The following is a 115,343-nucleotide window of genomic DNA, read 5'->3' on the forward strand; positions in this document are numbered from 1 at the left end:
GCGAGGCCCATCTGTGCGAATGCCTCGTCCTGCTCTGCCGATGCGCCGCCGATGTCCGCGCGGACGCCGTCGGGGAAGGTGTGCTCGTCGATAGCCGTCTGCACGTTCGCGCTCACCGTGCCCAGGTCGTCGCCCTCAGGCGTCGCGGACACGGTGACCGAGCGCAGGCCGTCGACACGGCTGATGGTCGGCGCGGTCGTCTCCTCCGTCACGTCGGCGACATCACTGAGCTCGATCGTCTCGGGCTCCGGGGCCGCTGGGGCCGGGGCCGCGCCCTCAGGCATGCCCGGCATTCCCCCTTCACCGGGAGCCTGCTCCCCACCGGGGGTCTGGCCCGCGCCCGGAGCCTGGCCCCCACCCGAGTCCGCAGCGCCGCTGGAGATCGGAGTGGCCTCGAACTCGAAGCTGCGGAGTTCGTCGACGGTCTCGATGTCGCCCTGGAAGAGCAGAACACTGCGTCCCACATCGTCGATGACGAGCTGGCCGAGCTGCTGACCGCCCATGGCGCGCGACACGATCTGGCCGATGCTCTGCTCTGTGAGGCCGTACTCTGCGGCTTCCTCGTGGTCGATCGCGACCTCGACGATCGGCTGGACCGCGACCGTGTCGTCGGTGGTGGACTGGATCCCGTCAACGTCGGCCAACACATCGCTGACCTCCGTCGCCGCGTCCTCCAGCTGTCCGGTGTCGTTTCCGGTGAGGCGGACGTCGATGGTCGAGCTGCCGCCCATGGAGGCTGCGGAGAGCACCTCGATCGTGCCGACCCCGTCGAGTTCCTCGATCTCGGACTGGAGGGCGGAGCCGACGGCTTCCGCGTCTGCTCCCTCCTCCAGGTTCACGATGTACTGGCCGGAGATCCCGCCGCTCGAGCCCATCGAGAACCCGTCGCCGCCGCCGCTGACGCTCACGAGCGACGAGGCGACCTCGTCGGTGTCGGCGAGGATCTCCTCGACCTCGCGGGCCTGCTCGGATGCTTCGTCGAGGTCCGAGCCCGCTTCGAACTCCTGGGAGATCTGGACGACCGGCTCACCGGTGTCACCCATGAGCTCGGTCTTCAGCAGGGGCGTCATCGCGAGGGTTCCCGCGAAGACGAGCACCGCGACGAGGAGGACGGCGACAGGGTGGCGGACCGTCCAGTTGACGACGGGCACGTAGGTCTTCTGGAGCCGGGTGACGGGCTGGCGCATCGCGGCCATCTCGTCGATCGCCACGGGTTCGGTGTGCTCGGTCTCTCCGTAGCTACCGACGATCGGAAGCTCCGACGTGGAGCGGCGTCCGGACGGGTTCGAGGCGTCGATCGGACGCTTCGCAGCCTCCTTGCGCTCCGTCCGCCACTGCTTGACGAACTGGCGGCGATCCGCCTTCCACGCGCGCTTCTGGTCGCGTGTCAGCTTCGCCTCCTTCCCTCGGCGGGAGAGGAACCAGTAGGCGAGGACGGGCACGATCGTCAGGGCGACGAACAGGGACGCGATCAGGGCGAGGGACGCCGTCAGTGCGAACGGCCGGAACAGCTCGCCGGTCTGTCCGCCCACGAACGCGACGGGCAGGAACACCGCCACGGTCACGAGCGTGGAGGCGGTGATCGCTGTGGCGACCTCACCGACTGCGGCACGGATGTTCTCCGCCTTGTCGCCGCCCAGGGCGTGCCGTCTTCGGATGGCTTCGACGACGACGATGGAGTCGTCGACGACGCGGCCGATGCTGATGGTGAGCGCCGCCAGCGTCAGCATGTTGAGGGTGTATCCGGACACCCACAGACCGATGAGGGTGATGAGGAGTGAGGCCGGGATCGAGATGGCCGTGATGATCGTCGCCCGCACACTCAGCAGGAAGACGAGGATGACCAGGACGGCGAAGACCAGACCCAGGAGGCCCTCGACGAGGAGGTCCTCGATCGACTGCTCAATGAAGGGGGCTTGGTCGAAGAGGGTGACGAACTCGACGTCGTCGCCCAACGTCTCCTGAATGCCGCCGAGGGCCTCCTCCACTCCGTGTGAGACCTCGACGGTATTGCCGTCCGGGGTCTTCATGACCTGGAGCATGAGCGAGTCGTCGCCGTTGGTGCGCGAGATCGACGAGGCGGGTGCCTCGACGAGTTCGACGTCTGCCACGTCGCTGACGGGCGCGGGCCCGTCCGAGCCGCCGACGACGAGGTCTCTGATCTGGTCGACTGAGGTGAGGCGGCTGCCGACCTCAACGGGGGCGGCGCCCTCGTCGGACTCGAGCTGGCCGGGCGAGGAGGGGACGCCGTTGGCCTGCAGCAGACCGGCGAGCGAGTCGACGCTCACGCCCTCATCCTCGAGGTCGTCCTCACGGACCGTGATGTTGACCTGCAGCGGCCTGTCGCCGGTGACGGTGGCGCTGCGCACTCCTTCGATGTCGTTGAGCTCGGGGATCGCGATGTCTTCGAGGTCGGATGCGAGCTGGTTGACGTCTTCCGGCCCGCTCACGGAGAGCATGACGATCGGGAAGTCGGCGAGGCCGCCGGCCATGACGGACGGTTCGACTCCGTCCGGCATCTGCGCCTCGACCTGAGACACGGCGCGCTGCAGGGAGCGGACCACGTCATCGGAGTCCGTGCCGTAGTCGGTCTCGACGATGACCTGGGAGGATCCGGAAGACGACGTCGACTGGATGCTCTCGACTTCTTCGACGCCGGTGAGGGCTTCTTCGAGGGGCGCGGTGACCTCGCGTTCAACGGCTTCCGGGGACGCACCTTCGTACTGGGCGGAGACGAATGCCTGGGGCAGTTCGACTGGCGGGAACAGCTCCTGCTTGAGCGCCGAGGTGCCGATGATGCCGAAGACGGCCGCGTAGATGGTGACGAGTGCGATGAGGGCGCGATTGCGCAGGCTCAGGCGGGTGAGAGAAAGCACGGAGGTCCTTGCCAGAAGAAGATGCGACGGGTTCGATTCTACGGTGCTCGCGACGGTGGCGAAGTGGGGCTATCCGCCGTTCACGCGGGATGTCCCGAACGTCTTCACCGGCGGCAGTGCGCTCGAGGCTCAGTCGCGTGTGGGACCAGCCTGATTTCTCTGCGGTTCTCAGGCGTCGGGGCCCACCCCTGCCCTGGACGTCAGAACGGGGGTGGAACCTCACCGGGCACGTCGGGCCCACCGGACGTCTCAGATTCCTCCGGTGCTTGAACCGTGGTGAACAAGTCCGGGCCCTCGCAGTCCTCCCCCACCGGTGCCCGATCCAACCACTCCGCCCGCGCCACCAACACCTCCGGATCAGGAGGATCCAACCCCGCCGCCAACGGCGGCGGAGACGTCGACGCGGTCTGCCCCATCGGCAGCACCCACGCCACCTCATTCCTGCCCAGACGCTGCAACCGGATGACGCCCTGAGTCTTCAACTCATGATGGTGCTTACACATCGCATGCAGGTTCTCCATCACCGTCAACCCACCCGAAGCAGGATCAATCTTCGAGAACCTGCAGCAATGCTCGATCTCACACCACCCCGCCGGATAACTGCAGCCAGGAACCGTACACGTACGCCACTTCGCACGCACCGTCCGCCGCATCGCAGCCGTCGGCTCATACGTCTGCGCCACATGATCCGTCACAATGCTCGTCGCCGGATCCGTCAACACCCGAAACCACGACGCCGCATGCCCCGCCGCATCCCTGCAGAACTCCGCAGAAACCGGCACATCCCCATTCACCCGCCCCGGCCGCTCATCCAACGACAACACCGTCGAAACCGGCACCGTGATCGTCACCTGCGCCTGCTTCCGCAACCAATCCCCATCCGTGGGACACAGAACATCGATGAACGAGCCCTCAGGAAGATCAGACCCGGCTCCGGAGGCACCGGCAGGATCGACGGTGTCGCCAGCGACGACGCCGGGCTCATCAGCCAACGCGGCCTCCACGATCGCTTCGGCAGCCTTCCGCCGCGACTCCGCACCGGTCTTCGGGCCGACACGGACCTGCGTCTGCGGACGAGCACCGGCGATCAGGTCGAACATCAGCTCCGCGACTCGACGATCATCCAGAAGCCTGCCTGCCAGGTCCTTCGCGTCCAGGTCCTGTCCGTCCTTCACCAGACCCAGCGCACCGATCTCCTGCCGACGGATCGCCCGCGCCATTGCACGCAGCCGTTGGAACAGCGCCTCGATCACACCGATCGGACCGATCATCTCCAACACCGCCGTGTCATCATCACGCCGATCAATCCGCACACACCGCTTCTTCCGCGCCGCATCAGGATCAGCAGCCACAGGATCCAGGATGCGAATGCGCATCCTGGCCTGCTTCTCGAACTGATCCAACGACAACCCCGCATCCAATTCGTCGAGGAACCCGTCTAACGCCTGTATCTCTGACAGGGGAAGGAGGGCGTCATCGATGCGGAAATGCAGACGCTCCACCCGCTCCACCGACAGCCGGCCCGCTACGACGGAGGACAGCAGGTTGTGCAGACCGATGAACTCCACAACCGCCCGAGCCGAGACTCTCCGTGCCGTCTCCAGCTTGGTACGCAGCTTCGCCGCGACCACGATCATGTCCTCACTGACAAACAGCTCACGCGCACGCGTCGAGATCCGCGGATCCTCATACGAACCAGCAGCAAACGCAGAACCGGCAGGAGGGTCTTCAGGAGCCTGGGCTTGTGTCGCAGTGTTCTCTGGCTGGCGTGGTTCCGGGGCGGTGAGGAACCTCTCCAGCTCCCCCTCCCCACCCTTCCGATTCAGCACACGATTCAGAAGAAACGCCGCAAGCTGGGCAGACTCCACAGCCCGCAACCGTCCCACGACCTCGGCGGTTCCCGACCACTCACCCAGCAGACCAACAGACGAGACCTCAGCCTCGGGGTCCTCAACGACCTCGGGGTCCTCAACGACCTCGGGGTCCTCAGCGGCCTCGGCGACGGTGTCCGCCGCTTGCTGGGAGCCGAACGACCACGACAACGGGCCCGCGACCCCGAACTCGCCCGAGGCCACCCTCCCGATCGCGGCGCGCACATCAGCCACCGTCAACAGCCGGACGGAACCACCCTCGGGCTCGCCGCGAAGACGACCACGCGCCAGATCCTCCGTCATCGCCCCTCGCCTCCCCCTCGAAGCCTCAACCACCCGGCAGAACAACCCGCCCAGAACACACGCGGTAAACACAGCCACCGTGCGATCCTTCATCTCACCGTTCACGGTGAGTGACAGACCATCCTCATTGACGTTCTACACACTATTCGAATGCACGGACATAACTCTGCGCCCCGGCGTTCCGCCGTCAACAGTGCAGGTGAGACGGCTGCGCGACCACAGATGAAAGACGGCCGTTCGGCCCCAGGGGACGACGGGATCGCTCCGGCGCACGTGTCCGGCGCGTATGGGTGACAACCGCGGCCGGCCCTGACTCCTAGAGCGACGGACGTCCCGACATGCTGCCGCTCGCAGCCCGCGTCCTCTCCGCACCGATGTCATCTCGGCGGAACCAGACGACGACCAGAGACGAGGCGGCCAGCAGGACCAGGCCGACCAGGCCCGCACCCATCCACAGAGCCGCACCCGTCATCAACGGGGGCGAGTCGAGGACGACGACCGCCAGGTACCCGCCCAGCACGATCATGCCGAGGTACGGCAGGAGGCACACGAGCGCGGCCTTCCAGCCGCACGTGATCATCGGCAGCACGATCGCGGTGAACATCGCGTTCAGGAACAGGGCGACGCCTGCTGCGATGAGGAATGCCACCGGATCCGACCAGACCTCGGCGAGCACTGTGAAGGACTTCAGATCGGGTCCGATCAGCAGCGGCCACACGAGCATCGCGACGAGCTGGACGAGTGTCACGAGAACCACAGCGATCAGCAGGAAGGGCACCAGTCCCGATCGGCGGAATCCGAGGTCGGGCCGTGGTCGCTTCATCTGGAGGAAGACCCACATCAGTGCGATGACCATGACGACGACCTGGGCCCAGCTGTGCGCGTCTTCGACCGGCTCCAAGTTGTTGTAGTGGAGCACCCGCCACCGCACGAGGAGGATCGTCGAACCGAAGAACACCTGCGCGAACACGGCGAGCCCCACGGACCTGAGCAGGTCCCGGCCGAATGAGGGAACCTCCGCCTCCTTCTGCGCCCGCGCGGCTGCGCGCTGCTGCCGTGCCGCCTCTTCGCGGCGCTGCTCGTCTGAGGGCTGCGGCTCGCTCGGGGGCGGGACGCGCTGAAGTCCCCCGGAGAGCGGCTGCTCAGCAGGCGGCGACCCAGGACGCGGGGGCACTGCACCCGGCCTCCCAGGAGACGGCGGCACAGCACCCGGCCTTCCTGACGGCGGACCCACAGGACGTGGCGGCACGACAGGCCGCGACCCAGCAGACCGCATCCCAGCAGGTGGCCTCCCAACAGGTCGCTGCGGTGCCGACCACCCATCTGCCCGTCCCTGCCACCCATGCGGCGGCTGGCCGCGATCGGACGCATCGCGCTGCTCGGGAGTCCACTCGTTCATGACTCCATCGTGCCGCATGCCGGTCGCACCCCCTCGACTCCAGATGTTGCGATCCCGTCACCGCTCGCAGCATCCCCAGCGGGCTAGGCCGGACCTCACCGTCCGGTCGGCGACGCCTCCGCCTGCCTGCTCGGCAGCGTCTCCCTGCCCTGCAGCCAGATCAACAGCGCGACGATGACGATGAGGCCGGTCACGAGGAACGCCCAGTCGTAGCCGAACGCATCGACGAGCATGCCGGAGACCACGGGGCCCGCGATCGCACCCACGTCGATCGACATCTGGAACCGCGACAGCACGGTTCCCCCGCGCCGATCGTTGCCGATCACGTCACCCACCGTTGCCTGCACCGACGGGTTCACGAGCCCAGCGCCCAGACCCGCGATCAGGGTCAGCGCGAAGAACACCCACACGATGCTGGAGAAGCCCACCGCGATCGTCGCCGTGCCCAGCAGAGCGAGGCCCACGAGGATGAAGGGCCTCCGCCCCCACGTATCGGTCAGGCGACCGGCCACCGCGACGGACACGGCCATCCCTGCGGCGAACACCGTCAGCGCGATGCCTGCGACGCGCTCGTCCGCTCCCAGCACCGCGACGACGAAGAGCGGGTACAGCGCGATCCGCGCGCCCATCGCCGCCCAGCCCACGGCAACTCCCGAGCCCAGCGAGGCACGGTACGCGGAGTCCTGCCATGCGTCCCGGAACCGCATCCGCGGCATACCGTCGACTGACGTCGTCTCACTCACCTCGGGCGTGGGCTCGGAATCAGCTCCCACCGCCGAGGTACCGGTCACAGCGGTCGTCTCACTCACCTCGGGAGCGGATTCACCGTCGTCTCCCACCGCCGAGGTGCCAGTCGCCGATCGAGGCTCGCCCGCCTCGGGCGCGGGCTCGGCTTCGGTCGGCTCGGCGACGGGGCGGTCCAGCTGCGGCTTCCGCTCGAGACGGAACCACACGACCGCGGCGGCCAGCAGCAGGCCCGTCGCGTAGATGACGAAGGGGATGCGCATCCCCAGCCCCGCGAGCATGCCGCCGACGACAGGGCCCAGGATGTTTCCGAAGAGGAAGCTGGAGGCATACGCCCCGGTGGCCTTCCCGCGGGCCTTCGGCGGTGCTATGCGGATGATCAGCGCCATCGCGGACACGGTGAACATCGTCGAGCCGATGCCGCCCAGACCGCGGAACAGCAGCAGCTGCCAGTACGTCGTGGCCGCCGCGACCGCATAGGTTGATGCCGCGACGATGAGGAGTCCGACGACGTACACGCGCCGCTCCCCCAGCTTGTCCACGAGCCTGCCGCCCATCGGGGCGAAGACCAGCCGGAAGAACGCGAAGGAGCTCACGACGATGCTGGCGGCGGTGACGCCCAGGTCGAAGCTCGCCGCGAACTGCGGGAGGATCGGCGCGATGATGCCGAAGCCGATCGCCACGATGAACGCGGCGGAGACGAGCACCCAGATGTCGGTCGGCAGCGGAGGGGCAGCAGTCTCCGAACGATTCCTCATCGGGGCATCGGGCTGTCTGTCATCCGCGAACGGTCTGTCATCTGCGACCCGTCCGCCGTCTGCGACCGGGCAGCCATCCGTGACGTCGTGCCGTCTGCGGGCGGCAGCGAACCGAGGAACGCCGTCGGATCCGGGACCGGACGCGAGGACGTCGCCGACCTGCGCGCGAACGACGGGTCGACGTCGCCCACGTACAGCCAGCCCATGAGCCGCTCATCGTCCGCGACGCCGTGGAGCTCGCGGACCGGCTGCGCGTTCGTGTGCACGCCCGACCGCCACATGACGCCCCAGCCTGCTTCGGACAGCGCCAGCGACAGGAGGTGGCCCGCTCCAGCGGCCGTGGCCACCTGCTCCCAGTGCGGCACCTTCGGGTGGTCGACCTGCGAGGCGATGATCGCGACCAGGAGCTCCGCGCGCAGCGGCTTGAGGTTGGATTCCCCGGGCGCGCGCTGGGTGCCGGCGGCCGCGTCGAGCGCCGTGCCCAGCCGCACGCGATCATCGCCGCGCAGGGTGAGGAGGCGCCAGGGACGCAGCGCGTCGTGGTCGGCGACCGTCACGACGGAGCGCAGGAGTGTCAGGAGCTCACGATCGTCAGGCGCCTTCGACCCGACCTTCGCGACGGACCGGCGGCGCGCCATCGCGGCGAGCACAGGGGTCCGGTAGGCGGAAGCGCCCGGCGAATTGACGACGGTGCGGCGGACAGACGGAGCCGAGCCCCCGGCCGAGTACGGCTCCCCGACCGCACCCGAATCCCCCACGAGTTCGGTCACGCGACCCACTCGTGGAAGTGGGCACGGGCTGTGGCGAGCTTCGGTTCCACGATGAAGCGGCAGTATCCGTTGGTGGGATACTTCGAGTAGAAGTCCTGGTGGACGGTCTCCGCCTCCCAGAACGTGCCCAGTGGCTCGAGCGTCGTGACGACGGGTCGCTCGATCTGCGCCTGGACCTGCTCGATGATCTGCGCGAACCGGTTCTTCTCGTCCTCATCGCGGTAGAACATCGCGGACCGGTACTGCGTGCCCACGTCGTTGCCCTGCCGGTTGAGGCTCGTGGAGTCGTGGCCGGTGAAGAAGAGCCCGAGGATGATGTGCTCCGGGACGATCTCCGGATCGAACGTCACCTGGAGCGCTTCCGCGTGGCCGGTCGTCTCGGCACACACCTGCTCATAGGTGGGGTGGTCGACGTGACCGCCGGTGTATCCGCTCACGACCGAGGAGACTCCGTGCGTGCGCTGGTAGACGGCGTCGAGGCACCAGAAGCATCCGGCGCCCAGGGTAAGAGTCTGCATATCAGTGGAGACAGGATCGGGGCGCGTTTTATTCCAGCGGTGCTGCTCCGAGCAGTGCTGCTCCAAGCAGTGCAGCTCCAGTCCCACACGTCGCGCGACCTCACCCCGCGGCTTGCTACAGTGCACCCATGAAGCTTTGAGTGTCCTCCGACCCGCGTCCGCGGCCAGCTGCCCGGCGGGTTCCGCTTCATTCATGGGAACACTCGTGCCACATACATCCTCCCCCTCATCCCCCACGTCATCCTCGACCCCGGATTCGCATCTGCGGATCGACGGCGTCTCACTCTCCTTCGCCGACCGTCGCGTGCTCACCGACGTGTCCTTCGTCGTACCCGCAGGCGAGCGGGTGGGCCTCATCGGAGAGAACGGCTCCGGGAAGTCCACCCTGCTGCGCGTGATCGCAGGACTCCTGACACCGACCGCCGGCACCGTCACCGCCCGCTCTCCCGGCACCGACCAGCCCGTGATCGGACTCCTCCATCAGGAAGCACCCTTCACCGCAGAGTCCTCCATCGCTGAATCGCTGGAGACCGCGGTCGCTCCCGCACGGCGCGCCGCACAGGCCGTGAGCGACCTCGGCAGCACTCTGGCGCAGCACCCCGAGGACCAGCCGACGCTGGATGCCTTCTCCCGAGCCCTGGAGACGGCCGAGCGTCTGGGAGCGTGGGAGGCGGATGCCCGCGTCTCCACGATGATGTCCGGACTGGGACTGGGGGACCTCGACCGCACGCGTCCCACTGGTTCGCTCTCCGGTGGACAGAGGGCACGGCTGGCCCTGGCCTGGCTGCTCCTCAGCTCGCCGGACGTGCTGCTGCTCGACGAGCCGACGAACCACCTGGACGATGCGGCGACCGCCTACCTGGTCAGCGTGCTCACCGCATGGCGCGGCCCTCTGCTCATGGCCAGCCACGATCGGGCGTTCCTCGATGAGACGGCGACCTCCCTGCTCGACCTCGACCCATCGCCGATCCCGCACGCGGTCGCCGGGCCGCTCGTCCAGGACGGCACAGGCACCGGGATCGGAGTCACCTGCTTCACCGGCGCCTACAGCGACTACCTCACCGTGCGCAGGGAGGCCGAGCAGCGATGGGAGCGGCAGTACAGGGACGAGCAGGCAGCACTCTCGCGGCTGCGCGCCTCCGTCACGGATCAGCAGACGGTGGGGCACGCGGACTGGAAGCCGCGCACGGAGGTCCGCGGGGCACAGAAGTTCTATGCCGACCGGAATGCGAAGGTCGTCTCTCGCCGGGTCAATGACGCCCGAGCGCGCCTCGAGACTCGCGAGGCCGAACAGATCCGCAGGCCCCCGGCGCACCTGGAGTTCCGCGGCCTCACGGCCGCCGGTGACCTGCGGGTGAAGGGCCCGGTGGAACCGGTGCTCACCGTCACGGACGTCGCCGTCCGGGACCGGCTGGCTCCCCTCTCGCTGAGCATCAGCCGCGGTGAGAAGTGGCTCATCACCGGACCGAACGGCTCCGGGAAATCCACCCTCCTGCATGTCCTCGCAGGATGCCTGCCACCCACCACCGGCCAGGTCACACGGTCAGCGAACGACCGCGTGAAGGTCCTCGCACAGGACACCGAGCTCCCCGATCCCCGTGGCCGCGGCACCGGCCGCACAGTGAGTGAGGACTACACGGATATGATCGGCGCCGAGCTCGCCGGACACGTCCCCCTCAGCACGTTCGGTCTGCTCGCCGGTCGCGACCACCATCGACCAGTCGCCGAGCTGAGCGTGGGGCAGCAACGTCGCCTCGCCCTGGCCGTGCTGCTGGCCGATCCGCCCGAGGTCCTGCTGCTGGACGAGCCGACGAACCACTTCTCGCTGAACCTCGTCACCGCGCTCGAAGACGCGCTGGTGGAGTACCCCGGCACAGTCGTGATCACGTCCCACGACCGCTGGCTCCGCCGAGGCTGGAAGGGACGGCGCATCGATCTGAGCCCCGCCGCAGACAGTGTGTAGGTGCGCTGTGTAGGCGCGCTCGTGCAGGCTCGCTCAGAACACGCTCGTCGCCGGCACCTCGAACCCCAGTGCCGCTGCGGCCTCGCGGGTATCCGCCCGGCCCCACCAGCGCGCGACGGCGTCGTTGGTCGCCAGCGACCGCATCTGCGCCGCATCCAGGTAGAGCACGCCGTCGAGGTGGTCGGATTCGTGGGCGACGATCCGTGCCGGCCAGCCCGTCAGCTCCTCATCGATCGCAGCACCGCCGAGGTCCTGGCCGGTCAGCCCGATCGTCAGCGGCCGGTCGACGACCGCCTGGTACCCGGGTATCGACAGGCATCCCTCGAAGAACGAGGCCGTTCGGTCCGTCGTCGCCGAATACTCAGCGTTCAGCACGACCCGCGGCCCGAACGGCACACGGCGCCGGAGCGCCAGCCGGGCTGCGACTGATTCGTCGGGCTGGGTGGGGACCGGGTCCTCGGCGACGAACATCCGCAGGGGCACTCCCACCTGCGGAGCGGCCAGGCCGACGCCGGGGGCCGCGCGCATCGTGCGCTGCATCGCGTCGGCGAACGCGTTCAGCTCCGCGTCATCAAGCTGCCCGTCGACCGGAGCGCACGGCATGCGCAGGACGGGGTCGCCCGCCTCGACGATCGGCAGGAGGCCCTCCGCTGCATCCGCCGCCTCGAGCAGCCTGCGCACGTGGTCGCGGATCGCCGCATCACGGGTGTCGGTCGTGCTCATCGGTTCCGTCGATTCCGTCATGCACCTATTCTGTCCGCCCCTGCCGCCCTGTCCACCTGCGCGGCGCTGTCCACCTGTGCAGCGCTGTCCACCCCTGCCGCTCTGACCAGCCCTGTCGTGCCGTCCATCTGTGTCGTCCTGTGTCGATTCGTGTCCGCACGCCCGCGCGCGAGTCGCGCGGCTCCGTACCGTGCCCGCATGAGCGCACTCACGCAGACGACGACCACCCCGCTACGACCGCTGCGACCCCGCAACGGGGTCATCGTGGGTTCGACCCGGCCGGTGCGCATCGGCCGGCAGATTGCGGACGTGGTTGCTGACGTGGTCGCCGAGTCGGTCGCAGACGTGGTCGCCCACCACGCTCGTGAGGACGACCGCTCCCACGCCGTGCTCCTCGACCTGCGCGAGATCGCGCTGCCGTTCCTCGACGAGCCCACTCCCCCGTCCTCCGGCGAGCGCACTCTGCCCCATTCCCGCGCGTGGTCCGAGACCGTCTCCGGACTGGACGGGTGCATCTTCGTCACGTCCGAGTACAACGGGGGCTACCCCGCCCCGCTGAAGAACGCGATCGACTTCCTCAAGGAGGAGTGGGCCGGCCTGCCGAGCGCCATCGTGAGCTACGGCGGCGCCGGCGGGAAGAGCGCCGCGGCACAGCTGCGGACGGTCCTCACCCAGCTGCGGGTGGACCTCGCCGAGGTCGACCCTGCGATCCGCGTGCGCAGTCGCCACTACGGCGAGGACCGCACACTGCTGAACGCCGCCGAGGTCGTCGCCGGGTCCGCCGACAGCCTCCGAGCCGCTCTGGGCTGGGTCGTCGAGCGCGCAGGTGCGCGGGCGCAGCGACCAGCCGCCTGAGCCGGCTCAGGCGACTCAGGCCTCCCGCACCGCCGCGGCGCGCGCCTGGATCGACCGGGCGTGCGCCAGCAGGGGCGCGTCGATCATCGAGCCCTCGTACGTGAACGCGCCCTTCTGCCCCTTCGCCGCCTCGAGCACGTTCGCAGCCCACGTGGTCTGCGTGTCCGTGGGCGCGAACGACTTCCGTACGACGGGCACATGCTTGGGATGGATCGACACCTTCGCGTCGAACCCGCTCTCCACTGCGTCGAGCGCCTCGTCCGCGAGCCCGTCGATGTCATCGATCGCCGTCCAGATCGAGTCGAGCGCCCACTTGCCGTGCGCCTTCGCCGCCAGCAGCGTCTGCGACCGCACGTGCATGGCGACGGCGCGGTAGGAGCCGTCCGCTCCGCGCGACGATCCGCCGCCCAGTGCGGCGATGAGGTCCTCCGATCCCCACATGAGCCCGTGGACGTTCTGCGCGGCTGCGATCTCTGCCGCGTTCACCGCACCGGCGGGGGTCTCGATGAGCGCGATGACGCCCGTGCCCGGCAGCGCCACGGCGAGCCGTGCGGCGTCCTCCGCGGACTCCGCCTTCGGCAGCATGACCATCTCGAACGGAAGCTCCTTCAGCAGTTCAATATCAGCAGAGAAGTGTTCCGTATCCGCTGCATTCACCCTGATCACGGTACGTTTCGGAGACAATTCCGGTACGTCGCGAACAGCGTCGCGCAGCGCCTGCCGGGCGGTGTCCTTGTCACCGGCGGAGACCGCGTCCTCAAGATCGACGATGACGACGTCGGATCGCTGTGCGGCCTTCGCGAAGCGATCCGGCCTGTCACCGGGGACGAACAGCCATGCGGGGCGGATGTCGAAGCTCATATTCACCTTCAGATCGGGGACGTCCTCGTCGTCGACATCGTAGCGCTGACACCCTCGCGCTCCACTCCCCAGGGGTGCGCATGCGCCGCGCCGCCGTTCCCCTTCCGTCGCGACTGCGCCCTAGAGTGTGATCCAGCACGCAGCCTCCGGCGGCTGCGGTCGCCCCGAAGGAGGAGCCGCATGCGAATCGCATTGTTCGCCACCTGCATCGTCGATGCGATGTATCCGGAGGTGGCCCGTGACACCGTCACCATCCTGGAACGGCTGGGCCACGAGGTGGTCTTCCCCGAGCGCCAGGCATGCTGCGGCCAGATGCATGTGAACTCCGGCGACTTCGCAGGGGCAGTGCCGGTCGTCGAGGGCCACGTCCGCGCGTTCGAGGACGGCCCCGACTGGGACGTCATCTGCGCGCCCTCGGGCTCCTGCGCCGCCTCCGCCGGCCACCAGCAGCCGATGATCGCCCGCCGCGCGGGCGACGACGACCTCGCGAACCGTGCAGAGGACCTCGCGAGCCGCACCTACGAGCTCAGCCAGCTCCTCACCGACGTGCTCGGCATCACCGACGCGGGCGAGCAGCTGGGGTCGTACTTCCCCCACGCCGTCACCTACCACCCGTCGTGCCACGGCATGCGCATCCTCCGCCTGGGCGACCGGCAGCGCGACCTGCTGAGCACGGTCCAGGACATCGACCTGCGCGAACTGCCGCAGGCGGACCAGTGCTGCGGGTTCGGCGGCACGTTCTCGATGAAGAACTCGGAGGTCTCCACCGCGATGCTGGCCGACAAGGCGGAGAACATCGTCATGACCGGTGCGAGTCTGTGCACCGGCGGCGACGCTAGCTGCCTCATGCACATCGGCGGCGGACTGTCCCGCACAGGGGCTCGCAGCCCGCGCGGCGAGGTCGGCACCGTGCACCTGGCGCGGATCCTCGCGTCGACGCGGGAGAAGCCGCTCCTGCCCCCACGATCCGAACCCCTGCTGTCAGGAGGGAGCCTCCGATGACGACATTCCTCGGTATGCCCGCAGTCCTGCGCGCCGATGGCGCAGAGATCGCCGACGGTCTGCCCGGCGCCCAGGGGAACGTGTTCGAGCGCGAGCCGTTCCCGCAGTACGCCTCGCGAGAGCTCGAGGACGAGCAGCTGCGCCGCAACCTGGGCCACGCGACCAAGACGATCCGTGAGAAGCGCCTGGGTGCAGTCGCCGAGCTGCCCGACTGGGAGGACCTCCGCGATTCCGGCGCCGCGATCAAGCAGCGGGTCATGGCGGAGCTGCCCGATCTGCTCGAGCAGTTCGCGGACGCGTTCGAAGCACGCGGTGGACACGTCCACTGGGCGCGCGACGCGGAGGAGGCCAACTCGATCGTCCGCGATCTCATCGAGGAGAACGCGCCGATCCTGGGCAACGGCCGCCGCGAGGTCGTGAAGATCAAATCGATGGCGACGCAGGAGATCGGGCTCAACGAGTACCTGGAGCCGCACGGCATCGACGCGTTCGAGACCGACCTGGCCGAGCTCATCGTCCAGCTGGGCGACGACCTGCCCAGCCACATCCTCGTGCCGGCGATCCACAAGAACCGGTCGGAGATCCGCGACATCTTCCTCGAGGGCATCCCCGGGGTGGACCCGGGCCTCACCGACGATCCGGGGAAGCTCGCCGAGGCCGCGCGGCAGCATCTGCGGCACAAGTTCCTCACGACGAAGGTCGCCGTGTCCGGCGCGAACTTCGGCATCGCGTCGACGGGCACCCTGGGCGTCGTCGAATCGGAGGGCAACGGCCGCATGTGCCTCACCCTCCCGGAGACCCTCATCACCGTCATGGGCGTAGAGAAGCTGCTGCCGCAGCCCGAGGACCTCGAGGTCTTCCTCCAGCTGCTGCCGCGGTCGTCCACCGCGGAGCGCATGAACCCGTACACGAGCTTCTGGACCGGAGCGACTGCGGGCGACGGACCGCAGAACGTCCACGTCGTCCTCATGGACAACGGCAGGTCGCGGGCGCTCGCGGACGAATGGGGCCGCTCAGCGCTCAACTGCATCCGCTGCTCCGCATGCATGAACGTCTGCCCGGTCTACGAGCGGACCGGTGGACACGCGTACGGATCGACCTATCCCGGACCCATCGGCGCGATCCTCTCGCCGCTGATGACGGGCGTGCAGGCGGAGGAGAACAACTCCCTGCCGTACGCCTCGAGCCTCTGCGGTGCGTGCTTCGACGCATGCCCGGTGAAGATCGACATCCCGTCGATCCTCGTCCACCTGCGCGGTGAGGACGTCTCGACCACGCAGGAGGGGGAATCGGCCACGGAGCGGGTCAGGGACGCGACCAGCTCGAGCGGACAGCTGTCGGCCGGACTCGCCGCGGCGTCGTGGGCGATGGCCGACGGGCGGCGGATCGCACTGGCCGAGCGCGCGCTGCCCATCGCCGCCGCACTCACCCGGTTCACCGGCGGCATCAGCCGGCTGCCGGGAGTCGTCGGGAAGTGGACGTCCAGCCGCGACATCCCCGCGCTGCCGGACCAGTCGTTCAGGAACTGGTGGCGGAAGACCCGCGGAACGGACGCGGACGCGATCGCCGCCCAGCAGGAAGCTGGTGCTGGCGCTGGTGCTGGTGCTGGTGCTGGTGACGATCAGGGCTCGCAGAAAGAAGGGGACGCACGATGACCGGCGCGCGTGAAGAGATCCTGACCCGCCTGCGCACCGCGCTGGGCCGCGAGGACGGCACGACGACACGTCCGGGGGTCGTCCCGTCGACGGGGAAGCCGGTCGACATCGACGCCGAGGTCCCCCGCGCCTACCTGCGCGAGGGGACCCTCGCGAGGTCGGCCGTCATCGAACAGCTGGTCGATCGGCTCGTGGACTACAAGGCATGGGTGGCAGAGGCGCCGGCCGCGGACGTTGCGCGCATCGTGGCGGAGAGGCTGGAGCCGGCCGATTCCGTCGTGATCCCGCCCGGCCTCGAAGCAGGCGTCGTCTCGCAGCTGCCGGACCGCGTGCGCATCACCGTCGACGCCGCAGAGGCGCAGGAAGGTGCGATCGCGGACGGAGAGGTGGAGTCGGAGGCTGCTGACCGGTTCGCCAGTGCGGAGCACCACATCCATACGATCGACGAGCTCGACGAGACGAGCGCCGTCATCACCGCGTCACGGGTGTCCGTCGCGCAGACGGGCACGATCATGCTGGACGGCGACACGGACTGCGGTCGCCGCATGATCACGCTGGTGCCGGACCATCACGTGTGCCTCGTGCCGGAATCGACGGTCGTGGAGATCGTGCCGGAGGCAGTCGCCCGGATCGACCTGACGCGCCCGGTCACGATGATCTCCGGACCGTCGGCCACGAGCGACATCGAGCTCCAGCGCGTCGAGGGAGTCCACGGACCGCGGCAGCTGGACGTCATCATCATCACCGACCGCTGACCGTGGTGAGCTGACGATGGGCTGAGCTGACGCAGTGTTGAGGGGCCGTGCCGGACCATTCCGGCACGGCCCCTCAGCACTGCGTCGACTGTTCCTCCGCGCTCAGGCGTCCTGCGCGTGGTCCTGTGTGAAGACCATCGTCTTGCGCACAGCTCGCGCGACGACATCACCGTTCTGGTTGCGGCCGATGTGCTCGAGCGAGATGATCCCCTCCCCCGGGCGCGAACGCGACAGGCGCTTGTCGAGGATCTTCGTCTCCGCGTAGAGCGTGTCACCGTGGAACACAGGCTTGGGGAATGCGACCTCGCTGAAGCCCAGGTTCCCGACGATCGTGCCCTGCGTCAGCTGCGAGACGGACAGCCCCACCAGCGTGGCCAGGGTGAACATCGAGTTCACGAGCCTCTCGCCGAACGGCTCCGACTCCGCGAAGTGCGCGTCCAGGTGCAGCGCCTGCGTGTTCATCGTGACCGCGGTGAACCACGTGTTGTCCGCCTCCGTCATCGTGCGGCCGGGAGCATGGCGGTACGTCGCCCCCACCTCGAACTCCTCGAACCACAGCCCGCGCTGGGTGATGACGGGGCCGTCCTGATCGGCTGCGTTCTGGCTCGCTGCATCCTGGCCCGCTGTGTTCTGGCCTGCTGTGTTCTGCTCCGTCATGTGCGGGGCTCCTCTCTGAACCTGCTTCTTCTGAACCGAAATCTACTGGGTCGGATAATCCTGGATCGAACGATTCTGGATCTGACAGCTCTGCATCTGACAGTTCTGGACTGGATCACTGCAGCGCGGAGGTGAGTCGCATCGCCGAATCCAGCCAGCGGCGGCCCCACGACCGCTCCTCCCATTCGTCCGCCGTGAGCTCCGAGCTCACGGAGCGGTACGCGTCCATGATCCCGTGGAGTCCCTCCGTGATGTCACCGCCGTACGCCAGCAGGCTCACCTCGTAGTTGAGGCCGAACGATCGCATGTCCATGTTCGACGAGCCCATCACCGAACACAGGTCGTCGACCGTGAAGCACTTCGTGTGGAGGACCTTCGGAGCGGGGTACCGGTAGATCCGCACCCCGGCTTCCAGCAGCGCTTCGTAGTAGGAGCTCTGCGCGTGGTCAACCATGAACTGGTCGGCCTGCTCGCTCACGTACAGCTCGATCTCCACCCCGCGGTGCGCCGCGGTGATGACGGCCGCGAGCATCGACTCATCCGGGACGAAGTAGGGGCTCACGATCCGCAGCCGCTTCTGCGCGAGGTAGACGAGCGACACGAAGAGACGGAGGTTCGGCTGCGTGCGGAAGCCGGGCCCGGACGGGATCACCTGGACCGCGTTCAGCTCCGAATCCGACGGCACGGACGTGACAGATGGACCGGACGTGACAGACGGGCCGGATGCACGGTCGGACGACTCAGCGGTTCTGGTCTTGGCCTCATCAGCCGTCACCAGCCTGCCGGACCTGTCCCGCTCCGCGCTCACCCCACGACCGGTCGTGAGTCGCTGTCCGATCGCGACCTCGCGCTCCTGCAGCCGCTCTGCGGCGTCGTAGGCGCGGATCGTGAGGTCCTCGCCGGTCTCCGTGAACCAGTCCGTCACGAACACCGCTTCGAGCGACGCGACGATCGGACCGGTGAGCTCGACCATGATGTCGTGCCAGTGCCTGCCGATCTGTGCGTTGCGAGCGCTGCCGTACGACGACTCGATCATGTTCATCGAGCCCATGAATGCCCGCGTTCCGTCCACGACCATGAGCTTGCGGTGATTGCGCAGGTCGACCCGCCGCACCCTGCCCTTGAGCGGTTGGAACGGCAGCATGAGCGACCAGTCGATCCCCGCTGCATCCAGCCGTCGCTTCAATGGGCGGAAGCCCGCGTACTTGCGCGATCCCAGGTGATCGAACATGACGCGGATCTTCACACCGCGCGCTGCGGCCCGTTCGAGTGCGGCGAGGAACGGCTCCGTCGTGGCATCCGCCGTCATGATGTACATGCAGACGTCGACGTAGTCGTCGGCCTCATCGACGGCGCCCGCCATGACGCGGATGTTCTCCTCGTAGTCCGTCCGCACTCCGTGGTCCGTGCCCGTCACCATCGGCAGATAGGTGAGGTTCCGGTTGAGGGTGACGAGCCCGCCGAACATCTCCGGCACGCCCAGCGCAGAAGGCCAGTCCGGGATGTCGACCGTGCCCTGCTGAAGACGGGTGTTCGCCTCCTCCTGGATCTTCTCCCGCCTGCCCGTGATGTACGGGCTGCCCAGCATGAGGAACAGCGGGATCCCGACGACGGGCAGGAAGAGGATCAGCAGCAGCCATGCGCTCGACGACGACGGTCGCCGGTTCTCCGGGACGACGCCGACCGCGATGACCTTGATCGTGTAGTCGAGCACGATGAACGTCGTCGACACGATCTGAGCCCAGTCCCACTGCGCGAGGTCGAGTGCGTTGGAGTCCACAGTCACAGACTATGCAATCACTCGGCGCGGTGCGCCACGTGCCCGCGACCGTCCGGGAATCCCCGACCGATCGCGGGCATCCGCAGTGCCGCTGCGCTCAGAGTCCCAGGTCGCGGGCGATGAGCATGAGCTGGACCTCTGTGGTCCCCTCGCCGATCTCCAGGATCTTCGAGTCGCGGTAGTGGCGGGCCACCAGGTATTCGTTCATGAAGCCGTAGCCGCCGTGCACCTGCGTGGCGTCGCGCGCGTTGTCCATCGCTGCCTCGGACGCCACCATCTTCGCGATGGCCGCTTCCTTCTTGAACGGCAGGCCGGACTCCATCTTCGACGCCGCCGCGTAGTAGGCGGCGCGCGCCGCCTGCACGCGCGCCTCCATGCGGGCGATCTTGAAGCTGATGCCCTGGTAGTCGCCGATCGGCTTCCCGAACGTCGTGCGCTCCTTGGCGTACTTCACACTGGCGTCCACGCAGCCCTGGGCCGCGCCAACGGATACCGCGGCGATCGCGATGCGGCCCTCATCGAGGATCCGCAGGAAGTTCGCGTACCCGCGGCCCCGCTCGCCCAGGAGGTTGGCCTCCGGCACACGCACGCCCTCGAACGTGAGCGGGTGGGTGTCCGACGAGTTCCAGCCCACCTTGTCGTAGGCGGGCTCCTCGGTGAAGCCCGGCGTCCCGTTCGGGATGATGATCGTGGAGATCTCCGGCTTCTGCGACCCGTCACGACCCGTCCGCGTGCCCGTCACAGCGGTGGCGGTGACGAACTTCGTGATGTCGGTGCCCGAATTCGTGATGAACGACTTCGACCCATTCACCACCCATTCGCCGTCCTCCAGGACCGCCTTCGTCTTCGTGCCGCCCGCGTCGGATCCCGCCTCGGCCTCCGTGAGGCCGAACGCGGCGAGCCCGCGGCCGTCGATGACCTGCGGCAGCAGCTGAGCCTTCTGCTCCTCCGTGCCGAAGCGGAAGACCGGCATCGCGCCCAGCGACACCCCCGCCTCCAGCGTCATCGCGAGCGACTGGTTCTCCCGCGCGATCTCCTCCAGAGCCAGGCACAGGGCGAAGTAGTCGCCGCCCATGCCGCCGTACTCCTCGGGGAACGGCAGGCCGAACAGGCCCATGTCGCCCATCTGCTCGACGAGCGCGTAGGGGAACTCGTGCTTGGCATCGAGCTCCGCGCTCACCGGCGCGACCTCATCGTCCGTGAACTGCGCGACGGTCCGTCGCAGGGTCTCGTACTCGTCGGGCAGCATGCCCGGAACGAACGTCGTCATCGTGTCTCCTCCATGAGTCATTGCGGTCAAGTGCTCGCTCAGTCCTGGGTACCCTGCGCTGCGTCGCCCTCGTCCTCCGGGACGATGACGGCCAGCACCTCGTCCAGCGCCACCTGCGCGCCGGCCACGGTGCTCAGCTGCACGACGCCGTCCGCGGGCGCGGTCAGCACGTGCTCCATCTTCATCGCCTCGACGACGACGACCGGCTGCCCCGTCACGACGGTCTCCCCGTCCTCGGCGCGGATGCCGGTGACGGAGCCCGGCATGGGGGCCAGGACCTCGGCCCCGGCGGCCGCCGCACCGATCGCGGTGTCCGCCTGCGGGCGGGTGAGCTGTGCCAGCCCCCCGTTCGTGCGCACCCACAAGGTGCGACCGTCCGCCGAGGCCCACACGCGTCCCGTGACCTGCTCGCCGTCCAGCGTGAGCCGGAGGGCGGCGCCCGCGCCCGAGGCCCCCACGCCAGAGTCGGTCGCGGCACCGCTGCGGACCGCGGCGGGGCCGAGCGTGCGCACCGTCGGATGGTCGAACTCCACGTCGTGGCGCTCTCCGCGGTGGACGAGCGGGACGATGGTCCGGGCCGCTGTGGCGCTGCGCCACCCGCTGCCATCGGCCCACATGCCGACCGGCTCGCCCGCGATGTGGGAGTCGGTCGCGCGCCGAGCCTCGGCGGTGGTGACGTGTGCGGCGGCGAGCTGCAGCGCAGCGGGGTCGACGGCCTCGGCGAGGTCGTCCTCCGTCATCGCGTCGATGAGGCCCGTGTGCAGATCGCCCGCGACGACCTCCGGCATCTCCATGAGCGTCTGGAGGAAGCCGATGTTCGTGACGATGCCCGGCACCGCGGAACCGGCCAGCGCGGTGCGCATGAGCGCGACGGCCTCCTGCCGGTCCCGGGCCGTGACGATGAGCTTCGCAATCATCGGGTCGTAGTCGCTCACGATCCGCTGTCCCGGCTCCAGTCCGGCGTCCACGCGGATGCCCTCCCCCGTGGGGAAGGAGACGTCCAGCGCGGTGCCGCCCGTGGGCAGGAAGCCGCGAGCCGGGTCCTCCGCGTAGATGCGGGCCTCGATCGAATGGCCGGTCAGCGTGATGTCGTCCTGTGCCAGGGCCAGCTGCTCACCGGCGCCGATCCGCAGCTGCCATTCGACGAGGTCCACGCCCGTGACCTGCTCCGTGACCGGGTGCTCGACCTGGAGGCGGGTGTTCATCTCCATGAAGAAGAACTCGTCCGGATCGTCCGCGGACACGATGAACTCGACCGTGCCGGCACCGCGGTAGTCGACGGACTTCGCGGTGTCGACGGCGGCCTGGCCGATGCGGGCGCGGGTGGTCTCATCGAGCAGAGCGCTGGGCGCCTCCTCGATGACCTTCTGGTGGCGGCGCTGCAGGGAGCACTCGCGCTCCCCCAGATGGATGACGTTCCCGTGCTCATCGGCGAGCACCTGCACCTCGATGTGGCGCGGGGTGAGCACCAGGCGCTCGAGGAAGAGGGTGTCGTCGCCGAAGCTGCTCGCTGCCTCGCGGCGGGCGGAGGCGAGCGCCTCAGCCAGGTCCGCGGGGTCATGGACCTCGCGCATCCCCTTGCCGCCGCCGCCGGCGGACGGCTTCACGAGGACGGGGAAGCCCACCTCGTCGGCGCGGGCGATGAGCTGCTCGTCCGTGAGTCCGGGCTCTGCGACGCCGGGCACCAGCGGCACGCCGCGTGCCGCGACGGCCTGCTTCGCGGAGATCTTGTCGCCCATGATGTCGATGGACGCGGCGGTGGGACCGAGGAAGACGATGCCCTCCTCCTCGAGCCGGCGCGCGAACGCGGCGTTCTCGGAGAGGAAGCCATAGCCCGGGTGGACGGCCTGAGCGCCCGTGGCCTTGACCGCCGCGACGACGCGCTCGATGTCGAGGTAGGACTGGGCGGCCGGGGCCGGACCCAGCCGGAAGGCGAGGTCCGCGGCCTTCGTGTGTGCCGCCTCGGCGTCTGCATCGGAGTAGACGGCGACCGTCTCGATGCCCATCCGCCGGCAGGAGCGGATGACGCGCAGGGCGATCTCGCCGCGGTTGGCGATGAGGATCCTGGTGAACATGTGCCTCACATCCTGAAGACGCCGTAGCCGGATGCGGCCAGCGGTCGTTCGAGCGGGGAGAAGCGTGCGGCTTCGAGGGCGAGCGCGAGCACGCGGCGGGTGTCGGCGGGATCGATGATGCCGTCGTCCCAGAGTCGGGCGGTCGAGTAGTAGGGGTTGCCCTGGTCCTCGTACTGCTGGCGGATGGGGTCCTTGAAGGACTCCTCGGCCTCTGCGGGCCACTCTTCGCCGCGGCCCTCGAGCTGGTCGCGCTTCACGGTCGCGAGCACGCTCGCGGCCTGCTCACCGCCCATGACGGAGGTGCGCGCGTTGGGCCACATCCAGAGGAAGCGCGGCGAGTAGGCGCGGCCGCACATCGAGTAGTTGCCGGCGCCGAAGCTGCCGCCGATCACGACGGTGAACTTCGGGACGCGCGCCGTCGCGACGGCGTTGACCATCTTCGCGCCGTGCTTCGCGATGCCGGCGGCCTCGTAGTCGCGTCCGACCATGAAGCCGGAGATGTTCTGCAGGAACACGAGCGGGGTGGAGCGCTGGTCGCACAGCTCGATGAAGTGCGCGCCCTTCATCGCGGACTCCCCGAAGAGGATGCCGTTGTTCGCGATGATGCCCACGGGGTGCCCGTCGATGCGGGCGAATCCCGTGACGAGGCTGGTGCCGTACTCGGCCTTGAACTCGTGGAACTCCGAGGCGTCGACGATGCGGGCGATGACTTCCCGCACGTCGTAGGGGACCTTCGAGTCGACGGGGACGACCGCGGTGATCTCATCCGGATCGTGGGCGGGCGCCTCCGGCTCCGCGCGATCCCATGCCGGGGCGTGACGGGGGCCGAAGGTCTCGACGATGTCGCGGAGGATCTCCAGTGCGTGCTCGTCGTTCGCCGCGAGGTGGTCCGTGACGCCGGAGGTGCGGGAGTGCAGCGCGCCGCCGCCCAGCTCCTCCGCCGTGACGACCTCTCCGGTCGCGGCCTTCACGAGCGGGGGCCCGCCCAGGAAGATCGTGCCCTGATCGTTCACGATGACCGATTCGTCGGCCATCGCCGGCACGTAGGCGCCGCCTGCGGTGCAGGAGCCCATGACCGCCGCCAGCTGCGGGATGCCCGCGGCGGACAGCGTCGCCTGATTGTAGAAGATGCGACCGAAGTGGTCGCGGTCCGGGAACACGTCGTCCTGGTTGGGGAGGTTCGCGCCGCCGGAGTCCACGAGGTAGAGGCACGGCAGGTTGTTCTGCTGCGCGATCTCCTGCGCCCGCAGGTGCTTCTTCACCGTCGCGGGGTAGTACGTGCCGCCCTTGACGGTGGCGTCGTTCGCGACGATGACGCAGAGCCTGCCGGAGATCAGCCCCATGCCGGTGATGATGCCGGCGCCGGGCGACGCGTCGTCGTACATCCCGTTCGCCGCCAGGGCGGAGAACTCGAGGAACGGGCTGCCGGGGTCCAGCAGCCCCTCCACGCGATCGCGCGGCAGCAGCTTGCCGCGGTCCAGGTGCCTCTGCCGCGAGGACTCCGACCCGCCCAGTGCGGTCTTCGCGGTGCGCTGCCGGAGTTCCTCGAGCAGCTGCGCGTGCGCCTGGGTGTGGGGTGAAGTCTGCGGATCGACCGGCGAGCCGATGGAACGCATGAGTCTCCTCCGAATCAGGTGTGCACGACGCCCGCGCAGGTCCAGCAGGTACAGAGCGACGGCTTCATCGACACACTCAGTTAACAATGATTAACTGATGTGATGATAGCCCGGAAGGAGTCCACGTGACAAGGCGCACAGAGAGCCGCTCCGAGGCCTCGGCGGCTCCGGCGAACAGCCGCGAGGCCGCGAAGGCGGAGCGCCGCCGGCAGCTTCTCGGCTCCGCGAAGCACCTGTTCGCGCGCTACGGGTTCCGCGCGGTCCGCCTGGGCGACATCGGGCAGGGCGCGGGTGTCTCGGGACCCGCCGTCTACCGGCACTTCGAGTCGAAGGAGGCCGTGCTCATCGAGCTGCTCGTCGGCATCTCCGAGTACCTGCACACAGGCGGTGAGCGGATCATCGCGGAGGGAGGCCCTCCCTCGCAGACACTGAGCGACCTCATCGACTTCCACGTGGACTTCGCGCTCACGGAGCCCGAGCTCATCCGCATCCAGGACCGCGACCTCGACTCCCTGCCCGACGCCGAGCGTCGCAGCGTGCGCAGGCTGCAGCGCCAGTACGTCACGGCCTGGGCCGGGGTCGTGCGGTCCAGCAGTCCGCAGCTGACCGAGCAGGAGGCGACGGTCCGCGTCCACGCGCTCTTCGGCATGGTGAACTCGACACCGCACCTCAGCCGACGGCTTCCCGCAGAGGTCGTCGCGACGCAGCTGCGGGCCTCGGCGAGATCTGCACTCGGGGTGCGGAATACGATCGGCACATGACACTGAAAGCGGTGATCCTCACCGGCGGACGGTCGCGACGATTCGGCGGGGTCCACAAACCCGGCGTCGCCGTCGGCGGCGTCTCCGTCCTCGCCCGTGCCGTGTCGGCCGTGAGGGCCCTGGACCCCGCCGCCGAGGTCTGGGTCGCCGGACCGCTCGACGGCCTCGACACGGCAGCGCGGCCGACCGTGCGCCCGGTCGTCGAATCCCCTCCCTTCGCGGGCCCGCTGGCAGGTCTCGCCGCAGCGGTCGCGGCTATGGCGCCCGCGCAGGACTCGCAGCCGAGCACTGCCGACGCACGCGGATCCACGGTCCTCGTCCTCGCCGGGGACGTGCCCTTCCTGGACCCGGCCGACCTCGCACGATTGGTGGACGCCTCCGCTCGGTCGGACTCACCCTCCGGCTGCACGGACGCGTCCGGCCGGTTCCAGCCCCTGTTCGCCGCGTGGCCGGAGCAGCAGCTGCGTGAACGACTGCAGGACATCGGTGACGTGGAGAACAAGCCCGTCCGCCTGCTCTGGGACGGCGTCGAGCCCGTGCTCGCACCGGTGAGCCCGGCGAGTACGGAGGATTTCGACACCCCGGAGGACTACCGCAGGATCACCGGAAGCTCCTCTCCGTCACAGTCCTGAGCCATGGAGGGTCTCGGAACCGCACACGCCGAGGCCCGCGCACCGCCCTCAGTGAAGCTCAGATCTCGCCCACCCGCATGGCTCAGGCTCTGCGGGTGGACCTGCTGGGAGGGTTCCGGTAGAGGCGAGAAGGCCTGCCGCGGCGACCATCGGTAAGCTCCCCAGTGGTTTCGAGCTGCCGCTTCATCGCGCGCCTGAAGGTGTCGCGCGGCAGGTCCTCACCGGCCACGGACTCGTGCAGCGATTGGAGATCGCCCAGACTGAACGACGAGGGCAGGAGCCCCCAGGGATCGGGGTACTCCGCATACGCTTCCCGGACCCGGCGCAGCGCTTCGCCGAACACCCTCGGATGGTCGTAGGGCAGTCGTACTCCCCCGTCGGCCTCGACCTCACCCACGGGGGCGAGAGTGATGCTCCCCCCGCGCAGGCCCTCCGCCACGACGGACCCGGGCACCACATCGAGGTGGGCCACTGTGACGACCCACCCCCGCGGGTCACGATCCGGGTCGTCGAAGACCTTGAGCTGCTCCGGTTCGCGTCCCGTGATGCCCGCCTTGTGGCGCAGGCTCCGCAGCACGGCGTCGTGGAGACGCTCCCGCTCGTGGACGAACGTGCCCGGCAGGGCGAACCCGATGTCCTCGGCCACGAGCACGATCTCCAGTCCGCGACCCGTGACGGTGAAGGTCGCGGTGTCGACCGCGAGCGAGGGGCGGGGGAAATCCGTGAGCGGCGCGCTGCTCACGCGGACCGTGCGCTCAGGCGCGGATCGCGGCGGTAGGGGACGAGGAGGACGCTCGCCTCCGCATCTGTCAGCACCGCGGAGCTCGTGCGGCCCAGCTGCGAGGTCATCGCCGCGAAGACCCCCTTGCCGCGCTTGCCGATGACGACGATGTCCGCCGCCTTCGACGCGTCGATGAGCATCTGCGCGGGATCCCCGGACGGGAACTCGATGTCCGCGTCGAGGTCCGGGAAGGCCTCGCGCAGCCAGGCGAGGTCGGCCTGGGCCCGGGCCTCCGCCTCGGCCCGGTCACCCAGTGCGTCGACGCCCACCAGCACGCGCAGCCGCCACCCGCTCGCCACCGCCAGGGATGCTGCGTCCAGGGCCGCCACGCCTGCGTACTCCGACGTGTCGAGACCCACCACGACACCGCCTGTCGCGCCGCCGCGCGCCATGCTGGGGTGGCGGCTCGGATCGTCGAACTCGCTGCCGTCGCGCACCGTGTGCACCAGGACGGTGCTGAGCGCATGACCGGGCAGCCCGAAGCTGACCGTCCCGATCCGCCTGCTGTTGACCGTCCCCGCGCCGTGCCGTCCGAGCACCAGCAGTCCGGCATCCCCCGCTCGCATCGCGAGCTCCTCGCCGGCGTCGCCGACGATGACCTCGGTGAGGATCTCCGTGCCCGAGGCGCCGTCCGGGTGGGCGGCATCGAGGTCGCCGAGTCGGTCTGCGAGTCCCGTGAGCACCGTCCGGCCGGCCTCCTGGAGTTCGACCTCGTCGTCGATCTCCAGGTGCGCGGGGGTGATGACATGGATGAGCCGGAGGGCACGGCGGGTGCCGCGCAGCTCCTTGAGGGCCCATGCGGCGGCTTCCGCACTCTGGTCAGAACCGTCGACTCCGACGATCACGTCTCCGCTCAGCTGCACAGCGCCTCCTTCAGATCCGGGTCCTCCCCCGATGGTAGTGAAGGACTACGTGCTCCGGCAGTGCCCTGCCGCGTGTCGGGACGATGGGGACCGAACGACGGAAGCCCTGTCACCGCGCGGTGACAGGGCTTCCGGACCGAGCCTCCTGTCGGAATCGAACCGACGACCTTTTCATTACGAGTGAAACGCTCTACCGACTGAGCTAAGGAGGCAACGCGGAAGAGCTTATCCCCATCTCTGCGACGAGGTCAAAACGGGCGCAGAGCCCGGGCCGCGGCGGCTTCGACGGCCGTGCTGAACCGGTCCAGCACGGGCAGTTCCGTCGCCCAGCGGTGCCAGTGGAGATCCACGTCGAGCATGGGCAGTCCTGGGATCCGCACGAGGTCCCCGACGTCGGGGAGAGCGCCCAGGAGCAGTTCGTGGATGCATCCCCACCCCAGGCCCGCGCGCAGTCCCGTCACGAAGCCGTCCTGAGCCCCGATCATATGGGTCGGCGGGTTCGCCTCCGCGTCGTGCTCCTCGCACCACGCGCGCAGGACCCTGTGCTGGAGCTCGTCCGCCGCGCCGAACGTCAGCACCGGACAGGTCGTGAGGTCGAGGTGTCCGGCGGCGTCGAGATGGCGCGCCGCCAGCTTCTGCGAAACGACCGGGACATAGCGCATCTTCCCCAGCGGCGTGGCCGTGCAGCCCGTCTGCGCGGTGGGCAGGGAGCTGAGGGCTCCGAGCACATCCCCGCGGGCCAGCGCCTGGTGACCGACGTCCTGGTCCTCGACGCTCACCCGCAGGACGACGTCGTCCCAGTCCGCAGCCTCCTCGATGGCTCCGGACAGCCAGGTTCCCAGCGCATCCGCACCGACGGCGATCGGCAGCGCGGATCTGCTGGGGACCTCGGCGGCGGGGGTGAGGGAGCCGACCAGCGCGACGACCTGCCGCGCAGTGGCGAGCACCGCCTCGCCGGCGGAGGTCACGCGAGGAGGCGTGGAGCGCGCCACCAGTACGTGGCCCATCGTCGACTCCAGCGCCCGGATCCGCTGGGAGACCGCGGACGTGCTCACGCCCAGCGCGTAACCGGCGGCGTCGAAGCCGCCCTCGTCGACGACGGCGACGAGCGCCGCCAGCTGCACGAGGCTGGGGGCATCGGTTCTCATGAGACTCTCCCGATCATGAAGCCCACCTTAACCACGTGAAGGCCATCCATATGGCCTTCACGGGCCGCGCGGCGTACTTTCGACTCATGCCCGTCCTCACGCTCCTCACCACCGGCTTCCTCACGGGGGTCGGGCTGATCATCGCCATCGGCCCGCAGAACGCATTCGTCCTGCGCCAGGGCATCCGCCGTGAACGGGTCGCCGTCGTCGTGCTCGTCTGCGTGGTCGCGGACGTCGCTCTCATCGCACTCGGGACCGCAGGGATCGGCATCGTGTTCGAGCACGCGCCGTGGATCGTGGAGATCATGCGCTGGGGAGGCGTCGTCTACCTCGTGTGGTTCGCCTGGACGAGTATCCGGTCCGCGTTCGGCGGCCCCGAAGCGCTCACCACGACCGCGAGCGGGGCGACAGCCCAGGACAAGCCGTCCGCAGTCTCCGTCGCAGCGGCCACGGCGGCGCTCACGTTCCTCAACCCGCACGTGTACCTCGACACAGTCGTCATGCTCGGCACCGTGGCGAACCAGCACGAGCTCCGCTGGGTCTTCTCCGGTGGCGCGATGCTCGGTTCGCTCGTGTGGTTCGCGGCGCTGGGGTGGGGAGCTCATCTGCTGGCCCCGTCGCTGCGCAGCCCGCGGGTGTGGCGGGTCATCGACGTGGCGATCGCCGCGGTCATGCTGATGATCGCCGCGAAGCTCGCCTTCGCGTAATCTCGACCACACAGACCGACCCCGACGATCAGAGGTGTGGAACAGAGTGATCGACTTCCCCCAGGAGAGGGCCCAGACGTTCCTCACCCAGTTCCGGACCCTCGTCGAATGCGAGTCGCCGTCGAACGATCCGCGGTCCCTCGCCGCGAGCGCCAGACTCATCGCGGAGATCGGCGAGCAGATCACGGGCATCCGCCCCCACATCCGCACGATCGAGGGATTCCCACACGTCCACTTCCAGGTCGGCACCGGCCCGCGGCGCGTCCTGCTGCTGGGCCATCACGACACGGTCTGGCCGCGCGGAACCCTCGCATCCATCCCATGGTCCGTCGACGGCGATGCGGTCAGCGGACCCGGCACCGACGACATGAAGGGCGGGATCCTCATCGCGCTCCACGCACTGGGGGCGCTGCTGCGCCACGCGGGCGAGGAGCAGCTCGATGGAGTCAGCGTCCTCATCACTGCGGACGAAGAGCTGGGCTCCCCCACGTCGCGACCGCTCATCGAGGAGCTGTCCCGCGACGCGGAGGCGGTGCTCGTCTTCGAGTCCGGAGGTCCCGCCGGCCAGGTGAAGGTCGCACGCAAGGGCGTCGCGATCTATGAGCTCGAGGTCGTCGGTCGCGCCGCCCATGCGGGAGTCGAGCCGGACCGCGGGGTCAACGCGACCGTCGAGGTCTCCCACCAGGTCCTCGCGATCGACCGGATCGGCACCCCGGACGGGAGCACGACGGTCGTGCCGGCGGTCATGCAGTCGGGGACGACGACGAACACGGTGCCGGCCGGTGCTACCGTCGGCGTCGATTCCCGTGCCATCACCGTCGCGGAGCAGGAGCGCGTGGACCGCGAACTGCGCGGACTCCGCTCGGTGCACCCCGCGGCAGAGCTGATCCTGCACGGCGGCATCAACCGGCCTCCGCTGGAGGAGCGGTTCGCCGCAGACATCTTCGGGCGCGCCCGTGAGATCGCAGCGGCGCTCGGTCATCCGCCGCTGGAGGTGATCCGTGTGGGCGGAGGGTCGGACGCGAACTTCACGGCGGGGGTGGGCACACCGACGCTCGACGGTCTGGGCACGGTGGGCGGCGGCTCCCATGCGGACGACGAGCACGCACTGCTGTCGTGGATCCCCCGGCGCGTCGAGCTCACGGCATCACTGGTCGACTCGCTGCTGCGGGACCCGGTCGCCCGACCAGCGGCTGACGACCGACTGCGCCGCGTCAGTCAGAGGCGCGCCAGCCTGCGCCGCGTCAGTCCGTGATCCACGGGTTCGACAGGCCGACGAAGGCGGCCTCGACGACGAGAGCCGACGCCATGTTGGTCGCCAAGCGTTCCCGCGCCTGGCGCAGGACATCGATCCTCTTGAGGGTCGCGGTCGAATCGCCCTCTGCCGCGAGCCTGCCGATCCGCTCGTCCTCGTCGACGTTGATCGTCCCGGTGTCCGCGCCCAGCTGAGCGGCCAGCACATCGCGGTACAGGGAGAGCAGCTCGATGAAGATCGAGTCGAGCTCGTCATTGCGCGCGCGGACGTCGCGGCGCTTCTGCTCCTCTTCGAGGCGGCGGATCTGACTGCGCGCACTGGGTGGGATCTTGCCCCCGGCCTCGATGCCCAGTGTGCGCAGGAGCTGCTCCTTCTCCTGCGCGTTGCGCTCCTCCGTGCGCGCCTTCGCCCTGTCCTTCGCCACGTCGACGATGCGCGCGGCGATCCGGATGGTCGATCCGACGGAGGTCAGGTGACGGGGGATGTCGAGGATGAAGGTCCGCTCCGACCGCGCGTTCGGCGACGTCACGAGGCGACGGGCGCGCCCGATGTGGCTCTGCGCCGCATGCGCCGCCCAGCGGGCCGTGTCCGCATCCGCACCGTCGCGGTCGCGCAGCAGCTGTGCGACCGCGTCCGGACTGGGGATGCGGAGGTTCACGTTGCGGCACCGCGATCGGATCGTCGTGAGGACGTCTTCCGGACTGGGGGCGCAGAGGATCCAGACCGTGGAGGGCGGTGGCTCTTCGATGGCCTTGAGGAGGACGTTCGAGGTCCTCTCCGCCATGCGGTCGGCGTCCTCGATGATGACGACCCGCCAGTCCGCGTTCACCGGTCCCTGATGGGCGGTCGCGACGAGTGCGCGCACCTCATCGATCGAGATGAGCGACTTCTGCGTCGACAGCACCGTCATGGATTCGTGGATGCCGCGCAGTGCTCGCTGGGCCTCCGGCGAATCGCTGTCGCCGGCGTCCGGTGTGAGGAGTGCGGCGGCGAAGGCGCGTGCTGCGTTCGACCGGCCGGAGCCGGGTGGCCCCGTGAGGAGCCACGCGTGGGTCATCGCGGTGCTGCCCGCCGCGGCAGCCCGTGCCAGCTGGTCGACTGCGCGCTCCTGGCCGACCAGTTCGTTCCAGACGCTCATCGTCGTCCCGGTGCGCCCGGGTCGCGGCGATCGTGGCCGTGCTGGGCCCGGAGCCGCTCACGCGCCTGGCGCTCGATCTCCGCCTGGGCACGCAGTCGTTCCCTGCTGGTCTCCCGGGAGGGCGAGAGTCCAGACCGGAATGATCCCTCCGAGGACGGGACGGACGGCTGGACCGTGGTCGGAGCCTCCGAATCATCGACGACGGGAGCGGGACGGACCTCCGTGACCGGATCGTCGGCCGCAGCCGGGACGAATCCGGGACGAGGACGCACCTCGGTGACCGGATCCTCGACAACCGGGGCATCGACGAACGGAGGATCGACAAACGGGGCCCCGGGAACTGGCCCCTCAGTGACCGAGGGGGATCCCACCGGGTTCTCACCGGCCGGGGCGGTTCCCGCCGTGTTCGCACCCGCCGTGTTCGCACTGGCCGGGGCGGCTCCCGCCGGATCCCGTGCGACCGGAATCTCGATGACCGGGTCCTCGGCGACTGCCGAGGTTCCCACCGGTCGATCCCCGACTGCCCGGCTCTCGTCCACGTGGGGAGCGGCGGTCGGAGCGGGCCGCGCCACCGTGACCTGGTCGTCCGCTGCATGCTGTCGGGCGTCGGTGCCCGACTGCCTCTGCGCGAGTCTCTGCTCGACTGCCCGGAGTACGTGTGCCGCGATGGTGTCGATGTCACGGCCCGCGTCGATGACGACGTAGCGGTCCGGAGCGGCCGCCGCGTAGTCGAGGAACGATCTGCGCACGGTCGAGTGGAACTCATGGTCGAGCGCATCGAGATGGTTCTCTTCGCCGCGGACAGTGGTCCGCTGACGGGTCACTGCGGGGTTCGCATCGAGGATGATCGTGAGGTCGGGGCGCATCCCTTCGGTCGCCCACGTCGACAGCGCGACGATCTCGTCGTCTCCCAGATCGCGGCCCGCCGCCTGGTACGCGCGGGAGGAATCGATGTAGCGGTCCGTGATGACGATGCCGCCGCGATCGACGATGGGGCGGACGAGTGACGCGACGTGGTGGGCCCGGTCCGCTGCGAACACGAGCGCTTCCGCCCTGGGCGTGACGCCGTCTCCGTCGAGCACCACGGAGCGCAGCAGCGTGCCGGCGGCCGTGCCGCCGGGTTCCCGGGTCGTGACGACTTCGCCGTGCCCCTGGTCGCGCAGCGCATCTGCGAGGAGATGGATCTGCGTGGACTTGCCGGTGCCGTCTCCGCCCTCGATCGCTATGAACAGACCGCCGGCGTGGACCGAGCCGGATGATCCCGCAGAGCCGGACGCTGCATCCGGAGCCGTGGCCAGTGCCGCAGCCAGGGGCTGCGCGCCGCCCCCTCCGGCGGCAGGACCGGTCGGGGCATGTGCTGCCGTCGCAGTCCCGGTAGGAGCGTCCACGGCCGCCGCACGCGCATCCGCTGCGCCCGTACCGTGCGAGTCGGTGACGGCTGAGTCCGCACCTGCAGCGGTCTCCACACCGGCCGCACGCGCATCTGCCGCGCCCGCACCCCGCATCGCGGCGTCACCGGTCGCCGCCGGGCGGCGGAAGGCGTGGATGATGTCGATGCCGATCCCGCTGATCCCAGTGGGCCCGAACGTGAAGAGCGAGATGATGCCGCCGATGAGTGCGACGGTGCCGATCAGGACGTAGGCCAGGTCAGCGGGAAGGATGTCCCACGACGCGACGGAGCTCAGCGGGACCTCTGCCGTGAAGCCGACCGCGGTGATGAGGATCGCGACGGCCATGCCGACGACCGCGCCGATCCGCCGCGAGAACCGGTAGCGCTGGGAGCGGACGCCCAGGCCCACGAGGAACGCGACGCCGCCGGACAGCACGGCCTTGCCGGACAGCTCCACGAGCACACCGGCGGAGACGGTGAAGACGCCCGCTGCGATGAGGGAGAAGGAGGTGAGCCGGGTGCGCGTCATACCGGGTGCGAAGTCGGGTCCCGTCTCGAAGCCGACGGCCCACCCCAGCAGCACCGCGCAGAGGATGACCGACATCCCCGCCTGGCCGAAGCCCAGATCCGCGATGGAGGGCTGGGCGAGGATACCGACCGCGCCCAGCACGCCGAACAGCAGATGGCAGGGCCACGCGCTGGTCACCGGAGTCCCGGGCCGTGCGGTGCTGCGATCCAGCACGTGCGCGCCGGTGTCCGGCAGTCGCACGCCCTGATCGGACTTCTGCGTGAGGAGCACGATGACTCCGGCGAGCATGACGAGGCTGCCCAGGAGCAGGAGCCAGCGCAGCGCCTCGTGTCCGCCGGCGGTCCCGCCGACCAGCTGCGCCGCGTACGAGGCGCAGAGCATGACGGCCGCGGCGACGCCCGCACTGCGCCACGGCTTCACCCGCGTTCCGGCGACCAGGCTCAGGACGGCCGCCAGGGCGGCGCCCACGCCCAGGCCCACGAAGACGCCCAGGATCGCGGACACGGTGAACAGCTGAGTGATCGCGAGTCCCGCGATCACCACGGAAGCGATGAGCGCCACGCGCAGGGAGACCTTCCCCTGGAGCTTCTCCTGCGGCACGAACATGCCGGCCACGCCTGCGGCGATCACTGCCGCGTACAGCAGCACCGCCGGCCGGGAGGAGAAGCCGTCTTCGCCGGTGAGCGTGTGGATGTCCGCCATGGCGGCCGGATCGAGGAAGGCTGTGACGCCGTAGGCGCCCGCGACGGCGAAGCTCAGTGCCGCGGCGGACAGCATCGTCAGCCACGCACCGACCTCCACGATGAAGACGCCCATGACATCAGTCCGGGGACGACCCGCCGATGGGCGGGCGCCCTGCGACTGTGCGGGCTGCGATGCGGGAGAGGCGGGAGGCGGGGATCCGACGTCGTTCACAGGCCACACCTTACCCGCGGCCACTGACACGACTCGGGAGATCTGATCGGACGAGACTACTCTGGGGACGTGCGGAACGAGACGAACGAGGAGACGGCAGGGGACCTCGGCGGGGGCGCCCGTCCTGAGCTCACGGTCCTGCGGCACGGACCGGGCGACGCGCTCACGGACCTCGCGATGGCGCGGGCACTGCTCAACGCGGTCAGCGACGGCGACCGCGGTCCGACCCTGCGGATCTATCGGCCCTCCCCCACTGTCGCCTTCGGTGCGCGGGATCGGTTCCTCGACGGCTTCCGGCCTGCGATCGAGGCGGCTCGCTCACACGGCTTCACCCCCGCGCTGCGCACGCTGGGCGGACGGGCCGCCGCCTACCATCCGGGCAGCATCGTCATCGATCACATCGAGCCGACGCGGGAGTTCCTCACCCAGACGCAGGACCGGTTCGTGCGGTTCGGCGAGATGTACGCCGCCGCACTGCGGGGCATCGGCATCGATGCGCGCATGGGCGAGATCCCCGGCGAGTACTGCCCCGGCGAGCACAGTGTGAACGTGGGCGGCGAGATCAAGGCGATCGGCACGGCGCAGCGCGTGGTGGGCGGGGCCTGGCTCTTCTCGTCGTCGATCATCGTGGAGGACCCGGACCCCATCCGTGCGGTCCTCACGGACGTGCAGGCGGCGCTCGGGCTCGACTGGGAGCCGCGGACGGGAGGGGCCATCGCGGAACTCCACCCGGGCGTGACGGCGGACGCCGTGGAGGCGGCGCTCCTCACCGCGTACTCGCGCGAGTACGAGCTGGTCCCCGCTGCGCTCACCCCCACCGACGCCGAGGCCGCACGCGGATTCGTGGACGCCCACCTCCTCTGAGCTGCAGCCGCCGCGGTCCCCACCCAGCACGCGAACAGGGCGGGCCCTGCACCTGAGTGCAGGGCCCGCCCTGTCGAGGAGCGCCGACCCTTCACGGGCCGGCAGACGATCACGGAGTCTTCGGTGTCGTCGTCTTCTTCGCAGCCGTGGTCGTCTTCTTGGCCGCAGTGCTCTTCGTCGCGGTGCTCGTGGAAGCCAGCTTCTTGGCAGCCGTCTTCTTGGCAGCCGTCTTCTTCGCCGTCGTCGTCTTGGAAGCAGTCGTCTTCCGCGTCGTCGTCTTCTTCGCCGGGCCCTTGGCGCGCTTCTCCGCCAGCAGCTCGAACGCACGTGTCTCGGTGATGCCCTCGACGGAGTCGTCCTTGCGGAGGGTCGCGTTCGTGGTGCCGTCCGTGACATAGGGGCCGAACCGGCCGTCCTTCACGACGACCGGCTTCTTCGATTCCGGGTCCTCGCCGAGCTCCTTGAGCGGCGGGGCGGCCTGCGCGCCGCGGCGCTGCTTGGGCTTCGAGTAGATCTCGAGCGCCTCCTCGAGCGTGATCCCGAAGATCTGCTCCTCCCGCTCCAGTGACCGGGAGTCCGTCCCCTTCTTCAGGTACGGGCCGTACCGACCGTTCTGCGCGGTGATGGGCGTGCCCTCCGCGTCTTCACCGACGGTGCGGGGCAGCGTCAGCAGGCGCAGCGCCTGCTCCAGCGTCACCGTCGTGGGCTCCATCGACTTGAAGAGCGAGGCCGTGCGCGGCTTGGGCTTCTTGGCACCCCGCTTGGGCTTCTCCTCGGATTCCGGCAGCACCTCTGTCACGTAGGGGCCGAACCGGCCGGACTTCGCGACGATCGTGTGGCCGGTCTCCGGATCGGGTCCCAGCTCGCGGTCGCCGGTGCCCTGCGTGCGGATGAGTTCGCGGGCGGCTGCCTCTGTGAGCTCGTCCGGTGCGAGGTCATCCGGCACGGAGACGCGACCCGGGGAATCGCCCTCCTTTTCCGGCGCGATCTCGAGGAACGGGCCGTAGCGGCCCACTCGCAGCTCGATGCCCTCGGCGATCGGCACGGTGTTGATCTCTCGCGCGTCGATGTCGCCGAGGTCGTCGACCACTGCCTTGAGTCCGGGCTTGGAGCCTTCTCCCTCGCCGCCGAAGTAGAAGTCGTGCAGCCACTGCGTGCGGTCCTCACGGCCGCCGGCGATCTCGTCGAGCTGCGCCTCCAGGTCTGCCGTGAACTGGTAGTCCACCAGACCCGCGAAGTGCTCCTCGAGCAGCCGGGTCACGGAGAACGCCACCCAGCTGGGCACCAGTGCGTTGCCGCGGTTCGTCACGTACCCGCGGTCCTGGATCGTCGAGATGGTCGCCACGTAGGTCGACGGGCGGCCGATCCCCAGCTCCTCGAGCCGCTTCACGAGGCTCGCCTCTGTGAAGCGGGGCGGCGGCGCGGTCGTGTGGCCGTCGGCCTCCGCCCGCGCGACGCCGATCGCGTCGCCCTCCTTGACGTCCGGGAGTCGGGACTCCCCGTCCTTGCCGGACTCCGAGTAGCGCTCGACGTCGCGGCCCTCTTCATACGCCGCGAGGAATCCGCGGAATGTGATGACCGTGCCCGAGGTCGTGAAGCCGGCCTTCGCAGGAGCCGTCTCCCAGCCCCCGCCGGCGAGCTCCGCCGAGGCCGCCGCGAGGTCCGCGCCGATCTTCATCGTCGCGGTCGAGCCCTTGGCATCGGCCATCTGCGAGGCGACGGTGCGCTTCCAGATGAGTTCGTAGAGGCGGAACTCGTCGCCGCCCAGTGCGCCGGACACCTGCGCGGGTGTGCGGAAGGAGTCTCCGGACGGGCGGATGGCCTCGTGAGCCTCCTGCGCGGCCTTCGCCTTCGACCCGTACAGGCGCGGCTTGCCGGGCACGTACTCCGCCCCGTACAGCTCTCCGATCTGGCTGCGGGCTGCAGACATCGCCTGCCCGGACAGCTGGGTGGAGTCCGTACGCATGTAGGTGATGTAGCCGTTCTCGTACAGGGACTGCGCGACGCGCATCGCCTGGCGCGCCGACATCCGCAGCTTGCGACCGGCCTCCTGCTGGAGTGTCGACGTGGTGAACGGGGCCGCCGGGCGCCGCGTGTACGGCTTCGTCTCCAGCGAGGTGACGGACAGCGCCTGCTGCGCAGTCCCCGTGAGGACCGATGCCAGCGAGGTCGCCTGCGGCTCCCCCAGCACGAGGGCATCCGAGGCCTTCTTCAGCTGGCCGCGGTCGTCGAAATCGCGGCCCGATGCGACCTTCGTCCCGTCGACGGTCTCCAGGCGAGCCTTGAACGCGGTGCCGCCTGCGGCCTCGGCCAGTTCGATGTCGAGGTCCCAGTAGTCCGCGGACACGAAGGCCATGCGCTCGCGCTCGCGCTCGACGACCAGGCGGGTGGCGACGGACTGGACACGGCCGGCGGAGAGTCCCGCACGGACCTTGCGCCACAGGACCGGCGAGACCTCGTAGCCGTAGAGGCGGTCGAGGATGCGGCGGGTCTCCTGCGCGTCGACGAGGTCCGCGTCGAGCTCACGGGTGTTCTCGAGCGCACGCTCGATCGCCTCCGGAGTGATCTCGTGGAACACCATCCGCTTGACGGGGATCTTCGGCTTGAGCACCTCGAGCAGGTGCCACGCGATGGCCTCGCCCTCGCGGTCCTCATCGGTTGCGAGATAGAGCTCGTCGGCGTTCTTGAGGAGCTTCTTGAGCTCCGTGACCTTCTTCTTCTTGTCCGGATCGACCCGATAGTACGGAGTGAAGTCCGAGTCCACGTCGACGGCGAACCGTCCGTACGGGCCCTTCTTCATGTCCGCGGGCAGCTCCGACGGCTGCGGGAGGTCGCGGATGTGGCCGACGGAGGCTGTGACGTCATAGCCGTCCCCCAGATACCCCACGATCGTGCGGGCTTTGGTCGGCGACTCGACGATGACGAGTCTGCGGGGGGTGGTGGTAGCGGCCATGGATTCCTTTCACCTGCTCTCATCCGCATGCTTTCGGGCACGGCGAATCGTTCCGCGGTCGGATGTGTGGACAATGTAGCACCAGCCGACGACTGCGTATTCCTGTCAGTCCGTCACTGGGACGATCACTCCCGCCGGGACGAGGGTGCGGACCTGGTCGAGGAGCTGGGCGGTGAGGGCCGCCTCGTCGACGCTCAGCAGCTGGGCGAGCGCGGCGGAGATCTGCCCCATCGTGAGCGTCCCGTCGCAAACTCCCAGGAATCCTGCGAGCGCGGGATCGGCCTGGAAGGTCTGTGCGAGTCCGCCGCCCTGTTCGATGGTGATCATCGTGGGGTCGTCCGCGCCCGGGCGCAGGTGTCGGTGCTCGGTGACGTCGGGTGCCAGCTGGTAGGCGGTGCCGATCAGCTCCGCGTCATCGGCCTCGTGCAGCCACTCGAGCAGCCCGATGCGGGTGGAGAGGAAGGCGGCGAGCCCTGCAGGGTTCGATCCCGGTCCGGATTCGATCTGCGCGAAGTCGCGCACAGCGTCATCGGCCGAGGCCACGCGGTGCAGCACGACCCAGCCGAATCCCACCTCCTCGACGCCGCGCGCCTCCAGGTCGGTGAGCCAGCGGTCGACGTCCGCGTGCCAGCGGGCCGTCGCCCGGGCGACGCCGCCGTCGCGGATCCACGTCCGCGCGTACGCGGCGGGGCGCATGCGCTGCCGTTCGATCACCGTCGCCGAGGTCCCGCGCGCGTCCCCGTCGCCGCCCACCCAGGCTGTGGGCGGCTCGCGGTCCGCCCCGTGCTCCCAGTTGCCGAGCATGACGGCGGTGCCGTCGTCCCGCAGGTGCTCGGGGGCTCCGGACACCATCGCTCGCATGATCGCGTCCCCGGTGAGTCCGCCGTCGCGGTAGCCGTAGGAGCGGTAGCCGTAGGAGCTGGACTCCGACGTCGCCTGCGACACGTTCGACCTCGGAGTGATGACGAACGGCGGGTTGGAGACGAGCAGGTCGACAGCCTCCGGCAGGGGCTCGAAGAGCGATCCGTGACGGAATTCGACTCGATCCGCGGCTCCCGCGAGTCCCACGGTGAGGCGGGCGATGGCGAGCGCGCGCTGCGAGAGGTCGGTTGTGATCACGCGGTCCGCGTGGCGCGCCAGGAGGACCGTCTGGATCCCGCATCCGGTCCCGATGTCCGCCGCGAGTGAGACGGGACCGCGCGGGGTGAGGTCGAGGAGGGTCCGTCCGGCGCCGCCGTAGCCCAGGACGTAGTCACCGTCGAGGGCGTCCGGGCGGGTGAGGGTGCCGTGGTCTGCGAAGAGGAGGAGCGTGTCGTCGCCCGGCGCCAGTCCGCGGGGCACGCCCAGCGGCAGCGGGTGAGCGGTGAGGTCGAGGACGGAGCGGATCGGGCCCGGGCTCTCCTCACTCCCGCGCACCAGGAGGCCTTCGGTGCGTAGCGTCTCGACCAGGTCGGCGCCCAGTGCCGCCGCCGCATCGTCCACCCCGACGGGAGTGTCCAGGAGGAAGAGGAGCGCGATCGCAGCGAGCGCACGATCACGGGCGGGCACCGCCTCGGCCTCGGGGGCAGCCTCGGCAGCGGTCTCTCCTTCGGCGGCAGCCGTCGCACCGAGGAGGCGCAGGCAGTGCCGGCGGGCGGGGGCCGGATCGTTCGCGTCGAGTGCGGCGTCGGCGTCCGTCCCCCACAGCCCGCGCAGGGCGGCGGGGGTGTAGCGCGCGCGAGTGAGTGCCGTGGCGAGCCGTTCGAGGGTCGCAGCCGGGAGCACCGGGACGGGCGGAAGAGAAGTCACCCGACCATCGTAGGGGCGTGCCCTCGATTACCCGCCGACCCGTTCCGTCCGGGTCGTGAGCAGAAGTGTCCGGACCCCGGCCGGTGCCGATGGGCTGCAGGAGACCTGCGAGGATGAGTGTGATGCCCAGCACCGACGCCCCCGTCTTCGACGATTCGCGGGCGCACCACACTCGCCTGCTGCGCGGAGTCGCCGCCGGTGCCTTCGCGACCTTCGTCGCGCTGTTCTCCCACGTCGCGGGCGGCGGCCAGTCCCCCACACTCCTGGGCGTCGGGGTCCCGCTCCTCCTCGCGGTCTTCGTGTGCGTCGTCCTGGGCGGTCGGAAGCTGTCATTGCTCCGGCTGAGCGCGTCCGTGGGCATCAGCCAGACCCTCTTCCACTGGATCTTCGGCACGGCGGCCTCGAGCGTCCCCACTGCGGGCACGGCGACCTCCGCTGAGGCCGCAGGCTCTTCAGCGGCGCAGCTCGCCCTCCATGCGAATCACGTGGGCGGTGTGCCGCCTGGTTTCGCCGCTTCGATCGCGGGATCGGGAGCGGGCGACCACGCCGCGCACAACGGTGCCGCGATGACCGTGGCCCACATCGTCGCCGCACTCGTGACGGTCGCAGTGCTGTACCGCTCCGAAGTCGTCCTGCGGGCGCTCGTGGAACTGCTGCGCATGCTCGGGAGCGCGTGGGCCCCGCTCCGTCGTCTGCTCACGCACACCACGTGGGTCGCGCCGCCGCGCCTGCGCCCGGGTGCCGGGTGCGAGGCGGACACTCCCGCACCGCTGGGCGTCGTCCGCTCGACGCGGCTGGACCGCGGTCCCCCGGTGCGCATCCGCGTCCACGCCTGAAGACTCGGACGACTCACGAGGCTCCGGACGACTCACGTCCGGGTCCGCCGGGTCGTCACGGCCCCTCCGTGGACGCGCCCACTCCCTCCCATGTCTGAGGGCCGCACGGCCCGCGCGTCGTCGACGCCGCGCGTCGTCGATGCTTCATACCGCCGTGCGTCCGAACACTCACGAAAGGCGCCACCATGCGCATTCAGAAATCTGCCGTCCTGCTGTCCTCTGCCACTGCCGCCCTTCTCGTACTCACCGGCTGCAGCACGGCCGGGACCGCTTCCGAAGCCGACTTCGTCACGGACTCCGCGACAGAGTCCTCAACAGACTCCTCGGCATCCGTCACGGTCGACGACCCCTGGGTGAAGGCCGCGGAGGAGGGCATGACCTCCTCATTCGGACTCGTCGAGAACACCGGTGAGGAGGACGTCACCCTCGTGGCCGTCGAATCGACGATCTCCGAGGAGATCGAACTGCATCAGACCTCGGACGACGGCTCCGGTGCGATGTCGATGGAGGAGAAGGAGGGCGGCTTCCCGATCCCGGCCGGTGACTCCCTCGACCTGGCACCCGGCGGGAATCACATCATGTTCATGGACTTCGACGGACCGCTGCAGGCAGGCGACACGGTGGACCTCACCCTCGTCTTCTCAGACGGCTCGCGCCTGGACTACGAGGCGTCGATCCGTGACTTCGCGGGAGCCGACGAGTCCTATGGCAATGAGGAGACAGATTCCCACGAGGAATCCGACGAGCACTCCGATGACGAGCACAGCGACCACGAGCACTCCCACATGGGCGATGGTGATGACTCATGAGGGCGCTGAGCAGACGGAGGATGCTGCTGGGAGGTGCAGCAGCCGGAGCCGGTGTCGCCGCGCTCACGGCGTGCACGCCGGGCATCGATGAGACGCCGCAGGACAGCCTCCTGGACGTGGGGACAGACACCATCCCGTTCTTCGGCACGCACCAGGCGGGCATCGCCACACCGCCGCAGGCCTTCGCGACGTTCGTGGCGCTCACGCTGCGGAACGAGGCGGATGCGGAGGCGATCCGTCGCATGCTGCAGGTGCTCACGGATGATGCCTCGAGGCTCGCGGAGGGTCGTGGCGCACTCGCGGACACGGAGCCCGAACTGGCACGGACACCCGCCCGGCTCACCGTCACCCTGGGATTCGGCTCCGCACTGGTCCGCCGGGCTGCGGGGCGATCGGCCGTGCCCTCGTGGCTGAAGCCGCTGCCCTCGTTCGGGATCGACGATCTCGACGATCGGTGGACAGGTGGAGACCTGCTTCTGCACGTCGCGGCTGATGATCAGGTGACAGTCGCACATGCCGTGCGCATGCTGCTGAAGACGGCTCGAGCGACGGCACTGCCGAAGTGGCGCCAGTCCGGATTCCGCCGGTCGCGGGGCTCGGAGAAGCCGGGCACCACGATGCGGAACCTCTTCGGCCAGGTCGATGGGACCGTCAACCTGCGGCCCGAGGACGACGACTTCGCATCCGGGGTCTGGAATGACGAGGGATGGATGGCGGGCGGCACCTCGTGCGTGCTGCGGCGGATCCGGATGGACCTGGACGGCTGGGATCGCCTGGACACACCGGGTCGGGACCAGGCGATGGGGCGGCGGCAGTCGGACGGGGCACCGCTGACGGGAGAACACGAGTTCGACGAACCGGACTTCGAGGCGATGGGCCCGCACGGGTTCTCCGTCATCCCGGACTTCTCCCACATCGCCCGTGCCCGCGGTGACGACCCCCGTCCCACCATGCTGCGTCGCAGCTTCAACTACGACGACGATCCAGTGGATGCGGGCGATGGAGGGATCACCGATGCGGGTCTGCTGTTCCTGGCCTACCAGCGCGACGTCGACGAAGGATTCGTCCCCGTCCAGCGACGGCTCGATGAACTCGACCTCCTCAACCAGTGGACGACTCCTGTGGGTTCCGCGGTGTTCGCGATCCCGCCGGGGTGCCAGAAGGGAGGCTTCATCGGCGACACGCTGTTCTGAGCAGACCGCTCACGCGTGACCCCAGGGGCACGACCTGCATACGATGCGGTCATGGCGCGCATCGAGGACACGGACGGGATACGAGTGCCGTTCGCCGCGCTCACCGCGGCCGTGTCCCTGGGGGTCGCGACGTTCTTCACCCTCTACTCCCTCATCCCGGTGACCCGGACGGACGACCCGGGAGTCGGCAGTGCGTTCGTCGGCGTCCTCATGACCTGCGTCATCGCGGTGCAGGTGGGAACGCCGACTCTGGTGAGGCGGTTCTCGCTGCGCACGGTCGTCTCCGGCTCACTCGCCGCCCTGGGCGTGGGCGCGCTCGTGGCCGGGATCGCCGGGACCGGAGCGGCCTCCGGTCTGGCGCTGGTCGCGCTGCTGGCAGGCGGTGCGCTCGCCGGGGCCGGGTTCGGCATCCTCATCGTCGCGGGCTCCCAGGGCGTCGGCGTGCTGGTCCCGGGAACCGGCCTCGGGCGTGCGCTCGGGCTCTACGGCCTCATCACCGCACTGGCGACCGCGCTGGGATCACCCGCCGGGGTCCAGGTGGGCGTGGCGTTCTCCCCGACGACCTTCGGCGTGGTCGCCGTGGTGCTGTGCGTGCTCGGCGCGGTGGCTGCGTTCGGGATCCCGGCGAGCATCGGCCGTGGCGACGACGCACCCGGGAAGACTCAGGGGGCCGGCGGCACCGAGGGGAACAGCAGGTCCAGCGGTGACAGTGTGTCCAGCGATGCCAGCGGGTCCAGCGGTGACAGCGGGACCACCGGATCCGGTCCGGTCACCGGCGCGACCGGCATCACCGGCTCTGAGGAGCCGCACGCCACGACGATACCGGGCGCGCTCCGCGTGCTCGCCCTGACCCTCACGTTCCTCCTGCTCGCGGTCCTCTTCCTGTCCCACGCGATCACGAGCCTGCCGGTGCTCGCCAGCGACAGCGTCAGCCCGGCGCTCACGATCCTCCTCGCGCAGCTGGGGACCGCCGGGGGTCGGTGGGTCGGCGGCTTCGCGGAGCCGCGGATCACCCGCTCCGGCACGATCATGCTGGCGACGATCCTGCTCGTCATCGGCAGCATCACCGGTGTGTTCACCAGCAACGGTGAGACGATCGGGATCAGCGCGGTGATCCTCGGCCTGGGTGTCGGAACCGCGCAGACGGTCGCCCTGCACACCGCGATGCGGCGCACGGATGCAGGACGGGCCTCGGTCGTGTGGAACCTCGGCGTCGACGGCGGTCTGTGGATGGGCGGCATCCTCGCGGGTCTCGTCCTCGCCCAGGGCGCGATGCTCCCGGCGATCTTCGCCGCGGCGAGCATCCTCGCGATCGTGGGCGCGGTGCTCGCGGTGAAGGAGACCGGTCGGCGCTGAGGCTCGCATTCGGTGCCGGTGGTCTGGTCCCGAGCCCCGAGTCCCTAGTCCCGGCGTCGGCCCCAGTCCCTACGATGGGCCCATGACCTCGGAGCTCTTCGACATCCTCACCCGGTTCGGCGACCGCGTCGACCGCGTGACCCATGTCGAGCAGCTGCCCGCCCGCCCCGGCCGCACGACGGACTGGCCCGCATGGCTCGACCCCGCGGTCCACGACGCATTCGTCTCCGCCGGCATCGAGCTCCCCTTCGAGCACCAGGTCGAGACCGCGGACATCGCCCATGCCGGTGAGAACGTCATCGTCGCGACCGGCACGGCATCGGGCAAGTCCCTGGGCTACCTCATGCCGGTGCTCGACGCCGCGATCCGCGGAACGTCCGCGCCCAGCGGCCGCGGTTCGACGACCCTCTACCTCTCCCCCACGAAGGCGCTCGCGGCCGACCAGCTGACCTCCCTGCGCGAACTCGTCCTCAAGGGCCTGCGCCCCACCACCTACGACGGAGACACGCCGCGGGCGGATCGTGACTGGGCGCGCCGTCACGCGAACCTGATCCTCACCAACCCGGACATGCTCCACCGCTCGCTGCTGCCCGGCCACGAACGGTTCTCCTCCGTCCTCAAGCGACTGGACTACGTCGTCGTGGACGAGGCCCACCGCTACCGGGGCGTGTTCGGTTCGCACGTCTCGCTGATCCTCCGCCGGCTGCTGCGACTGGCGCGGTACTACGGCGCATCCCCCGTGGTGATCGGCGCATCGGCGACAGCGGGTGATCCCGCCGAGGTCTTCTCCCGCCTTATCGGAGCCCCCGCCCGCGCGGTCGTCGACGACGCCTCACCACGGGCCGCCGGCCGCTTCCTGCTGTGGGAGCCCCCGCTGCTGCCCGGCCTCGATCCGCGTGAGCAGTCCGGCCCGTTCGAGCAGCTTGATCCGTTCGAGCAGCCTGCTGACCCGTCGGATCCGTCAGCAGTCGAGGAGGACCCGCCGGACCCGTGGGCGGCCTCCGTTCCGCACGGCCGCGCCCTGGAGGATCCCGCGCCCGAGGTCCCTGTCAGCCACGTCTCCGAGGCGCGTCGGTCGTCCCTCGCCGAGGCCGCAGATCTCCTCATCGACACCACGTGCGCGGGCCGACGGGCGATCGGCTTCATCGCCTCCCGCCGCGGAGCGGAGGCCCTGGCCTCGATCGTCAAGGATGGGGTCGCCCGCGTCGACGATTCGCTGGTGCGGACGGTCGCCGCCTACCGCGGCGGCTATCTGCCCGAGGAGCGCCGCCTGCTGGAGACTGCGCTGCGCAGCGGCCGCCTGCTCACCGTCGCATCGACCAACGCGCTGGAACTGGGCATCGACATCTCCGGGCTCGACGCCGTCATCATCGCCGGATGGCCCGGCACGCTGGCGTCCCTGTGGCAGCAGGCGGGTCGTGCCGGCCGCAGCGGACAGGAGTGGATCGCGGTGCTCGTCGCGCGCGACGACCCGCTCGACACCTATCTCGTCCAGCACCCGGAGGCGGTCTTCGGCAAGGCCGTGGACGCCGTCGTCATCGACCCGGGGAATCCGTACGTACTCGCGGGTCACCTGTGCGCAGCCGCAGCCGAGGTCCCCTTCACCGACGACGACTTCGCGCACTTCCCGGAGTCCGCACCGTCCATCGTGGACCAGCTCACGAGCGCGAGGATGCTGAGGAGGCGACCTGGCGGGTGGTTCTGGGCGAAGGCGGAGAACCCCGCGGACCTCTCTGACATCCGCTCCGGGGGCGGCGGGACGATCCGCCTCGTGGAGCGGGAGACGGGTGCGCTGCTGGGCACCGTCGATGATGCCGGCAGCCACCACCAGAGCCACCCGGGAGCGGTCTACGTCCATCAGGGGCGCACCTTCGTCGTGGTCGATCTGGATCCCGACGAGCGGGTGGCCCTCGTCGAGCAGCGCCACGTCGACTACACGACGGAGTCGCAGTCCGTCACGGAGATCGGGATCCTCGGCACCCGTGCGACGGTTCCCCTGCCGTCCGGTGCGGCGGTCAGCTGGGGCGAGGTGGAGGTGACGTCGCAGGTGACGGGCTACAGGATGCGGCAGTCCGGCAGCGGCACGGTGCTGGGCGAGTACCCGCTCGAGCTGCCCTCGCAGGTCCTGCGCACGACCGCGGTCTGGTGGACTGCTCCCGACGCACTCATCGACGAGGCAGATGTGACGACCGGTGATCTGCCCGGTGCCGTGCATGCGGCCGAGCACGCGGCGATCGGGCTGCTGCCCCTGTTCGCCGGGTGCGACCGATGGGACATCGGCGGTGTCTCGACGGCCCGTCACGCGGACACCGGAGTGGCGACGGTCTTCGTCCACGACGGGCAGCCGGGCGGGGCGGGGTTCGCGGAGCGCGGATTCGAGGCCTTCTCCGCGTGGCAGACGGCGACCCGTGAGGCCATCGAGGCCTGCGAGTGCGTGAGCGGCTGCCCGTCCTGCGTGCAGTCGCCCAAGTGCGGCAACGGCAATGAGCCGCTGGAGAAGGACGCGGCCGCGCGACTGCTGCGCGTCGTCCTGGGATAAGTCGTCCCGGGGTAGTACGTCCTGGGGCAGCAGGTCGTCCGGGGCAGCCGACCCTGCTCACTCGGCACGGCCTGCGACCGCCGTCGCCTCGACTGTGAGGTCGTCGCCCAGGCCGGGGATCCGAATGCCCAGGGGTGCTTCGACCGTCACGGTCGCTGTCCCCAGGTCAGGGCGTGCGATGCATTCGGTGATCGTCGCCCCGTTGCGCGTCGCCACCTCCTCCGCAGTCGCACAGCCGTCCTCTCCCTGCACCTGCACGACCGCGATCGCCGCGAGATCCGCGGCGGCGTCGGCGCGCGCACCGGCCACCAGGCCCTGCCCGATCGTCCCCACCATGAGGGCGAGAGCAGCGGCGGCGCCCGCGATCCCGATGGCGGGCACCGTCGTGGATCCGGCGTCAGATGTGGGGGCGGCCGTGGGCTCAGCCGACACGTCAGCCCTCCTTCCGCGCGGTCGCGTGGGCGGAGACGGACTCCGCGACGGGTGCGAGCACGTCCGGCAGCGGCACCTCCACCGTGACCTCCGCATAGCCGCCGTCCTCGGCGATGAGGACCTGGGCGGAGTCGCCTGCGCGCTTCCGCGCCTCCTCCACGACCGTGGTCTGGGTCTCACCGCGCGCCACTTCACGCGCCGCACCCCGAGCTGCATCCATGGCACGCAGCTGGGTCGCACCGACAGCACCGGCGCCCACGACGATCCCGATGATGAGGACCAGCGCCGGCATGACCATCGCGAACTCCGCGGCCGCGGCGCCCTCGTCGCGTGCGCCGGTGCGTCTCGGCATGTCAGGCTCCGCCCAGTCCCAGTGCGCCGGTGATGACTCCCGTGATCATCTCCTGCAGCGGATCGCTCTTGAGGACGACGACCAGGAGCGCGGCGAACCCGCATGCGGCGAGCGTCGTGATCGCGTACTCCGCAGTCGTCGCCCCGGTGTCATCGGACAGGCACTCGCGCACCGTTCCCGGCCGGACCACCACTCCGTCGAGGTGGCCCGGATCCGGCTCCTCCCGTTCCTCCGCTCCTCGTTCCGGACGGCTCCTGTCATCGCACGACGTACTCGTCATGGTGCTCCCCTTCCCTCGGACGGATCTCACCCCGTCCGTGCTTCCCCAGCACGGGTCTCATCCCGTCCTGCGACACCGCGGGTCCCTCCCACGGCGGCGACACCCTGGTGGCTGTCGTGCCATGAGCTTCCCCGTCGATCGGCACCGGCAGAAGACCCTCCCCGATGCTGTGGACGGAGCGTCAGCGGTCCACAGCATCCCGTGCGCAGGGACACGCGATGACGCACTCGGCTGTGACGCACTCAGCTGTGACACAGCGCCGCACACGAACGGCAGGATCTGTGGAGGTGGGCCGGTGGAGAAGGGTCGGCGCACCCGCTGACCCTCTCTGCACGCTCTGCACGCTCACTGTCCTGTGAGCGCTGGAGCGAGATCGCCGAGGAGCGTGAGGAGGACGGGCACGACGCCCAGCAGCACGAACGCGGGGAGCACGCACACGCCCAGCGGCATGACGAGCATGACGCCCAGACGCGCCGCTGCGATCTGCCGCCGCCGGTGCTCGCTGCGACGCAGTTCGTCCGCGTGCGCCTGCAGCAGCGGAGCCAGCGCGACACCAGTCCGACTGGAGAAGCGGATGACCGCGATGACGGCGGAGAGCTCGGTGCGTTCGCCGCCGGTGTCCCCCGCCAGTCCGAGTCGAGTCGACCGGGCGATATGGGCGAGCCCGGAACGGTCTCCCGACGCCCGCACAGCATGATCGAGTGCTCGGTCCACCGGTAGCCCCGCCTGCAGACACACTGCGACGAGATCCAGGTCGAACGCCAGGTCGTCGACTGCAGACGTCCCCGCGGGGACGCGGCCAGAGCTTCGAATGCTTCGCGCGGTCCCTGAGTCCAGACGTGCTGTGGCAGCTGCACCGGTGAGAGTGACTGCGCGGGTGAGCGTGCCTGCAGCGGCGAGTCGGGCCAGGCGCCTGACCTGCGGTGCTCGCGTCAGGAGGAAGACACCGCCCAGCGCGCACGCGACGAGGAGCGCCGCGGCGATCATGTCGCCTTCTCCAGCATCCGCTTCATCCACACCCTCCCGCACGCGAGCAGGACGACCCCTCCTCCGATGGAGGCGAGTCCCACAGGAGAGCCCAGCAGCGAACCCAGGTCGGCACCGATCAGCAGCGCGAGCCCCAGCCCTGCGGCAGGCAGCCACGTCAGCACGGTGACGGTGGCCTGCGGTCCCGCGAGCGCGACTATGCGCTCCCGCTCCGCGTCGGCGATCTCGCGGCGACTGTGCGCGTACCGGGTGAGGACATCGGCGGCGGGGGCACCGGCCGATTCCGCCACCTCCCACACTGCGCCCATTCCCACGAGCACCTCTGCGAGCGTGGGCGGGAGCCCGCCCACGTGCCGCGCGATCGCGGTGCGCGGATCGTCGCCCAGGCTCATCGAGCGTGAGACACGGATGAGGACCGCTGCGAGGTCAGGGTCGCTCACCTCCGCCAGCTGCGTCGTGACGGTCGCCGGCGGCATCCCGATGCGTAGCAGGGCCGCGGCCCGGTCGATGACGGCGATCGCTCGATGCGGGTCGTCCGCGACCGCAGACGAGCCGGTGCTCGCCTCGGAACCGGGGGCGGCCTCGGGAGCTGACGTGGCCTCGGGACCGGCCCCCTGGTCCGAGCCGGTGGCCGCGCCAGACCTGGAGAACCGCGTCTCACCGCGGGGCTTCCCCCGCAGCTGTGGCAGGACGGTCCGCAGGCGCCGCCCCGCGGGGTCCAGAGTCACGAGCAGTACGCCGAGCACAGCAGCGCCGCAGGCCACGAGGAGACCGATCATGGCCGTCCCTCCGAGATCGGGTCGGCAGACATCGAGCCAGCGGGGCGAGCCGATTCCCCGGCCGACTTGGCGGAGAAGGTGCCCTGGAGGTGCGCCACACCGTCCGGCTGGAACCCGGTGGTCCGATCCCAGACCAGGCGCGTGTGAACCCGATCATCGACGAGGACGGGAACTGCGACCTCGGCGATCCCGCGCTTCCCGGGCCCCGCGGCATCGCGGCGGATGTGGAGGAGCAGGTCGATCGCGGTGGACGTCTGCGCGTGGACGGCCGCAGCGCTCATCCCGGCGAGCGCTCCCAGGGCCTCGAGTCTGCTGGGGACGGCGGCGGATGTGTTCGCGTGGACGGTCGCGCACCCGCCCTCGTGACCGGTGTTGAGCGCGGTGAGCATGTCGCGGACCTCTTCGCCGCGCACCTCGCCGACGACCAGTCGGTCCGGTCGCATCCGCAGAGCGTTGCGGACCAGAGCGGTCATCGGCACGTCCCCGACGCCTTCGACGTTCGCCTGCCGAGCCGACAGCTGCACCACGTGGGGGTGGACGACGACGAGTTCGCGGGAGTCCTCGACGAGCAGCAGTCGGTGAGACTGGGGAGCCGCGGACAGCATCGCTCCCAGCAGCACCGTCTTGCCGGATCCCGTCCCGCCGGAGACCAGGAAGTTCGCCCGCCGTGCAACGGTCTCCTCGATGAGCGTGACGAGCGCTGCGGGGACGAAGCCGTCAGCGATCAGATCAGGCAGCGTGAACGCGCGCGGGCGGGGGACCCTGAAGCTCAGGACGGTGACCTCGCCCGACAACGGCGGTATGACGGCATTGACTCGGATTCCGTCGGGCATCCGCACATCCACCAGCGGCGACGAGTCATCCAGACGGCGGCCTCCGGAAGCCGCCAGTCGCACGGCGAGCGCACGGACGTCGGACTCGGACCCCAGACTCAGCGGCACCTGTTCGAGGCCCGCGCCGAAGTCCGCCCACACGTCGCGGGGTCCGTTGACGAAGACGTCTGTGACGCCCGGCCGGTCGAGCAGCGGCTGCAGCGGACCCGCGCCAGCCAGCTGTGCGGACAGCCGTGCGACGAGTTCCAGCATCGCGGCGGTTCCGAGCACCCGACCCGAACGGCGCACGGCGGCGGCGACTGCGGAGTCCGTCACCGGTCCCGGGTGATCGAGCAGGTCATCGCGGATCTCGGCGACGAGGGCGGAGTCCAGCCACCCCGCCTCGCCGGGCCCCGGCGACCCCTCGACGCGAGCGGTCATGACGCGAACGGTCATCGCAGCCCGGCCGCCATCCGCTCAGCGAGCCCCGCACCCGCCGGAGCCGGTTCTCTCCACGTCTCCGGCACCTCGTGCGCGGGGAACCACGCCTCGACCAGCGCGGCAGCCGTCGCGGTCAGCGACGATCTGCGGGTCGGCAGCGACTCCCCGCGATCGATGCGGCCCGCAAGCCCCCGCTCCGCCCGCATGCGCGCGGTGAGCTGCAGGCCCACCGCATCCGCGACCTGCTGGGCGGGGATCCCACCCCGCTCGTCCTCCCGCACGATGAGCCCCACCCTGTGGTGACCGGCTCTCAGCCGTCCCGCGACCTGTGCCGCACCGACCGCCGCACGGACTCTGGCCGGGACGACGAGCTGCACGTGGTGACAGGCGCGCACCACCCCCCCGGCGGCGTGCCGCGGCAGGTCGACGACCACGAAGTCGAACGCCTGCTGTGCCGCGCCCAGCACGGTGTCGAACACGTGGCCGGACGTGTCCGCGGCGTCCGTCCGGTCCCACGACAGCACTGCCAGTCCGGCGACCCGGGGCAGAGCGTCCACCAGGGTCGACGGCCTCAGACTGCCCTTCGAGGCGGCCAGCGCGGGCCAGCGGAGCCCTTCGGTCGACTCCGCACCGAGCACGAGGTCGATGCCGCCGCCCAGCGGATCCCCGTCGACGAGCACGGTCCGCAGCCCGATCCGCTGCCCCTCGACCGCCAGCGCCGCCGCGAGCATCGTCGCTCCGGCCCCGCCGCAGCCCGGGACGACGCCCACGGTCGTCGCGGGGGCCACCGGCGGCTCCACGGCGGCGATCATGCGCTGGACCAGCCATTCGGCGGCGGCCGGCAGGATCGCCACGTGGTCGGCACCGAGCCGGGCCGCCGCTGCGAAGGCATCCGCCGAGGTCCGTGAGGCCGTCGACGGGTCCTCCGCGGCGATGAGCACCGTCGGTGCGGAGATCCCGCCGGGCGGATCGGAGACGTCCTCGCCCAGGAGGACCAGTGCGGCGTCCTGCCATCCGCCCGTCATCGGTGAGGCGACGGCCAGGGTGACGCCGATGCCGTCTGCCAGCGCCGCGCACTGATCGATGAGGCTGGGCAGCTGCGTGAGGAGCGCGATCCGAGACATGCGCCCACTCTGGGCGAGATCGGGCGCGAGCGGAACCGCGTGCGCCAACCTGTGGATGACGGAACTTCTCAGCGGCGTCCTGTGACCTCGAGTGCGGTTCCGAAGCCCAGCACAACGCACGCACCCGCCCGGCGAGGTGCCGGACGGGTGCGTGCGTCAGCCGATGGCTGTCAGAGGCCGGCGATCAGCCGCGGATGATGCCCTCGACGTTGTTGAGGTAGCCCTCCTGGCCGTGGGCATCGCGGACCTTGAAGAACGATCCGTGGTCCTCGAGCGCGAGGAACCATTCGTTCGGCGTGACCGTGAAGACCTCCTGCCCGGTGACGGGATCGACCGCTGGGCGGGGCTCCGTCACTGCGAACCAGAACATCTGCGACACGACCGGCTTGAACGCCTGGGTCGGCTCTCCCTGCGTCGCATCGTAGGTGGACGCTGCGGCCGCGTCCTCGGCGGGCGCGTCGCTGTCGCCGCCCATGCGGAACCACTGGGTCGGCTCGTTCTCCGAACCGCCCTGCTCGTCCCCGCGGATGTGTCCGCTTGCGGGAGCGTCCGCCTGGGCAGACCCTCCCCGGTAGTCGCTGTCCGCTGGTGCGGCCTCGACCGGAATCGCGGTCTCCTCTGCTGCGGCGGCGTCCGCCGCATCGGGTTCGTGGAGTCCCGCGCCGTCGGCCTCGTGCGTGTCGTTCCCGTGTGCCAGTGCCGCGCCGCCGGCCACAGCGGCGCCGCCCACGGCCGTGCCACCGGCAGCAGCACCGAACATGGAACCGGAGCGCTCCTGCTCGTCAACTGGTGCGGTGGTACCCGCACCGGCTGACGGATCGGTGTGCTCGGATGTCCGCGCCTCCGGTGCCCCGTAGTCGGGAGCAGGCGCCTCCGGTGCGACGACAGGCTGATCGTCGGCGGTGTCGGCAGGCTCGTCCGTCCACGCCGACTGCGATGCGACGAACGGGTGACCCGCCTCAGCGGTCGCGTCCTGGTCTGCCGGAGCGAACTCCGAGCCGGGTGCTGCGTTGTCGGCAGGTGCTCCGTCGAAGGCAGGTGCTGCGTCCTCAGTCGATGCTGCGTCCTCAGCGGAGACCGCATCGTCAGCGTGCACAGGTCCGTCCGCATGCACGGGCTCGCCGGTGACGAGGGTGTCGTCAGCCTGCAGCGTGTCCTCGGCCGGTGCCCCTTCGGGCGCTGTCCAGGACTCGTCTGCGGGGGCGGCGTGCTCAGCGTTCAGAGCATCCGCATGAGCGTCCTGTTCACCGGGGGCCGTCTCCGACTGCGGAGTGGGCTCGGGCTCACCGAACGCTCCTGCACCGAAGGCTCCGGCGGCGAATGCCTGCGTCGGCTCGGACTGGGCGAATGAGGGCGATGCTGCGCTCTCCGCACCCAGATAGGCCTGCCCGTCGGCTGTGCTCTGATCGGCTTCTGAGCTCTGGCCGTGAGCGTCGAACTGTCCGTCAGCGGCTGTCGGCTCCGCAGCGGAATGACCACCGAGAGCGTCAGCCTGTGCTGCGCCCTGCTCGGTGCCCGGAGCCGCCTGGCTCTGGAAGTCCTGAGCCTGGCTCTGCGAGCCGTACGCCTGGTCCTGCGCGCCATAGGGCTGACCCTGCGAACCATATGCCTGGCCCTGCGAGCCGTACTGCTGGGCGGCGGGATCGAAGGGAACTGCGCCGCTGTACGGCTGCCCCTGCGACCCGTAGGCCTGCCCCTGAGACCCGTACGCATGGTCCTGCGACCCGTAGGCCTGGCCCTGCGAGCCATACGCCTGGCCCTGCGAGCCAAAGGCCTGATGCTGTGAGCTCGCAGCGCCGTACATGGCGGCACCACCTGCGGCTGCACCGCCGAGCGCTGCTCCACCGGCGTATCCCATCCCTCCGTGAGGCTGAGAACCATCCGGCTGCGAACCGTGAGGCTGTGATCCGTACTGCTGCGCTCCGAACTGCTGTGACCCGTACTGCTGCGGGGCGGCACCCGACGCTGCACGCGCCTTGGGATGCGTCTGCGACTCCGGCAGCGTCGTGAACTCGACAGCGAGGAACGGCAGGAACGTGAAGACGCCGAAGAAGAAGGCGATGAGCGCGGCGATGAACACCAGCCATGCGCCCACGTGCAGCATCGGCGCACTGGTGAACACATTGATGATGTTCGCGGCGAAGGCCACGGAGGCGAGGACCGACGTCACCTGCGCGATGCTCAGCGAGCCGAGCCGTGCGGGGAATCCGGAGACGGTCTTGTGGAGGAGTGTGAGCACACCCGCGACGATGAGCGGCAGGATCCCGAGGAACACCATGCCCATGCCCCAGAACGACCAGGAGAAGACGCTGGACTCCAGGTAGCTCATGCTGAAGGCACCGAAGCGGAAGAACGGCGTCACCATGCCGATGAAGGAGAGCAGAGCGGCGACCAGGAGCATGAGGTCGCGCAGGCTGAGCGGTCCCAGCAGGCTCCCCGGCCGTGCCGTGGAGCCTGTACCACCGTGCGCATTCTGCATCTGGACGCCCTGTGGTGCCGAACCATAGGCGGCTGGACCGGAGCCGTACGCACCCGGCATCGATCCATGCTGCTGCGCATAGGGGTCGTACCCCGCACCTGACTGCATCGGCTGACCCTGCATCGGCTGCCCCTGCGCGAACTGCTGCCCCTGCGGAGTCGACTGACCCTGAGCAGGCTGGCCCGGAGCGAACTGCTGGCCCTGCGAGCCGTAGGCCTGCTCGGAGGCACCGTAGGGCGCCTGGCCGTACTGCTGCTGCCCGTGCTGGCCCTGCCCGTACTGCGCCTGACCATACGGCTGCTGTCCATACTGCGCCTGGCCGTACTGGTCCTGCCCATACTGCTGCTGGCCGTACTGCTGCTGTGCACCGTAGGCGGGGGCTCCGGCGGAGCCGTACTGCGCGGCAGGATCCGCGCCGGGCTGGCCCCATTCCTGGTGGCCCGAGCCCTGCGAGGGCTGATAGGGCGTGCTCATCTCGTCTCCTTCCGAACTCCGTGCGGACAGCACGGAATCGGCACTGTCGTGTGCGCTTCCGTCCCCATCATTGCATTGCACCGCTGTCATGCCCCAAGCGCAGCGCGACGATCAGCCGGTTCCCAGCCGGAGGCCCCCACCACGCCCCGCGCAGGCAACCCCCACGCAACTTCGACCCTGCGGATCGGGCCGCGTGCGGTATAGGCTCGGATCCCGGAGTCAGCGATGACTACTCGCGGCTGACCATCGACGATGCTGGGAAGGACGAACAGATGACTGATCACACGCATTCGACGACGTACGCGCCCCCGGAGGAGTTCGCCGCACAGGCGAACGTGACCGCCGCGGAATACGCGCGCGCCGACGAGGACCGCCTGGGGTTCTGGGCGGACAAGGCCCGATCGCTCCTCGACTGGGAGACCGATTTCACGGAGACCCTCGACTGGACGAACCCGCCGTTCGCCCGCTGGTTCTCCGACGGCCGTCTCAACGTCGCCGCCAACTGCCTGGACCGCCATGTGGAGGCAGGGAACGGTGACCGCGTCGCCATCCACTTCGAGGGCGAGCCCGGCGACACCCGCAGCATCACCTACGCGGAGCTCACGACCGAGGTGAAGAAGGCGGCCAACGCGCTGACCTCGCTGGGTGTCACGCAGGGCGACCGCGTCGCGATCTACATGCCCATGATCCCGGAGACCGTCATCGCGATGCTGGCCTGCGCCCGTCTGGGCGCCCCGCATTCCGTGGTGTTCGGCGGATTCTCCTCCGATGCGCTCCACTCCCGCATCCTCGACGCCGAGGCCCGGGTCGTCATCACGGCCGACGGCGGCTTCCGGCGCGGCAAGCCCTCAAGCCTCAAGCCGGCCGTCGACGCAGCGATCGAGAAGGGCGGCACCCCCGTCGAGCACGTGGTCGTCGTTGAGCGCACGGGCGAGGACGTCGACTGGTTCGACGACCGCGACGTCGCGTGGTCGGACCTCGTGGGCAAGCAGTCGGAGGAGCACACGGCAGAGGCGTTCGAGGCGGAGAACCCCCTCTACGTCCTCTACACATCCGGCACCACGGGCAAGCCCAAGGGGATCCTCCACACCTCCGGCGGCTATCTCACACAGGCCACGTACTCCGTCTTCGCGACGTTCGACCTCAAGCCGGAGACGGACGTCTTCTGGTGCACGGCGGACGTCGGCTGGGTCACCGGCCACACCTTCATCGTCTACGGACCGCTGTCCGCCGGCGCGACCCAGGTGATCTACGAGGGCACCCCCGACACGCCGGACAAGGGCCGCTGGTGGGACGTCGTCCAGAAGTACGGCGTGACGATCCTCTACACCGCGCCCACGGCGATCCGCACCTGCATGAAGTGGGGCGACGAGATCCCCGGCCAGTACGACCTCTCCTCCCTGCGCCTGCTGGGAAGCGTGGGCGAGCCCATCAACCCCGAGGCGTGGTCCTGGTACCGCAGTGTGATCGGCGGGGATCGCTGCCCCGTCGTCGACACGTGGTGGCAGACGGAGACCGGGGCGCACATGATCGCACCCATGCCGGGCGCGATGGAGACGAAGCCGGGCTCCTCGCAGCGACCGCTGCCGGGGATCTCCGTCAGGGTCGTCGACGACGAGGGCAATGAGCTGAAGAACGGCGAACCGGGACTCCTGGTCATCGACGAGCCGTGGCCCGCGATGCTGCGCGGCGTCTACGGCGATCCCGAACGCTTCAAGGACACCTACTGGTCCCGCTTCGACGGCATCTACTTCGCCGGTGACGGCGCGAAGTACGACGAGGACGGGGACATCTGGTTCCTGGGCCGCGTCGACGACGTCATGAACGTGTCCGGGCACCGGCTGTCGACCACGGAGATCGAATCGTCACTCGTCGCCCACGACATCGTCGCCGAGGCCGCCGTCGTCGGCGCTGAGGACGAGACGTCCGGACAGGCCGTCGTCGCCTTCGCGATCCTGCGCGGCGGCATCGAGCGGACGGACGACATGGAGGAAAGGCTGCGGGCCCACGTCGCCTCGGACATCGGACCGATCGCCAAGCCCAAGCGCGTCCACATCGTCGATGAGCTGCCCAAGACGCGGTCCGGCAAGATCGTCCGCCGACTGCTCAAGGGACTGGCGGAGGACAAGGGTGTGGGCGACGCGTCCACGCTCGCGGACGCCTCCGTCATGGACGTCATCTCGAAGCAGGTGCAGGGGTCCTGAAGCAGCCCCGAAGCACCCGCTGGAGCCCTCTGCTGAGGTGCCTGCCGGGCGCGTCGTGGTCAGGCACGCTCAGCAGGCATTAAAGTGGGGATCAGCTGCACGCCCTCGACAGCCGCGAACACTGAAGGAGCCTCATGTCGGAACGGTCCATCTCCAAGCTGGTCAAGGACATCGGCGCAGATGCGCAGGCCCTTGCTCAGGAGGAAGCTGCGCTCGCGAAGTCCGAAGCCCTTGACGGTGCGAAGAACCTCGGCATCGGGGCGGGGCTGGCGATCGGCGCCCTCTTCCTCCTCTTCCTGTCGTCGTTCATGGCGATGTTCACCGTCGTGTCCGCCCTCCACGAAGGACTGGGCTGGGCATGGTGGCTGAGCTTCCTCGTCGTCTTCGGCGGCATGGTCCTCATCGCGCTCATCCTCGTCGCGGTGGCACTGCCCCTGTTCAAGAAGGGCAATCCGACGCCCACCAGCGCGATCGCGTCGGGCAAGTCGGTCGTCACTGCGATCAAGCGGGCGCTGTCCAACCCGGGCGGTCCCCGCTACTGAGCACAGCGACTGCGCTGAATGTGTGAAGGGGCCCAGCAGGTCATCCTGCTGGGCCCCTCTCCTGCGCTCAGACGTCCACTTCCCTCAGAAGTCCACGTGGATCGTCCGTTCGCGGTCCCATTCGCGCGCCCAGCCCAGCGTCTCGAGCGACCAGTCGAGCAGCCCCGCGGTGAAGCCCCACGGCCGCATGATGCCCAGGTCGAAGACGGGGGTGGAGAACGGCCGGTCCGCGGGGCTGAACGTCCCCCTGTTGCCCGGAGCGACGAGGTCCGCGATCGCGACACGTGCGACCAGCGCGGATTCCGCCTGGTCCACAGCAGCGACGGACGTCGGCTCCCGCCACCAGCCCACGACGGGGGTGACGTCGAAGCGGCTCGGCGGCACGTAGAGCGGCTCGAGAGTCCCGACCACGTCGACGCCCGCGGGATCGAGCCCCGTCTCCTCCTCTGCCTCGCGCAGTGCGGTGAAGGCAGCCGATCCGTCGCCTGCGTCCCTGGCCCCGCCGGGGAACGCCGGCTGCCCTGCATGGTTGCGCAGCGTCGAGGCCCGCTGCAGGAGCACGATGTCGACATCGGAAACGCCGAGGTCGTCGAGGCGCTCGAGCTCATCCCGCCCGGCCGCGGTGCGCGGCTGCGTCCCGTGCCCGAACAGCATGAGGACGGATGCGTCCCGGACGTTCATCCCCTCGGGGGCTGCGGGGCGGCGCATCCAGGAGTGCGGGGCCTCGGCCTCGAGCAGACCCTCCAGCGCTTCTCTCAGGTCCGCCCTTCCGTCCACAGCTCCGTCCGCCGTCCGCTCAACCGAACCCGTGCCGGTCATCGTGTGTCCTCTTCGTTCGTCCGTGCGTTCCCGCTCACTGAGCCGTCCGCCCTCGTCGGTGCATCAGTCCTCGCCGGCCCATCGGCCTTCGTCGAACCGTGAGCCCTCCCCGAGTCAACGCGCAATCCTCCGTCGGTCTTCCCTCCGGCCCCAGCATCCTCCGCCAGTTCGAACCGCAGGAGCTTCCGCGCCTTCCGCTCATCGAGCTCACCGGTGCCGAACGCGGGGCAGAGTGCACTGATCGGGCACGCTCCGCACGCAGGTGTCCGGGCGTGGCAGATGCGTCTGCCGTGCCAGATCACCCGGTGGGACAGCATCGTCCAGTCCTTGCGGGGGAAGAGCGCGGCGACGTCCTTCTCGATGCGGTCCGCAGTGTCCGAATCCGTCCACAGGAACCTCTGGGCCAGGCGGGCGAAGTGGGTGTCGATCGTGAGGCCGGGGACGTCGAACACATTGCCGAGCACCACGTTCGCCGTCTTCCTCCCGACGCCCGGCAGGGTCACGAGCTGCTCGAGGGAGTTCGGCACCTCGCCGCCGAACTCGTCGACGAGCGACTGGGCCAGTCCCACGATGCTGCGCGCCTTCGCGCGGTAGAAGCCCGTGGGCCTGATGATCTCCTCGACGTCCTCCCGCGTGGCTGCGGCCAGCGCACCGGCATCCGGGTACGCGGCGAACAGCGCCGGAGTCACGGAATTCACGCGGACGTCCGTGGTCTGCGCGGACAGCACCGTGGCGACCAGCAGTTCGAACGCGTCGCGGTGGTCCAGCTCCGCATGCGCGGTCGGATAGGTGTCCGCAAGGATGCGGTGGATCTTCCTGGCTCGGCGTGTGCGCCCCAGTGGAGTCTCCTCGAGGAAGCGCCGCCTGCTCTTCTCAGCGACTGACAGCACCGCACCATCCTATCGGTGCCCTGTGCGGCCGTTCGCGGCGCTCATACCAGGATCAGCGGCGCGTGAACTGTGGGCAGGAGCACCGGCGTGAGGGTAGATTGAGCCGCAGACGTGAACCGATCAGGAGGAACCAAGTGGACATCGAAGTCGTACGCAGGGCCGCGCTCTTCGCCGGGCTCGACGACGAAGCGACCAGTGCGCTGCTCAAATACATGAAGCCGCGCAGCGTCCGACGCGGGACTGTGCTCTTCCGCGAGGGCGATGCGGGCGATGAGCTGTACATCGTCGCGACCGGCAAGCTCAAGGTCGGACGCGAATCGTCCGACGGTCGTGAGAACCTCCTGTCGGTCGTCGGACCCAGCGAGATCATCGGCGAGCTGTCGCTGTTCGATCCGGGCCCGCGCTCCTCCAACGTGACCGCCGTGTCGCAGACGGAGCTGCTGAGCCTCCGTCACGAGGACCTCACCTCGTGGCTCGAGGAGCGCCCCAAGGCCGCCATGAACCTGCTGCGGGCTCTGGCGATCCGTCTGCGCCGCACGAACGACACGGTGGGCGACCTGGTCTTCCAGGACGTCCCCGGCCGTGTCGCGAAGGCTCTGCTGGATCTTGCGGACCGCTTCGGCCAGCCCACGCAGGACGGCACCCACGTCGCCCACGACCTCACGCAGGAGGAGTTGGCCCAGCTGGTCGGCGCGTCCCGCGAGACGGTCAACAAGGCCCTCGCCGACTTCGCGCAGCGCGGGTGGCTGCGCCTGGAGGCTCGCGCCGTCGTCCTCCTGGACGTCGATCGCCTGCGCCACCGCGCCGCCTGACACCGCTGGCAGCGCCGGCACAGACGCCGAGGCCGTGGTCACCCTTCCGGTGACCACGGCCTCGGTGTCTGTCGCTGTGCTCATGCCTGTGCGTGAGACTGAGCGGCTCAGTCCGCCAGTGTGTCGATGTAGGCGAGCTGCGCGCGCACGATCTGCAGGGCCGCCGGCTTCACGGAGTCCGGGACGTCCGCGTAGACGACATCCGCGACCTCCTCCGCCGTCGTGCGACCGCTCGCGAGCACGTCCCGCACTTGGTTGATGCGCTCGAGGCGATGGGAGAGGTAGTGGGCAAGCAGGTCGCGCACGTCCTCCCGCTGCTCACCGTGGGCCGGGGCGATGGTCGCAGCGCCGCCAGCGGCCTCGAGCGCGGTCAATCGCTCCAGGCTGGCGAGGTAGTCGCCCAGCGACCCGTCCGGGAAGGACACCATCGTCGTGCCGCGGCCCAGCACCGTGTCCCCGGAGAACAGCCGGGAACCGTGCACGGCGGACACGGAGTCGTCGGTGTGCCCCGGGGTCGTGACGATGGAGAGCACATCGGCATCGTGCGTCCCGAACGCGATGCGCTCACCGTCCACCAGCGGCGCGGTGCCGGAGGAGAATGTCGGATCGACCGCGTGGACGGGCACGCCGGGAGCCCACTCCCCCACCGTCTCCAGCAGGCCGGAGTGGTCCCCGTGGCGGTGGGTGAGCACGATGGCAGTGAGCTCCGCGGATCCCACGGTGCGCAGCAGTGCATCGCGGTGCTCCACCAGCATCGGCCCGGGGTCCAGGAGGAGCGCGGACGCCCCGTCCTGGGACCTCAGGATGTAGCTGTTCGTCCCGTCGAGCGTCATGGGCGACGGGTTGTCCGCCAGCACCAGGTCGACGCCGTCGTCTGCGAGAGCACGCCGCAGATGGTCGTCCGTCACCGTCATCCTTCCGCGCGGACCTGCACGGTGAGCTCGAGTTCCACCGGCGTGCCCTTCGGCAGCGACGCGACGCCTACCGCGGAGCGGACATGCTGGCCGGCCTCGCCGAACAGTTCGCCCAGCAGTTCCGAGGCGCCGTTGACGACGCCCGGCTGACCGGTGAAGTCCGGAGTGGAATTCACGAAGCCGGTGACCTTGACGATGCGCTCGATGAGGTCGAGGTCGCCGATGACGGACTTGACCGCCGCCAGCGCGTTGAGTGCGCAGACGCCGGCCAGCTCGTAGGCCTCCTCCGGGGTCACGCTGCCGCCGACGGCACCGACCGTCGGCAGGGCTCCGTCGACGAACGGGAGCTGACCCGAGGTGAGGACCTGGTCGCCCACGCGCAGTGCCGGGACATAGGCACCGGCGGGTGCGGCGACGGGCGGAAGCTCGAGACCGCGCTCAGCGAGGTCGGATTCGATGCGGCTCATGAGGAATCCCTTCAGCCCGCCAGCGGGCGCTTCATGTAGGCGACGAGGTTGGTGCTGCCCTCTGGTCCGGGGATCACCTGGACGAGTTCATAGCCCTCCGCTCCCCACTGGTCGAGGATCTGCTTCGTCGCGTGGGTGATGAGGGGGACGGTCACGTACTCCCACTTCGTCATGAGGTGCTCCTTCGTCGTCCGTGCGGGCTCGATCCCGCATGTCCTGCCCATGCTATGTGTTCGCAGGCAGGAGGGACACCGGCGGTCGGCACTCTGGGGCTGCAGTCGACGCGTCAGTTACCGCCGAGTCCGGCGCTGCCGCCGCCATCGTCCTCGTCGTCATCGCCGCCGTCGTCACCGCCGCCGCCATTGTCGCCGCCTCCGCCGCCATTTCCGCCGCCGCCGTTGCCGCCGCCTCCGCCGCCGTTACCGCCGCCGCCATTGCCGCCACCGCCGCCGGTGCTGCCACCGCCGGAGCGATCGCTGCCCTGCGAGCCGCCCACGCTGCCGCTGGGGCGGGAGAAGCCGGTGTTGCCCTCGGTCTCCTTGACCGCGTCCCGCATGTAGTCCTGCCACGTGGCACCGGAGACGGTCGCACCGTAGACGTAGCCGGTCACGGCGCCCTGGGAGTTCTTCCGCCAGTCGCGGCTGCCGTCCGGGTCGCCGGTCCACACCATGGTGGACAGGGTGCGGGTGAAGCCGATCAGTGAGGTCGAGCCCACTTCGAAGTTCGTCGTACCGGTCTTCGCCGCGGCGGGCACACCGATGCCGAGGCTGCTGGTCGTGCCGCCGTTGAAGGTCTGGCTCATCGCGTAGGCGACGCCCTGCGCGACCTCCTTGTCGATCGCCTGCTTGCAGTCGGCCGACGGAACCTCGATCTCCTCGCCGTTCCCGTCCTCGATCGACTGGATGGGCGTGGGCCTGCAGTACTCGCCATCGGCCGCGAACGCGGCGAATGCGGCAGCCATGTCGATGGGCGCGACCTCGACGGTGCCGAGGATCGATGCGGGGCTGAGCGCGGGGATGAACCCTGAGTCGTCCGCGGTCTCGAGAGACGCACCGCTGCCGTACTTGAGGCCCAGGCTCTGCGCGGTATCGAGGATGCCGCACATGTTCAGCTGGTTGCCCATCGCCGCGTAGGCGGTGTTGAGCGACTGCTTCGTGGCCTGCAGTGCGGTCATCGACGCACTCCCGTCGCCCTCACCGGCGTTCCTCGGATGCCAGTCGCCGCCCATCGCCGGGCACCCGTCGTACGTCCACGAACCCGCGGGGAACTCGCGGCGCTTCGCGTTCACGACGGTGTCCAGGCCCTTGCCCTCGTCCAGCCATTCGGCGAGCACGAGGGGCTTCCACGTCGAACCGATCTGGAAGCCGTTCGCACCGTTGTGCGCACGGTCGACGTTGTAGTTCAGCTGGGTGTCCACGTCCTCTTCGCCTTCGGCGACCGCGTAATTGCGGTTCTGCGCCATGGCGATGACGTCGCCGGTGCCCGGCTCCACGGTCACTGCGGAGTGGCCCGCACCTGACGGGTCGCCCACGGGCACGCGGTCCTTGACCGCTTCATCCGCCGCTGCCTGGATCTCAGGATTGATCGTCGTCTGGATCGTGAGGCCGCCCCGGTTGAGGAACTGGAGTCGCTCGCCCTTCGTCTCGCCGAAGCTCGCGTCGTTCTCGACGACACGCTGGACGTAGTCGCAGAAGTACCCCATGTTGCCGGCCGTCGCGCAGCCGTTCGGGGTCTTGTGGATGTCCAGCCCCAGGTCCTTCTCCTTCGCCTCCTGGTACTCCGCGTCGTCGATGTAGCCGTGGGTGTTCATGAGGCCCAGCACGGTGTTGCGCCGCTCCAGCGTCTGCTCCGGGAACCGCTCCGGGTTGTTCGCCTTGGGGTTCTGGACGATTCCGGCCAGGGTCGCCGACTGCTCGATGTTCAGTTCGGACGCGGGGATCCCCCAGTACCGCTGCGCGGCGGCTTCGACGCCGTAGACGTTGGGTGATCCCGAATAGTTGTTGATGTTGAGGTAGCGGTGGAGGATCTCGTCCTTGCTGTACTTGTTCTCCACCGCGAGCGCCAGCTTCGCCTCGCGCAGCTTGCGGGCGTAGCCCTCAGCTCCGTCGGCCTCCTTGGCCGCCTCGACGCCCTCGGAGTCCTCGATCGCGTGGGCGTTCTCCGCCAGCACGTTCTTCACGTACTGCTGCGTGAGGGTCGAACCGCCCTGCGTCGAGTCGGACAGGAGGTTGTGCACGACCGCGCGGGCGATGCCCTGGATGTCCACGCCGGTGTGCTCGTAGAAGCGGTAGTCCTCGACCGCGACGGTCGCATCCTTCATCTCCTGCGAGATGTCGTCGAACGCGACCTCCTTGCGGTTCTGCCAGTAGAAGTTCGCGATGAGCGACCCGTCTGCGGCGAGCATGCGCGACTGCTGCGCGAGCGGTCGTTCGTCGAGCTCCGCGGGCAGCGCTTTGAACACCTCGACAGCGCCGTCACCTGCGGCGGCGGCCATGCCGACCGACGGGATCGCGAGTCCTGCGGACACGATCCCTGCGATGCAGCTGACTGCGATGAACTGGATGAGCGCGCTGAGCTTCGGAGGCTTCTTGGATGCGACAGAGGACACCATGGGCTAGATTTTAGCGCCCCGGTCAATCGCGAGGACTCAGTAACCGCCGATGGACCTCCCAGCGTGCGCGCGTCAGTCCGAACCGCGCCGCGCGACCAGCGTGAGCAGGCTGACTTCGGGCGGACAGGCGAACCGCACCGGCGAGTACGGCGAGTATCCCAGACCGGCCGACACGTGCACGCGCGCGCGTCGGTAGGGGAAGAGCCCACGCGCTCGCGTCCGGTCCAGGTCGCAGTTGGTCACGGGAGCGCCCCAGAACGGGATCCGTATCTGTCCGCCGTGCGTGTGCCCTGCGAGCACGAGGTCCGCACCGGCCCCCGCGAACGCCTCGAGTGTCCGTGAGTACGGAGCGTGGGTGACGCCGATCCGCACGTCTCCGTCGGGGAAGTGCGGGTGCGCGTCCGTGACGCGGTCGGCGTTCACGTGGGCATCGCCCAGACCGGCGAAGGAGACCGTCGTGCCGGCGATCTTCAGGGTATGCGTGCGGTTGTCGAGGTAGGACCACCCGCGGGCCTCGAAGGAGTCCCGGAGCTCACCGACCGGCAGGGTGGGCTCCTTCGACTTGTCCTCCCCCTGCGTCGTGCGGCGGGTGAGATAGCGGGCGGGGTTCTTGAGGGTCGGTCCCCACACGTCATTGGAGCCGAACACGAAGGTCCCCGGCACATCGAGCAGCGGGTCCAGGGCTTCGAGTACGAGCGGCAGCGTGTCGCCGCCGAAGTTGTCCCCCGTGTTCACGACGAGGTCGGGCTCCCATTCCGCGAGCGATCGCACGAACCGCGACCGGAAGTCCTGATTCCTCGCAAGGTGCAGGTCGGACAGGTGGAGGAGCCGCACCGGGTCGGAACCGGGTGGGAGGAGCGGAAGCGTGTGCCGACGGACTCGGAACATCCGCGGTTCGACGAAGGCGGAGTACCCGAGCCCCGCGAGGCCCACGAGTCCGATCCCCGCGGCGATTCCCACCGCGCGTCGGAGGGCGCGGACTGAGCGTGCTGAGGCCATGCGTCCGATTATGTCAGTGCGGCGGTCGGACCACCCGTCCACGGCAGGAGTTCCGACGGCCACAGACGACCCGACCACGGCAGGTGACCCGCACCTCGGCGGCGGTCATGAGTGCAGGGACGGGTGGCGGTCCAGATCGGACTCGCGCTGGGACCTCGCACGGACGTGCCGGTCGATCCGGCGGCGGCCGATGAGCCGGCACACGGCGTAGATGAGGAAGCTGATCGTCGTGACGAAGGGGCTGATCGGCACGACTGGGGAGCCGAGTGCGATCAGCACGCCGCCCACCGACGACACGACGGCGAAGACGACGGACAGGATCGGGGTCAGCACCGGCGAGGCGGTCACCTGCGTGGCCGCAGCGGCCGGGGTGACGAGCAGGGCCATGACCAGCAGCACGCCGACCACCTGCACAGACAGAGCGACGGCCAGACCGAGCACCACCATGAAGACGAGGTTCAGCGACGCGACCGGCACGCCGCGGGCCCGTGCCACCTGCGGGTCCAGTCCGGCGAACATGAGCGGCCGCCAGACCAGCGCCAGCACCGCGAGCACGATGAGCGCGGTCACGACCAGCAGCCGTAGGGAGTCCCCGCTGATCGCGACGATCTGACCGGTGAGGAGGCCGAATTTGTTCGCCGCCCGGCCGTCGTAGAGCGCGAGGAAGAGGATCCCCAGCCCCAGCCCGAACGGCATGATGACGCCGATGATCGCGTTCTTCTCCGAGTCGCGGGACCCGCCCACGGCGATGATGATCGCGGCGATGATCGAGCCGACGAAGCTGCCGTGGACCACGTCGAAGCCGATGAGGAGGAAGAGCGCGGCCCCTGCGAACGACAGCTCCGCGATGCCGTGGACGGCGAATGCGATGTCGCGCGTCATGACGAACACGGACACGAGGCCGCCCACCACGCCCAGCAGCGCTGCGGCGAGGATGGAGTTGAGGAGGAGGGAGACGAGCGCGCCGTAGTCCTCGAAGGTGAAGAGTTCTGTGAGGGCTTCCATCAGAGCGCCCCCCGCCCCGGGAGGACGCGGGAGTCCTCCACCGAGTCATCTGCCGAGGGATGGTGGGGATGGTCGTCGCCGCCAACGATGACGAGCCGTCCGCCCACGTCGACGACCTCGATCCGGCTGCGGTAGAGCTGACTGAGCGATTCCGAGGTCATGACCTCGCGCGGCGGGCCGACCAGGTGGTGGCCGCCGGCGAGGTAGAGCACTCGGTCGACGTACGGGAGGATCGGGTTGATCTCGTGCGTGACGAAGACGACGGCGGTATCGCGTGTCCTGCGCATCTCGTCGATGAGCGCGGCGACTCTGCGCTGGTGGTGCATGTCGAGGGACAGCAGCGGCTCGTCGCAGAGCAGGATCCGCGGCTGGCCGACGAGCGCCTGGGCGACGCGCAGCCGCTGCTGCTCGCCCCCGGAGAGCAGACCCACCGGGGAGTCTGCGTACTCCCGAGCGCCGACGGCATCGATGAGCTCCTCGACCCGGTCGCGCTCCTCGCGCTTCAGTCGACCCAGCCCCCACCGGTGCCCGTCGATTCCCATCCGGACGAGGTCGCGCCCGCGCATCGGGGTGTCGCGGTCCATACCGCGCTGCTGCGGGATGTAGCCGAGGTCGCCGTCACCGGTGCGTGGCGCGTGTCCGTTCACACGGATCGAGCCGGCACGCAGTCGGTGCTGCCCCAGCAGAGCGCGCAGCAGGGACGTCTTGCCCGTGCCGTTGGGTCCCAGCACTGCGATGAACTCGCCCGGCTGCACGTCGAGGGTCAGGTGGTGCCACACGACGCGCTCGCCGAACCGGAGTTCCGCATCGGACAGTTCGAGGATCGGGGCACGGGTCGGTTCGCGAGTCGGCTCGCGGGCAGGCGGCACGTCCGTCATGCGATCGCCTGCTCCACAGCGTCGACGGTCTCCGTCATCCAGGTGACGTAGTCGGTGCCCTCGGGCATCGTCTCCGTGACCTCGACGACGGGGATGCCGAGGCCGTCGGCCTGTCCGCGGAGCTCTTCCGCCGCCGGACCCGAGGTCTGGGTGTTGTACGCGAACACCCTCACGTCGTCGTCGAGCGCCTCCGTCGCCTCCTGGACCGCGATCGGAGAGACTTCCGACCCCATCTCGACGGCGGAGACGAACTGGTCGGGAACAACGTTCGTGAGGCCGAGGTCATCGAAGAGTCGCAGTGCGACGGGCTCGGTCACCGCGGCGTTCTCGCCGTCGTGCGAGGCGGCGAGGTCGCTGATCCGGTCGTCCAGTTCGGTGAGCTGCCCGCGCACCTCGTCGGCGTTGGCGGTCAGCGCCTCTGCGCTGTCGGGGGTCGTCTCCGCGAGATGGGACTCGATCTCGTCGACCACGGCGATCATCGTCGGCACCGAGTACCAGACGTGCTCGTTGAACGATCCGTGGTCGTGGGCGTGATCATGGCCCTCCTCGTCATGGGCGTCGCCCCCATGAGCACCGTCCGCATGATCGCCGGAGTCGTCGTCCGGTTCTTCCTCGTGGTCATGCGCGTGATCATGATCGTGTCCGTTCGCCGCCGCCTCCTCGGCACCGGGGAGGTCCGACGCCGCCACTGCGTCGATGACGTCCGGTTCCTCATCGATCGCCTCGAGCATCGTCGTCATGAAGGAGTCGTAGCCGCCGCCGTTCATGACGATGACGTCTGCACGTGACAGCTCCAGCTGATCGCGCGCGGTCGCCTCGTACTCGTGAGGATCCTGAGCCGCGTCGTCGATGATCGGGATGACGTCAACCGCATCGCCCGCGACTGCCTCGACCAGCGAGGCGTAGACGTTCGTCGACGTGACCACCGTCGTGCCGCCGTCGCTCGACGCCGCGTCGGAGTCCCCACCGCAGCCCGCCAGTACCAGACCGGATGCGGACAGGAGAGCGAGCAGAACAGGTGGACGGCGCATAGGCGGAGCCTTCCCAGGAGGATCGATGAGGCTGGTCGCACGGCCTTCCACAGAAGATCGTGCGTATTGCTGTCAGGCTACGCGGGGGCCCGGGGCGGGACTAATGCAGATATGTCGATGTTTCGATGCGGTCCGCCGACCGCCACAACGCCGACGGCGCCCCTTCCCATGCGGGAAGAGGCGCCGTCGAAGGTCCGATGGGGACAGCGGTCCGGTGGGGCTGCGCCCCACTGAAGCGCAGCGTCAGCCCAGACGGTCGGCCACGATCCGTGCGATCTGCACCGTGTTCAGCGCAGCCCCCTTGCGGAGGTTGTCGTTCGCGACGAACAGCACGAGTCCGCGGCCCTCCGGCACGGACTGGTCCTGGCGGATCCGTCCGACGAAGCTGGGATCCGCACCCGCGGCCTTGAGCGGGGTGGGCACGTCCTCGAGCGCGACGCCGGCGGCCTTCCCCAGCACCTCGCGAGCCTCGTCCGCGGTGATCGCGCGGGAGAACTCCGCGTGGATCGACAGCGAGTGGCCCGTGACGACGGGGACGCGCACGCAGGTGCCGGCGACCAGCAGGTCGGGCAGAGCGAGGATCTTGCGGGACTCGTTGCGGAGCTTCTTCTCCTCATCAGTCTCGTACTCGCCGTCATCCACGAGCGCGCCGGCCAGTGGCAGCACGTTGAACGCGATGGGATCCGTGTAGACCTGCGGCTCAGGGAAATCGACGGCGGAGCCCGAGCTCACCAGAGCGGACGCATGCGGTGCGACCGCCTGCGCCTGTTCGGTGAGCTCCTTGACGCCGGCCAGCCCGGATCCGGACACGGCCTGGTAGGTGGCGACCTTGAGGCGCTCGAGTCCCGCGGCGTCGTGCAGCGCCTTGAGCGGCGGCATCGCGGCCATCGTCGTGCAGTTGGGGTTCGCGATGATGCCCTTCGGGCGATCGTCGACCGCTTCGGGGTTGACCTCGCTCACGACGAGCGGGACCTCGGCATCGCCGCGCCACGCGGAGGAGTTGTCGATGACGACCGCACCGGCGGCGGCGAAGCGCTCTGCCTGCGCACGGGAGGTGTCGCCTCCGGCGGAGAACAGTGCGATGTCCACGCCTGTCGGGTCGGCCGTGGCCGTGTCCTCGACGACGATGTCCTCGCCGCGGAACGGCATGGTCTTACCCGCCGAGCGTGCGGATGCGAAGAAGCGCACCGCGCCGATCTCGAACCCGGGATCCGCCTCGAGCAGGGTGCGCATGACAGCGCCCACCTGCCCGGTGGCCCCGACGATTCCGATGGTCACTGCTGTCATCGTCCTGTCCCTCCGTACACGACCGCCTGGGTCTCTTCGCTGTCCAGCCCGTATGCGCTGTGCGCCGCGGTGACGGCGCGGTCCAGGTCCTCGGCGCGCGTCACGACACTGATGCGGATCTCCGAGGTGGAGATGAGGTCGATGTTGACGTGCTCTTCGCTGAGTGCGCGGAACAGGGTCGCGGTGACCCCCGGGTTCGAGCGCATGCCGTCGCCGACGACCGACAGCTTGCCGATCTGGTCGTCGTAGCGGATGTGGTCGAAGCTGATGCTGTCCTTGCGGGCCTCGAGCGCCTCGATCGCCTTCGCACCATCCGCCATCGGCAGGGTGAAGGAGATGTCCGTGCGGCCGGGATCGCGCGTGGAGATGTTCTGCACGATCATGTCGATGTTGATCTCCTGCTCGGAGATGATGCTGAAGATCTCCGCCGCCTTGCCGGGCACATCGGGCACTCCGACGATGGTGAGCTTGGCTTCGGAGCGGTCGTGCGCGACTCCGGAGATGATGGGCTGTTCCATGGTGGATTCCTTCGTGCTTGCGGTCCTGAAGGGCTCGGGGATCTCCCCGTCGGTGACCCACGTGCCGCTGTGATTCGAGAACGACGAGCGGACATGGATGGGCACACCTGAACGGCGTGCGTACTCGACGCAGCGGAGCATGAGGATCTTGGCGCCGGAGGCAGCCATCTCCATCATCTCCTCGTAGCCGATCTTGTCGATCTTGCGGGCGGACGGCACGATCCGGGGATCGGCTGTGAACACGCCGTCGACGTCCGAGTAGATCTCGCAGACGTCCGCGTCCAGCGCGGCGGCGAGCGCGACGGCTGTGGTGTCGGAGCCGCCGCGGCCCAGCGTCGTGATGTTCTTGGTCGTCTGGCTCACGCCCTGGAATCCCGCGACGATCGCGACGTGGCCGTCGTCGAGCGCGGAGCGGATCCGACCCGGGGTGACGTCGATGATGCGTGCGCGTCCGTGGGATTCGTCCGTGATCACGCCGGCCTGGGAACCGGTGAACGACTGCGCGCTCTCCCCCAGGTTCGCGATCGCCATCGCTAGGACCGCCATGGAGATGCGCTCTCCGGCGGTCAGCAGCATGTCGAGTTCACGCGGCGGTGGGACGGGCGAGACCTCTTGTGCGAGGTCGATCAGGTCGTCTGTCTGGTCCCCCATGGCGGATACGACGACGACCACGTCATGGCCGGCCTTGCGATACGACGCAATGCGCTTGGCGACCCTCTTGACGGATGCGGCGTCGGCGACGGAGGAACCTCCGAACTTCTGTACGACGAGGCTCATGTGCTCAATTCTCTCGCGGGCTGTTCGGTCCGGCCGGCGGATGAGCGATGCAGCACCGCTGCGGCCGAGCCGCGCACCATTCTACGGGCACATCCCGACCGTGTTCCGGCCACCCCGTCATTCTGGGACGCGGAGGCGGCGCCGGCCATGATCGGTCGGCACCGCCTCGGCACCTCGACTCCTGCTCGTGCGGGCGCTTCCCGCCCCGCCTCACCGAACGACGCTGAAGAGGTCGCCCGGCTGGCATTCGAGGACCTCGCACAATGCGAGCAGCGTCGTGAATCGCACTGCCTTCGCGCGGTTGTTCTTGAGCACGGAGAGGTTCGCCAGACTCACTCCCACTCGTTCGGACAACTGGGTGAGCGTCATCTCCCGCTGCGCGAGCAGGCCGTCGATGTGACAGGCGACTCGGGGTCCGCCGACATCCACCACCTCAGATCACGCCTTCCAGTTCGTCCTGGACCTCGCGGCCGCGCCTGACGGCCCGACGGAGGAGTTCCGCGAGGAAGACCGCGCCGATCCAGAGGTAGGTCATGTTCGACGTGACGCTGTTGCTCACATCGAAGCCCCGGAGGCCCAGATCGCGGATCACCAGATTGTCGCCGGGGACCTGTGCCAGCGCGTAGAGCGGGCCAGTGATGACGAGGGTCCAGGAGAGCCCTCCGAGACCCTTCGAGGCGCGGGTCGAGAACGGGCGGCCCTTCACGACCTCGGAGACGACGCGCGCGGCGAACCACGTGGCGATGAAGAGGCCGAGGATCCAGATCGCCTTCGCGACGATGAACTGCCCGATCGCCCATGCGCTGAGGTCGTCCGCCGGGACGGCGAGCGTCGTCAGACCCTCCACCGCCACCTCCGTCCCCTCAAGGGTGATCGACGCCGGCTCAACGAACTCGAGCACTGCGGGAAGCCGGTCGGACAGCGCCAGACTGAACAGCGGCGAAGCCGCGAGGTTGAGGAGCGCGATGAGCGGAAAGATGAGGAAGACCTCGAACCCCCACGACGGCTTCTTCTTCGAGCCCCTATTGGTCGGTGGCGTCGGATCGGGAGTCTGGTCGGGTGTCTGCGGATCCGTGGTGTTCATGTCTGCTCGCCCCCTTGGCGTCACGCTTCCTCTTATCGATGATCGATATATCGATAAACAATATGTTTACCGTTTATCGATAAGAAGTCAAGAGGCAGTCAAGTCAAGAGGCAGTGTGCTCAGCGTCAGGAGACGGGACACGTCAGGAGACGGAACGTCGCCCTTCGAACGCTCGACCCAGGGTCACTTCGTCCGCGTACTCGAGATCGCCGCCGACGGGCAGCCCCGATGCCAGTCGCGACACCGTGAGACCCACGCTGCTGAGCAGGCGGATGAGGTACGTGGCAGTCGCTTCGCCCTCGAGGTTCGGGTCGGTCGCGATGACGACCTCCTGCACGTCCCCCGACTGCAGTCGGGGCAGAAGGTCCTTGATGCGGAGGTCGTCGGGACCGATCCCCGCCATGGGATCGATGGAGCCGCCGAGCACGTGGTAGAGGCCGCGGTATTCGCGCGTGCGTTCCACGGCGAGGACATCCTTGGGCTCCTCGACGACGCAGATCATCGTCTGGTCGCGGCGCTCGTCCTTGCAGATGACGCATGTCGCGTCTTCTGCGACGTTGCCGCAGACGTCGCAGAAGCGGACGCGGCGCTTCACCTCGCGCAGAGCGTCGGCCAGAGCGTCGACGTCCGCGGTGTCCGCCTGGAGGATGTGGAATGCCATGCGCTGCGCGGACTTGGGGCCGATGCCCGGCAGTCGGCCGAACTCCTCGACCAGATCCTGCAGGGCGCCTTCGTAGAGCAGGCTCACTCGTTCAACTCCTCGATGATCACGCCACCCAGCAGGCGCTGGACGACGGCGGGACCGAACTCGTTGTCGTGCTCGATATCGGCGTCGCCTTCGGTGTCGTAATCGGTGTAGTTCTCGACCGGGTCCGGCACGTGCTCCTCGACGGGCGGCGGAGGCTGGCTCGCCCCCTTCACATCGCCACTGTGGCGCTGCGCGAGGTGGGCGTACCGTCCCAGGGGCGAATCCGCGGATGCATCAGGTTCTGCAGTGCGCGCTGCCTGAGCGTGGCCGGGATTCTCTGTGAAGGAGATGTCCACGTCGGCGTACGCACCCAGGAAATCGAGGTCGCCGCTCGCCGCGGGAGTCTGGCTGCCCGTCGACTCCCGTGCCTCGAACGACCCGGATTCGTCTGGCGGCCCGTGTTCTGGAGCCTCTTCGACAGGTTCGGCAAGGGTGTCCCCTTGCGGGTCCCTGTAGTCGTCTGAGTATGCGTCCGGATACGCGCCTCCGTCGGGAGGGGATTCTCCATCGGCGGGGTAGGACTCGCCGTCCTCCGGATAGGGCTCGATGTCGACGGGAGGAGGAACAAGGACGGCACCGAGGTCCACGGCCCTGTCCCCCGCCGCAGTCGCGACGGGCCCGTCGTCCTGCGCGGAGTCTCCGGACCAGTCCTGCGCGGAGTCACCTGACCAGCCCTGGGGGGAGCCACCCGACCACGATTCGTGACCGGCCTCCGGCGCCCACGGATCCGACGCTGTCGAACCCTCAGGTGCAGAATCATCCGGCTCAGGAGCCGCAGATGTCATCGTCTGCGCAGATGTGCTGGTCTCCGCGTCAGCAGGCTCAGCATCGGGTGCGCCGGCGAAGGGTTCGGGCGCGCCTGCGAAAGTTTCACGAGGGTCCCGTTCCGCATCTGCACCCGTCAGCGGAGTCTGACTGTCGCCCTCCGCATCGTCACGGCCTTCGCGTCCCCGCGGGGACGTCGGCTGACTGGTCGGCGCGTCCGACTGCGCTGCGCCGCTCTGGTCGGCCGAGTCGCTCTGCCAGTACCGCTCGTGGTCGACGGGTGCCCGATCGGCTTCGCGCGGACCGACGACGGAGTCCAGTTCTTCCTGTGTCACCTCACGCGGGCCCGAACGATCATGGGGAGCCGCTGCCATCTGACCTGGGCCGCTGCTTCCCGAACCAGCCGAACCCGAACCGCCCGGCCCCGCAGAACCGCCGGAAGGAGAACCGCCGGATGGAGGACCACCTGTGTGCGGACCACTGGTTTGCGGACCACCTGTTTGCGGGCCACTGGGCGCCGAGGTCGAGGAAGGCGGTCCCGCGTTCTCGTCTCCCACACGGACTTCCGCGCGGATCCCCAGCGAATCCTCGAGGGCCGAGCTCACGAACTGCGCGTGAGGTCCTCGGCGGAAGGCCTGGACCGATCCGGGGTTGCTGAAGCCGAGGAAGAGCACACCATCAGCGAACCGCTGCGGGAAGGAGTTTCCGCTCACGATCGCGTATGAGAGCTTGCGCAGCTGCTGGAGCCTGGCGAGCACGTCGGGCCAGCCGCGACGGATCGCGTCGATCTCCGCCCCGACTCCGGGAGCCTGCCGGATCTCCGGTGACGCGTGCGCTTCCGGCACGTCGGCCATCGAGTCTGTAGCGGGCGGGACTGCGGCCTCCGGGGCATCCACCTGCTGAGCACCCTGAGGCTGCTGAGGCTGCTGAGGCTGCTGAGGCTGCTGAGGCTGCTGAGGCTCAGCCTGCCGCATCTGTGCGGGGCGCGGGTCGGGCTGCTGGTCCGCACGGGAGGGTTCTGCGGGAGCCGACGCCGGCGCGGCGCGCTGCGTGTCCTCCGGTGCACTGCGAGGCCGATCACCCGGTGCGGCGTGAGACCTGTCCTTCGGGGCGACACGAGGCGCCTCCTCCGGTCCGCCGTCGAGCACCGACCGCGCCGATGCCATCGCAGCGGCCATACCCGCGAACGGGTCCGCGTCCTGCTCAGCGGACGCAGCTGCGCCCGCTGCACGGCTCTGCCCCGCTGGCGACTCCTGACTGCGAGCAGCGCGCGAACCCGGTGCCGCCTCGGCTCCGGCGTGCTCAGTGCGCCCTGTCCCAGTCTGCTGGGCCCCTGTCTGCTGCGCCCCGGGCTGCTCAGCGCCAGTGCGCCCAGTCCCAGCCAGGTCGGTTCCAGCAGGCTCAGGTCCAGCAGGCTCAGTCCCAGCGGGTTCCGGTCCGGCCGCTTCAGGTCCACCGGGTTCAGCCGCCGCCTGCACGGGCACCGCCCCTGCCGGCATACGGCCACCGGCGCTCATGCCGATGCGCCGTTCGAGCCTGTCGACGCGGGACACGACGGACCGACGTGAGTTCTCCGCGCCCGGCAGGAGGATCCGCGCGCAGATGAGCTCCAGCTGCAGACGCGGCGACGTCGCACCGGTCATCTCCGTCAGTCCCACGTTCAGCAGATCCGCTGCGCGTGACAGCTCACCGGGGCCGAACGCACGAGCCTGCACCTTGAGGCGCTCCAGCCTGTCCGCGGGCACCTCCGGCAGGAACGACGCCGCGGCATCCTCTGCCGCAGAGATGACGAAGAGGTCGCGGAAGCGCTCCAGCAGATCCTCGACGAAGCGGCGCGGATCGTGCCCCGATTCGACGACACGATCGATGACGCGGAACACCCCGGCACCATCGCCAGCGGAGAACGAATCGACGATGTCGCCCAGCAGCGAGTCATCCGTATAGCCCAGCAGCGCGACCGCCGTCGCGTAGTCGACGCCCTCCGCGCCTGCTCCGGCCATCAGCTGGTCGAGGACGGAGAGGGTGTCGCGGACCGACCCCCCGCCCGCGCGCACGACGAGCGGCAGGACCCCCTTGCCGACGTTCACGTTCTCCCGACCGCTCAGATCGTCGAGGTACCGCACCAGGGTCTCCGGCGGGACCAGCCGGAACGGGTAGTGGTGCGTCCGCGAGCGGATCGTCTGGATGACCTTGTCCGGCTCCGTCGTCGCGAAGACGAACTTCACGTGGGCCGGCGGCTCTTCGACGAGCTTGAGCAGGGCGTTGAAGCCCTGCGTCGTCACCATGTGGGCCTCGTCGAGGATGAACACCTTGTAGCGGTCCCGGGCCGGCGCGTACACGGCCCGCTCCCGCAGGTCGCGGGCATCGTCGACGCCGTTGTGGCTGGCCGCGTCGATCTCCACGACGTCCAGCGATCCCGCTCCGCCGTTCGCGAGGTCCTGGCAGCTGGGGCACTGGCCGCACGGATTCGAGGTGGGGCCTTCGGCACAGTTGAGGCAGCGCGCCAGGATGCGCGCCGACGTCGTCTTCCCGCAGCCGCGGGGACCGGAGAACAGGAAGGCATGGTTGATGCGCCCTGCGTCGATGGCGGCGGACAGCGGGCGAGTCACATGCTCCTGCCCGATGACTTCGTCGAAGGCTTCGGGGCGGTAGCGCCTATACAGTGCGGTGGACACGTCCCCCACCCTATAGTCAGGGACGGACACAGAACATCAGCCCAGAGTCGGCACAGACTGAAGCCCACGGGCGAGGAGGACCAGTACATGGACGGCGATTCCGCGGCCCGGAAGATCCGGATCGGACACGCCGAACGCGAGGACGTCATCGAGACGCTGCGCGTCGCCGCAGGTGACGGACGCCTGACGGTCGAAGAGCTCACGGAGCGCATGGAGAAGGCCGCGGACGCCAAGACCTATGCCGATCTCGACCTCCTCGTCGAGGACCTCCCCGTTCCGCCCCCGTCCAGTGCGCTGGGACGTGCCCCGGGCACGGTCGCGCGGACGGCCTCGGGCGCGGTGGTCCCGTCCCGGGACGCACCCGGATGGGAGCTCGGCCGACCGCTCGTGCTGCGCGCTGGCTGGGAGGACGAGCGCCGCCGAGGCCGCTGGGAGGTCCCGCCCTTCATCCGCGTCGAATCGACCGGTGCGACCGTCGAGCTGAGCTTCCTCGAGGTGGAGACAGCGCCGGAGATCATCAGCGTCGACGTCGCCGGGGCGATGGGCACCTGCCTCATCGTCGTGCCGGACGGCTGGGGCGTCGACATCGACGACGTCCGCGGCTCATGGGGCACCAGGAAGTCCCACGTGGACCAGGTGCCGCAGCCGGGCCTCCCCCTCGTCCGGGTGAGCGGCTCGCTGGGCATGAGCACGCTCACCGTGCGCTACGCCAACTGGTTCGACAAGCGCCGCCTGGAGAAGAGGTCCTGACTCATGGTCGGTGAGCCCTCGACAGTGGCGATCTTCATCATCACGGGAGCGTTCCTCGTCGCGGTGGTGGGCGGCGGCTGGCTGATCCTCCGACTGGTGCGGAACCCCGACGCCGCGATCGGCGCCCGGACGCGCAGGCGCTGGGAGGAGCACGAGGATCAGAGGCGCCTCGAGCTCGAACGCCGTAGGCTGGAGGAGGAGCGTCGGATCGGGGACCTCGATCGGCTCGACGAGGAGCGTGGACTCGACGGGGAGTCCGGGCGCGACGGAGGGAAGGACTGGACCGATGAGTGACAGGACCTACAGGATCGCGGTCATCCCCGGTGACGGGATCGGCACCGAGGTCATGCCAGAGGGCGTCCGTGCGCTCCACGCCGCCGCGGACGTCTACGGATTCGAACTCGATCTCATCGAGCTCGACTGGGCGAGCGCGGAGCACTGGAAGGCCCACGGCACGATGATGCCGGAGGACTGGGCGGAGCAGCTGGAGGCGGTCGATGCGATCTTCTTCGGCGCCGTCGGCTGGCCGGACGTCGTCCCGGACCATGTGAGCCTGTGGGGGTCGATCCTCCAGTTCCGACGGGTGTTCGACCAGTACGTGAACCTGCGGCCCGTGAAGCTGCTCAAGGGCGTGCGCAGCCCGCTGGCCGGGCGCGAGCCGGGCGAGGTCGACTTCTACGTCGTCCGCGAGAACACGGAGGGCGAGTACTCGTCCGTGGGCGGCCGCATGTTCGAGGGCACGGAGCGGGAGACCGTCATCCAGGAGACGATCATGACTCGCACCGGCATCGACCGGGTGCTGCGCTACGCGTTCGACCTGGCGGAGCGGCGCCCCGCGAAGAAGGTGACCTCCGCCACGAAGTCCAACGGCATCGCGATCACCATGCCGTACTGGGACGAGCGCGTCGCCGCGATGTCCGAGTCGTACCCGGACATCGACGTCGACCAGTTCCACATCGACATCCTCGCGGCGAACTTCGTCCTGCACCCGGACTGGTTCGACGTCGTCGTCGCCTCGAACCTGTTCGGCGACATCCTGTCCGACCTGGGACCCGCGTGCGTCGGGACGATCGGCATCGCACCCAGCGCGAACATCAATCCGGAGGGGACCCACCCGTCGCTCTTCGAACCCGTCCACGGATCGGCGCCCGACATCGCGGGCCAGGGCATCGCGAATCCGATCGGCCAGATCTGGTCGGCGGCGCTCATGCTGGATCACCTGGGCGAGGCGGAGGCCGCCGCGGCGATCGAGGAGGCCTTCGAGGCCGTCGTCGCCGCCGGTGACACGAGGATCGTCACCCCCGACCTGGGCGGGGCCGGCACCACTGCCGGCCTGGGCAGGGCCATCGCCGATGCGATCAACCACCCGGCCGTGGAGCGCGGCCGGGGCTGAGGGAGCTCAGCTGGTCCTCGACGAGGGACGGGCTGCTGGTGCGGACGGCTTGTCACGGGGCCGGACGGCTTGTCAGGGGCCGGACGGCTTGTCAGAGACAGCAACGCCTCCTGCCGGTATCGTCGTTCATGATCCGCATCACCGCGGGCGTGCGACGAGAGGAGTCGACCATGGGCATCGGAGACAAGGCGAAGGATCTGAGCGGCAAGGTCAAGGAGAGCGTGGGCGACGCCACGAACAACCCCGACCTCCAGCGCGAAGGGGCGAAGGATCGCACCGAGGCCGCAGTGAATGACGCCGCCGACAAGGCTCGCAAGGGCGTCGACGACCTCAAGGAGAACTCGAGCGGTCTGGGCGAGAAGATGGGCGGCGCCAAGGACGCGCTCAAGGACCGCTTCGGCAAGGACAACGACGCCGGGCGCTGAGCGCGCAGTCGTCTAGCGGCCGAAACGCCGGTTCCGTGCTCCAGACACCGCGCCAGAACACGGTGTCTGGAGCACGGAACCGGCGTTTCGCGACTCTCATGTCGACGCGACTCTCATGTCGACGCGACTCTCGTGTCGAGCAGCTCACCCGCGGATGAGCCCCGCTTCGCGCGCCTTCGCCACCGCGTCCGTCCGTGAGCGAGCTCCAAGCTTGTCGAAGATGTGGGCGAGGTGGGTCTTCACGGTCGATTCCGATACGAAGAGCCGCCCTGCGATCTGGGAGTTCGACAGGCCTCCTGCGACTGCTTCGACGACCTCCAGCTCCCGCACGCTCAGGCTGATCGCCGGCGTCCTCATCCGCTTCATGAGCATGGCGGTCACGTCGGGTGACAGCGCCGTCTCCCCCGCCGCCGCCCGGCGGATCCCGTCGAGCAGCTGATCCGGCGGGGTGTCCTTGAGCAGATAGCCCGCGGCTCCCGCCTCGATCGCCGTCACGACGTCCGCGTCACTGTCGTAGTTCGTGAGGACCAGCACGTTCGGCGCCGTTGGGCCGCCCGCACGGACCCTGCGGGTCGCCTCCGCTCCGTGTATGACGCCGTCACCGCTGCCCAGCTGGAGGTCCATGAGGACCAGGTCCGCCGGCACCTCTGCCGCGAGCCTGACGATCTCCTCCCCCGTGGCCGCTTCGCCGACCACGTCGATCCCCTCATCCGTCGAGAGCAGAGCCGTGATCCCCGCCCGCACAACGGGGTGGTCATCGCACACGAGCACGCGCACTGTCATCGCTGCCTCCTCCTCGTCACCCACGGCGCTCCCTGCCGCCCATGGTCTTCCCCACCACAATGGCCATCCCGGCCGCGCTCGACTCTCACTGCCTCGCCTCTCACTGCCACTCCACTCCCGTCATCGCTCGCCACTCGCCTCTTCATCCACGTCGAACACCGCGCGCACCGTGGTGCCCTCACCCGGACGCGAGTCAACGGTGAGCGCCCCGCCCACCGCCCGTGCCCGCGCGCGCATGACGTCGAGCCCGAACGAGTCCGACTCCCCCGACGGTCGCACCGCTGCCGGGTCGAATCCGCGTCCGTCATCAGCGATGTCGACCGCGATCCGCTGGTGCCCGTACGCGAGCGTCACGAGCACCCTGTCCGCATGCGCGTGGGTCACCGCATTGCCCAGCGCCCCCTGCACGATGCGCAGGATCGTCGTCTCGACCGGCCGGGGAAGCGCGCGAGCCGTGCCGCTCGTGCGGAACACGAACTCGGCTGCGCCTCCTGGTGCGTCGGCGGTGCCCGCGACCGAGGCCACTGTTCCGTCCGAAACCCCAGTCCCCTCCGAGGCCCCGGTCCCGGCCGATGGCTCCTGCCTCTCGATCACAGTGCCCGCTGTCGAGGCCTCGGAACCGGTCTCGCTCACAACACGGGCGAGCGCATCCGGCAGGGTCGCCGCGGCGAGCTTCGGTGAGTTCAGCGCGCGGATGAATGCACGTGTCTCCGTCAGTGCGGAAGCGGCCGACGACTTCGCGAGCGCGATCTCATGGAGTCCCGCAGCCTCGGCGCCCATGCGCCGCTCCGCCGCGCTCAGCAGCAGCTGGATGCTCGAGAGGTTCTGGGCGACGGTGTCGTGGAGCTCCGCGGCCATGCGGGTGCGCTCGGCCTCCACCCCTGCGGCGCGCTCCGTCTCTGCGAGCTGCGACTGCGCGGCCAGCAGGCGGGTCACGAGTCGTTCACGGGCACGGACCTCCCGGACGAGGGTGCGCACGCCCAGGCCGATCGCCACTGCCACCCCGGCGCCCACGAGCGGTCCGGTGACCCCGCCGACGGTGAGTCCCCGGTGATACGCGAGCCCCACGATCGCGACCACGGCGACGGCCGCCACGGACAGAGGCCCCCACCACCCGCGCAGCAGGTGGAGGCAGAGGAAGAAGAGGGGGAAGGCGAGGAAGGCCGCATCCGGGGCCAGCACGACCGTGCCGAGCCACAGGACGGCGAGCGTCGCCACCCACAGGTGCCGCAGCCGCGCCAGCCTCCTCGCCAGCACCGCGCCGGCCAGATAGACCGCTTCGAACGCCGCCACCAGCACGATCGCGGCCCCCGGGTGGATCGCATCTCCGGACAGCGCACGGACCACGACGAGGACGCCCAGACCGACGATGAGCGCGTGCAGTCCCCACTGCAGTGCGACCGCGACGGATGTCGACGTCAGAGTGGACGCGGACGGAGGTGCGGACGCCAACGTCGGAGCGGTCGCGCCGGTGACCGATGACGAGCGAGGGGCCGGGGACGTGCGGGACATGCTCCCCACGCTACTGCGCTGTGCCCGCAGCGGACACCGCTTCCACAGGTCCGGTGTCCGTATCCCCCGAAAGGACTAGTCGGGAGTAGTCCTCCCGGCCCCGGAGGACCGTCCGCCCGTCCGATGTGACAGCGCCCGCCGGCGAGAAGACTGGGGTCATCGGATGGGAACCGTCCGCAACCGCCCGCCCCTCATCACATCGGAGGCTGTCTTGTTCCTCGCTTGGCGCGACATGCGATTCGCCCGCGGCCGCTTCGCCCTCATCACCGGAGTCGTCCTGCTCATGACGCTCCTCATCGGACTGCTCTCCGGACTCACAGGTGGGCTCGCACAGCAGAACATCTCCGCGGTCCGCGCACTCGACGGAGAACGCGTCGTGCTGGCGGCGGAGACGTTCGACGAATCCGAGCTCACCGATGCGCAGGTCGAAGCGTGGAACGACTCGGACCTCGTGGAGAACGTCCGCGAGGTCGGGATCCTCCGCTTCACGATCGACGCCCCCGAAGCCGACTCGGGCAGCACCGAGGCGGCGGGCGCCGACGAGACCGGGACCTCGGCGCCGGGGATCTCCGCCGCGATGTTCGGCGGCGCAGCCGACTCCCCCGCCCGCGACGGCCAGGTGGCGCTGAGCCCGCAGGCCGCAGAGGACCTCGGCGTGGGCGACGCCGACCAGGTATCGGTTCTGGGCATCGACCTCGCGGTGGACGTGCTCGCCGAGGACCGCTGGTACGCGCACACCCCGGTCGCCTACGTGACGATGAGCGACTGGCAGGAGATGCAGACCCGCCTGGGGCGGGATGACGTGGCAGCGACCGCGCTGACACTCGACGTCTCCGACAACGCCTCCGAGGCCGGCGATGCCAGCGTTGACGACCAGCTCGAGGCGCTCGCCGAGGAGTCGTCGACGACCGTGAACAGCAACCTGTCGTCACTGCTGGCGATCGCATCGTTCCGTTCGGAGATCGGCTCGCTGCTCATGATGGTCGGCATGCTGTTCGGCATCTCCGCCCTGGTGGTGGGCGCGTTCTTCACCGTGTGGACCATGCAGCGCACGGGTGACGTCGCGGTCCTCAAGGCGCTGGGCGCTTCGACCCCGTCGCTCATGCGGGACGCCCTGGGGCAGTCGCTCGCAGTGCTGATCGCCGGAGTCGGAGGAGGGATCCTGCTGACGGCGGCCCTGGGCCTGGCCGTGAGCGGAGTCGTCCCGTTCGTCGTCGCCTGGTACACGACGCTCCTGCCGGCGGTGCTCCTCATCGCCCTGGGGCTCGTGGGCGCCGCGTTCGCGCTGCGCTCCGTCACGCAGGCCGACCCGCTCACCGCGCTGGGCTCCGCACGCTGACCCAGTTCCTCCGACACACCACTGCTCCACCACCCAACTCCACTGACACGCCACCTCCCGGAAGGACTCCTCTTGCTCTCGCTCTCCGACATCACCCTGACGTTCCCCGATGGCGACGGTCGCGTCACCGCAGTCGACCGTGCCGCTCTCGAGGTCGCCGACGGCACAGTCGCGGGCCTCACCGGGCCGTCCGGCTCGGGGAAGTCCAGCCTCCTCGCCGTCGCCTCGACGCTCGTGCGGCCCGATGCTGGCACCGTGCGGATCGCGGGCATCGACGCGACGGCGCTCTCCCAGAAGGAAGCGGCCCGCCTGCGGCGCGAGAAGATCGGCATCGTCTTCCAGCAGTCGAACCTGCTGCCGTCTCTCACTGCGCGCGAGCAGCTGCTCGTCATGGGCGAGATGGACGGCGCACGCAGCGGCCGCGCCGCCCGTCGTCGGGCTGCGGACGAGCTGCTCGACGTCGTCGGGCTGGGTGATCACAGGGACGCGCGTCCGGCAGCACTGTCCGGTGGGCAGCGTCAGCGGATCAACATCGCGCGCGCCCTCATGGGGGATCCGAACGTCCTCATCGTCGACGAACCCACCTCAGCGCTGGATCGTGCCCGCAGCGAGGAGATCATCGAACTCGTCATCGACCTCACCCGCGATCTGGACACGGCGACCCTGCTCGTCACCCACGACCTGCAGCTCATGCCTCGCTTCGATGCGACGTACGAGATGATCGACGGGCGCCTCGCACCCGTGGTCGAGGCGACTCACACAGTCGTGTGAGCTCCTCAGATCTCAGAACCCTCGGGCTTCTCCACGATCGGGCCGCGCTTCTTCTTCTCGGAGCGCACGGCGGCCGGCCACTCACCCTCGACGGAGTCAGATTCCGCTGCGGCGACCTCGTCCGGGGTGCCGCCCACGACCTCGGCGTCCTCGTCAGCGGACACGGGAGCGGATTCGCGCACCTCCACGACGGCGTGCGCTTCGCGCCCGAAGAGGTAGAGCAGGAGTTCGACCGGCATCCCGGTCACGGTGATCGTCGTCTTGTTGGTCCGACCAGCGCGGAACGAGTCGAAGCCCCGGGGCTGCAGGACGAGGTGGAGGCCCTGACGGATCGCGTACGAGAGCGCGAGCGCACGGACGAGCGGCAGCATGTCCTTCTGCACCTGCGTGCCGAGCTCCCGCGGGCGCCAGCCCGGCTGCGCCCGCCGCACGTCTTCGTGGTGGATGAGGAATTCGGCGGTGTTCATGAGCGAGTCGACGCCCACGCCCCACGAACTGGGGTTCCACGCCGTCGGTCCCTGCGCGATCTTGCCGACCAGCTCGATCCACGGGGTGTCCCGCAGCAGCTCGTCGACTCGTTCATGCCGCTTCGAGAAGAGCTTGAGGTGCTCACCGACGAGTGCGGGGAGGTCACGGTCGCGCATCACCAGGTGAACCGCGAGATCACGTGCATTCCAGCCCTCGCACAGAGTGGGCGCTCCAGGCCCCACCTTCCGCAGGAGAGATGCGAGCCTGAGTCGTTCTTCCCGTGCGAGCGATGTCATACCCTCAGCCTGCCCCAGGCGACCGCGCGTGTCGAGCACGGCCACGCCCCTTGCGCCAACGATCAGAGACGGGACATCTGATGTTCAGGTCCGGTGTGCCTCACGTGCGCCTCACACGCGGCCGGCGGCGCTCGCCCACGCGGAGAGGAAGTCGGCTGTCCGCGACAGGGAGCGCATGTCCGCGAGCTCGTCGCCGCGGGTCGGCCCGTCGGTGTCGATGACGATGAGCGCGCCGCGCTTCGCGGCCGCCCGGACGAACCGCAGCCCGCTCATGACGGCCAGGGACGACCCCAGCACGACGAGCGCATCGGCCTGCTCGACCATGCCCAGCGCGGTGTCCACGACTCCCCGATCGACCGTCTCCCCGAAGAACACGAGGTCGGGCTTGAGCAGTCCACCGCACACCGGGCAGTCGCGCACCCGGAAGCCGCGCGTCTCCTCGAGCTCCGCATCGCCGTCGGGCGCGACCTCGATCTCGCGCGGATCGACGTCCATCCGGTCGAGGAAGCCCGGGTTGAGGCGCGTCAGCTCGTCCTGCATCCACTGCCGGGAGTTCGTGCGGTCGCAGGAGAGGCACACGATGCGGTCGAGCCGACCGTGGAGCTCCACGACGTTCTGCACTCCGGCCAGCCGGTCGAGTCCGTCGACGTTCTGCGTGATGGTGCCCGCGAGCCCCAGGGCGGCGAGCGAGCGGTGGCCCGCGTTCGGCTCCGCCCACACGATCCGGTCCCAGCCCACCCAGCTGCGCGCCCAGTAGCGCGAGCGCTGGAGCGGTCCGGCGAGGAACGCCTGATAGGTCATCGGTGAGCGGGGCGCGGCGTCCGGGCCGCGATAGTCCGGGATGCCCGACGCGGTGCTCATCCCCGCACCGGCGAGCGCGACGGTCCGCTCGGCGCCCACAGCCAGCAGCCGCTCGATGATCTCCGCATCCGTGTGCGACGGAGCGGCGGGGCGCTCACGCCCCCGCAGAGGGTCCCGGATCACAGCCACCGCGTCCACCTCTCAGTCAAGAGCACCGCCTCACGTGCGAATACTGTCACGGATGCTCGCGGATCCAGTCGATCACGGACCCCGCCACCACGTCCGGCTCCTGCTCCGGCAGCCAGTGGGAGGCGCCGGGAATCTCCACGAAGCGGTAGTCGCCTGCGACGTACTGGCCGGTGAGCTCCGCCGCGCCGCGGGTGAATGCCAGGTCCTCGCTGCCCCACACGTAGAGGGTGGGAACGGTGACCGGCCCGTCCTCCGACCGCGCGCCCCCATACGCCAGGTAGTACGCGAGTGCGGCTCTCAGCACTCCGGGCTGGGAGAACCTGTCGATGTACGACTGGATCCGGTCCTCGACGAAGGCGCCGTCGTAGAGCGCGGCGAGCTTCGCGCCGCCGTCCGCGAGCATCCGCTCCTCGACCCCTGCGGGGTCCTTGCGGATCCGCCGCATGTAGTGCATCCGCTCATACTGGTCCGGGTCCTCCGCGATGCGGGTCGCGTGCGCGACCGGATGCGCCGTCGACACCGAGGTGAACGTGGCGAGCGCTTCCGGGTGCTGCGCCGCAAACGACCAGCCCAGCACGCCGCCCCAGTCGTGGCCCACCAGGTGGAAGCGATCGAGGCCCCATGCGCGGCGGAGCCCGTCGAGGTCGTCGAGGAGCCGGTCGAGGGCGTAGTCGGCGACGTCCTCGGGTCGCGCGCCCGGCGAGTACCCGCGCTGGTCGTAGGCGATGACGTCGATGCCGGCCGCGGCCAGCTGCCGCGCCGTGTCCTCCCAGCAGGCCGCGAACTGCGGCCACCCGTGGACCAGCACCGCGACGGGGCGGTCTGCCGCATCTCCCGTCGCCGGCACGCGGAAGCCGTCGAAGACCAGCCCGTCCAGGTCGGTCGTGAATGTCTCGCCGCCCAGTCGTGCGGCGATGGACTTGTTGTCGTACGGGCTGCCGACGTGCGTGTCCACACGTACCGCACCGTCTGTGTGATCTGCGTCTCCCATGGCTCCACAGTAGGCGGTAGCGTGGAGGTATGGCTCGCATCCTGCTCATCCATCATTCGCCGACGGAGTCCACGCGGGGCATCGCCGATGCCGCGCTGAGTGCTGCGCAGATCCCCGACCTCGCGGAGCTGGGCGACCTGGAGCTGGTCGAGGTCGCGGCTCTGGAGCCGGACATCGACCAGGTGCTGGCCGCCGACGCCTACGTCCTGGGCACCACCGCGAACTTCGGCTGCATCTCCGGCGCGCTCAAGCACTTCTTCGACACCGTCTACGACCATGTCCGCGAGCAGACGGCGGGTCGGCCGTTCTCGTACTGGATCCACGGCGGCTACGACACGACGGGGGCGGAGAAGGCGATGGAGGCGATCACCACCGGGATCGGGTGGAAGCTCTCCCACGACCCCGTCGTCTGGACCGGCGCGGTCGAGGACTCCCACCTCGAGCAGGTGCAGGAGATGACCGCGACGGTCATGGCATCAGCCCTGGAGTGACGCTCTCACTGGAGTGGCCTTCACGCTGGAATGGGCTTCGCGCTGCAGTGACCCTCACCGCAGCACGACGGTGCGCCCTCCCTGCATGATGACGCGGTGCTCGGCGTGCATCCTGACGGCGTCGGTCAATGCCGCGACCTCCGCGTCCTGGCCGTGCCGCTGCAGGTCCGCGGGACTGTAGGAGTGGTCGACGGGAGCGACCCGCTGCGTGATGATCGGCCCCTCGTCCAGGTCGCTGGTGACGTAGTGGGCGGTCGCCCCGACCATCTTGACGCCGCGCTCGAATGCCTGGTGGTAGGGCTTGGCGCCCTTGAAGCTGGGCAGGAAGGAGTGGTGGATGTTGATGCAGCGGCCGCTCAGCTCCTCCGTGAGCCCCTCCGACAGGACCTGCATGTAGCGGGCGAGCACCACGAGCTCCGCGCCGGTCTCCTCGACGATCTCCAGGAGGCGCCCCTCGGCCTGCGGCTTGGTGTCGCGGGTGACGGGCACGTGGTGGAACGGGACGCCGTGCCATTCCACGAGCGACCGGTGGTCCTCATGGTTCGAGACCACCGCGGCGATGTCCACGGGGAGATGACCGGACTGCGCCCGGTAGAGCAGGTCGCGCAGGCAGTGCACCCACTTCGACACCATGAGGACGACCGGCATGCGACGTGCGAGGGGCCACAGGCGAAGCGTCATCCCGAACTCATTCGCGATGACGTCCAGGTCTGCGCTCAGGGCGGATTCCGCATCGTGCCCCTCGCCTCCAGTCGGCGCGGCGGGCACCGTGAAGGTGAAGCGGGCGAAGAAGGTGCCGTGGACGGCGTCCTCGAAGGTCTTCGATTCCGTCACGTTGCATCCGTGCTCGCTCAGGACGCGGCTCACCCCTGCGACGATGCCGGGACGGTCATCGCAGTGGAGGGTGAGGACGTAGGAGCCAGTCGCCGCATCCGGGGAGACCGTGTCGTGGGAAGTCATGGGGACATTCAAGCATCCCGGGTCCTCTCGCTCATCAGGGCCTGGAGCCTTCTCGCCCGTCGGGGGCCGGTTCGCCCTTCAGCGGGGGCTGGACTAGACTGACTCCCGGCTTCCCACGCGGCGTCATCTTGCGAACTCCCCCAGGGCCGAAAGGCAGCAAGGGTAAGTGAGCTCTGGCGGGTGCGTGGGAAGTCCTTTACGTTCCGTTGAGGAGCCGTTCCGTTGAGGAGCCGTTCCAGCGAGGAGTCGATGATGACAGAAGCCACTCCGGGCACGTCCACGGATGCGTCCGTCCGCCTGCCCGCGGAGCAGATCCCCATCGGAGTCGTGCGGAAGATCGGGTCGCACACGGTGACAGAGGACGAGGTGCTCGCCTTCGGCCGCGACTGGGACCCCCAGTACTTCCACGTGGACGCGGCTGCGGCGGAGGAATCGGACTTCGGCGGTCTCATCGCCAGCGGCATCCACACTCTTGCCGTCTTCCAGCGGCTCAGTGTCGAGACGGTGCTCAGCGGCTTCGACATCATCGCGGGCAAGCAGCTGCGCTCCGTGCGGTTCCTGCGGCCCGTCCGGCCTGGCGACACACTCACCGGCTCGATGCGGGTGGAGGAGATGAGCCCGCCGAAGAACGGCCGAGCCGTCGGCGTCTCATCCGGAACACTCGTGAACCAGCACGGCAAGCAGGTCCTCGACGTCACGGTCGACTTCGTGGCCCGCGCCCAGGGCTGAGCGTCTCTTACCAGCGCTGAGCGTCTCTCACCAGGGCTGAACCTCCACGGCCAGCACTAAGCCTCGCTGACCAGCGCTGACCTTCGCGTTCAGCCCACCGGTCCGCACCGTCGGAATGCCCTCACCCGACCAGCTTCTCGCACCACGACTGGGCGAGCGCGCGCCACTGCGGCCTGAATGCATAGACGCCTACCAGTCGCAGTGCTGAGGCGCGCGTGTACGCCTCCAGGCGTGCTCCATCGGCCTCCAGCACCTCCGCCGCACGGTCGACAGCGGTCAGTGCGATATTCCGAGCCTGCTCCCCCAGCAGTCCCTGGTGATTGCGCAGTCGCATGTGGGCGATGAGGTTGCCGAGGTCCAATTCCGGCTCCGCGTACGCGAGCGTGTCGAAGTCGAGCAGTGACAGCGCGACGGTCTCCGGGTCGAACAGCATCTGTCCGTCGTGGAGGTCCCGGTGGCTGATGCCCAGTCCCCCGGTCCGCTTCCGCAGTGCTAACGCGACATCGTCCGCCGCCGCGAGGTAGTGCGTGCGCATCGACCGCCCCGCGCGGCTGTCGCACCAGCCCAGCGGGTCGTAGTCGGTGAGGTGGCGCGCCCAGGTCGCCACGACCTCGGCCTCGGCTCCTGCGTCGTGGACGTCAGCCTCCCCACCGGTCGACCGCACGAGGCGGGGCCAGTGCTCCAGCCAGGTCTCCCACATCACCTGCCAGGCAGTGAGGTCTGCGCGCACGGCCAGGTCCGCTACGGGCATTCCCGGGGCGGAGGAGAGGGTGAGAGAGTGCTGGTCGGTGGTCAGCACCTCGGGCGCGGCGAAGCCGGCCGCACGGGCCAGCCGACCGGCGGTCTCCGAGGCCTCCGCGACGCGCGCGACCTTCTTCGGCCGCAGGTGCTTCACGTAGACGACACCGCCGGGAGCATCGTCCGCGGTCTCGCGCACGACAGCGCGGCGGCCCGCGCGGTGGACGAGCAGCTCGCCGCCGGGTCGCAGGCCGGGCAGACGCTCGTCGGTCGCGTGCGGCAGGAGGCGGACGCCACCGTCGGCGGCACAGGTTCCGGCGCGCAGCCGGCCCGCCCCGTCACGGCCTTCGAACAGCTGGGCCCCGTCAGCGCTCGGCCAGGCACGGCCCACTGCGATGGTCCCATCGACGGTCTCCACCGAGTCCGGCAGAAGCGGTCGCGAGGTTCGGCGGGAGGCTCGGCGAGCGGCAGAGGCGGCTGCCGGTCGGGAGGCCGGCGTCGGTCGCGAGCCCTCACCCACGAGGTCCTCCGCACCCACGAGCTCAGCCGCGAGCGAGATCCGTCGCTCCACCTCGCCGACGTGATCCGGGGCAAGATCGCGCACGGGTTCGATGCAGCGCAGCAGCAGGTGGAGGGCGGTCCACACGTGGACATCGGACGGCGGGCTGCCGCCGGCGGACGCGTACGCGTCGAGGAACGGGTCGATCGTCGCGGCACGATCAGCGAGCAGCTCGACGGCCGCGAACGACCCCAGGTCGAAGCCGGGGGAACCCGCGCCCACGCGGTCGAAGTCGTTCAGGAGCACCTGATCGCCCGCAGGAGTCTGCTCGCCCGCGGGGATCTTGTCGTCAGCAGAGTCCCGGGCGTCCGCCAGCACCTTCTCCCCCACCAGTACCTGGTCCGTGGAGAAATCGCCGTGCAGGACGACCGTCGGGGCATCCGCGATCGAGCGCAGGACGGTGCGGGCCACGGCGTCGAAAGCGGTGATCAGCGCGGGGGCGAGCGAAACGATCGCATCGCGAGCACCTGCCACACGTGCTGCGGGGTCGACCTCGCACAGCGGGCCCGCACTCCCCAGGGCCAGGTCCACACGTCCGCGGTCCGCCGCATGCAGCGCGGCCAGCGCCTCCGCCGTCGCTGTGAGGAGGCGGGACGAGGCTGAACCTGCGCCGTCATCCCCACCCGCGCCGCCCTCCACACCAGTGCCACCGCCCACCCCACCCGCAGCCCCCAGCGCACGGGCCAGGTCTCCGCCGGGCATGACGGGGAAGATCTGGACTCCCGGAGCAGGTGCCGCGCACGGTTCGAGCACCGGCACCCCCTGCCCGGCGAGGTCCCGCAGGACCCGCACCACGGCCTCGTCAGCGGCATCGCCGTCGGGTGCGCTGACCTTGACGACGACCTCGCCCGCGGCCACGACCTCGCCGTCGACGCGCGGGGAGTCGACGATCTGCACGAGCCGCTTCCACGGGTTGTACGCCAGGACGTGGCCCCGCGGCGTCCCATCGCGGTGGACGAGCCCGCGGACCGCACGCAGGCGGCGCCGCAGCCGCAGGTCGACCCCGATGGGGCCCGACAGCAGCGTGCAGTCGGGATGACGCGGCACAGAGGTGTCGACGAGGCCGATGCCCGACCGCTTCGCGGCGCGCCGCAGCTTCGAGATCTTGTCCCGCGCCTCGGGGTCGAACAGCACCAGCCAGCGCGGCGGGCCCTGTTCAGCGGGGACCACACGTGCGAAGAGCGAGTACCCCGGCTTGTACCGCAAGTGCTCGAGCCGGACATCGTCCCCGAGGATCTGCGCGAGCTCGCCGCCGGCCTCACGCTCGACCGCGGTGTCGCGCACCCATTCCATCGGAGCGGTCATGCGGTGGTCCCCCTTCGTATGCGAGCGTCCGGTCATACGTGAGCCGACGATGGCAGGTGAGCCGACGCTGGCGCGTGAGTCATCGAGCGTGCGTGCCCCGCGGATCGGCTTCTCAGCCGTGCGCGGCTCGTCGACCTGCTGGTGTCCGTGCACGGCCCCTCACCCCCGCACATGGATGCGGTCGGCAGAGGTCCGCGCGCGGCGCGCCCCCGGCGGGTGCACCGGCAGCGGCGGAATCTGCTCCGCCGGGTGCCACGAGGGCTTGGGCGGGATGTACGGAAGCATGGTCGTCGGTTCTGCTGCCGAAGCCTCGAGCTCCACCGCCGAGGCCCCGGTCACCTGCCCCGGCACGCGCGCTCCCAGCGCGGATGCCTCTTCTCGCGACTCGCGATCGCCGGCGCGACCGCCGTTCGCCTCGCGACCGCCGTTCGCCTCGCGCTGGGACTCGACCCAGGCGGTGAAGCGCTCGTCCCCGTGCGCGAGCAGGTCGTGCGGTGCACCGTCGACGAGGATCCGTCCCTCCTCGATCCACACGACCCGGTCCACGTCGAGCGCGGTCGCCGCGTCGTGCGTGATGAACAGAGTGGTGCGCCCGCGGGTGAGGCTGTCCAACGCACCGCGCACAGCCTGGGCGGAGGACGGGTCGAGCCCGGTGGTCGCCTCGTCGAGGACCACGACGGGGGCATCGCGCAGGATGGCGCGTGCGATCGCGATCCGCTGGCGCTGGCCGCCGGACAGCGTGCCACCGCGTTCGCCCACGACGGTGTCGTACCCGTCGGGCATCCGGGTGATGAAGTCGTCCGCGGACGCCGCGCGCGCTGCGGCGACGATCTCCGCGTCATCCGCGTCGAGCCGGCCGAAGCGGATGTTGTCGCGGATCGTGCCGGAGAACAGCACGGTGTCCTGCGGGACGTACGCCATGTGCGAGCGCACGGATTCGAGAGTGAGGGTGCGCAGGTCCGTCCCGTCGAGCTCGACACGACCGTCGACGGGATCGAGCAGCCGCAGCGCCAGCATCGCGAGCGTCGACTTGCCCGCGCCGGACGGACCGACCACGGCGACCGACTGGCCGGCGGGGATCTCCAGGTCGAGCCCCCGCAGCACCTGCGGAGCGGCGGCCTCTGCCACGGATCCATCTGCGCCGCCGTCAGCGGAGTCGCCGTCACTGGAGTCGTCGGGGATGCCGTAGCCGGCGTGGACTCCGGTGAAGCGCAGGCGCCCCTCGGTCTGACCCAGTTCGCGGGAGCCCGGAGCGGAACGGATCTCGAGCGGCACGTCGAGCAGGTCGGCCACCCGTTCGCCCGATGCCGTCGCCCGTGCGATGCGGCCCGTGTACTTCGCGAGGTCGCGCAGCGGCTTCATCGCGGTCTTGAGGTAGGTGAGGAAGATGACCAGGTCGCCCGGCGTCATCGCACCCTGCGTGACGCGCCAGCCGCCCCCGGCGAGCACGAGCGCGGTCGCCACGCCGACGATGACATCGGTGCGGCGCTCCAGTCCGGCCGCCAGGCGCTTCGCCTGCACGCCCTCCTTGAGGGTCTTCGCGTTGGATCCGGCGAAGCGTCCGGAGACCTCGTCCTCGAGTCCGTAGGCGTGGACCACGTCGGATGCGCCCAGCGACTCCTGGGCGATGTCCGCGAGCTGGCCCTCGCCCCGCCGCGTCTTCCGCGCGGCCTGGGTGATCTTCCCCGTCGAACCGCGGGACAGCATCGCGTAGGACACGCATGCCAGCACGACCACGAGCGCGAGCAGCGGGTCGAGGATCGCCATGACGATGCCCATCGCGAGGAGCGTGATGATGTTCGCGAACAGCGGCAGTCCTGCCGTCACGGCGACGTCCTGGAGCTTGCCGACGTCGCCGACGAGCCGCTGGACGACATCACCGCGGCGCGACCGGCGCTGCCGGACGATCGACATCCGCTGGACATGGCTGAACACGCGGGCGCGCAGCTGCGTGGCGATGCGCGATCCGGCGAGCGCGAACGCGACCGTCGCGAGGTAGTTGGTGAGCGCCCGCATCCCGATGATGACGATGACGGCGGCACCGCACGCCAGGAGCAGACCCGTGGTCGCCTCGGCGGCCCCCTCGAGGTCCGCGCCGAGCTGCGCGGAGACCGCATCGACGACGAACTTCACCGGCCAGGGCTCCAGCACGCGGAAGATGACCTCGAAGAGGAGTGCGACGACGCCGCCTGACATGAGGCCACGGTGACCGCGCACGTGCGGCGACACGATGCCGAGCGTGCGGCGCAGCGCGTGACTGTCGACGCGGCCTGTCGATCCCTTGCTGGTCATGCCGGCACCCGTGCTGTGTTCGGAGGCTCCAGGACCCCGATCTCCACGCCCTCGAGGACTGCGTCCACGACGCGGTTCCAGTCGTGGCGCTCGACAGCCAGTCGGCGAGCGCGGCGGGACATATCCTGACGCGTCGGCCGGTCCGCGGTCAGCGTGTCGAGGACACTGCCGAGCGCCCCTGCGTCCGACGGTGGGACCAGGATCCCCGCACCGGTGCCGTCGAGCACCTGCGGGATCTGTCCGATCGCGGATGCGACGACCGGCAGCCCCACGGCGAGGTACTCGTAGACCTTGAGCGGGGAGAAGTAGGAGTCCGAGGCAGCCGCCAGCGGGTACGGCGCAACCGCGACGTCACTGTCCGCGAGCAGATCCGGGACCTGCTCCGGGGTGACGGCGCCCGTGAACTCGACTCGGCCCGCTGTGTGCGCGGGCAGCTGCGCCACGCGGGCGCGCAGCTCCTCGCCCTGCGGGCCGTCGCCGACGATGCGCAGCCGCCAGTCGCCGGACGATTCCGCGAGCGCGTCCAGCAGCACATCGGTCCCGTGCCACGGCTTGAGGGTGCCGACGAACACGACACGCACGGGTGCGGTCGCCGATGCTGTGGTCGCAGGTGCTGGAGCTGCTGCCGCCGCATTCCCGGCTTCCGCCCGCGGGCGCAGCCGGCGCGTGTTCACACCGTTCGGCGCGACGACGATCGACGAACCGCGCACGGCGTCGCCTGCCGTGCTCCGCACCCAGTCCGCGACGGGCTCGGACACGCACGCGAGGCGGGTCGCAGCCGAAGCCTGGATGCGCAGTGCAGTGAGTGCCGCGTCGCCGTCGACGAGCTCGCGGTGCTCCCGCTGCTCGTCGATGAGCGGAGCGTTGACCTCGAGGACGCCGGGAACGCCTTCAGCGGCGGCCCGCGCGAGCACGTCGGAGAAGAGCGAGTACCGCTCGTAGACGAGGTCCGTGCCATCGGCCAGCACGCGGTGCGCGATCTCCTGGGCCGCATCGGCCTGCGCACGCTCGCGCTCGGCGGTGGCGCCGGATCCCACCGGCACGTCCACGACACGGAGGTCGGCGAGGTCCGCGGGCGGTTCGGCCTTCCCCCGCCGGGCGGCGTAGACGGTGACGTCCGCGCCGCGGTCGCGCAGGACGCGCACGACCTCCTGGATGTGGACGGTGGCGCCCTTCGTGCCGAACACCGGGATCCCCGGATCGACGCACACGTACGCGACCCGCTTGCCCCGCAGATCCGGCACCGGGCCGGTCACGGGCGCATCCGCCGAGGCCGAGGCTGGGGTGGCTGCCGACGCTGCGGACTCTGCCGACGCTGCGGTCTTAGCCGGACTCGCCTGTTCCCGCGCGCGGAGGCTCGCGGTGTCGGCGGCCGTCAGGGCATCTGTGGGCGCATCGTCCTCGAGCCTCATGAGGGTGCGTCCCTGTCGTGCCGAGTCGAAGCGCGCCTCGATGAGCGCCCTCGCTCGGCGGGCGATCTCCACCCGGTCGAAAGCAGGATCCGCCAGGCGGGTGAGGGCGCGGACGAGTCCGTCGAGGTCGCCGGGTGCGTGGAGCAGCCCCGTGTCCTCATCGCGCACGGCTTCGGGGATGCCCGTGACGGTGGACGCGACGCAGGGGACGCCGATCGCCATCGCCTCGAGCAGGACGGTCGGCAGCCCGTCCGCGTTGCCATCGGCACCGACGACGCACGGCGAGGCGAAGACGTCCGCGTCCCGCAGCAGGTCGACGATCTCGGACTGCGTCATGGCACCCAGGAGGGTGACGATGTCGCCGACCCCGGCCTCGGCGATCCTCGCGGCGAGGTCCTCGCGCTGGTCGCCGTCGCCCGCGATCCGCACCCGGACGGCGATCCCCGCGTCCCGCAGACGGCCGGCGGCGGTGATGAGGTCTGCGAAGCCCTTCTTCTCGACGAGTCGACCGACTCCGACGATCTGCAAGGGTGTCCCCCGGTCGATGCGGCGGGGAGCTCGATAGGGGAAACGATCGAGCTCGAGGCCGTTGTAGACCAGGTGGACGCGGTCGGCCGCCTCCGGTGCGAGCCGGGCCAGATGCGCGAGGTTGTACGACGAGATCGTCACGGTGTGGTGCGCGCGTCGCAGGAGGAGACGGAGGCGGTCGGGGTCGACCGAGTCGTGGAAGAGATCCTTCGCATGGGTCGTGACGGAGAACGTCACGCCCGCCAGCAGCGCGGCGAGTTCCGCGGTCTGGCCCGCGAGGGAGCCGAAGTGGCCGTGGAGGTGCGTGATGCCGCGGCGATGCAGCTCGAGTGCGATCCACACGGCCTGGTGCACGTCGTCGGCGGGGTACTCGGTGAGTTCCGGCAGGAGCTCAGCCCAGCGCTGTGCGAATCCGGGCAGCTGCGCGGTGGCCTCGCCGATGATCTCCCAGCCCTCCGACATCTTCCGCGGGCGCGGCACGAAGTGGACCGGGGCCTTCACGCGGGCGAGCTCCGGGTGGAACCGCACGTCCGTCGTGGGGCGCAGCGCGAAGATGTCGAGCGAGTCCCCCGCTGCCTCCCGGGCGAGGATCTCCGTGACGATGAAGGTCTCCGAGAAGCGCGGGTAGACCTTGACGACGTAGGCGGTGCGCCGATCAGCTGCGGTGCGTCGTTCAGCTGCAGCGGGTCGTTCAGCCTGCATGGGCGGCCTCCATTCGGTCTCCGCCCTGAGCATGCGAGCCGGTGGCGGGTGCGGGCGTGGCTGCGAGTGCGGGTGCTGAGCGCGACGAGTCGAGGCGAGCTGTGACGGCGCGGGACAGGCTCCGCACCCGCGTCGACTCCCCCGTGGCGAGGCCGGCCGCGAACTCGACGACGCGGGCCAGGCCGTCGAGGCGCAGGGCACCTCGGGCGGTGATCTGGCGGTCTCGTACGGTGCTGTCATCGGCCACTGCGGAGGCGATCCACTCTCCGATCGTCTCGGGGGTCAGACGTGCGGGGGTGCACCAGTCCAGGGAGCCCTGCGTCCCCAGTCCGCGCGCCCTGATGAGCTGCTCCGTGCGGGGCTCCACCCGCGGGCAGACGAGCATGGGAGTGTCGGTGGCCAGCGCCTCGGTCACGGTGTTGTATCCGCCCATCCCGATGAGGGCGTCCGCCGTGCGGATGCAGGCGAGCCCGTCCGGCACCGTCGTGACGACACGGGTGCGAGAGCCCGCGGCGACGGCGGCCGAATGGACCGCCATGCGATCGGCGGCCGGCATCTGCGGGCCGGTGACGAGGAGGTGCTCGACGCCGTCGGGCAGCGGCGCGGTCGCGGCGGCGCCGGCAAGTGCGGCCCCGTCGCCGCCGCCGCCGACCATGGTGACGACGAAGGGGTTCTGCGGCAGGTCGACGTCCGCCCGCGCAGGTCGATCCGCGGCGAGGAGTCCGGTGAAGCGGGTCTTGTGCACGAGCTGCGGCGGGATCTCACCGGTGGCGATCGTGTCGTGCACGGAGCGGTCGCCGTAGACCCACAGCTCGTCGTAGAGGTCGGCGACGCGGTCGACGCCCACGTGCTCCCACTCGCGCATCGCGGTGACCGGGTCGTCGAGCACCTCGCGCAGGCCCAGCACGATGCGCGCCTCCGGCTTCTGCGCGCGGAATTCAGTGAGCGGCTCGTCGAGCTCGCCGTCGGCACCGAACGGGTGGCGGTCGACGATGACGAGGTGCGGTCGGAAGGTCAGCAGGGCGCCCGTGATGACGGAGGAGCGCAGTCCTCGGACCCGCTGCGGTGCGACGTCGAGCTTGCGGGGGACGTAGGAGGAGAAGGCTCGGTGCCCATGGTCCCGGCGCGCGGTGCCGGTCGGAACGGCCTCGGTCGACGACCCTGCCCCCTTCCCCTTCGAGTCCTTCGTGATGCCGGGGACCAGGAGCCAGTCCCAGCCGTCGGGCAGGGGAAACTGGGCGGCATCGCTCGCGCCGGAGATGATGAGGCCGGACACCGGACGGCCGGTCGCCTCGGGCATGCCGGCGGCCAGCGCCTCGGCGATCGCAAGATTGCGCCGCGTGTGCCCCAGGCCCACGGAATCGTGGGAATAGAGCACGACTCTCAGTGCATCAGCTCCCAGTGCATCCGCATGTGTCGTGTCGTGCATCGCAGCTCCTGTGGTTCGTCCGGCCGACGGTGACTTCCGCCGCCGGTGTGTGCGCTCCACGCTAGGAAGAGGGTGTGAGACACGTGTTAGACGATCATGAGTGTTCTCTTATAGAAGACCCGTGATGCACGAATCGTTCACCGGGAAGACTCATTCACCGGCGAGCTCACCGGCACGTTCACCGGGGAGTCCACCGGCGAGTTCACCGGGAAGCACTCCGGTGAAGCCGGCTCCGCCCTCCGGCGATGAGGCGCCGCTCGCGTCACCGAACACGCCCCGGCGGTCCTAGGCTGTTCCCATGCAGACGAGTCCCACACAGACGAGCACTGGAATCCTCCGATGAGCGGCGGTCTGGTCGCACTCCTCGACGACGTCGCCGCGATGGCTCGGCTGGCGGCGGCGAGTGTGGACGACATCGCCGCGGGCGCTGCGAAGGCGGGGGCAAAGGCCGCCGGCGTGGTCATCGACGATGCGGCCGTCACTCCGCAGTACGTGACCGGGGTGAAGCCGGCGCGCGAGCTCCCGATGATCTGGCGGATCACGAAGGGCTCGCTCCGGAACAAGCTCCTCATCATCGTGCCGATCCTGCTGGTGCTCAGCACGTTCCTGCCGCAGGTCCTCACGCCGCTGCTCATGCTGGGAGGCGCCTATCTGTCATACGAGGGCGCGCACAAGGTGTGGGAGAAGCTGCGGGGCAACCACGCGGAGCGGACCGAGGAGCCCACTCAGGTGAAGGGCAAGGAGGCCGAGGACACCGTCGTGCGCGGTGCGATCACCACCGACTTCATCCTCAGCTGCGAGATCATGGTCATCTCCCTCAATGAAGTCGCGGCCCAGACGCTGCTGACGCGCGCGATCATCCTCGTGGTCGTGGCGATCGGCATCACCGTGCTCGTCTACGGCGCGGTGGCGATCATCGTGAAGATGGACGACGTGGGCCTCGCGATGACGCAGCGTCCGCGCGCCGCGGCGCAGCGCGTGGGGCGCGCACTCGTGGCGGGAATGCCCCACGTGCTCGACGCCCTGGCGATCGTGGGGACCTTCGCCATGCTGTGGGTGGGCGGCCACATCGTTCTGGTCGGCATGTCCGACCTGGGCTTCTCCCTGCCGTACGACCTCGTCCACTCCCTCGAGGTCCCCGTCGCGGGGATCGCCGCGGTGGGCGGGCTCCTCGCGTGGCTGGTCAACACTCTGTGCTCGATGGTGCTGGGCTTCGTCGTGGGCTCACTGGTGCTCGGCGTCGTGAGTCTCACGCCATGGGGCAAGAAGGGGCACTGAGAGCGGGTGAGCCTGGGTGGGCTGTGCCTCACTGAGCACGGGCGGGCCCGAGTGAGCAGGAGCACTGAGCTCGAGTGAGCCGAGCCACTGAGACACGTATGCATGTTTGCTAATATGTAGGTCTCGGATGTTCGCCCTGCAGGAGGATGACGCTCGTGACCCACAGTCACTCGCATGACCACGGCGCCGCCCACAGCAATCGCACGCGCCTGGCCGTCGCCTTCGGGATCACCGTGGCCGTCCTCGTCGCGCAGGCGGTCGGTGCGGTGCTCACCGGGTCGCTCGCCCTGCTCGTCGACACCGCGCACATGCTCACCGATGCGGGCGGACTGCTCATGGCGCTCATCGCCGCGCAGCTCATGCTGCGTCCCGCATCGGCGAAGCACACGTGGGGCATGCGGCGCGCGGAGGTCCTCGCCGCCGCCCTGCAGTCCCTCCTCCTCCTGGCGGTCGGCACCTACGCGGTCATCGTCGCCGCCCAGCGCCTGTTCGACCCGCCCGAGGTCCCCGCCGGCAGCCTGCTGGTCTTCGGCATCATCGGGCTGGCCGGCAACATCGCGTCGCTCGTCGTCCTCCTGGGCGGGCGGAACTCCAACCTCAACCTCCGCGCGGCGTTCCTGGAGGTGCTCAACGATGCGCTCGGCTCTGTCGCGGTCATCGTGAGCGCGATCATCCTGGCGACGACGGGGTGGGCGCAGGTCGACACACTCGCGGGCCTCCTCATCGCCGCACTCATCGTCCCGCGCGCGTTCCTGATCCTCCGCAGCTCCGTGCGGATCCTCATGGAGGCGGTGCCGTCGGGGCTCGACCTCGAAGACGTGAGGGGCCACCTGCTCGAGAACACGCACGTGCAGGGCATCCACGACCTGCACGTGTCGCAGATCGGGACGGGCCTCCCCGTGCTGACGGCCCACGTCGAAGTCGATCCGGACTGCTTCACCGCCGGCCACACCGAGGCGATCCTCGAGGACCTGCGCGCATGCGTACGCGATCACTTCGAGGAGAGCATCGAACACACCACCTTCCAGCTGGAGCCTTCCGACTGCAGCGAAGACGAGCCCCTGCCCCACACGTAGCTCCCGGCAGGCCAAGGCGGGGCAGACCAAGGCCGGGCACGCAACGACCGGCAGGCCGCGGCCGATTGGCCGCCTGCGTGCTCCGGACTCCACTGTCCGCACCGGCGAACGACACACGCAGGCGGCGAATCGAGGGGACCGGGCCCCACACGCCCCTCGACCCTGTCGCACTGCGAGCCGGTCTGCTCCGCAGCGGAATAGTGCTCGCCGTCCACCCGTTCTGGAAGGTGGACATCGCTCTGCAACGAAAGGATCCGCACATGGCTGACGCAAGCACTCCTCTCACTGGGAAGAAGGTCGCTTTCCTCCTCACGCGCGGCGTCGAGCAGGTGGAGCTCACCAGCCCGCGCGCAGCATTGGACGAGGCAGGAGCGACGACTGCGATCGTGTCGCCGTCGAAGGACACGCTGCAGGCGATGGAGGGCGACTGGACCCACGCGGAGTCGTTCCCCGTGGATGTGCCGGTGGAGCAGGCGTCCGTCGCTGACTACGACGCTCTGGTCCTGCCCGGCGGCACGCTCAACGCCGACGCGCTGCGCACGAACGCGGAGGCCGTCGCGCTCGTGAAGGCCTTCTTCGACGCGGACAAGACCGTCGCGGCGATCTGCCACGCGCCCTGGATACTCGCCGAGGCCGGAGTCGCGAAGGATCGCCGCCTCACGTCGTTCACGTCGACGAAGGTCGACCTCGAGAACGCGGGGGCCCGCTGGGTGGACGAGGAGGTCGTCGTCGACGGCAACCTCATCACGTCCCGCAACCCCGGCGACCTCGACGCGTTCAACGCAGCGATCCGCGAGGCGCTGGCCTGAACGACGCCCCGACAGCGCTGCACGAGTTCGCACCGGCCACGAGGGAATGGTTCGAGGACACCTTCGACCGCCCCACGCCGGTGCAGCTCGGTACGTGGCGCGCCGTCGCCGGTGGGGAGCACGCACTCGTCGTCGCCCCCACCGGCTCCGGCAAGACCCTCGCCGCGTTCCTCCATGCGATCGACCGGCTCGCGAGCGAGAAGCGCGCAGCCGCCGGTACTCGCGTCCTCTACGTCTCCCCCGTCAAGGCCCTGGCCGCCGATGTGCGGAAGAACCTCGAGGCGCCGCTCGCCGGGATCGCCGCACGACAGGCTGATGCCGACCGCGACTCCGGTGCCGGAACAGACCCCGGCACCTCCCCCAGCTCCGGCTCCGGGACTGCCGACGACCTCGGCCCCGGTGACTCCCGCACCACCGTCAGCGTGGGGATGCGCACGGGGGACACCCCTCCGGCGGAGCGCGCACGGCTGGTGCGCAGACCGCCGGACATCCTCGTGACGACGCCGGAGTCGCTCTACCTCATGCTCACGTCACGGGCGCGAGACACTCTGCGCACCGTCGACACCGTCATCGTCGACGAGGTGCACGCGGTCGCGGGCACGAAGCGCGGGTCGCACCTCTCCCTCTCGCTGGAGCGCCTCGACGATCTGCTCGAGCGACCCGCTCGGCGGATCGGGCTGTCCGCGACGGTCAGTCCGCTCGACACCGTCGCCGCGTTCCTCGGCGGGTCGGCGCCGGTCACGATCGTGCAGCCGGCCGCCGAGAGGGTCCCCGACATGCGCATCGTCGTGCCCGTTCCGGACCTCGACGACATCGCAGGAGCAGGGAGCGGCGACGCCACCGCCCACGCGAGCGCTGCCGGCGACGAGAGGACCGGCTCGATCTGGCCGCACATCGAGGCGAGCGTCCTCGACTCCGTGCTCGCCCACCGATCGACGATCGTCTTCGTGAACTCCCGCGGTCTCGCGGAGAAGCTCACGGCGCAGCTCAACGCGCTCCACGCCGATCGTCTCGACGCCGCCCATCCCAAGGTCCTGCACTCCGCGACCGGACCGACGACGAACCGCTCCGCACGCCGGCACGGTGCTGCATCAGAGGACGGTCCTGCGTCTGACGAGCCCGCCATCACTGCTCCCGGGGAGTCCACCGTCATCGCGCGGTCCCACCATGGCTCCGTGTCGAAGGAGCAGCGGAAACTCGTGGAGGACGACCTGAAGTCGGGGTCCCTGCGCTGCGTCGTCGCGACGTCCAGCCTGGAGCTGGGCATCGACATGGGCGATGTCGACCTCGTCATCCAGATCGCCGCGCCACCGGACGTGGCGAGCGGCCTCCAGAGGGTCGGGCGGGCGAACCACCGAGTGGGGGCGACGGCCTCGGGCCTCGTCTTCCCGCGGACCCGGCGCGATCTCCTCGAGTCTGCCGTGATCGTCGAGCGGATGGAGCGCGGCCTGCTGGAACCGCTCTCGCCTCCGGCGAACCCCCTCGACGTGCTCGCGCAGCACACGGTCTCTGCGACGGCGCTCGAGGACGTGGAGCTGGATGCGTGGTGGGCGACGGTCCGCCGGGCCCACCCTTTCCGGCGCCTCAGCCGCGCGTCCTTCGAATCGGTGATCGGCATGCTCGCCGGCCGCTGGTCGTCCGAGGCATTCACCGATATGCGTCCGCGCCTCGTGTGGGACCGGGACGCGGGCACTCTGACGGCCCGCTCCGGTGCCCAGCGCCTCGCCACGACCAATGCCGGCACGATCCCCGACCGCGGCGCGTACTCCGTGGTCCTCCCCGAAGGCGCCGAGGCCGCGGGCGCCCGGCGGGTCGGCGAGCTCGACGAGGAGATGGTCCACGAATCACGGGTGGGCGACGTCATCACCCTGGGTGCGGGATCGTGGCTGGTCCAGGAGATCTCGACGGACCGGGTGACGGTCGTGCCGGCACCGGGCCGCTCGGCTCGTCTGCCGTTCTGGCACGGGGAGGGACCGGGGCGTCCCATGGCGCTCGGCGAAGCGATCGGCGGCTTCGCGCGCGCCATCGCGGACGCCGCAGACCACCCCGGCCCGAGCCTCGGCGGACCTCCCCGTCCCGGCCCCGACCGCGTCACCTCCAATCTGCAGTCCTTCGTCTCCGCACAGCGCGACGCGACCGGTGTCGTGCCGAGCGACACCGACCTCGTGCTCGAGATCTGTCCCGAGGAGACCGGCGACCTCCGCCTCATCCTGCACTCCCCCTACGGCCGCCGCGTCCACGCCCCGTGGGCGCTGGCGATCGATGAGCGCCTGCGGGAGCGGTTCGGCGGAAGCGCAGCCGTGATGGCCGCCGACGACGGCATCGTCGCGCGGATCCCCGCCGAGGACGCGGACGGGACGGACATCGACCCCGCTCTGTTCGCCTTCGACCCCGACGTCCTGTCCCAGCGGGTCGAACGGCTCGTGGGCGGGTCGGCGCTCTTCGCCGCGCGGTTCCGGGAGTGCGCGGCGAGAGCGCTGCTGCTGCCGCGACGGGATCCCGGTCGGCGCACACCCCTCTGGCAGCAGCGACTGCGGGCGGGCCGCCTCCTCGAGGCAGTGGCCGAGTTCCCCGACTTCCCGATCCTCATCGAGACGGCGCGCGAATGCCTCGAGGACGTCTACGACCTGGCCGGTCTGCGGCGCCTCATGGCGGGGATCCGCGAGGAGTCCGTGCGGGTGCACGTCGCGCACACGGCGGTGCCGTCGCCGTTCGCCGGAGATCTGCTGTTCGGGTACGTGGGTGAGTTCCTCTACGAGGGCGATCGTCCGCTCGCGGAGCAGCGCGCGTCCGTCCTCGCGCTCGACCCCGCGGTGCTGGCCGATCTCGTCGGCCGGGAGGACGCCGGGGAGCTGCTGGACCCCGCACTCATCGCCGAGGTCGAGGCCGAGCTCCAGCGCACCCTCCCCGGCAGACGCGCCCGTGGCGTGGAGGGCGTCGCGGACCTCCTGCGCGAACTCGGACCCCTGACCGCCGCCGAGGTCGCTGCCCGGTGGGAGGTTGACGCCCGGTCGGAGGACACAGACCGGTCGGAGGACACAGGCAAGCCGGAGAACGCAGCTCGGGCGAAGACCTCGGGCCCGGCACACACTGACGCGGTGGCGGAGGAATCCGCGGAGGCGCTCGACGCGCTGGCGGCGGCGGGCCGCGCAGTCGTCGCATCACGGACGTCCGGCGCGACTCCGCTGTGGGCCGCGGTCGAGGACGCCGGCAGGCTGCGCGCTGTCATGGGCCCCTCAGCAGTGCGTATGGGCACCTCGGCGACGGGAGCGGGTCAGCAGGATCGCTCGGATCGGAAGATCCCCGACGAGCATCTGGACTCCGGTCCCGATCCCCTGCGCGACCTGGTCGTGCGCCGTGCTCGCACCTGCGGAGTCGTCACGGCGGACGACCTCGCGGAGCGGTTCGCAGTGGGGCACGCACTCGTCCTCCCCCTCCTCGAGCGACTGGACGGCGAGGGCGTCCTCATCGCGACCGCATCCGGGTGGATGCACACGGACGTCTTCGCCCGCGTGCGGCGGCGGGGACTCCAGGCAGCGCGCGCGGCCACGCGTCCGGTGCCTGCCCGCGCCTACGCACGGCTGCTCGCGGAACGGCATGCTCTCGGCGGGCGGAGGCACGGGACCTCGGGACTGGTCCGCGCACTCGAGCAGCTGTCCGGTGCCGCGCTGCCCGCCTCTCTGTGGGAATCTCAGATCCTCACCGCCCGCGTCGGGGACTTCTCGCCTCATCTGCTGGACGACCTCGTCGCCGCCCGCGAGGTCGTCTGGACACCTGCCGATGCATCCGCTGACACGGTGCCGGATCCGCTCATCGCTCTGCCCCTCGCTGAACTGGCGGACGAATCCCTTCACGCAGACGACGGCTCCGACCTGTCAGAGCTGCAAAGGGCCATCCTCGACGTCCTCGCCGCCGGCGGTGCCTGGACGGCCGAGGAGATCAGCGCGCGAGCGACCGCGCAGTCGCCGGCCCCACCTCCGGCCCATTCGCCAGCCGTGCCCCCGACCCCCGACGGGTTGCGCACGGCACTGTGGGGGCTGGCCCGCCGAGGTCTCGTGACGACGGATTCCCTCGCACCCGTGCGGGGCGCGGCGGACGCGGCGCCTGCAGGGGGCCGGGAGCGCAGCGTGCGGGGGCTCAGAGCCGGTGGTTCCGCCGGTTCTGCCAACCGGCGGTCGCGGGGTCGCTCGGGCCGGACCCGCGGCACCGGGCGGAGGCCGCGACTCCGGGAGGTGGGGGCAGACAGCGAGCTGTTCGGCTCGTCGTATGGGTCGGCGTACCGGTCACTGGCGCCGACTGCGGTGGACATGCCCGACCCCCGCGTGCGAGGCCGCTGGACCGCTGCGGCCGTCGACCGGATGGGGCCGACGGAGAGGGCGCTCGGCCTGGTCGAAGCGCTGCTCGATCGCTACGGTGTAGTCAGCCGCGACGCCGCCGTCGCCGAGGCCGTTCCCGGCGGATTCTCCGTCGTCCACCGCATCTGCGCACGCCTGGAGGAGGCAGGTCATGTGGTCCGCGGTCACTTCGTCGACGGCCTCGGTGGAGCACAGTTCGCGGAACCGTCCACGGTGGATCGGCTCCGCGACCTCGCGTCGTCGAGCGCCGTGGGTTCAGTGCGGTCTGCGGGTTCAGTGCTTCCACCGAGTCCAGCGGGCGCAGCACCCTCGGGCGGTCCCGTCGTCGTCTCCGCCGTCGATCCCGCGAATCCGTACGGTCGGATGCTGCCCTGGCCACCGGGAACAGGCGAGGGCAGCCGGCCGGACGGTCCCGGTGTTACGCGTCCGTCGAGGTCAGCGGGAGCACTCGTCGTGCTGGACGACGGGGAGGTGCGCGCGTGGCTCTCACGCGGCGGCCGCACCCTCCTCACGTTCGCGAGTGCCGACGAGGCACGGACGCCACGGGCGGAGGCAGACGCTCCGGACACGGCACGCACGGCAGACGCGGCGAACGATTCCATCACCGACGAGACGCGACAGCACGCGGAGGCACTCGTGGCCTTCCTCCGACGCTCCGGTGCCGCCGATCTCACGCTGGAGACCATCGACGGGGTCTCCACCTACCGGCATCCCTGGTCGACGGCGCTGCAGGATGCTGGCCTGTCCGTCACACCGCGAGGGCTCCGCTTCCACCGTCGCGCGTAGGTGTTCTGCGCCGCCGTCGCGCGTGGGTGTTCGGCGGAACGAGCTCGATGAGCGCTGCAGCCACTTGCCGTCGACCGATACCGTGAGCTGCATGACTGCAGGACCTCCACGAGCGTCGCGGGACTTCTCCGATCCCGTCCCGCCTGCGAGCCCCGTCGCTCCGTCGACGCACTTCCTCGAGAGGCTGCAGGCGGACACCGATGCAGCACAGGCGACGGCTCACCATCCGGGTTCAGAGTTCACCGGGGCGAGCTCCGACCTGCACGCACGGCTCGAAGCACACATCGAGTCCGTGCGCGCCGAACTCGTGGATCTCATGCTCGATCTGGCGGAGCATCCGGAGACCGCGTTCCAGGAGCACCGGTCCGCGCGGGCGATCGTCGATGTCCTCGCTCGCCACGGAGTCGAGGCGCAGTTGGGTGTCCATGGACTGGAGACGGCGATCCGCGCCGAGATCAACCCGTGTGCCTCTGCCACCTCCGGGAATGCGAGAGCAACGCATGCGATCGGAGCAAAGCCTCCGGTCGTCGCTGTGCTCTCCGAGTACGACGCGCTGCCCGAGATAGGTCACGGGTGCGGGCACAATGTCATCGCCGTCATGGGCCTCGGCGGGTTCCTGGGGTTGAAGATGCTGGCCGACGAGGACCCGGAGGCCGTTCCCGGTCGTGTGGTGTTCCTCGGAACGCCGGCTGAGGAGGGCCATACCGGCAAGGAACACATGGCGCAGGAGGGTGCGTTCGACGAGATCGATGTCGCCGTCATGGCACATGGGTACGGCCATGACCTCGCCGACCAGCTGTGGCTGGGCAGGCGCACTCTCACCGTCGACTTCCACGGTCATACCGCCCATGCGTCCGCGCAGCCGTTCATGGGGCGCAATGCGCTCGATGCCGCTTCCCTCATGTATCAGGGGCTGGGCCTCCTGCGTCAGCAGATGCCGCCCACCGACCGGATCCATGCAGTGATCACGTCGGGCGGTGACAGAGCCAGTGTCATCCCCGACCTCGCGCGCGTCGAGATGTACGTGCGTTCCCCTGCCCCGGAGACGCTGCGCGACCTCTCCTCCCGGGTCGACGATGTGGCCCGCGGGGCCGCTCTCATGACCGGGTGCGGTGTGACGATCAGGTGGGATGAGCACCCTCCGTCACTCTCCGTCCGCTCGAACGAGGCACTCACCGGCAGGTGGGTGGAGGCACAGCGCGGCCGTGGCCGTGATCCGCTGCCGCGAGGAGTCGTATCCGAGACTCTCGCTGCGTCGACGGACTTCGGGAACGTGAGTCACAGGCTCCCGGGGATGCACCCCCTCATCAAGATCAGCGATTCGGCGGTCGCCCTGCACACTCGAGAGTTCGCGGATGCCGCGACGTCGGACCTTGCGAGAGCGGCAGCGGCAGACGGTGCATACGGCCTCGCGGCAACACTCCTGGACGTACTCCACGACGACGAGCTCGCCGCGGCTGTCGCGGAGGAGTTCGACAGGACCGGTGGGGCGATCGACGTGCCGAGCTACTTCGACTGAGGGCCCACCCCTGCCCTGGACGTCAGAACGGGGGTGGCACCTCGCCGGGCACGTCGGGCACGTCGGACGTCTCAGATTCCTCCGGTGCTTGAACCGTGGTGAACAAGTCCGGGCCCTCGAAGTCCTCCCCCACTGGCGCCCGATCCAACAACTCCGCCCGCGCCACCAACACCCCCGGATCAGGAGGATCCAACCCCGCCGCCAACGGCGGCGGAGACGTCGACGCGGTCTGCCCCATCGGCAGCACCCACGCCACTTCATTCCGCCCCAAACGCTGCAACCGGATGACGCCCTGAGTCTTCAACTCATGATGGTGCTTACACATCGCATGCAGGTTCTCCATCACCGTCAACCCACCCGAGGCGGGATCGATCTTCGAGAACCTGCAGCAATGCTCGATCTCACACCACCCCGCCGGATAACTGCAGCCGGGCACTGTGCAGGTGCGCCACTTCGCACGCACCGTCCGCCGCATCGCAGCCGTCGGCTCATACGTCTGCGCCACATGATCCGTCACAATGCTCGTCGCCGGATCCGTCAACACCCGAAACCACGACGTCGCATGCCCCGCCGCATCCCTGCAGAACTCCGCAGAGACCGGCACATCCCCATTCACCCGCCCCGGCCGCTCATCCACCGACAACACCGTCGAGACCGGCACCGTGATCGTCACCTGCGCCTGCTTCCGCAACCAATCCCCATCCGTCGGACACAGAACATCGATGAACGAGCCCTCAGGAAGATCAGCCCCATCTCCGGCACCGGTCTTCGGGCCGACACGGACCTGCGTCTGCGGACGAGAGCCGGCGAGCAGGTCGAACATCAGCTCCGCGACTCGACGATCATCCAGAAGTCGTCCGGCCAGGTCCTTCGCATCCAGGTCCTGCCCATCCTTCATCAGCCCGAGCGCACCGATCTCCTGCCTGCGAATCGCTCTGGCCATTGCACGCAGCCGTTGGAACAGCGCCTCGATCACACCGATCGGACCGATCATCTCCAACACCGCCGTGTCATCATCACGCCGCTCGATCCGCACACACCGCTTCTTCCGCGCCGCATCAGGATCAGCAGCCACCGGGTCCAGGATGCGGATCCGCATCCTGGCCTGCTTCTCGAACTGATCCAACGACAACCCCGCATCCAACCCATCCAAGAACCCATCCAGAGCCTGGATCTCTGACAAGGGAAGAAGGGCGTCATCGATGCGGAAATGCAGACGCTCCACTCGCTCGGTTGACAGCCGGCCTGCTACGACGGAGGACAGCAGGTTGTGCAGACCGATGAACTCCACAATCGCCCGAGCCGAGACTCTCCGTGCTGTCTCCACCTTGGTGCGCAGCTTCGCCGCGACCACGATCATGTCCTCACTGGCCAGCAGCTCACGGGCACGCGTCGAGATCCGCGGATCGTCATAGGAACCAGCGGCAAACGCAGAACCGGCAGGAGGGTCTTCGGGAGCCTGTGCTTGTGTCGCATTGTTCTCTGGTTGCTTGGGTTCCGGGGCGGTGAGGAACGTCTCCAGCTCCCCCTCCCCACCCTTCCGATTCAGCACCCGATTCAGGAGGAATGCCGCGAGCTGGGCGGTCTCCACCGCACGCAACCGTCCGACGACCTCGGCTGTGTGCGACCACTCACCCAGCAGACCAACAGACGAGACCGCGGCCTCGGGGCCCTCTGACGCCTCGGCACGGCCCGAGTCCTCTGTGCCCTCGGTTCCTCCATCAGGCTGTGGGTGACGTGCAGACTCCTGCGCACCGGCCGTAGCCTCCGCCGCTGGCTGGGAGCCGAACGACCATGAGAACGGGCCCGTGACCCCGAACTCGCCCGAAGCCACCCGCCCGATCGCGGCGCGCACATCAGCCACTGTCAGCAGCTGGGCGGGACCGCCCTCGGGCTCGTCACGGAGCCGACCACGAGCAAGATCCTCCGTCATCGCCCCTCGCCTCCCCCTCGAAGCCTCAACCACCCTGCAGAACACAGCCACCGTGGATCGTTCATCTCACCGTTCACGGTGAGTGACAGATCATCTTTATTGATGTTCTACATACTATTCGAAGGCGCGGACATAACTTCCGCGCGCACTTCCCCAGCCCCCGAAAACGCAGGCACCACCGCACGCGCCCATGCCGTTCAGGCGGCCTTGAACCGCAGCATCGTCGTCACCGGCGCAGAATCCGGCATCAACGCCGTGGGCTCCGGCCAGGCGATATTCGCAGCCGGTGGATTCGACGCAGAGAGTCGCAGGGATGACATCTGGCGGCCACCAAAAGCGTGATACGGGTCGGCCAACCTGTGGATGCGGTCGGGCGACTCTGTGAAACCGGCCCGACAGCCCTGCGAAACGAACCGAGGGACCGAGGAGACGCGTCCGCACCCAGCGCGCCCGCGACATCCTGCGCCGCCAGGCCCGCGAATCCTCGTCTAGGTCCGCGAATCCTCCTCCTCGTCATCCGTGTCCCGCTGGACATGGATGGAGCGCACTCCGTCCACCTCGTGGAGGTGCGGCACGAGGTCCCGCAACGGCATGCGCCCCTTGAAGCGCACGTCGAGCTGGACCAGATCCGTCTGGTCCAGCCGACGGGTTGACAGGATGAAGGCGGAGAAGCCGACCTCCGTCGCCTCGGCGAGGAGTCGGCGGAGCACACCTTCACCATCGGCGTAGACGATCCGCAGCACCCGATTCGTGTCGCGCGTCGGGATCTTCGCGACGATGGGCCCCATGACCACCAGCGCGAAGAGATGGGCCACGGTGAGGCCGACCGCCAGCGACACCATGCCCGCGCCCGCCGCCATGCCGACGGCCGCGGAGACCCAGATCGTCGCCGCAGTGGTGAGGCCCCGCACCGCGTCGCGGCGCGTGAAGATGACTCCGGCGCCCAGGAAGCCGATCCCCGTGACGATCTGCGCCGCGATGCGCGACGGGTCGAGAGTGACATCATCCCCCAGCACGTGGGCGAAGCCGAAGCTGGACACCAGGGTGAAGCCCGCTGAACCCGTACCGACGAGCACGTGCGTGCGGAACCCCGCAGCCTTCTGGCGCACCTGCCGCTCGATCCCGATGAACGCGCACAGCACGAACGCAAGAGCCAGGTAGCCCAGCTCCAACCCCGAAGACTCAGTCCACAGGTCCATGCCCCCATTGTCCACCCGATCATCGCGGCAGGACATGGGCGCTCTCAGGACGACCAATGGGCAACCGTGTGCGCGGAGCAGAGCCCGCCAGCCCGCCCAAGCGACTACCGCTGGTCGAGCGTTCAATCGTTACCCGAACGTGACGCACAACACACACTTTCGCACTACGCTCAGAATCAGTCTTCGTCGGTGTCAACGGCGACTCGGCGAAGACCGCCCGACGCGCGGTCGCAGTGATGCGCCAAGACCGTCGATGCGCCAGTCCAGCTCACCCATCGAGGAGCCGCAGATGACGCGATCCATCCTTCCCATCTCTGGGAAACGACTCACAGGAATCGGCGCCGCCGCCTCCGCCCTGGTCCTGCTCGCAGGCTGCGCCGGCGGAGCGGGCGGCGAGGGCCCCGGGCAGGCCGCAGGAGCGGACTCCGGCTTCGAGTACGACGCCTCCCAGGAAGACGTCGATGCGGCGATCGCCGACCTCGAGCCCGTCACGCTCACGTTCCAGAGCGGTTCACCGTCCGAGATCTCCACGAGCGGCGAACAGGCGCTCGAGTTCAAAGAGGAGGTCGAGGAGCGATCCGGCGGGAAGATCACCGTCGACATCGCCTGGGGCATGAGCATCGCGGGCTACCCAGAGGTCGTCGACGCGCTCCAGGACGGTCGCGTCGACATCTCGTACCACCTGCTCGGCTACGAGCCCCAGCGCTTCCCCGAGGCGACGGACATCGGCACGGCACTCGCCAGCGTCGGCTATTCACCCCAGGTCGGTGAGATGACGGCCTACGCGGTCGGCAGTGCGATCGGGTGGAGCAACGAGGGCCACCTCCAGCGCTTCGAGGACGAGGGCGTCACCCCGCTCGCCCCCTTCATCACATCCGGCGCCTACTCGCTCAACTGCAACTCGGAGATCGCGACGGCGGAGGACTTCGAGAACAAGCAGGTGCGGATCGGCGCGGCTTCGCAGCAGTCAGCGGCCACCCACTTCGGCGCAGTGCCCACGAGCATGGAGTTCACCGAGGCGTTCGAGGCGATGCAGCGGGGGACGATCGACTGCGACCTCTCACCCATGTCCGCGAAGGACATCAGCGGCGTCTACGAGGCAGCACCGCACCTGACGTACTCGACGCAGGCGAACTGGCCGCGGTTCCCCGCCACATACATGGCCGGATCGACGTTCACGGATCTGCCGCTCGCCTACCAGCAGATCATCGCGGACAGCTCTGCGATGTCGCTCGCCTCGGACGTCCAGGGGTACATCAACTCCAACGCCCAACACATCGACGACCTCCACTCCGTCGACGGCACGATCAATGAGTTCGACGACGCCTGGCAGGAGCAGCTCGCCGAATACATCCCCACCCTCCAGCAGGAGGCCATCGACAACGGAACGATCGATGACGCGACGCTCACGCAGATCGCTGATCTGGAAGAGGAGTGGACCACGAAGATCGGAGAGCTCGGCTACGAGGACGGCGGCGACATGGAAACCATCAACGAATGGGTCGACCGGGAAGCCGACTTCGACGAGTACGCATGGGCGGTATACGAGGAGACCGGGGCTCTCGAGAACCGTCCGGGATCCTGAACGGAACGACCGCGCAGAGGACCCCCGAGGAGCAGGATGCTCCCCGGGGGTCCTCTGCGCGTGTTCAGAGCAGCGGGCAGGTGTCGTGCAGCCGCCCACACTTCCTGTTCACTCCGCCTGCTCTTCCTACTCTTCGTCCGCGCCGCGATAGCGCTGATACGGCGTCTGATTCCACGCGCGGGCATCCAGAGAGTCTTGCATGAGGTTGATCGGGATCTCCTCCAGCAGCGCCCGGGCTGCCGTCAGCTCGCGCTCCACCTCTGCGCGATCCTGGTACATGAACTCATCCGAGGCGGTGTCCGGCGCGCTCTTCAGCTTCACCTCGAGATCCGCGATGAGGCGCTCCTGCCGCTGACGGAACGCGTCCCGCGCCTCGTCCTTCCACCCCCGCTGCATCGAACGATTGCGATCAAGGATGCTGGTGTACTCGTTGTACACGTCCTCATAGACGAGACCCGCATGCTCGCGCACGTCGCGCACTGCAGCTTCCAGATCTTCCAGAGTCAGGTCCTCGACCTTGAGCGGCACGTGGCGTGGAGAACCACCCAGTCCGCTGTACTCGAGGTAATACGGGAACATGCTCTTGATGATCTTCCCGACAGGCTGCGTGACGGCCTCGTTGTTGTCGTCCATGCCCTTGGGCTGCACACCCTGGACACCGCCCATTGCCGACTCCGGTCGCACGATCTCCTTGGGCGGCATGATGCCGTACCGCAGCAGCTCCCGGACTCCGGTGCCAGAGATATTGAGGCGGTAGCGGACGTCGTCATTGTTCGACGTGCGCTCCGTCGCGTGCGTCGCGGCGCGTACGTCGTAGAAGACTTCGTGGAACAGGCGCACGTCGATGCCCAGTTCTTCCTGGGTGTAGTCGCTGAAGACATTATGGCCCGCGTACTTGTCGTAGAAGTCGCCCACTCCGGCGTGATCGCGGCCGATGAGCGCGTGGGTGCATCCATAATTCTTCATGATGAGCGCGTGGAGGATCGCTTCCCGCGGGCCCGCGAAGATATAGGTGACCCGCAGGGGCGACAGGAGAGAGCGGTCAGCTGGATAGTAGGTGTCAATCACGTTCTGGTAGGCGCGCATCCGGAATTCGTGGCGGATATATTCTCGCTTGGCCAGCTCGACCAACGGCTGGAGGAACAGACCGTCGACCTCCTCGAGCGCATTGCGGTGAATGTACTCGTGACCACGGTGCAGCGGGTTCGCGCCGGTGATGAACCCAGCGACGGAACCATACTTCTTCTCCTCATAGAAGGTCCGCCACGTGTCCTTCGGAGTGCGCCGCAGCTGCTCGAACGGGCCCCAATCGACCCGGTTGAGCAGGTTGAGGGTGCCGCCCAGGGAAGTGCTGCCCATCCGCCGATAGATGGAGTCCACACCCGGGTGGTCCCGGTCCGTCGTGCCGAACAGGTTCTTCGCACGGTGGTCGCGGTCGTACGTGAAGATGTCTTCGATGTTGAGGATCGCAACCGGCTCGTTCTGGTCATCCACCAGACTGACGTCGTCACCGACGCCCAGCAGCTTGATGATCTCCTCGTTCTTCTTACCGATCGGGGCGAAGCTCAGTGGCACCGGCCAGACGAGCCCGTCTGTCAGACGTCCGGTCTCCAGGACGGAAAGGTACTGGTCCTCATTCATGAAGCCCTTGTGAGGAGAGAGGACTCCAGTCGTGATCATCTCGATCGTGATGATCGCTTCCAGATCGACACGGATACTCGGTAGCGACCTGGCTCGCTCGATCTCTGCTTCACGGCGGTCACCGGTCACAACCTGATCCACGAGTGTTCCGCCATGCGGCTTCTGCGGGTATTCGTCGAAGTTCAGCGACACTGCTCATCAACCTCTCATACGCCTCTGGCGGTCTCAGCGAGGCGGCTAGGGGGCCCACGTCAGCACGTCGACGTGCTGCTTCTGAGCCACCATAGCCGCAATATCGACCGGGCCGCCGAGTAACCGGAACTCCTGAGCGTCCCAGCGTCTCCAGCTCCTCGTCAGGTCACAACACCTTGTTGAGGAAGGCTCGGGTCCGCTCTTCCTGCGGGTCGTCGAAGATCTTCTCCGGAGGCCCCTGCTCCACGAGTACTCCGCCATCCAGGAATAGGACCCGGTCGCCGACTTCCCGTGCGAATCCCATCTCATGAGTGACCACGACCATCGTCATGCCCTCCTGCGCCAAGTCCTTCATCACCGCGAGGACCTCACCGACGAGTTCGGGGTCGAGGGAAGACGTCGGCTCGTCGAAGAGCATGATCTTCGGCTCCATCGCTAGCGCCCGGGCGATCGCCACTCTCTGCTGCTGCCCTCCGGAGAGGCTGCCGGGATAGGCGTTTTCCTTCTCGGCAAGACCGACCTTCTCCAGCAGTGCCTTCCCCCGCGCACGCGCACTCTCGCGGTTGAGATCTCGCACCTTCATCGGAGCGAGCATGATGTTCTCGATGACGGTCTTATGGGGGAAGAGGTTGAACTGCTGGAAGACCATCCCGATCTCCGCACGGACATCGTCGATCCGAATGCGTCGATCCGTCAGACTGCTGCCGTCGATGACGACCTCGCCGCTGGTGATCTCCTCCAGCAGATTCAGGCACCGCAGTAAGGTGCTCTTGCCGGAACCGGACGGACCGATCACGCAGACCACTTCGGACTCGTCGACACTGCAATCGATGCCGGCGAGCACTTCGTTTTTGCCGAAGGACTTGTGCAGGTCACTGACCTCGATGATCATGCGCGACTCTCCAAACGCTTCTCGATGATCCTCAGGACACCTGACAGAGTCAGCGTGATCGCCAAGTAGAAGACCGCGACGGCGGAGTAGATCTCCACCGCGTTGAAATGGTTGGCGGCGATCAATCGACCCTGGAAGATCAGCTCAGGCACAAGGATCACCGACAGCAGCGAGGTGTCCTTGATGCTGATGATGAACTGATTACCGAGCGGTGGGATCATCCGCTTGAACGCCTGGGGCCAGATGACGTGGAGCATCGTGGTCCGACGGCTCATCCCCAGCGAACGGCCGGCCTCCGACTGTCCCTTCTCGATCGACTGGACCGCACCACGGACGATCTCTGCGATGTAGGCACCCGAGTTCAGTCCGATGACGATGATGCCCGCGGTCACGGAGGGCAGCGTGTATTGGATGATGAGCGGGAGTGCGAAGTAGATCCAGATGGCCTGAACCAGCACGGGCGTGCCGCGGATGACCTCGATGTAGAACGTGGAGATCCAGTAGACCACTTTGAAACGGCTGATCCGGCCCAGGCCGACGAACGCGCCAAGCACGAAGCCGATCGCCAGGCCCACCACACTGATCAGCAGCGTGTAGTAGAGCCCGGTCATCAGCGCCGGCACGAAATCGATGACGCCGGCCCAGTTGAAGCCCAGCAGCTTCTGCATATTCAGAACGCCTTCCGCCATGAGGCGGGCATCCGCCGAGTGCCCGCCTCATGGAACGCATGGAGAGTCGGTTGGGAGTCAGTCCGCCGCGGCAGCCAGCTCGTCCAGCCAGTCCGGCTCACCACCGAACCACTCTGAGTGGATTTCGGCGTAGGTGCCGTCGTCGATGATCTCGGCCAGAGCGTCGTTCATCGCTCCGACGAGCTCTTCGTTGCCCTGAGCCACCGCGATGCCGTAGTTCTCCGCCTCGAACAGGTCACCGGTCACTTTCAGGCTGTCTTCGCCGGCCGTCTCGACGTAGTACTCGACGTTCGGCGCGTCATAGAGGATCGCGTCGGAACCGCCGCCCTCCACCGACAGGTACGCCTGGTCGAGCTGCTCGTACGTGTTCGCCGTGGCGTCGGAGATGTTCTCCTCGATATAGGCGGCACTGGTGGAGCCCAACCGGGTCGC

93 protein-coding genes, 1 tRNA gene and 1 other RNA gene (2 of these 95 running past the window's edge) are annotated in these 115,343 nt (G+C 69.3%); 33 read left to right on the top strand and 62 right to left on the bottom strand.

Features of this window, described 5'->3' with window-relative positions:
• The 6 genes from BSP109_RS00275 to msrA all read right to left on the bottom strand — a co-directional run.
• Nucleotides 1-2,876, bottom strand: partial view of an efflux RND transporter permease subunit gene (locus BSP109_RS00275; RefSeq protein WP_101598997.1) — the 5' portion only. It extends 691 nt beyond the left edge of the window; 2,876 of the gene's 3,567 nt are visible here — the first part of the coding sequence; its start codon is at nucleotides 2,874-2,876; the stop codon falls past the left edge of the window.
• 200 nt (nucleotides 2,877-3,076) lie between these two features.
• A complete protein-coding gene (locus BSP109_RS00280; RefSeq protein WP_146001064.1) occupies nucleotides 3,077-5,050 on the bottom strand; it encodes an HNH endonuclease signature motif containing protein in 1,974 nt (657 codons plus the stop codon).
• 316 nt (nucleotides 5,051-5,366) lie between these two features.
• Complete coding sequence (locus tag BSP109_RS00285) at nucleotides 5,367-6,224, bottom strand: hypothetical protein (RefSeq protein ID WP_101598999.1); 858 nt, start codon at nucleotides 6,222-6,224, stop codon at nucleotides 5,367-5,369.
• A gap of 320 nt (nucleotides 6,225-6,544) precedes the next feature.
• Nucleotides 6,545-7,951 (bottom strand): MFS transporter, encoded by a 1,407-nt coding sequence (locus BSP109_RS00290; protein ID WP_101599000.1) that lies wholly within the window; start codon nucleotides 7,949-7,951, stop codon nucleotides 6,545-6,547.
• Nucleotides 7,948-8,721 carry a nitroreductase family protein gene (locus BSP109_RS00295; RefSeq protein ID WP_257944491.1) on the bottom strand — a complete coding sequence of 258 codons (774 nt, stop codon included), beginning with the start codon at nucleotides 8,719-8,721 and terminating at the stop codon, nucleotides 7,948-7,950. Before BSP109_RS00295 ends, BSP109_RS00290 begins: the two co-directional genes overlap by 4 nt.
• Complete coding sequence (gene msrA / locus BSP109_RS00300; protein ID WP_101599001.1) at nucleotides 8,718-9,239, bottom strand: peptide-methionine (S)-S-oxide reductase MsrA; 522 nt, start codon at nucleotides 9,237-9,239, stop codon at nucleotides 8,718-8,720. Before msrA ends, BSP109_RS00295 begins: the two co-directional genes overlap by 4 nt.
• Nucleotides 9,240-9,444: 205 nt before the next feature.
• On the opposite strand from msrA, the gene BSP109_RS00305 reads away from it, so the two are divergent.
• Complete coding sequence (locus tag BSP109_RS00305) at nucleotides 9,445-11,202, top strand: ABC-F family ATP-binding cassette domain-containing protein (RefSeq protein WP_257944492.1); 1,758 nt, start codon at nucleotides 9,445-9,447, stop codon at nucleotides 11,200-11,202.
• Nucleotides 11,203-11,235: 33 nt separating this feature from the next.
• Here the strand turns inward: BSP109_RS00305 and BSP109_RS00310 are convergent, their stop codons facing one another.
• Complete coding sequence (locus BSP109_RS00310; protein ID WP_101599003.1) at nucleotides 11,236-11,946, bottom strand: peptide deformylase; 711 nt, start codon at nucleotides 11,944-11,946, stop codon at nucleotides 11,236-11,238.
• A gap of 177 nt (nucleotides 11,947-12,123) precedes the next feature.
• On the opposite strand from BSP109_RS00310, the gene BSP109_RS00315 reads away from it, so the two are divergent.
• Nucleotides 12,124-12,780, top strand: a complete 657-nt coding sequence (locus BSP109_RS00315) for an NADPH-dependent FMN reductase (RefSeq protein WP_101599004.1) — start codon at nucleotides 12,124-12,126, stop codon at nucleotides 12,778-12,780.
• Between the two features lie 15 nt (nucleotides 12,781-12,795).
• Here BSP109_RS00315 and BSP109_RS00320 read toward each other — a convergent pair whose 3' ends face one another.
• A complete protein-coding gene (locus tag BSP109_RS00320) occupies nucleotides 12,796-13,641 on the bottom strand; it encodes a CoA ester lyase (RefSeq protein WP_101599005.1) in 846 nt (281 codons plus the stop codon).
• A 180-nt stretch (nucleotides 13,642-13,821) separates the two neighbouring features.
• On the opposite strand from BSP109_RS00320, the gene BSP109_RS00325 reads away from it, so the two are divergent.
• The 3 genes from BSP109_RS00325 to BSP109_RS00335 are packed head-to-tail and all read left to right on the top strand — an operon-like array spanning nucleotide 13,822 to nucleotide 17,053.
• Nucleotides 13,822-14,643, top strand: coding sequence for a (Fe-S)-binding protein (locus BSP109_RS00325; RefSeq protein WP_101599006.1), 822 nt, complete (start codon nucleotides 13,822-13,824; stop codon nucleotides 14,641-14,643).
• A 14-nt stretch (nucleotides 14,644-14,657) separates the two neighbouring features.
• Complete coding sequence (locus BSP109_RS00330; RefSeq protein ID WP_374700114.1) at nucleotides 14,658-16,298, top strand: lactate utilization protein B; 1,641 nt, start codon at nucleotides 14,658-14,660, stop codon at nucleotides 16,296-16,298.
• Nucleotides 16,295-17,053: an LUD domain-containing protein gene (locus BSP109_RS00335; RefSeq protein WP_101599008.1), complete on the top strand. Its 759-nt coding sequence runs from the start codon at nucleotides 16,295-16,297 to the stop codon at nucleotides 17,051-17,053. The genes BSP109_RS00330 and BSP109_RS00335 overlap by 4 nt, the downstream gene beginning before the upstream one ends.
• A 102-nt stretch (nucleotides 17,054-17,155) precedes the next feature.
• Here BSP109_RS00335 and BSP109_RS00340 read toward each other — a convergent pair whose 3' ends face one another.
• The 5 genes from BSP109_RS00340 to BSP109_RS00360 all read right to left on the bottom strand — a co-directional run bounded on the left by BSP109_RS00340 (nucleotide 17,156) and on the right by BSP109_RS00360 (nucleotide 24,451).
• Nucleotides 17,156-17,710, bottom strand: a complete 555-nt coding sequence (locus tag BSP109_RS00340; protein WP_257944493.1) for a MaoC family dehydratase — start codon at nucleotides 17,708-17,710, stop codon at nucleotides 17,156-17,158.
• Between the two features lie 115 nt (nucleotides 17,711-17,825).
• Nucleotides 17,826-19,490, bottom strand: a complete 1,665-nt coding sequence (locus BSP109_RS00345) for a phospholipase D-like domain-containing protein (protein ID WP_101599133.1) — start codon at nucleotides 19,488-19,490, stop codon at nucleotides 17,826-17,828.
• Between the two features lie 97 nt (nucleotides 19,491-19,587).
• Nucleotides 19,588-20,760, bottom strand: coding sequence for an acyl-CoA dehydrogenase family protein (locus BSP109_RS00350; RefSeq protein ID WP_087006666.1), 1,173 nt, complete (start codon nucleotides 20,758-20,760; stop codon nucleotides 19,588-19,590).
• Between the two features lie 38 nt (nucleotides 20,761-20,798).
• On the bottom strand, nucleotides 20,799-22,835 hold the full coding sequence (locus BSP109_RS00355; RefSeq protein WP_101599009.1) for an acetyl-CoA carboxylase biotin carboxylase subunit: 2,037 nt from the start codon (nucleotides 22,833-22,835) through the stop codon (nucleotides 20,799-20,801).
• Between the two features lie 5 nt (nucleotides 22,836-22,840).
• Nucleotides 22,841-24,451: a carboxyl transferase domain-containing protein gene (locus BSP109_RS00360; protein WP_101599010.1), complete on the bottom strand. Its 1,611-nt coding sequence runs from the start codon at nucleotides 24,449-24,451 to the stop codon at nucleotides 22,841-22,843.
• 125 nt (nucleotides 24,452-24,576) lie between these two features.
• Between BSP109_RS00360 and BSP109_RS00365 the strand changes: the two genes are divergently transcribed.
• Both BSP109_RS00365 and BSP109_RS00370 read left to right on the top strand, forming a co-directional pair.
• The gene (locus BSP109_RS00365) at nucleotides 24,577-25,212 is read left to right on the top strand and encodes a TetR/AcrR family transcriptional regulator (RefSeq protein ID WP_101599011.1); all 636 of its coding nucleotides are present in this window, start codon (nucleotides 24,577-24,579) and stop codon (nucleotides 25,210-25,212) included.
• Nucleotides 25,209-25,844: a molybdenum cofactor guanylyltransferase gene (locus BSP109_RS00370; RefSeq protein WP_101599012.1), complete on the top strand. Its 636-nt coding sequence runs from the start codon at nucleotides 25,209-25,211 to the stop codon at nucleotides 25,842-25,844. The genes BSP109_RS00365 and BSP109_RS00370 overlap by 4 nt, the downstream gene beginning before the upstream one ends.
• Nucleotides 25,845-25,926: 82 nt before the next feature.
• Here BSP109_RS00370 and BSP109_RS00375 read toward each other — a convergent pair whose 3' ends face one another.
• The 4 genes from BSP109_RS00375 to BSP109_RS00390 all read right to left on the bottom strand — a co-directional run bounded on the left by BSP109_RS00375 (nucleotide 25,927) and on the right by BSP109_RS00390 (nucleotide 28,636).
• The gene (locus BSP109_RS00375; RefSeq protein ID WP_101599013.1) at nucleotides 25,927-26,586 is read right to left on the bottom strand and encodes an NUDIX hydrolase; all 660 of its coding nucleotides are present in this window, start codon (nucleotides 26,584-26,586) and stop codon (nucleotides 25,927-25,929) included.
• Entirely contained in the window at nucleotides 26,583-27,488 is a 906-nt protein-coding gene (locus tag BSP109_RS00380; protein WP_101599014.1) for a universal stress protein, read from the bottom strand. The genes BSP109_RS00375 and BSP109_RS00380 overlap by 4 nt, the downstream gene beginning before the upstream one ends.
• Nucleotides 27,489-27,627: 139 nt before the next feature.
• A tRNA-Thr gene (locus BSP109_RS00385) sits at nucleotides 27,628-27,700 on the bottom strand.
• Nucleotides 27,701-27,736: 36 nt separating this feature from the next.
• Nucleotides 27,737-28,636 (bottom strand): ArgP/LysG family DNA-binding transcriptional regulator, encoded by a 900-nt coding sequence (locus tag BSP109_RS00390; RefSeq protein ID WP_101599015.1) that lies wholly within the window; start codon nucleotides 28,634-28,636, stop codon nucleotides 27,737-27,739.
• A gap of 86 nt (nucleotides 28,637-28,722) precedes the next feature.
• On the opposite strand from BSP109_RS00390, the gene BSP109_RS00395 reads away from it, so the two are divergent.
• Both BSP109_RS00395 and BSP109_RS00400 read left to right on the top strand, forming a co-directional pair.
• Entirely contained in the window at nucleotides 28,723-29,343 is a 621-nt protein-coding gene (locus BSP109_RS00395) for a LysE/ArgO family amino acid transporter (protein ID WP_087006802.1), read from the top strand.
• Nucleotides 29,344-29,389: 46 nt separating this feature from the next.
• Nucleotides 29,390-30,598: a M20 family metallopeptidase gene (locus BSP109_RS00400; RefSeq protein WP_101599134.1), complete on the top strand. Its 1,209-nt coding sequence runs from the start codon at nucleotides 29,390-29,392 to the stop codon at nucleotides 30,596-30,598.
• Here BSP109_RS00400 and BSP109_RS00405 read toward each other — a convergent pair.
• Nucleotides 30,588-31,736 carry a DNA polymerase III subunit delta' gene (locus BSP109_RS00405; protein WP_087006683.1) on the bottom strand — a complete coding sequence of 383 codons (1,149 nt, stop codon included), beginning with the start codon at nucleotides 31,734-31,736 and terminating at the stop codon, nucleotides 30,588-30,590. The genes BSP109_RS00400 and BSP109_RS00405 overlap by 11 nt on opposite strands.
• A complete protein-coding gene (gene tmk, locus BSP109_RS17605; protein WP_257944494.1) occupies nucleotides 31,733-34,570 on the bottom strand; it encodes a dTMP kinase in 2,838 nt (945 codons plus the stop codon). Before tmk ends, BSP109_RS00405 begins: the two co-directional genes overlap by 4 nt.
• A 177-nt stretch (nucleotides 34,571-34,747) precedes the next feature.
• On the opposite strand from tmk, the gene BSP109_RS00415 reads away from it, so the two are divergent.
• Entirely contained in the window at nucleotides 34,748-35,434 is a 687-nt protein-coding gene (locus tag BSP109_RS00415; protein ID WP_180959584.1) for a lipoate--protein ligase family protein, read from the top strand.
• A gap of 109 nt (nucleotides 35,435-35,543) precedes the next feature.
• On the opposite strand, the gene topA is transcribed toward BSP109_RS00415, so the two are convergent.
• Both topA and BSP109_RS00425 read right to left on the bottom strand, forming a co-directional pair.
• Nucleotides 35,544-38,387, bottom strand: a complete 2,844-nt coding sequence (topA, locus tag BSP109_RS00420; RefSeq protein WP_101599016.1) for a type I DNA topoisomerase — start codon at nucleotides 38,385-38,387, stop codon at nucleotides 35,544-35,546.
• A gap of 105 nt (nucleotides 38,388-38,492) precedes the next feature.
• On the bottom strand, nucleotides 38,493-40,175 hold the full coding sequence (locus tag BSP109_RS00425; RefSeq protein WP_257944495.1) for a class I SAM-dependent methyltransferase: 1,683 nt from the start codon (nucleotides 40,173-40,175) through the stop codon (nucleotides 38,493-38,495).
• A 122-nt stretch (nucleotides 40,176-40,297) separates the two neighbouring features.
• On the opposite strand from BSP109_RS00425, the gene BSP109_RS00430 reads away from it, so the two are divergent.
• From BSP109_RS00430 to BSP109_RS00450, 5 genes are all read left to right on the top strand, one after another.
• Nucleotides 40,298-41,011, top strand: coding sequence for a hypothetical protein (locus tag BSP109_RS00430; protein WP_101599018.1), 714 nt, complete (start codon nucleotides 40,298-40,300; stop codon nucleotides 41,009-41,011).
• A 185-nt stretch (nucleotides 41,012-41,196) separates the two neighbouring features.
• Entirely contained in the window at nucleotides 41,197-41,820 is a 624-nt protein-coding gene (locus BSP109_RS00435) for a copper chaperone PCu(A)C (protein WP_101599019.1), read from the top strand.
• On the top strand, nucleotides 41,817-43,013 hold the full coding sequence (locus BSP109_RS00440) for a Dyp-type peroxidase (protein ID WP_087006693.1): 1,197 nt from the start codon (nucleotides 41,817-41,819) through the stop codon (nucleotides 43,011-43,013). Before BSP109_RS00435 ends, BSP109_RS00440 begins: the two co-directional genes overlap by 4 nt.
• Nucleotides 43,014-43,064: 51 nt before the next feature.
• Entirely contained in the window at nucleotides 43,065-44,369 is a 1,305-nt protein-coding gene (locus BSP109_RS00445; protein ID WP_101599020.1) for an MFS transporter, read from the top strand.
• Between the two features lie 82 nt (nucleotides 44,370-44,451).
• Nucleotides 44,452-46,908: a DEAD/DEAH box helicase gene (locus tag BSP109_RS00450; protein ID WP_101599021.1), complete on the top strand. Its 2,457-nt coding sequence runs from the start codon at nucleotides 44,452-44,454 to the stop codon at nucleotides 46,906-46,908.
• 57 nt (nucleotides 46,909-46,965) lie between these two features.
• On the opposite strand, the gene BSP109_RS00455 is transcribed toward BSP109_RS00450, so the two are convergent.
• The 8 genes from BSP109_RS00455 to BSP109_RS00490 form a co-directional block, all read right to left on the bottom strand.
• Nucleotides 46,966-47,340: an Rv3654c family TadE-like protein gene (locus BSP109_RS00455; RefSeq protein ID WP_101599022.1), complete on the bottom strand. Its 375-nt coding sequence runs from the start codon at nucleotides 47,338-47,340 to the stop codon at nucleotides 46,966-46,968.
• Between the two features lies 1 nt (nucleotide 47,341).
• The gene (locus BSP109_RS00460; protein ID WP_101599023.1) at nucleotides 47,342-47,692 is read right to left on the bottom strand and encodes a TadE family protein; all 351 of its coding nucleotides are present in this window, start codon (nucleotides 47,690-47,692) and stop codon (nucleotides 47,342-47,344) included.
• Between the two features lies 1 nt (nucleotide 47,693).
• Entirely contained in the window at nucleotides 47,694-47,972 is a 279-nt protein-coding gene (locus BSP109_RS00465) for a DUF4244 domain-containing protein (RefSeq protein ID WP_101599024.1), read from the bottom strand.
• 345 nt (nucleotides 47,973-48,317) lie between these two features.
• Nucleotides 48,318-48,959 carry a type II secretion system F family protein gene (locus tag BSP109_RS00470; protein ID WP_101599025.1) on the bottom strand — a complete coding sequence of 214 codons (642 nt, stop codon included), beginning with the start codon at nucleotides 48,957-48,959 and terminating at the stop codon, nucleotides 48,318-48,320.
• Complete coding sequence (locus tag BSP109_RS00475) at nucleotides 48,956-49,738, bottom strand: type II secretion system F family protein (RefSeq protein ID WP_101599026.1); 783 nt, start codon at nucleotides 49,736-49,738, stop codon at nucleotides 48,956-48,958. Before BSP109_RS00475 ends, BSP109_RS00470 begins: the two co-directional genes overlap by 4 nt.
• Complete coding sequence (locus BSP109_RS00480; RefSeq protein WP_101599027.1) at nucleotides 49,735-50,991, bottom strand: TadA family conjugal transfer-associated ATPase; 1,257 nt, start codon at nucleotides 50,989-50,991, stop codon at nucleotides 49,735-49,737. Before BSP109_RS00480 ends, BSP109_RS00475 begins: the two co-directional genes overlap by 4 nt.
• Nucleotides 50,992-51,002: 11 nt before the next feature.
• Nucleotides 51,003-52,115: a septum site-determining protein Ssd gene (gene ssd, locus BSP109_RS00485; RefSeq protein ID WP_101599028.1), complete on the bottom strand. Its 1,113-nt coding sequence runs from the start codon at nucleotides 52,113-52,115 to the stop codon at nucleotides 51,003-51,005.
• 184 nt (nucleotides 52,116-52,299) lie between these two features.
• Nucleotides 52,300-55,068, bottom strand: a complete 2,769-nt coding sequence (locus tag BSP109_RS00490; RefSeq protein WP_101599029.1) for a DUF308 domain-containing protein — start codon at nucleotides 55,066-55,068, stop codon at nucleotides 52,300-52,302.
• A 272-nt stretch (nucleotides 55,069-55,340) separates the two neighbouring features.
• Here BSP109_RS00490 and acs point away from each other — a divergent pair, with 272 nt between their 5' ends.
• The gene (acs, locus tag BSP109_RS00495; RefSeq protein ID WP_087006709.1) at nucleotides 55,341-57,272 is read left to right on the top strand and encodes an acetate--CoA ligase; all 1,932 of its coding nucleotides are present in this window, start codon (nucleotides 55,341-55,343) and stop codon (nucleotides 57,270-57,272) included.
• Between the two features lie 134 nt (nucleotides 57,273-57,406).
• Nucleotides 57,407-57,814 carry a phage holin family protein gene (locus BSP109_RS00500; RefSeq protein ID WP_101599030.1) on the top strand — a complete coding sequence of 136 codons (408 nt, stop codon included), beginning with the start codon at nucleotides 57,407-57,409 and terminating at the stop codon, nucleotides 57,812-57,814.
• A gap of 84 nt (nucleotides 57,815-57,898) precedes the next feature.
• Here BSP109_RS00500 and BSP109_RS00505 read toward each other — a convergent pair whose 3' ends face one another.
• Complete coding sequence (locus BSP109_RS00505) at nucleotides 57,899-58,633, bottom strand: CoA pyrophosphatase (protein ID WP_101599031.1); 735 nt, start codon at nucleotides 58,631-58,633, stop codon at nucleotides 57,899-57,901.
• Nucleotides 58,630-59,523: an endonuclease III gene (gene nth, locus BSP109_RS00510; RefSeq protein WP_101599032.1), complete on the bottom strand. Its 894-nt coding sequence runs from the start codon at nucleotides 59,521-59,523 to the stop codon at nucleotides 58,630-58,632. The genes BSP109_RS00505 and nth overlap by 4 nt, the downstream gene beginning before the upstream one ends.
• A 134-nt stretch (nucleotides 59,524-59,657) precedes the next feature.
• Between nth and BSP109_RS00515 the strand changes: the two genes are divergently transcribed.
• Complete coding sequence (locus BSP109_RS00515) at nucleotides 59,658-60,335, top strand: Crp/Fnr family transcriptional regulator (RefSeq protein WP_087006717.1); 678 nt, start codon at nucleotides 59,658-59,660, stop codon at nucleotides 60,333-60,335.
• A 107-nt stretch (nucleotides 60,336-60,442) separates the two neighbouring features.
• On the opposite strand, the gene BSP109_RS00520 is transcribed toward BSP109_RS00515, so the two are convergent.
• From BSP109_RS00520 to BSP109_RS00580, 14 genes are all read right to left on the bottom strand, one after another.
• Nucleotides 60,443-61,243 (bottom strand): MBL fold metallo-hydrolase, encoded by an 801-nt coding sequence (locus BSP109_RS00520; RefSeq protein WP_087006719.1) that lies wholly within the window; start codon nucleotides 61,241-61,243, stop codon nucleotides 60,443-60,445.
• Between the two features lie 2 nt (nucleotides 61,244-61,245).
• Nucleotides 61,246-61,716, bottom strand: coding sequence for a RidA family protein (locus tag BSP109_RS00525; protein ID WP_087006721.1), 471 nt, complete (start codon nucleotides 61,714-61,716; stop codon nucleotides 61,246-61,248).
• Between the two features lie 11 nt (nucleotides 61,717-61,727).
• Complete coding sequence (locus tag BSP109_RS17200; RefSeq protein ID WP_087006723.1) at nucleotides 61,728-61,889, bottom strand: hypothetical protein; 162 nt, start codon at nucleotides 61,887-61,889, stop codon at nucleotides 61,728-61,730.
• Nucleotides 61,890-62,002: 113 nt separating this feature from the next.
• A complete protein-coding gene (locus BSP109_RS00530) occupies nucleotides 62,003-64,327 on the bottom strand; it encodes a transglycosylase domain-containing protein (protein ID WP_101599033.1) in 2,325 nt (774 codons plus the stop codon).
• Nucleotides 64,328-64,399: 72 nt separating this feature from the next.
• Complete coding sequence (locus BSP109_RS00535) at nucleotides 64,400-65,326, bottom strand: metallophosphoesterase (protein ID WP_101599034.1); 927 nt, start codon at nucleotides 65,324-65,326, stop codon at nucleotides 64,400-64,402.
• A 105-nt stretch (nucleotides 65,327-65,431) separates the two neighbouring features.
• Nucleotides 65,432-66,331 carry a metal ABC transporter permease gene (locus tag BSP109_RS00540; protein WP_087006728.1) on the bottom strand — a complete coding sequence of 300 codons (900 nt, stop codon included), beginning with the start codon at nucleotides 66,329-66,331 and terminating at the stop codon, nucleotides 65,432-65,434.
• Nucleotides 66,331-67,209 carry a metal ABC transporter ATP-binding protein gene (locus tag BSP109_RS00545; protein ID WP_087006731.1) on the bottom strand — a complete coding sequence of 293 codons (879 nt, stop codon included), beginning with the start codon at nucleotides 67,207-67,209 and terminating at the stop codon, nucleotides 66,331-66,333. The genes BSP109_RS00540 and BSP109_RS00545 overlap by 1 nt, the downstream gene beginning before the upstream one ends.
• Complete coding sequence (locus BSP109_RS00550) at nucleotides 67,206-68,240, bottom strand: metal ABC transporter solute-binding protein, Zn/Mn family (RefSeq protein ID WP_087006732.1); 1,035 nt, start codon at nucleotides 68,238-68,240, stop codon at nucleotides 67,206-67,208. Before BSP109_RS00550 ends, BSP109_RS00545 begins: the two co-directional genes overlap by 4 nt.
• Nucleotides 68,241-68,483: 243 nt before the next feature.
• A complete protein-coding gene (locus tag BSP109_RS00555) occupies nucleotides 68,484-69,527 on the bottom strand; it encodes an aspartate-semialdehyde dehydrogenase (protein ID WP_087006734.1) in 1,044 nt (347 codons plus the stop codon).
• Nucleotides 69,524-70,822 (bottom strand): aspartate kinase, encoded by a 1,299-nt coding sequence (locus BSP109_RS00560; RefSeq protein WP_101599035.1) that lies wholly within the window; start codon nucleotides 70,820-70,822, stop codon nucleotides 69,524-69,526. Before BSP109_RS00560 ends, BSP109_RS00555 begins: the two co-directional genes overlap by 4 nt.
• Nucleotides 70,823-71,032: 210 nt before the next feature.
• The gene (locus BSP109_RS00565) at nucleotides 71,033-71,254 is read right to left on the bottom strand and encodes a helix-turn-helix domain-containing protein (protein WP_374700112.1); all 222 of its coding nucleotides are present in this window, start codon (nucleotides 71,252-71,254) and stop codon (nucleotides 71,033-71,035) included.
• A 1-nt stretch (nucleotide 71,255) separates the two neighbouring features.
• The gene (locus tag BSP109_RS00570; RefSeq protein ID WP_101599036.1) at nucleotides 71,256-71,906 is read right to left on the bottom strand and encodes a DUF2975 domain-containing protein; all 651 of its coding nucleotides are present in this window, start codon (nucleotides 71,904-71,906) and stop codon (nucleotides 71,256-71,258) included.
• Between the two features lie 142 nt (nucleotides 71,907-72,048).
• Nucleotides 72,049-72,654 (bottom strand): recombination mediator RecR, encoded by a 606-nt coding sequence (recR, locus tag BSP109_RS00575; RefSeq protein WP_087006741.1) that lies wholly within the window; start codon nucleotides 72,652-72,654, stop codon nucleotides 72,049-72,051.
• Nucleotides 72,651-76,094, bottom strand: coding sequence for a DNA polymerase III subunit gamma and tau (locus BSP109_RS00580; protein WP_101599137.1), 3,444 nt, complete (start codon nucleotides 76,092-76,094; stop codon nucleotides 72,651-72,653). The genes recR and BSP109_RS00580 overlap by 4 nt, the downstream gene beginning before the upstream one ends.
• Before the next feature lie 87 nt (nucleotides 76,095-76,181).
• Between BSP109_RS00580 and BSP109_RS00585 the strand changes: the two genes are divergently transcribed.
• From BSP109_RS00585 to BSP109_RS17430, 4 genes are all read left to right on the top strand, one after another.
• Complete coding sequence (locus tag BSP109_RS00585) at nucleotides 76,182-76,844, top strand: DUF1707 domain-containing protein (RefSeq protein ID WP_087006743.1); 663 nt, start codon at nucleotides 76,182-76,184, stop codon at nucleotides 76,842-76,844.
• A gap of 3 nt (nucleotides 76,845-76,847) precedes the next feature.
• On the top strand, nucleotides 76,848-77,138 hold the full coding sequence (locus BSP109_RS00590; RefSeq protein WP_101599037.1) for a hypothetical protein: 291 nt from the start codon (nucleotides 76,848-76,850) through the stop codon (nucleotides 77,136-77,138).
• Nucleotides 77,131-78,237 (top strand): tartrate dehydrogenase, encoded by a 1,107-nt coding sequence (locus BSP109_RS00595; RefSeq protein ID WP_101599038.1) that lies wholly within the window; start codon nucleotides 77,131-77,133, stop codon nucleotides 78,235-78,237. Before BSP109_RS00590 ends, BSP109_RS00595 begins: the two co-directional genes overlap by 8 nt.
• A gap of 128 nt (nucleotides 78,238-78,365) precedes the next feature.
• Complete coding sequence (locus BSP109_RS17430) at nucleotides 78,366-78,662, top strand: CsbD family protein (protein ID WP_219618481.1); 297 nt, start codon at nucleotides 78,366-78,368, stop codon at nucleotides 78,660-78,662.
• 144 nt (nucleotides 78,663-78,806) lie between these two features.
• Here the strand turns inward: BSP109_RS17430 and BSP109_RS00605 are convergent, their stop codons facing one another.
• Together BSP109_RS00605 and BSP109_RS00610 are read right to left on the bottom strand one after the other, a co-directional pair.
• Nucleotides 78,807-79,445, bottom strand: coding sequence for a response regulator transcription factor (locus BSP109_RS00605; RefSeq protein WP_087006814.1), 639 nt, complete (start codon nucleotides 79,443-79,445; stop codon nucleotides 78,807-78,809).
• Between the two features lie 120 nt (nucleotides 79,446-79,565).
• Complete coding sequence (locus BSP109_RS00610) at nucleotides 79,566-80,957, bottom strand: sensor histidine kinase (RefSeq protein ID WP_101599039.1); 1,392 nt, start codon at nucleotides 80,955-80,957, stop codon at nucleotides 79,566-79,568.
• Nucleotides 80,958-81,120: 163 nt separating this feature from the next.
• Between BSP109_RS00610 and BSP109_RS00615 the strand changes: the two genes are divergently transcribed.
• Nucleotides 81,121-82,296 (top strand): ABC transporter permease, encoded by a 1,176-nt coding sequence (locus BSP109_RS00615; RefSeq protein ID WP_257944496.1) that lies wholly within the window; start codon nucleotides 81,121-81,123, stop codon nucleotides 82,294-82,296.
• A gap of 72 nt (nucleotides 82,297-82,368) precedes the next feature.
• On the top strand, nucleotides 82,369-83,067 hold the full coding sequence (locus BSP109_RS00620; protein ID WP_101599040.1) for an ABC transporter ATP-binding protein: 699 nt from the start codon (nucleotides 82,369-82,371) through the stop codon (nucleotides 83,065-83,067).
• A 5-nt stretch (nucleotides 83,068-83,072) separates the two neighbouring features.
• On the opposite strand, the gene BSP109_RS00625 is transcribed toward BSP109_RS00620, so the two are convergent.
• From BSP109_RS00625 to BSP109_RS00635, 3 genes are all read right to left on the bottom strand, one after another.
• Nucleotides 83,073-83,831, bottom strand: coding sequence for a TIGR03085 family metal-binding protein (locus BSP109_RS00625; protein WP_101599041.1), 759 nt, complete (start codon nucleotides 83,829-83,831; stop codon nucleotides 83,073-83,075).
• Nucleotides 83,832-83,942: 111 nt separating this feature from the next.
• Nucleotides 83,943-84,821, bottom strand: coding sequence for a Sir2 family NAD-dependent protein deacetylase (locus BSP109_RS00630; RefSeq protein WP_101599139.1), 879 nt, complete (start codon nucleotides 84,819-84,821; stop codon nucleotides 83,943-83,945).
• A gap of 46 nt (nucleotides 84,822-84,867) precedes the next feature.
• A complete protein-coding gene (locus BSP109_RS00635; protein WP_101599042.1) occupies nucleotides 84,868-85,812 on the bottom strand; it encodes an alpha/beta fold hydrolase in 945 nt (314 codons plus the stop codon).
• Between the two features lie 29 nt (nucleotides 85,813-85,841).
• Here BSP109_RS00635 and BSP109_RS00640 point away from each other — a divergent pair, with 29 nt between their 5' ends.
• Complete coding sequence (locus BSP109_RS00640; protein ID WP_101599043.1) at nucleotides 85,842-86,303, top strand: flavodoxin family protein; 462 nt, start codon at nucleotides 85,842-85,844, stop codon at nucleotides 86,301-86,303.
• Nucleotides 86,304-86,357: 54 nt separating this feature from the next.
• Here the strand turns inward: BSP109_RS00640 and purU are convergent, their stop codons facing one another.
• The gene (gene purU / locus BSP109_RS00645; RefSeq protein WP_101599044.1) at nucleotides 86,358-87,263 is read right to left on the bottom strand and encodes a formyltetrahydrofolate deformylase; all 906 of its coding nucleotides are present in this window, start codon (nucleotides 87,261-87,263) and stop codon (nucleotides 86,358-86,360) included.
• A gap of 104 nt (nucleotides 87,264-87,367) precedes the next feature.
• Between purU and ffs the strand changes: the two genes are divergently transcribed.
• Nucleotides 87,368-87,463, top strand: an RNA gene (ffs, locus tag BSP109_RS00650) — signal recognition particle sRNA small type.
• 52 nt (nucleotides 87,464-87,515) lie between these two features.
• On the top strand, nucleotides 87,516-87,992 hold the full coding sequence (locus BSP109_RS00655; RefSeq protein WP_257944497.1) for a MaoC/PaaZ C-terminal domain-containing protein: 477 nt from the start codon (nucleotides 87,516-87,518) through the stop codon (nucleotides 87,990-87,992).
• A gap of 121 nt (nucleotides 87,993-88,113) precedes the next feature.
• On the opposite strand, the gene BSP109_RS00660 is transcribed toward BSP109_RS00655, so the two are convergent.
• The 5 genes from BSP109_RS00660 to BSP109_RS17610 all read right to left on the bottom strand — a co-directional run bounded on the left by BSP109_RS00660 (nucleotide 88,114) and on the right by BSP109_RS17610 (nucleotide 97,230).
• A complete protein-coding gene (locus BSP109_RS00660) occupies nucleotides 88,114-90,747 on the bottom strand; it encodes a phosphotransferase (protein ID WP_101599046.1) in 2,634 nt (877 codons plus the stop codon).
• Between the two features lie 6 nt (nucleotides 90,748-90,753).
• Nucleotides 90,754-92,886, bottom strand: coding sequence for an ABC transporter ATP-binding protein (locus BSP109_RS00665; protein WP_101599047.1), 2,133 nt, complete (start codon nucleotides 92,884-92,886; stop codon nucleotides 90,754-90,756).
• Nucleotides 92,883-95,528: a glycosyltransferase gene (locus tag BSP109_RS00670; protein WP_101599048.1), complete on the bottom strand. Its 2,646-nt coding sequence runs from the start codon at nucleotides 95,526-95,528 to the stop codon at nucleotides 92,883-92,885. The genes BSP109_RS00665 and BSP109_RS00670 overlap by 4 nt, the downstream gene beginning before the upstream one ends.
• Complete coding sequence (locus BSP109_RS00675) at nucleotides 95,518-96,957, bottom strand: glycosyltransferase family protein (protein WP_101599049.1); 1,440 nt, start codon at nucleotides 96,955-96,957, stop codon at nucleotides 95,518-95,520. Before BSP109_RS00675 ends, BSP109_RS00670 begins: the two co-directional genes overlap by 11 nt.
• Before the next feature lie 150 nt (nucleotides 96,958-97,107).
• On the bottom strand, nucleotides 97,108-97,230 hold the full coding sequence (locus tag BSP109_RS17610) for a hypothetical protein (RefSeq protein ID WP_257944498.1): 123 nt from the start codon (nucleotides 97,228-97,230) through the stop codon (nucleotides 97,108-97,110).
• A 66-nt stretch (nucleotides 97,231-97,296) separates the two neighbouring features.
• Here BSP109_RS17610 and BSP109_RS00680 point away from each other — a divergent pair, with 66 nt between their 5' ends.
• The 5 genes from BSP109_RS00680 (at nucleotide 97,297) to BSP109_RS00700 (ending at nucleotide 106,780) form a co-directional block, all read left to right on the top strand.
• Nucleotides 97,297-98,235 carry a DUF808 domain-containing protein gene (locus BSP109_RS00680; RefSeq protein ID WP_101599050.1) on the top strand — a complete coding sequence of 313 codons (939 nt, stop codon included), beginning with the start codon at nucleotides 97,297-97,299 and terminating at the stop codon, nucleotides 98,233-98,235.
• Nucleotides 98,236-98,381: 146 nt separating this feature from the next.
• Complete coding sequence (locus BSP109_RS00685; protein ID WP_101599051.1) at nucleotides 98,382-99,311, top strand: cation diffusion facilitator family transporter; 930 nt, start codon at nucleotides 98,382-98,384, stop codon at nucleotides 99,309-99,311.
• A 260-nt stretch (nucleotides 99,312-99,571) separates the two neighbouring features.
• Complete coding sequence (locus BSP109_RS00690) at nucleotides 99,572-100,120, top strand: type 1 glutamine amidotransferase domain-containing protein (protein WP_087006788.1); 549 nt, start codon at nucleotides 99,572-99,574, stop codon at nucleotides 100,118-100,120.
• An 80-nt stretch (nucleotides 100,121-100,200) separates the two neighbouring features.
• Nucleotides 100,201-105,261: a DEAD/DEAH box helicase gene (locus BSP109_RS00695; RefSeq protein WP_101599052.1), complete on the top strand. Its 5,061-nt coding sequence runs from the start codon at nucleotides 100,201-100,203 to the stop codon at nucleotides 105,259-105,261.
• Between the two features lie 91 nt (nucleotides 105,262-105,352).
• Nucleotides 105,353-106,780 carry a M20 family metallopeptidase gene (locus tag BSP109_RS00700; protein ID WP_101599053.1) on the top strand — a complete coding sequence of 476 codons (1,428 nt, stop codon included), beginning with the start codon at nucleotides 105,353-105,355 and terminating at the stop codon, nucleotides 106,778-106,780.
• A gap of 22 nt (nucleotides 106,781-106,802) precedes the next feature.
• Here the strand turns inward: BSP109_RS00700 and BSP109_RS00705 are convergent, their stop codons facing one another.
• Together BSP109_RS00705 and BSP109_RS00710 are read right to left on the bottom strand one after the other, a co-directional pair.
• Nucleotides 106,803-108,140, bottom strand: coding sequence for an HNH endonuclease signature motif containing protein (locus tag BSP109_RS00705; RefSeq protein WP_374700113.1), 1,338 nt, complete (start codon nucleotides 108,138-108,140; stop codon nucleotides 106,803-106,805).
• Between the two features lie 1,061 nt (nucleotides 108,141-109,201).
• Nucleotides 109,202-109,912 carry an MgtC/SapB family protein gene (locus BSP109_RS00710; protein WP_101599055.1) on the bottom strand — a complete coding sequence of 237 codons (711 nt, stop codon included), beginning with the start codon at nucleotides 109,910-109,912 and terminating at the stop codon, nucleotides 109,202-109,204.
• A 289-nt stretch (nucleotides 109,913-110,201) separates the two neighbouring features.
• Here BSP109_RS00710 and BSP109_RS00715 point away from each other — a divergent pair, with 289 nt between their 5' ends.
• Entirely contained in the window at nucleotides 110,202-111,497 is a 1,296-nt protein-coding gene (locus BSP109_RS00715) for a C4-dicarboxylate ABC transporter substrate-binding protein (protein WP_180959574.1), read from the top strand.
• Nucleotides 111,498-111,623: 126 nt separating this feature from the next.
• Here the strand turns inward: BSP109_RS00715 and BSP109_RS00720 are convergent, their stop codons facing one another.
• The 4 genes from BSP109_RS00720 to BSP109_RS00735 all read right to left on the bottom strand — a co-directional run.
• Nucleotides 111,624-113,330, bottom strand: a complete 1,707-nt coding sequence (locus BSP109_RS00720; RefSeq protein ID WP_101599057.1) for a sulfate adenylyltransferase — start codon at nucleotides 113,328-113,330, stop codon at nucleotides 111,624-111,626.
• 166 nt (nucleotides 113,331-113,496) lie between these two features.
• The gene (locus tag BSP109_RS00725; protein WP_308297893.1) at nucleotides 113,497-114,222 is read right to left on the bottom strand and encodes an amino acid ABC transporter ATP-binding protein; all 726 of its coding nucleotides are present in this window, start codon (nucleotides 114,220-114,222) and stop codon (nucleotides 113,497-113,499) included.
• Complete coding sequence (locus BSP109_RS00730) at nucleotides 114,219-114,890, bottom strand: amino acid ABC transporter permease (protein ID WP_101599141.1); 672 nt, start codon at nucleotides 114,888-114,890, stop codon at nucleotides 114,219-114,221. Before BSP109_RS00730 ends, BSP109_RS00725 begins: the two co-directional genes overlap by 4 nt.
• Before the next feature lie 78 nt (nucleotides 114,891-114,968).
• A protein-coding gene (locus tag BSP109_RS00735; protein ID WP_219618482.1) for a transporter substrate-binding domain-containing protein crosses the window boundary here: on the bottom strand, nucleotides 114,969-115,343 show its final stretch. Its footprint extends 444 nt past the window's final position; 375 of the gene's 819 nt are visible here — the last part of the coding sequence; its start codon lies beyond the right edge, outside the window; its stop codon occupies nucleotides 114,969-114,971.

The organism is Brevibacterium sp. Mu109, assembly GCF_900169375.1.
Lineage (GTDB): Bacteria > Actinomycetota > Actinomycetes > Actinomycetales > Brevibacteriaceae > Brevibacterium > Brevibacterium yomogidense_A.

Excerpts from the sequence above, each read along its gene's own strand:
- BSP109_RS00280 (WP_146001064.1), bottom strand. The coding sequence starts at position 5,050 with ATGACGGAGGATCTGGCGCGTGGTCGTCTTCGCGGCGAGCCCGAGGGT.
- BSP109_RS00290 (WP_101599000.1), bottom strand. The coding sequence starts at position 7,951 with ATGAGGAATCGTTCGGAGACTGCTGCCCCTCCGCTGCCGACCGACATC.
- msrA (WP_101599001.1), bottom strand. The coding sequence starts at position 9,239 with ATGCAGACTCTTACCCTGGGCGCCGGATGCTTCTGGTGCCTCGACGCC.
- BSP109_RS00310 (WP_101599003.1), bottom strand. The coding sequence starts at position 11,946 with ATGACGGAATCGACGGAACCGATGAGCACGACCGACACCCGTGATGCG.
- BSP109_RS00315 (WP_101599004.1), top strand. The coding sequence starts at position 12,124 with ATGAGCGCACTCACGCAGACGACGACCACCCCGCTACGACCGCTGCGA.
- BSP109_RS00320 (WP_101599005.1), bottom strand. The coding sequence starts at position 13,641 with ATGAGCTTCGACATCCGCCCCGCATGGCTGTTCGTCCCCGGTGACAGG.
- BSP109_RS00325 (WP_101599006.1), top strand. The coding sequence starts at position 13,822 with ATGCGAATCGCATTGTTCGCCACCTGCATCGTCGATGCGATGTATCCG.
- BSP109_RS00330 (WP_374700114.1), top strand. The coding sequence starts at position 14,658 with ATGCCCGCAGTCCTGCGCGCCGATGGCGCAGAGATCGCCGACGGTCTG.
- BSP109_RS00335 (WP_101599008.1), top strand. The coding sequence starts at position 16,295 with ATGACCGGCGCGCGTGAAGAGATCCTGACCCGCCTGCGCACCGCGCTG.
- BSP109_RS00340 (WP_257944493.1), bottom strand. The coding sequence starts at position 17,710 with ATGACGGAGCAGAACACAGCAGGCCAGAACACAGCGGGCCAGGATGCA.
- BSP109_RS00350 (WP_087006666.1), bottom strand. The coding sequence starts at position 20,760 with ATGACGACGTTCGTTCCGGGCATGCTGCCCGACGAGTACGAGACCCTG.
- BSP109_RS00355 (WP_101599009.1), bottom strand. The coding sequence starts at position 22,835 with ATGTTCACCAGGATCCTCATCGCCAACCGCGGCGAGATCGCCCTGCGC.
- BSP109_RS00360 (WP_101599010.1), bottom strand. The coding sequence starts at position 24,451 with ATGCGTTCCATCGGCTCGCCGGTCGATCCGCAGACTTCACCCCACACC.
- BSP109_RS00370 (WP_101599012.1), top strand. The coding sequence starts at position 25,209 with ATGACACTGAAAGCGGTGATCCTCACCGGCGGACGGTCGCGACGATTC.
- BSP109_RS00390 (WP_101599015.1), bottom strand. The coding sequence starts at position 28,636 with ATGAGAACCGATGCCCCCAGCCTCGTGCAGCTGGCGGCGCTCGTCGCC.
- BSP109_RS00395 (WP_087006802.1), top strand. The coding sequence starts at position 28,723 with ATGCCCGTCCTCACGCTCCTCACCACCGGCTTCCTCACGGGGGTCGGG.
- BSP109_RS00405 (WP_087006683.1), bottom strand. The coding sequence starts at position 31,736 with ATGAGCGTCTGGAACGAACTGGTCGGCCAGGAGCGCGCAGTCGACCAG.
- BSP109_RS00415 (WP_180959584.1), top strand. The coding sequence starts at position 34,748 with ATGGCGCGGGCACTGCTCAACGCGGTCAGCGACGGCGACCGCGGTCCG.
- topA (WP_101599016.1), bottom strand. The coding sequence starts at position 38,387 with ATGGCCGCTACCACCACCCCCCGCAGACTCGTCATCGTCGAGTCGCCG.
- BSP109_RS00430 (WP_101599018.1), top strand. The coding sequence starts at position 40,298 with ATGCCCAGCACCGACGCCCCCGTCTTCGACGATTCGCGGGCGCACCAC.
- BSP109_RS00435 (WP_101599019.1), top strand. The coding sequence starts at position 41,197 with ATGCGCATTCAGAAATCTGCCGTCCTGCTGTCCTCTGCCACTGCCGCC.
- BSP109_RS00440 (WP_087006693.1), top strand. The coding sequence starts at position 41,817 with ATGAGGGCGCTGAGCAGACGGAGGATGCTGCTGGGAGGTGCAGCAGCC.
- BSP109_RS00445 (WP_101599020.1), top strand. The coding sequence starts at position 43,065 with ATGGCGCGCATCGAGGACACGGACGGGATACGAGTGCCGTTCGCCGCG.
- BSP109_RS00450 (WP_101599021.1), top strand. The coding sequence starts at position 44,452 with ATGACCTCGGAGCTCTTCGACATCCTCACCCGGTTCGGCGACCGCGTC.
- BSP109_RS00460 (WP_101599023.1), bottom strand. The coding sequence starts at position 47,692 with ATGCCGAGACGCACCGGCGCACGCGACGAGGGCGCCGCGGCCGCGGAG.
- BSP109_RS00465 (WP_101599024.1), bottom strand. The coding sequence starts at position 47,972 with ATGACGAGTACGTCGTGCGATGACAGGAGCCGTCCGGAACGAGGAGCG.
- BSP109_RS00470 (WP_101599025.1), bottom strand. The coding sequence starts at position 48,959 with ATGATCGCCGCGGCGCTCCTCGTCGCGTGCGCGCTGGGCGGTGTCTTC.
- BSP109_RS00475 (WP_101599026.1), bottom strand. The coding sequence starts at position 49,738 with ATGATCGGTCTCCTCGTGGCCTGCGGCGCTGCTGTGCTCGGCGTACTG.
- BSP109_RS00480 (WP_101599027.1), bottom strand. The coding sequence starts at position 50,991 with ATGACCGCTCGCGTCGAGGGGTCGCCGGGGCCCGGCGAGGCGGGGTGG.
- ssd (WP_101599028.1), bottom strand. The coding sequence starts at position 52,115 with ATGTCTCGGATCGCGCTCCTCACGCAGCTGCCCAGCCTCATCGATCAG.
- BSP109_RS00490 (WP_101599029.1), bottom strand. The coding sequence starts at position 55,068 with ATGAGCACGCCCTATCAGCCCTCGCAGGGCTCGGGCCACCAGGAATGG.
- acs (WP_087006709.1), top strand. The coding sequence starts at position 55,341 with ATGACTGATCACACGCATTCGACGACGTACGCGCCCCCGGAGGAGTTC.
- BSP109_RS00500 (WP_101599030.1), top strand. The coding sequence starts at position 57,407 with ATGTCGGAACGGTCCATCTCCAAGCTGGTCAAGGACATCGGCGCAGAT.
- BSP109_RS00505 (WP_101599031.1), bottom strand. The coding sequence starts at position 58,633 with ATGACCGGCACGGGTTCGGTTGAGCGGACGGCGGACGGAGCTGTGGAC.
- BSP109_RS00525 (WP_087006721.1), bottom strand. The coding sequence starts at position 61,716 with ATGAGCCGCATCGAATCCGACCTCGCTGAGCGCGGTCTCGAGCTTCCG.
- BSP109_RS17200 (WP_087006723.1), bottom strand. The coding sequence starts at position 61,889 with ATGACGAAGTGGGAGTACGTGACCGTCCCCCTCATCACCCACGCGACG.
- BSP109_RS00530 (WP_101599033.1), bottom strand. The coding sequence starts at position 64,327 with ATGGTGTCCTCTGTCGCATCCAAGAAGCCTCCGAAGCTCAGCGCGCTC.
- BSP109_RS00535 (WP_101599034.1), bottom strand. The coding sequence starts at position 65,326 with ATGGCCTCAGCACGCTCAGTCCGCGCCCTCCGACGCGCGGTGGGAATC.
- BSP109_RS00540 (WP_087006728.1), bottom strand. The coding sequence starts at position 66,331 with ATGGAAGCCCTCACAGAACTCTTCACCTTCGAGGACTACGGCGCGCTC.
- BSP109_RS00545 (WP_087006731.1), bottom strand. The coding sequence starts at position 67,209 with ATGACGGACGTGCCGCCTGCCCGCGAGCCGACTCGCGAACCGACCCGT.
- BSP109_RS00550 (WP_087006732.1), bottom strand. The coding sequence starts at position 68,240 with ATGCGCCGTCCACCTGTTCTGCTCGCTCTCCTGTCCGCATCCGGTCTG.
- BSP109_RS00555 (WP_087006734.1), bottom strand. The coding sequence starts at position 69,527 with ATGACAGCAGTGACCATCGGAATCGTCGGGGCCACCGGGCAGGTGGGC.
- BSP109_RS00560 (WP_101599035.1), bottom strand. The coding sequence starts at position 70,822 with ATGAGCCTCGTCGTACAGAAGTTCGGAGGTTCCTCCGTCGCCGACGCC.
- BSP109_RS00570 (WP_101599036.1), bottom strand. The coding sequence starts at position 71,906 with ATGAACACCACGGATCCGCAGACACCCGACCAGACTCCCGATCCGACG.
- BSP109_RS00585 (WP_087006743.1), top strand. The coding sequence starts at position 76,182 with ATGGACGGCGATTCCGCGGCCCGGAAGATCCGGATCGGACACGCCGAA.
- BSP109_RS00590 (WP_101599037.1), top strand. The coding sequence starts at position 76,848 with ATGGTCGGTGAGCCCTCGACAGTGGCGATCTTCATCATCACGGGAGCG.
- BSP109_RS00595 (WP_101599038.1), top strand. The coding sequence starts at position 77,131 with ATGAGTGACAGGACCTACAGGATCGCGGTCATCCCCGGTGACGGGATC.
- BSP109_RS17430 (WP_219618481.1), top strand. The coding sequence starts at position 78,366 with ATGATCCGCATCACCGCGGGCGTGCGACGAGAGGAGTCGACCATGGGC.
- BSP109_RS00605 (WP_087006814.1), bottom strand. The coding sequence starts at position 79,445 with ATGACAGTGCGCGTGCTCGTGTGCGATGACCACCCCGTTGTGCGGGCG.
- BSP109_RS00610 (WP_101599039.1), bottom strand. The coding sequence starts at position 80,957 with ATGTCCCGCACGTCCCCGGCCCCTCGCTCGTCATCGGTCACCGGCGCG.
- BSP109_RS00615 (WP_257944496.1), top strand. The coding sequence starts at position 81,121 with ATGGGAACCGTCCGCAACCGCCCGCCCCTCATCACATCGGAGGCTGTC.
- BSP109_RS00625 (WP_101599041.1), bottom strand. The coding sequence starts at position 83,831 with ATGACATCGCTCGCACGGGAAGAACGACTCAGGCTCGCATCTCTCCTG.
- BSP109_RS00635 (WP_101599042.1), bottom strand. The coding sequence starts at position 85,812 with ATGGGAGACGCAGATCACACAGACGGTGCGGTACGTGTGGACACGCAC.
- BSP109_RS00640 (WP_101599043.1), top strand. The coding sequence starts at position 85,842 with ATGGCTCGCATCCTGCTCATCCATCATTCGCCGACGGAGTCCACGCGG.
- purU (WP_101599044.1), bottom strand. The coding sequence starts at position 87,263 with ATGACTTCCCACGACACGGTCTCCCCGGATGCGGCGACTGGCTCCTAC.
- BSP109_RS00655 (WP_257944497.1), top strand. The coding sequence starts at position 87,516 with ATGACAGAAGCCACTCCGGGCACGTCCACGGATGCGTCCGTCCGCCTG.
- BSP109_RS00665 (WP_101599047.1), bottom strand. The coding sequence starts at position 92,886 with ATGACCAGCAAGGGATCGACAGGCCGCGTCGACAGTCACGCGCTGCGC.
- BSP109_RS00670 (WP_101599048.1), bottom strand. The coding sequence starts at position 95,528 with ATGCAGGCTGAACGACCCGCTGCAGCTGAACGACGCACCGCAGCTGAT.
- BSP109_RS00675 (WP_101599049.1), bottom strand. The coding sequence starts at position 96,957 with ATGCACGACACGACACATGCGGATGCACTGGGAGCTGATGCACTGAGA.
- BSP109_RS00680 (WP_101599050.1), top strand. The coding sequence starts at position 97,297 with ATGAGCGGCGGTCTGGTCGCACTCCTCGACGACGTCGCCGCGATGGCT.
- BSP109_RS00685 (WP_101599051.1), top strand. The coding sequence starts at position 98,382 with ATGACGCTCGTGACCCACAGTCACTCGCATGACCACGGCGCCGCCCAC.
- BSP109_RS00690 (WP_087006788.1), top strand. The coding sequence starts at position 99,572 with ATGGCTGACGCAAGCACTCCTCTCACTGGGAAGAAGGTCGCTTTCCTC.
- BSP109_RS00700 (WP_101599053.1), top strand. The coding sequence starts at position 105,353 with ATGACTGCAGGACCTCCACGAGCGTCGCGGGACTTCTCCGATCCCGTC.
- BSP109_RS00705 (WP_374700113.1), bottom strand. The coding sequence starts at position 108,140 with ATGATCGTGGTCGCGGCGAAGCTGCGCACCAAGGTGGAGACAGCACGG.
- BSP109_RS00710 (WP_101599055.1), bottom strand. The coding sequence starts at position 109,912 with ATGGACCTGTGGACTGAGTCTTCGGGGTTGGAGCTGGGCTACCTGGCT.
- BSP109_RS00715 (WP_180959574.1), top strand. The coding sequence starts at position 110,202 with ATGACGCGATCCATCCTTCCCATCTCTGGGAAACGACTCACAGGAATC.
- BSP109_RS00725 (WP_308297893.1), bottom strand. The coding sequence starts at position 114,222 with ATGATCATCGAGGTCAGTGACCTGCACAAGTCCTTCGGCAAAAACGAA.
- BSP109_RS00730 (WP_101599141.1), bottom strand. The coding sequence starts at position 114,890 with ATGCAGAAGCTGCTGGGCTTCAACTGGGCCGGCGTCATCGATTTCGTG.